The following is a 115,343-nucleotide window of genomic DNA, read 5'->3' on the forward strand; positions in this document are numbered from 1 at the left end:
AAGATAATGCCGGTTTGCCTGCCCGCAAGAAATTTTTCTGGACGTCAGTCGGTTCACTTGGAGCCGGGATTGCACTGTATGTAATCGCGCAGCAGCAGACCAATCCGGTGCATACTGCGAATATGCTGGATTTGCTGATTCCCTTCTTTAAAGATTTGAGTATTCCTTTATCGCTGATTCCATTGGGGATTGGCTTTATTATTTTCACCTATTTTGTGATTAATGGAGCCTCGAACGCTGTTAACCTCACCGATGGACTGGATGGTCTGGCGATTATGCCAGTGGTTCTGGTGGCAGCCGGTCTGGGGGTGTTTGCCTATCTGGCGGGAGATGTGCGTTTTGCCAACTATTTGCATATTCCCTACGTAAAATATTCATCTGAGCTGGTGATCATCTGCGCTGCCATGATTGGTGCCGGTCTGGCTTTCCTGTGGTATAACGCCCACCCGGCGCAAGTATTCATGGGTGATGTCGGTGCTTTATCCTTAGGTGCGATGCTGGGTACGATCGCCGTAATGGTGCGTCAGGAAATTGTATTTGCCATTATGGCCGGTGTATTTGTCGTCGAAGCCATTTCAGTTTTTCTGCAAATCGGTTCATTAAGAATGCGTAATAAACGTGTCTTCCTGATGGCACCGCTACATCACCATTATGAGAAAAAAGGCTGGCGTGAAACTCAGGTGGTAATTCGTTTCTGGATTATTACAATTATGCTGGTAGTTTTGGGCTTAATGACCTTAAAATTGCGTTAAGTAATGCATTGGAAAAAGTCGGCGGATGCCGGCTTTTTTGTTTTGGAGAAAATGATGAATCTACTCATGTGCCCAGTCTGTCGTGAGCAGCTTAGCTTAAATGCGCGTAGCTGGCGCTGTGAGAATCAGCATAGTTATGATGTGGCCAAGCAGGGTTATGTGAATCTGCATGTGGTACAGCATAAACACAGTAAAAATCCGGGCGATACACCGGAATCGGTGCAGGCACGCCGGGCTTTTTTAAGTGCAGGTCATTACGCCCCCTTACAGCAGGCGGTCATCAGGAAAATCCGTGAGTTGCGGATTGAAAACCTGCTGGATATCGGCTGTGGTGAAGGCTATTACACCGATGCGATGCAGGCCGAAGTTATGCAATGTGTCGGTGTCGATATTGCCAAGAATGCCATTCAGGTGGCCGCCAAGCTAAATAAAGAAGTGACCTGGGTGGTGGGGACCGGAGCAACCTTGCCGGTACTGGATGAGTCGATTGATTTGTGTACCAGCTTATTCAGCCCGATTCCACAACAGGAGATTCTGCGGGTTCTGAAACCGAAGTCATATTTGATGGTGGTGACCCCAGCACCACAGCACTTATATGCTCTGCGTGAAGCCTTATTTGAAGAGGTAAAACCGCATGAACCACAAAAGTTTGTCGAGCAGCTCAAAGATGGCTTTGATCTGCTCAGTGAACAGCTAGTAGAAGCCTCTATGACGCTGTCACAGGCTGATCTTAAACATCTGATTGCCATGACCCCCTATGCCTATAAGGCCAAAGCGGAACGCCGTCAGGCACTGGAGCAGCAGGAGCAGTTTGAGTTGCAAGCTCACTATCAGATTTATCTGTTTCAAAAGAAATCACTTTAAAAAGTCACGCAATAAAAAGCCCTCATTGGAGGGCTTTTTTTGATGAGGGTTGTAAAATTTACTGTACTTGTTGGATCAGGTTATCGAGCGCATCAGCACGTTTGGGTTGTAAGGGCTGTTCCTGTGATGTCGGTGGAGTCACAGGTGCTGGCGCCGACTCTTCGGCTGGAAGAGTAATTTTCTCTCCCGGCAGATCGTCAAAATCACTCTCTGCACGCTTCGGTACCACCATTGGGGCAGGGCGGTACAATGGAGTTGCCAGTGGCGGAGATGAAGGATCCCGTTGTTCGGCCTCTGGCACTTCCTTAGAGCGGTTTAGAGGGGCTTTGGCATTTCGGTCCAGGCGTACCCAAGCCTCTGGCTCGCCTTTTAAAGCATTGCCCATGAAGTCAGTCCAGATTGGCAGGGCAGCGACTCCTCCATATTCACGACGACCTAAAGTAGTCGGCTGGTCAAAGCCCACCCAGGTTACTGTAACCAGTTTGCCATTGAAACCTGCGAACCAGGCATCTTTGGCATCATTGGTGGTTCCAGTTTTCCCGCCAATATCACCACGCCCAATTCTTAGGGCAGCGCGTCCGGTACCATGCTGAATGACATCACGCAGAATATTGGCCATGTCATAGGCCGAGCTGGATTTTAAAATACGCTGTGCCTGACGATAGTTGCTGGCTTCAGCTGAAATCTGTGGTGCTACGGTTTTCTTTTCCAGTGCTGCATTATTCAGCTCAATAGCTTCATCATCAGGCGTGATCACTTCAGCCGAAGCAGGAGCGTCTGCCTTGGTATTAAGACATGAAATGCAGGCATATTCAGGCTTGGCCATAAAAATGGTATTGCCATGCGCATCTTCAATACGGGTAATAAAATGCGGCTGAATGCGATAACCGCCATTGGCAAAAGTTGCATAGCCTGTGGCCATCTGGATAGGTAAAACCTGTGGTGTACCGAGTGCAATAGTATAGTTACGCGGAATCTGGCTATCTTGCAGACCAAAATCCATAAACAGCTGCCGGGTGCGTTCAATACCGACTGACTGTAGCAGGCGTACCGAAACGGTATTACGGGATAGATAAAGTGCACGGCGTAATGGGATCATACCTAGGTAACGGCCATCGGAGTTACGTGGACTCCATTTGCCAATAGTGATTGGCGCATCATTCACCATGGTATGGGGGGTCATGCCACGTTCTAAAGCCAGTGCATAAACGAAGGGCTTAATGATCGAACCAGGTTGCCGCCAGCCTTGAATGGCCCGGTTAAATTTGGACTGATAAAAATTATAGCCGCCTACCACCGCTTCAATCGCGCCATTATTGGGGTTGATTGCAATCAGCTGACCCTGTGCTTGCGGAATTTGCACCAGTGACCAAGAGCTTTTATCCTGATTAGGTCTTAAACGGACAATATCTTTAACTTGAACAACTTGTGATGCTCGGTTCGGTGCAGCCCCCACGCTGTTGACGTTACGATAGGGACGCGCCCAAGACATGCCTGACCAAGGAACAGTCACAGTCGTACCATCCTGCATCAGGGCTTCAAAGCTATTCTTATGCACCTGAGTGACCTGAGCAGGAAAAGTATTGGCATAGGCACGGAAATTGCTCAGTGGCTGATCATGGGCTTCTGCCCCACGCCAGCCATGACGGCGATCATACGCCTCCAAACCATTTTGCACAGCTTGTTCGGCATAGGCCTGCCGTTGGCTGTGAATAGTGGTATAGACTTTATAGCCAGAATCTACAGCCTGCTCACCCAGATTTCTGACCAGTTCTGCCCGGACCATTTCGCCCACATAGGGAAATTTGTTACGGGTACTGCGATCCGGCATATCCAGGTTAACTGGCTCGGCAATAGCCTCTTGGTATTGCGTCTGGTTGAGATAACCCAATTGCAGCATACGTCCCAAAATCCAGTTGCGGCGCTCTAAAGCACGTTTGGGATTGGCGACCGGGTTATAACGGGAAGGTGCTTTGGGCAAGCCTGCAATCATTGCCATTTGGGCAGTCGAAAGCTCTTCCAGACTTTTGTTATAGTAAATTTTGGCAGCTGCCGCGATACCATAAGCATTTTTACCCAAGAAAATTTTATTGACATATAACGTCAAAATTTCTTCTTTTTTCAGGTTCTGTTCAATTTTTCGTGCCAGAAAAATTTCAGTCAGCTTACGCTTTAAAGTACGTTCGGGGCTTAAATAATAATTCTTTGCAACCTGCATGGTGATGGTGGAGCCGCCCGTCTGTACATCGGAACCCGTTACACTTTCACTGAGTGCCCGTCCCAGGCCTTTAAAACTGATGCCGCTATGTTCAAAAAAGCTGGAATCTTCGGCCGCCAGAAAGGCATGAATAAACTCAGGTGGAATTTGTTCATATTTCACGGGAACCGAAAGTTTGCCGCCATACTCGGCAATTAGCTCATTATCCGCACTAAAAACTTGCAGGGGCTTTAATAGGGGGGCCTTTTGCAGTGTGGACATTTCAGGCAAAGATGGGGCAATATAGAGATACATGCCATAGAAACCCATCGGAACTGAGATCGCTATAATAATAATGATCAAAAAAAATGGATGAACAAGGCCTGAACAAGATAGCTTTTTCATAACAAGTAAGTTTTAATAAGAGCTAATGGCAAACTAATGAGCGATCAGTATATCCTTTAGATATGCATATTGTTAGATGAGTTATTGTATCTATATAAAATTATAGGCGTACTCAGTTGGTAAGCTGTATTTTTATTGGGGATAAAAAAATAATAGGAAAATGATGGTGCGCAGATTATATCGTAAGCCAAATAAGGGGTTAATGGGGGTTGATATTAGTTCGACTTCTGTAAAGTTGTTAGAGTTATCTGTAAAAAGTGGCCGTTATTGGGTAGAAAGCTATGCACTGGTTCCTTTACCAGAAAGCAGTGTGGTTGAAAAAAATATTTTAAATCCAGAAGCGGTGGGAGATGCTCTGGCACGTGCGATTAATCTAGCCAATCTCCAATCTAATCAAGCCGCTTTTGCCATTCCAACTTCAATGGTGATTACCAAAACTATTGAAATGGACGCTGATATGTCTGATGAGGAACGGGAAATTCAGATTCGTGAAGACGCTGAACAATATATTCCCTTCCCTTTGGATGAAGCCAGTCTGGATTTTGAAGTCCTGCCGGATCGCCTCGCGAACCCAAACCGGGTCAATGTGCTCTTGGTTGCGACCCGAATCGAGAATGTTGAAACACGTTCTGAAGTGCTGCAAATCGCTGGAGTAACTCCCAAGATTGCCGATGTCGAAAGCTTTGCGCTGGAGAATGCCTTTAAGGTATTTTCAGACACCTTGCCGATGGGGGTCAATACGGTCGGTATTCTGGATATCGGACATAGCATGACCACCCTATCTGTTATGCAAAACAATAAAATCATTTATACCCGTGAACAGGTGTTCGGTGGCAAACAGCTGACTCAGGAAATCCAGAATCGTTACGGATTGTCTTTTGAGGAAGCCGGGCGTGCCAAAAAAAACCGTGCCTTGCCGGATGATTATGATGTCGAAGTATTGGAGCCGTTTCTGGATGCCGTGGTGCAACAGGCTGCGCGTTCCTTGCAGTTCTTCTTTTCATCTTCACAATTTAATGAAATTGATCATATTTTATTGGCAGGGGGGAATGCCAATATTCCGGGGCTGGCGAAATTGTTACAGCAGAAACTGGGCTACCGGGTCACCATCGCAAATCCATTTTTACAAATGGGCTTTGCTCCTCAAATCGATATTAAAAAAATTGAAAATGATGCGTCCTCACTCATGATTGCATGCGGTTTGGCATTGAGGAGTTTTGATTAATGGCAAGAATTAACCTACTTCCTTGGCGTGATGAGCTAAGAGTTAAAAGAAATAATGAATTTGTGGCAATTTGTGTGGGGGCACTTTTTCTGGGGTTAGCAGCAGCAGGATCGACCTGGTTTTACTATGACCATAAGCTGCAGGATCAGGAGCAGGCCAATCAGCTAATTGTCAGTACGAACCAAAATCTGGATGTGCAGCTGAAGGCTCTGGAGGGCTTGCAAGAACAGCGTAATGCCATTGTGGAACGCATGAAGCTGATTCAGGGCTTACAGACCCAGCGCCCAATTGCGGTGCATCTGATTGATGAGATTGTACGGGTCACTCCAAGCAATATGTACATTACCAAATTTCAGCGTAGTGGCGATAAATTTACCATTGAAGGTAAAGCTGAAAGCCCAAATACGGTTGCAGAATTATTACGTAATCTGGAAGCTTCCTCCTGGTACCGGAATGCGTTTATGAATGCGTTTCTGGTGGCAGAAGCCTCAAAAGAAAAAGCGCCTAGTTCGGTTATTCCACGTGTGGAAGAATCCTATGGAAGTTTTACGGTAACGGTTGATCTGGATCAGATTAATCAGCCTGTTCTGACCGAAGAACAACAGCCAGTTAGTCCTGCAGCGGGAGCATCATCATGAGTAATCAAGAATTTGATGAGTTCAGCCAAGAGACAGTGGCTGTTCCTAGAAAAAAAATGACGGTTGAAAAGTTCTTTCAGCAGTTTAATACCCTGGACCCGAATAATTACGGTAGCTGGCCTTTATCGGTCAAGATTAGCTGCTGGATTTTTATTATCGTCCTGATTTTTATGCTGGTGTATTTTATTGTGATTCGCAGCACCATTGAATCGATTTCGCAGGCCAATGCACAGGAACAGAACCTGCTCAATGAGTTCCGTGAAAAAGAGTCTAAATTGCGTAATTTGCAGCAGTATCAGATTCAGTTACAGGAAATGGAAGCACGTTTTAACCAGCAGTTAGAACAGTTGCCTAAAGAAACTGAAATTCCGGGGCTGGTCGAAGATATTAACCTGAGTGGAGTGAACTCTGGTTTAAAATTCAAAAATATTCGTCTGGAGCCTGAAGTTAAGCAAGAGTTCTTTATTGAACAGCCCATCGCTATTGAGGCCACTGGGGACTATCACGCATTTGGTTCTTTTGTCAGCAGCATTGCCGGTCTATCCCGGATTGTAACGCTGCATGATTTCACTATCAGCGGTACTGAAAGCCAGGAAAAGAAATCTGAAATTCCTGTGATTGACTATATCGTTAAAGCCAAGACTTATCGTTATGTTGGGAGTAGTGATGATGCCTCATCCCCAACGAATAACGCCAGTACCACGGGGGCTCAATAATGAATATCATTAAAATGACATCGGCCTTGACCCTTGGTTTTTTACTGGCAGGCTGTGAATCCAGAATTGATCTGGTCAATCAGGAAATGGCCAATATTCGTAATCAGCCGCCTTTACCGATTGAGCCTGCGCCAGACTTTATGCCTGTAGAAACGTTTAATTATGCAGCCCATTCACTGAAAAGCCCTTTTTTACCAAGCTCACTGGCAGCTGAACTAAAAATTATGGCCGGTAAGCGGGTTTATCCAAATTTATCACGTCAATTACAGCCATTGGAAAGTTATCCGCTGGAAACCTTGAGCATGAAAGGGACGATGAGAAATCAGGCAGGACAGATTCTGGCTCTGATGCAAACTCCGGATGGTGAAATTGAGCGGATACAGCGGGGCAGTTATATGGGGCTGAATCATGGCCGGGTGGTTAATATTACACCCACCCAGATTGACTTGATTGAGATTATTCCAGATGGCCGTGAGGGGTATGTGGAACGACCACGAAGTCTGGTTCTGATCGGACCAGCGCCATAAGTTTTAAGGAATAAAAATGAATAAGAGTATGAAAGAATTTATTTTTGGGGATGCTAATACAATGACTCATGTGTTTCGTCAGTTTTCAATGGGGGCTGTAGCGATTGCGGTCATGCAGGCAGCAAGCGCACAGGTGGCCTTGACCAATGTGGTCGCAATGCAGATTCCTGGACAAGGTACAGAAATTCGGGTCATGTTCAATGGTTTGCCACCGCAACCACAAGCGTATCAGTTGGAATCTCCTTCCCGGCTCATTCTGGATTTTGATCAGGCCCAGCAAAATCTTAAACAGGCCCATATTCCGGTCGCTACAGCTGAAGCTAATTCCGTGGATGTCAGCTCGGATGCTGAGCGTGCGCGCTTGACAGTGAACCTGGCTAAAGCAGGGGCGTTCACCACGCGCGTTGAAGGTAATACCTTTATTCTTAAAATTAATTCGGCCAGCTCGCTAGCAACTGTACAGCCGGTTATAGAACAACAGAAAGTGGCTCAAGGCATTAGCAATATCAGTTTCCAGCGTGGTTCCCAAGGTGAAGGCCAGGTGGTGATTGATCTGGCCGGCAGTAATACCCCGGTAGATGTACAGCAGCAGGGCACTAAAGTCATTGTGCGCACTCTTGGAAGCAAGATTCCTGCGCATTTAACGCGTCGCTTGAATGTGAATGATTTCGCTACGCCTGTGTCGACAGTAGATGCTGTTAACCAGAATGGCAGTGGTGTTATTACTATCCAGTCAGGTGAAAGTTATGAATATATGGCCTATCAGACAGATAACCGGCTGACGATCAGCCTGAAGCGCCCTGAAGCGAAAAGTCCGCTACGTCCCAAAGAAATGACTTATACGGGCAAGAAAATCTCGCTTGATTTCCAGGATATTGAGGTACGTCGTGTGCTCCAGCTGCTGGCTGATTTTACCGATATCAATATGGTCGCAGCTGATAGTGTGCAGGGAAATATTACCTTGCGCTTGAAAGATGTGCCTTGGGATCAGGCGCTGGACATTGTACTGAAAACCAAAAATCTGGACAAGCGCCGTAATGGCAATGTCATCTGGATTGCACCGGTTACTGAATTGATCAAAGCTGAGGAAGAAGAGGCCAAAGCCTTAGCGCAAAGCGTAAAATTGGCACCGATTCAAACGGAATATATGCAGCTCAGTTATGCTAAAGCAGCAGAAATTGAAAAACTGATTACACAAAATAAAGGGTCATCCAATTCAGGCAGCTCAACTGGGAGCAACAATAATGATGATAAGGAAAGTTTATTAAGTTCACGTGGTTCTGTTTCTATTGATGCCCGTACCAATACTTTAATTGTCAATGATACTCAGGCTTTTATTGACAAAATTCGTAACCTGGTTGATCTGCTGGATGTACAAGTCAAGCAGGTGATGGTGGAGGCGCGCATCGTACGGGCCACGACTGACTTTACCAAAGAAATGGGCGTGAAGTGGGGTATTCTGTCACAGGGGATTAGTAATAATAATCACCTGCTGGTGGGCGGGAGCGATACTACAATATGGGATCTTAGAGAACCTGAACTGGATAGTGAAACTGGTCGCTGGACTTATGATATTCAACGACCAGATAACCTGAATGTAGACCTGGGAGTCACCAGCCCTGGTGCCAGCCGGATTGCTTTTGGCCTAATCAGTTTATCTGACTTTATGCTTGACCTTGAGCTTTCTGCCTTGCAGGCGGATGGGTATGGCGAAGTTATCTCGACGCCTAAAGTCATGACTGCAGACAAGCAAAAAGCGATAGTTACGTCCGGTTCGCAGATTCCTTATCAGTCTGCAGAAGGGGGCGGTGCGAATGCGGTTTCAACTACCGAGTTTATTGATGCAACCTTAAGTCTGGATGTAACCCCAAGTATTACCCCAGATGGTAAGGTTCAAATGGAACTGAATATCACCAGTGACTCTCCAGGAAACCCGACGCCAACAGGCCAGTTAACGATCAACAAAAATCAGATCAATACCAATGTATTGGTCGGTGATGGAGAAACAGTAGTACTGGGCGGTATTTTTGAGCAGGAAACCCGTAATGCACAAACCAAGGTTCCATTCCTGGGAGATATTCCGTATTTAGGGCGTTTATTCCGTAAAGATTTGAAATCGGACAACAAGCGCGAGCTGCTGATTTTTGTTACACCTCGAATTGTTAATGACAGTGTTTCAAGAAATCATTAATATATTTTGAATTTAACAAAATGAATAGGTGACTCCTTGCCAAGCAAAGAGTTTGAAACCCTGCCAAATATCTATTTGGTAGGGCCGATGGGGGCCGGTAAAACAACAGTAGGACGACATCTGGCGGAATTGTTAGGACGTGAATTTCTGGATAGTGATCATGAAATTGAGCGGAAAACAGGTGCTACGATTCCTTGGATCTTTGAAAAAGAGGGTGAACAAGGGTTTCGAAGTCGTGAAACTGTGGTCATTGATGAGTTAACCTCAAGGCCACAACTGGTACTTGCAACCGGTGGTGGCGCAATTACCCAAGCCCCAAATCGAAATTATCTGAAACAGCGCGGAATCGTTGTTTATCTTTATACTCCAGTTGAAATTCAGCTACAACGTACCTATCGCGATAAAAACCGCCCACTCCTTCAGGTCGAAAATCCGGAACAGAAGCTACGTGATTTACTGGCGGTCCGTGATCCGTTATATCGTGAAGTGGCAGATTATATTATTGAGACCAATCAAGGCGCTGCACGCGACCTGGCGCAGCGGATTTTACATCTCATTCTTTCCAAAAAATAAGTTTAGTTGAATAAAGTGGTTCCATCATGCAAACCTTATACGTAGAACTCGGTGATCGTCGTTATCCAATCTATATTGGCAGTCAGCTCGATCCTCAGCAATTACTTGTGCCTTATCTTCATGGCAAACAGGTGATGATTGTGAGCAATGCAACGATTGCACCACTTTATCTTCAGCATTATCAGGCAGCCCTCGAACAGCTAGGTAAAACGGTGGCTACCTGTATTTTGCCTGATGGTGAAAAATACAAAAACATTGAACACCTGAACCTGATTTTTGATGCCTTGCTGGAAGCTGGATTTAACCGCGATTGTACCGTCCTGGCATTGGGTGGGGGGGTGATCGGTGATATGGCCGGTTTTGCTTCGGCCTGTTTCCAGCGCGGGGTCTATTTTGTTCAGGTACCGACCACCTTGCTGTCTCAGGTAGACTCTAGTGTGGGTGGAAAAACCGGGATCAACCATCCGCTGGGTAAAAATATGATTGGTGCTTTCCAGCAGCCTCAGGTGGTACTCGCGGATATGTCTCAACTGAAGACCTTGCCGGCGCGTGAACTGTCTGCCGGACTGGCTGAAGTGATTAAATATGCGCTCTTGGGTGATGAGTCATTTTTAGTATGGCTTGAGCAGCATATGGAAGCCTTGGTGGCTGGTGATGCCGTATTGCTGGCCGAAGCCGTCTATCGGTCATGTGCACATAAAGCACGTATTGTGGCCAATGATGAGAAAGAGCAGGGTGAGCGTGCGCTCCTGAATCTTGGTCATACTTTTGGTCATGCCATTGAATCTTATCTAGGCTATGGTGAATGGCTGCATGGCGAGGCTGTGGCAACTGGTATGGTTATGGCGGCTGATCTGTCACAGCGCATGGGATGGATTTCAGCAGCAGATCTGGAGCGTACAAAAAAAATCATTTCTCGTGCCAAACTACCAATCGTTTGTCCTAAAATTCCTCTGGATGAGTTTCTGGCCTATATGGCCCATGATAAGAAAGTCTTAAATGGCCAGTTACGTCTGGTATTATTGAAACAGCTCGGACATGCCGTGATTACCCGCGACTTCGATGTCGAGTTAATGAAACAGGCAATTTTAGCCAATCAGGCACAGGTTTAAATTGATATGGCAGCATTAGGTACCCCTTGGCAAAAGATTCAGCATTATTTCTGGCTGGTCTGTGGCATATGCTGCCTGCTTGCTGCGCTGATCTTTTGGTCTATGACTGATTCTGAGGAGCTGGTAGAGATCCAAAAGCAGCCAAAATCTGAAGAAGAAGTTCAGATTCAGCCCGAAAAGGTGGCTTCTATGACTCATCTTGGTGCATTGCAAGATGAGGTCAAACCTTTAGACCTAAATACACGTATTGTGGTGACAGCAAGCCACGAACCTGAGTTTCGTGGCAGTAAATATATCAGTGAAAACAAAAAACAGTATGCTATTGAACTGTTTCGGGTAGGGCAGGAAGCCATTCTCAAAAGCTTTCTTAAGAAACAGAGCGACCGTAAGCCTTTCACTTATGTGCGTGTTTCAGGTGAAAATCAGCCTGAACAGTTTGTATTGCTGTATGGTTTATATAAAACAGCCAATGAAGCGAACCAGGCCTTATCAAGCCTGAACCTCAGTCTACCAAAATCGGTGCAACCTGAAGTTGTACAGCTGCAGCGTTATGACGGCCTGGTTGATGGGCTGGGATCGGAAGAGCTGAATAGCAATCAAAAGCTGTACGAGATTCGCCTGAAAAATGTGCCTTTACCGAGAGTAGAGGAATCCATCCGACCCAAAAATGATGCATCACCGAAAACTTCAGCTGGCTCTGGTACTGCAACAACCAGCACAACCGTTGTTCGCCGTGACGAATCTGGCAAGGTGGTCGATGTGAAAAAATCAGAAAGTGCCGTCGAGAATGCGCCACGCCCAGAAACCAATCCACGTCCTCAACCGCAGGAAAACGAGATTCGTGATCCCTTTAACTAATCCGGTCTAAAATAGCGCACCAAGCGATGACAAGAATCAAAAATGAACATTTTTGGTGCGAAAAATATATAGCTCTGTCTTCTTTCTCATAAGTCATTCTAGAGCACTTTTATCAAACACTTTTTGACAAGACCAGGGACATTTCCTGCTTGCAGGAGAGGTTGAGGGAGAGATGCTTACCACCCTCATTCTCTTGCGGTGCATGCTCCTCCTCCCACAGAGAATATCTATTTAAACATGTGAATCGGCTCATTATTGTTTTATGGATAGCAAAAATATAGTAATTATTTGTTTTTAATGAATTTTTAATTTTTATCTTAAAAATTGGCATGCAATTTGCTTTCTTGCTGGGTGAGTGAAATGAATCTCCCTGTTTTGGCATGACGATCATTGAATAACTGGGTGCTATAGTCATATTTCTGGCTCATTTTTATATCATGTATCAGCAAAATGAATTTTATTTTTCTTATATTCGGTTTAAAAAGGAGAGTAGAGGAAAGATAAGAGAGCCTGAATATTGCTGTAAAGAGGCTATTTTCCAGATCAGACCAGACGCCATCACATAGAAGAGTTTAGATTGTTTAATCGCCTATTGGCTTCGTGAGAAAGAAGGGTACGCTATGCACATGCCATCGCCTAATACTGTAGCTCCCGCTCAAGGTTTATATCAGCCGGATGAGTTTAAAGATAACTGTGGTTTCGGTTTAATCGCCCATATGCAGGGTGAGGCCAGCCATGATCTGGTCAAGACCGCGATGCATAGTCTGAGCTGCATGACCCACCGTGGGGGGATTGCCGCAGATGGCAAGACTGGAGATGGCTGTGGTTTGCTGTTGGCGATGCCTAAACAGTTCTTTCGTGAAGAAGCAAAAAAACTTAGTGATATCACGCTCAGTGAAATATTTGCTGTCGGTACGGTGTTCTTAAGCCTGGATCCTGCAATTGCAGCACATGCTAAAAAGATTCTTAGCAAAGAAATTGAGGCAGAAGGCTGCCGCGTGCTGGCCTGGCGTGTGGTTCCAACCAATAATCAGGCGCTGGGTGAAATTGCCCTGCAGTCTTTGCCTGCATTTGAGCAGGTTATGGTCAATTGCCCGATGGGGGTGACGGAGGTTGAGTTCAACCGCAAACTGTTCTTGGCGCGTCGTCGTGCAGAGCAGCAGTTGAGTCATGATACCGCATTTTATGTGACCACCTTGTGTTCCAGCGTCATTAGCTATAAAGGCTTGATGATGCCTGCTTATATTGCGCAGTTTTATCTTGACCTTGCCGATGAGCGTTTGGCTTCTCATATTGTGGTGTTCCACCAGCGTTTTTCGACCAATACTTTACCGCGCTGGCCTCTGGCGCAGCCCTTCCGTTATCTTGCGCATAATGGTGAAATTAATACCATTACTGCCAACCGTAACTGGGCAATGGCGCGGACCCCGAAATTCGAAAATCCGCTCTTACCGGGTCTAACTGATCTGACACCGATTGTAAACCGCACTGGTTCAGACTCTTCAAGCCTCGACAACATGCTGGAGATTCTGGTCGGTGGTGGCATGGATCTGTTCCGCGCCCTGCGCATGCTGGTGCCACCTGCCTGGCAAAACGTGGAAACTTTAGATGCCGATCTGCGTGCATTTTATGAATTTAACTCAAAACACATGGAAGCCTGGGATGGTCCGGCTGGTCTGGTCATTCAGGATGGCCGTCACGCGATCTGTATGCTGGATCGTAATGGTTTGCGCCCTGCACGTTGGGTGATCACCAAAAATGGCTATATTACCCTAGCCTCTGAAATCGGGGTTTGGGGCTATGAGCCTGAAGACGTGATCTCTAAAGGTCGGGTTGGTCCGGGGCAAATTCTGGTGATTGATACTTTTACCGGAAAAATGCTCGATACCCAGGATGTCAGCAATCACCTGAAAAAAATGCGTCCTTACCGTGAGTGGCTGCGTGAAAACTCAGTGCGTGTGCAGGGTAGTCCGGAACTGGAAGAATATCTATGCGATCAGGGCCTAAAAGGCGAAGAGCTTAAAGCTGCACAGAAAATGTTCATGGTGACTTTTGAAGAGCGCGATCAACTGCTTCGTCCTATTGCAGAAAGCGGTCAGGAAGCTGTCGGTTCAATGGGGGATGATACGCCAATGGCAGTGTTGTCTCGTCAAGTGCGTCATGTATCGGATTACTTCCGCCAGCAGTTTGCGCAGGTGACCAATCCACCCATCGACCCATTACGTGAATCTATAGTCATGTCCTTGGAAACCTGTTTGGGGCGTGAGCAAAATGTGTTTGAGCAGGGTCCTGAACATGCAGATCGCTTGATTATCTCCAGTCCGGTGCTTTCAAATTCGAAAATGCATCAGATTCGTACGCTGGGTCGTACAGGTTATGAAATTGCAGATATCGACCTGAACTATGCTGAAGGTGAGGGTCTGGCCGCCGCCATCACCCGTATCTGTGAAGAGTCTGCGCGAGCAGTTCGTAATGGTAAAACCTTGTTGCTGCTTTCAGATAAAAAAATCCGTCCCGGTTTTCTGCCTGCGAATGCTTTGATGGCCACAGGTGCGGTCCATCATTATTTAATCAATGCTGGGTTACGTACCGATGCCAACATTATTGTTGAAACTGGCTTGGCACGTGATCCGCATCAATTTGCCGTGCTGTTAGGCTTTGGCGCGACTGCCATTTATCCCTACCTTGCCTATGATGTGATTAATGACCTGATTGCCAAAGGCGAGCTATTAGGCGACCCTCTGCATGCACAGGCCAATTTCCGTAAAGGGATTGAAAAAGGCTTGTTAAAAGTCCTGTCTAAAATGGGAATTTCAACAGTTGCCTCTTATCGCGGCGGTCAGCTATTTGAAGCAGTAGGCCTGTCAGATGAAGTGGTACACACCTGCTTTACCGGTGTGCCTAGTCGGATTCAAGGTGCCACATTTACAGACCTCGAAAATGATCAGAAAAAATTGGCGGACATGGCCTGGAAATCACGTAAGCCAATCGATCAGGGTGGTTTACTAAAATTTGTTTTTAACAAGGAATATCATGCCTTTAATCCGGATGTGATTAACTCGCTGCATAAAGCTGTACGTTCGGGCAATTATGCGGATTTTAAAGCCTATGCTGAATTGGTGAATAACCGCCCAGTGGCAACCATTCGTGATTTATTTAAACTCAAAACCGAGCATTCCATTGTGTTGGATGAGGTGGAATCCATCGAAGAGATCCTGCCGCGTTTTGACTCTGCCGGTATGTCTTTGGGAGCCTTGTCTCCTGAAGCACATGAAGCGATTGCAATTGCCATGAACACCATTGGCGGGCGTTCCAATTCAGGCGAAGGGGGTGAAGATCCGGCGCGTTACGGCACCCTCCGTAACTCGAAAATCAAGCAGATTGCCTCAGGCCGTTTTGGGGTGACCCCTGCCTACTTAACTTCAGCAGAAGTGTTGCAGATTAAGGTCGCGCAAGGAGCAAAGCCGGGTGAAGGCGGTCAGTTGCCGGGAGGGAAAGTAAACGGTTTAATCGCCCGTTTACGTTATTCCGTGCCGGGGGTGACACTGATTTCGCCGCCGCCGCATCATGACATTTATTCTATTGAAGACTTGTCACAACTGATCTTCGACCTGAAACAGGTCAATCCTCAAGCCATGGTATCGGTGAAGCTGGTCTCTGAACCGGGAGTTGGCACGATTGCAGCCGGTGTCGCCAAAGCCTATGCCGATTTCATTACCATTTCCGGTTATGACGGCGGTACAGCAGCCTCGCCATTATCTTCCATTCATCATGCCGGTTCACCTTGGGAATTGGGCCTGGCGGAGGCACATCAAGCGCTACGTGTTAATGATTTGCGTGGCAAAGTGCGCGTACAAACCGATGGCGGCTTAAAAACCGGTCTGGATGTGGTGAAAGCTGCGATTCTGGGTGCAGAAAGCTTTGGTTTTGGTTCTACCCCGATGATCGCCTTGGGGTGTAAGTACCTGCGTATTTGTCATCTGAATAACTGTGCAACCGGTGTGGCGACACAGCAGGATCATTTGCGTCAGCAACACTATATGGGTGAACCTGAAATGCTGATCAACTTTTTCAGGTTTATTGCAGAAGAAACCCGTGAGTGGTTGGCAGCACTGGGTGTGGCCCGCTTAAAAGACTTGATTGGCCGCACAGACCTGCTGGAAGTGTTGCCGGGTGAAACCGATAAACATGCGCATCTTGACCTCAGTGCATTACTGGAGTCGCATCCTGCGGCTGAAGGTAAGGCACAATATTGTCAGGTTCAGGGCAATGCGCCGTTTGATAAAGGCATTTTGGCCGAGAAAATGATTGCCGAGATGTTGCCCGCCATTGAGGCAGCCACAGGCGGTGAATATCACTTTAGGGTGGTGAACTGTGACCGCTCGATTGGCGCACGTGTCTCCGGTGAAATTGCGCGTCGTTATGGCAACTTAAATATGGAATCCCATCCGGTTAAAGTGAATTTAACCGGTACCGCGGGTCAATCGCTCGGAGTGTGGAATGCAGGGGGCTTGCATATTCGCCTGGAGGGGGATGCCAACGACTATGTCGGCAAAGGCATGGCAGGGGGGCGTATTGCCATCTTCCCACCGAAAGGTTCACCCTTTCAAACGCAAAATACCGCGATTATTGGCAATACCTGCTTATATGGCGCAACAGGTGGAAAACTCTTTGCTGCGGGTACAGCGGGTGAACGCTTTGCCGTGCGTAACTCAGGGGCCTTTGCAGTCATTGAAGGGGCCGGGGATCACTGTTGTGAATATATGACGGGTGGGATTGTGACGGTGCTGGGGAAAGTGGGACATAACTTTGGGGCGGGCATGACCGGTGGTTTTGCTTATGTACTGGATCTGGATAACGACTTTGTTGACCATTACAACCACGAATTAATCGAATTAAACCGTATTTCCACAGAAGCGATGGAAGAACATCAGGAATTCTTGCTGCGTATTTTAGATGAATATATTGAAGAGACAGGCAGTGCCTGGGGCTACAAGATTCGTCATGAGTTTGATTATTACAGCCGTAAATTCTGGTTGGTAAAACCCAAAGCGGCTAATTTACAAACCCTGTTGAAAACCACCAAAGCTGATCCACAATAATTCCACGACGAACAGATTGATAGGCAGGTAGGACGGAAAGACATAAACCGCCGCACCTCGCCACGGAGAGAGACATGGCAGAGCGCCTAAACAATGACTTTCAATTCCTGGATGTCGCACGCCAAGATCCAGAGAAAAAGGATATCACTGTCCGCAAAGCAGAGTTTGTGGAAATTTATAAACCGTTTACTGCGGAAATTGCAGCCAACCAGACCCACCGTTGCTTGGGCTGTGGTAATCCATATTGTGAATGGAAATGTCCGGTACATAACTATATTACCAACTGGTTAAAGCTGATTGCAGAAGGGCGTATTTTCCAGGCAGCAGAATTATGCCATCAGACCAATACCTTGCCAGAAGTGTGTGGCCGTGTCTGTCCGCAAGACCGTTTATGTGAAGGGGCATGCACTTTAAATGATGGCTTTGGTGCGGTGACGATTGGCAATGCCGAAAAATACATTAACGATACCGCCTTTGCCTTGGGCTGGCGTCCCGATATGTCACAAGTGAAATGGACCGATAAAAAAGTGGCCATTATCGGTGCCGGTCCTGCGGGTCTGGGCTGTGCTGATATTCTGGTACGCAATGGGGTAAAACCGGTGGTATTCGACAAGCGTCCTGAAATTGGCGGTCTGTTAACCTTCGGTATCCCAGAATTCAAGATGGAAAAAGATGTCATGAAACGTCGCCGTGAAATTTTTACCGGCATGGGCGTTGAATTTCGTTTGAATACCGACATTGGGAAAGACATTACCATTGACCAGCTGCTTGCCGACTATGATGCGGTGTTTATGGGGATGGGCACTTATACCTACATGCAGGGCGGTTTTGCTGGTGAAGAGCTGAATGGCGTGTACGATGCGCTGGATTTTCTGATTGCCAATGTGAATCGTTGCCAGGGCTGGGAAAATGATGCTGCGGAATACATCAGTCTAGAAGGTCAAAAGGTGATTGTGCTGGGTGGCGGTGACACGGCGATGGACTGTAACCGTACTTCTGTGCGTCAGGGGGCTGAATCGGTGGTTTGTGCCTACCGCCGTGATGAAGACAATATGCCGGGTTCACGTCGTGAAGTGAAAAATGCACGTGAAGAAGGAGTGGAATTCATATTTAACCGTCAACCTATCGAGATTGTCGGTGAACAGGGTCGGGTGACTGGCGTTAAATTTGTCACCACGCAGCTGGGCGAGCCAGACAGCCGTGGCCGTCGTAGCCCTGAACCGGTCCCGGGTTCAGAAGAAGTTTTACCTGCTGATGCTGTCTTGCTGGCCTTTGGTTTCCGAGCCAGCCCGGCAGACTGGTTTGGTGAGGTAGACATCAGGCTGGATGGTTCAGGCCGTGTACTTGCTGCTGAACATCAGCCATACAAATTCCAGACCTCAAATCCAAAAATCTTTGCTGGTGGGGATATGGTGAGGGGTTCCGACTTGGTGGTCACGGCCATTTGGGAGGGGCGTCAGGCTGCGGAAGGAATTCTGGATTATCTGGAGGTTTAATCCAGTTTAAAGTGATGAAGCTTATGAAAGAAAACCTGCTTGGGCAGGTTTTCTTGGTAACTGAAACAGTTACACCTGTAAATATTCTTTTTTTGGAAAATGTACAGTGGCAAACACGGTTTAAAACAAAATAAGAATATTTTAAAACTGCTCTTTTGGGCCTTTTTGCTAATCAACTTAGCATTTTCGCCATAGGGAAATAGGGCGGCTGTTCACATACTGTTCAATACTTGACCAGGACAGGAACAATAACATGACTCAAGTGGCAACCCCTAAAGCCTATCAGCATCGTCCTCAGGCGATTGGTATTACAGTACGCAGACTGCAATTTAATCCGGGCGCTATCTCCAGATATTACTTTGCCAATTCTCCGGTCATGTCACACCTGTTGACTGCTTTATCTTCGACCTTCCCGTTAGGTGAGCAATTCTTTGTGCATAGCGTGCGCAATGTGCGTGATCAGGTGAAGGATGAAAAACTACAGGCTCAAATTGCAGCATTTATTGGGCAAGAAGCGATGCATTCCAAAGCACATAGCGAATTTAATGCAGCTTGGCGCCGTGATGACTATAATCTGGATCGCTTTCAGGCCTGGCTGGCCCGCAAGAACCATTATGTAAAAAGTCTGCCTCCCAAATATCAGCTGGCGATTACCTGTGCATTTGAACATTTTACTGCCTTGTTGGGCGGCTATATTTTACGCCATCCTGAGGTTCTAAGTACCTTAGATGAAGATGCGCTAAAACTCTGGGTCTGGCATGCAATTGAGGAGATTGAACATCGCGCAGTTGCTTTTGATGTTTATCAGCATGTTTATGCAGATGATCGGGTACGCCGTCAGATGATGCGCAGTGTCACCACCGGCTTTGCCAGTCTGACTTTTTATTCAGCCAGCCGTTTATTTTTACAGGACAAGAAAAACAGTGTGTATAAAGTGGGCGGGAATCTATTTGGTCTGTATTTGCTGCTGAAAATGGTGATTCAGCTTGCGCCTGAATACCTGGCCTATTATCGAAAGGATTTTCATCCTTCTGGTATTGATTACAGTCAGCAACTGGATTACTGGAAAGAGTATCTGGCAGAAAACTTCCAGTAAAACCGCTTAAAAGGAGAATTTTCCTACAAATCAAGTGGTGCGGATGATGGTAGTCTCCAGGCAGCAAAAAGACTTCAGTTCCTATAAAAATTATAAAAAGTAACAAAACTTTAGAAAAAGATGTTTAAAATCAAATTAATTATCTAAAGATAAATAAAGAATTGAGGATAAAACATCATGCGTCTCATAAAACAATCATTTATCGTCTTGATGCTGGCGAGTACCTTAACCTTGAGCGGCTGTGGTTATAATACTTTACAAGTGAAAGATGAAGCAGTCACTGCGGCCTGGTCTGAAGTACAAAACCAGTACCAGCGCCGTGCTGATCTGGTACCGAATCTGGTTAACGTGGTTAAAGGCTATGCCAAGCATGAAGAACAGGTGCTGACTGAAGTCACTCAGGCGCGTGCCAATGTCGCAGGGCTGAAGGTGGACAAGGAAGTACTGGAAGACCCGGCTTTATTCCAGAAATATCAGGAAGCGCAAGCTCAGATGACCAGTGCATTATCGCGGTTAATTGCCGTGTCTGAAAACTATCCTGACCTGAAAGCCAATGAACAGTTTCGTGATTTGCAGGTACAACTGGAAGGCACAGAAAACCGTATTGCCGTAGCGCGTAACCGTTATATCACCACGGTTCAAGATTTTAATGCCTATTCACGCCAGTTCCCGCAGGTGATGACTGCCAAAGTGATTGGAATGGATACCAAACCGAACTTTAGTGCCGAGCAAAGTGCACAGCAAGCGCCAACCGTGTCATTTGACTAAGACTCGTCCTGAGTAATTGAGCAATCTAAGGTGACTGCGATGATGTATATGCGTGCTGCACAGATGGGTACAGTGCTCTTTCTCAGTCTGATGTTGAGTCTGATGAATAGCGCCCGGAGCGAAACGGCCACCGCAACAGCCAGCGAAGACCTGATGGTGGCACGTGAAATTTTGCAGCGCCCCGCTGAAAAACCTGCAGCGCAGAATCCAGCCACGGCCACTGCGCAGCAGCCAGAGATTGCCAATGATATGGCAGAAGGGCAGATTCAGCGCGATCTGCCGAGTATGAATGAACCGGTCATTGATCAGGCCAATGTGTTAACCGCGGCAGAAAAGCAGCGCATTAGCCAGCGAATCTTGAGTCTTTATCAGGCAGGAAAAGCGCAAATTGGTGTGGTAATTGTGCCCACCACCGGCCAGGAAGACATCTTCGGCTATTCCATGCGGGTGGCAGAGCGCTGGCAATTGGGTTCTAAAGAACACGATAATGGTTTATTGATGACAGTTGCGCTGAATGACCGCCGGATTCAGATTTTGACTGGCTACGGGCTTGAGGGCGTATTACCGGATATTATCGCCAACCGGATTATCAACCAAACAATCACCCCATATTTTAAACAGGGCCAGTATGCGCAAGGGATTGATGCCGGCATCGCCGAGATTGAAAGTATTTTAAATCTGGATCCTGAAGTTGCTGCGCAGGCAGCAGCTGAACTCAAAGCGCGTCAGGAACAGGCCTTACAAGCACAAAAGGCCAGTCAGGCGACCTTGGGCAGTGTAGTATTTATTGTGATCGCGGGTGTTATCGGTTCCATGATTTTTGGCAGAAAGCTTAGTGCTGCGACTGCCGCAGTTGCAGGCACAGCTGCCGGTCTGGTCAATGGCATGGGGTTAATTGCCAGTTTAATGATTGGTGCCGGCGTGTTCTTTTTACTAGTCACCTCGCTTGCGCAGCTGATTTTGCATGCCTTTATGGCCGGAGGCGGTGGTGGCCGCGGCGGCAGTGGTCGTGGTGGTTTTGGTGGCGGCGGCTTCGGCGGTGGCGGTGGTGGTTTTGGCGGGGGAGGAGCATCAGGCTCATGGTAACGACTACAGATACAACAGAGATTGTCACGCAGCCAAAGCTGGAACAATCTGTTCAGCCGAGTTTTAAGCGCTGGCTCAAGCATTTTTTCTATATGCCAGCGACCAAGCGTTTTTTTTCCAAGCAGGATCAGCATGCGATTGCGCTGGCAGTTGAAGAAGCTGAGCATGGACATGTTGGAGAAATTCAGGTGGTGATTGAAGGCTGCCTGCCTTCTCGCTCGGCCTATTATCAAGATACGCTTTGTCGCGCCAGACAACTATTTGCCGAGCTAGGTGTCTGGGACACTGAATATAATAGTGGTGTGTTGCTGTACCTCAATTTATGTGAGCGTAAGGTGGAAATTGTAATTGATCGGGGAATTCGGCAAGCCACGACTCAGGAAGTCTGGAATGAGATTTGCCAGTCGATTATTCAGAATCTGGCCAGGCAGCAATATAAACATGGGGTAATTAAGGGAATTCAACAAATTGGACAGGTGTTAGACCAGTATTATGACCGAAAAATAGCAGATGTAGAAAATGAGCTGGCAAACAAGCCAATTATTCTGGGTTGATGTTGTAAATATGTGACAATAAGTGTCACTTTTTTACATAAAAACACATTAGAAAAATCAATTAAATTTTTTTATCTTTAAATAGCTGTTTTTTATTTAAATATATTTATAATAGAAGTTGGCACGTTTAATGCTATATACAAAATAGCTTATAAAGCTCATAAAAAATTAACAAAACATTTGTGGAGAATGTTATGAATACAGTACAAAAGGGTTTCACCCTTATTGAATTAATGATTGTGGTAGCAATTATCGGTATTTTGGCTGCGATTGCGATTCCTCAGTATCAAAATTACACCGCTCGCTCACAAGCTTCTGAAGCAATTAATCTTTTAGGTGGGTTAAAAACACCTGTGATGGACATTGCTGGTATGAGTGGCCTAGCTACAGCATGTAGCACTAAAGATGCTGTTAAAGATGATCCAGGTACACCAGCGGTAGATGAAAGTCAACCTGCGGGCGCATTACATGCAGACAATGGACATACTCTAACAGGCACTTATGTAGCTAGTATTACAGCTAATGGTGCAACAGCTGGGACATGTATTTTAACTGCAAAATTTAAAAATTCAGCAGGCATTAATGATAAATTAAAGGATAGAGAAGTAATCTTTACATATACACAAGCTGGTGGTAATTGGAAATGTACTTCTGACTTAGATCAAGCTGTACGTCCAAAAACTTGTGATGCTAAATAATGATTAATCTTGAACAAGAAACGCATCACAATTGATGCGTTTTTTGTTTTAATTCAAAAAAACCTAAGTAGTAATAAATTTTCTTCTTCTAGCCTTCTTTCATGAGCTTTTTTAATTACTTATAATCATTTGTAGCTAAGTTTATTTACATATTTTGCTTTCTTAATTTATTGGGCTGTAAAGATTCTCTACTTTATAAGAGCAAACTTATTACATAAAATTTTCTAGAACTATTTCCAAGTTTAGTTTTAAACTATTATGTGCAAAACCTTTCAAATCTGAAATTTCTATGAAATTCACGCTCGCCCTCATCGCAGCAATCCTGATCTCCCTTGCATGGCTCATGCCCATTCATTACCGTCCCTGGGTGACCTATACAGGTGAACTGTATGCCTTCTTTGCGCTCTTTGCCATCGCTGCAATCTGCCTAAAAGAAAAATTAAGAATTCCGGTCGTTAGCCTGCCTCTACTGCTTCTTGCTGGCGTATCTTTTATTCAGCTACTCACAGGACAGGTATTTTTCTTTAGCATCGCCATGATGGGCTTTATTTTTGTGTTTGGGTTTTGGCTCGCAAGTGTGTTGGGCTATCACCTTTCAACCGGAAACTATAGCCGAGAATACACCTTCACCAATCTGAGTTATGTGTTTCTGACTTCGGGTACTGTCACAGGTATTATTGCCATTTGCCAATGGACCAATCTGGATGCAACTTTACCGGGGATGGTCAATATTAGTGGTACACAGCGGCCTTATGCCAATTTTGCCCAGCCAAACAATATGGCGACGTTTCTAGTCATGGCATTAATGAGCTGCCTTTATCTGTATGAAAAGAAAAAAATCCAGACCAATTGGCTATTTGCATGTGCGGTAATTATTGTCATGGGTGTGGCTTTAAGCCAGTCACGTACTGCATGGGTGGCTGCGATCGCGATTATGCTGTATCTGGCGTTCTACCAGTATAAAGATATTATCCGCCTGAAATGGTATTACAGTATTGCTTGGTTCATCTTCTTTGTTGCCTGTATTGTGGCTTTCCCATGGCTCAGTCAACTTGCTGCTCAGGCGATAGATGCGAATGTTGTGCAAAGTCGTGATGTAGTGGCACGTGCTACAGGAGATATGTCACGCCTCGCGATCTGGCAGCAAATGCTGGCGGCCATTCAGGCACAGCCATGGTTTGGTTATGGCTGGTATCAGAGCAGCGTGGCTTTTGTTTCGATTAGCGATACTGTACAAGGTCCAGTCTGGATTCGTAGCGCACATAATTTTATTTTGGACTTTTTGCTCTGGAATGGCTTAATTATTGGGTTGCCATTTTTGGCCTACTTTGGTTATTTGGGTTATCAGTTACAACGCTGGGTCAATACCCCAGAGTCTGTCATCGGGATCTTGATGACCGGGGCTTTTGTCACCCATGCCATGTTTGAGTTTCCCCAGCACTATGCCTATTTCCTGTTACCGGTGGGTTTTATTCTGGGTACGGTTCTGGCCCAACATCCAAAAATTAAAATAATAGTTATGCCATCAATCGGCCTGAAATTCATTTTTGTTTTCGGATTAATTTTACTGACGGTGATTTATCGTGATTACGATACCGTGGTTCCAAAACTGGGCCAAAGTATCCGCTATGAAAAACAGCCTGAGAACATCACCAATCAGCAACCTGTTTATCTGTTGAGTGAGTTTAACCGCCGTATTGACTGGATTCGACTCAACCCTTATAGCAAAGCGTCTCCTGAACAGATTATGCAAGGCGAGCAGATGGTTCTAAGTTATCCAACTAAATACAATCTACTGAAATATGCCAAACTTCTGGCGTTTAATGGAAAAGAAAAAGAGGCACGGCAGCAGCTGAATCGTTTAAACGTCATTCAAAAAACCGAAGTCAGTTATGAGGAATTGGTTCAGGATATGCCGAAATAAAGTCAATAAAAAGCCAGCAGTTGTTTAATGCTGTTCCATAGTTAAAGTGATGAGGCTTTAAGTGACGAGGGTGTGGCAGGGATGCCACACATTACCCATCACGACAGGACGTCGTGTATGGGTAATAAAAGACTTTTGCCTACTTTGGGTCTTTCTAAAGTAGGGTGTTGCCTGTACAAATCCATTTAAACTTTTAAAGGAAAGATGAGGCTGTGTAATATTTAACTATAAATATGAATAAATATCATATATTTAAAAACTCTCGAATTGTTTTTGATACTTCATGCAATTCAAACGAGAGCCTAATTAAAATTGTGGGACAGCAGTGGCATCTGCTGGCTTTTTATTAACTTACTTTAAGTTTAGAGCTGGCTCTGAATATAGTTTTCAATACCAATACTTTCAATCAGGTCTAACTGAGTCGTGGTCCAGTCCAGATATTCCTCTTCTCTCTCCAGAATATCCTTCAGTAAGTCACGGGTTACATAGTCCATGTGCGTTTCAGCCAGCGCGACGGTCTGCTGAATGGTTTCGATATTTTCTTTGACCTTACGTACATCACACTGCAAGACTTCTTGGGTATGCTGGCCAATATACAACTTGCCCAGATGCTGTAAATTCGGTAAGCCTTCTAAAAATAAAATACGCTCAATAATCTTGTCGGCATGTTTCATCTGACGAATTGATTCTTTATATTCTGCCGAACCGAGTTGCTCAATACCCCAATCATTAAACATGCGTGAATGCAGAAAATACTGGTTAATGGCAGTGAGGTGGTGATACAACACCTGATTGAGCTGATTAATCACATCACGATTGCCTTTCATCGCATAACTCCATTTAAAACCTGGTTGGTTTTCTAAGTAAAAAGTTGTTTTATAGGATATTAAAACATGTTCCAGCAAAATGGTGAGTAATTTATAGAACAGCAAATGAAAATCGCAATCAAGTACAGCTGCAGCGAATGACTCACAATAAAAACCCGCCAGAGTCAGAGGCGGGGGAGGAAATGATGTTAAATCATTTATTTTACTTTTTATTCTTATCTTTATCGGGTTTAGGCAGCCACCGCCAAACGGGCTGCAATCTGGGAAACTTCATCACTGATGATCATGCGTGCTTCTGGAGCACAGCGTCCACAACAAGTACCTAAATCCAGCATATCGCGCACGTCACGATAACTTTCTGCACCATTTGCAATAGCATCTTTAATGTCTTGATCTGTAATGCCACGGCATAGACAAACATACATAGGATACAACCACAGTGAATAAATAAGATAAGTAATATTATTGATAATTGTTATCGTTTGTCAATAAAAAATCATTTGAAAAAGTATTTATTATGATTGGTGATTTAAATAAAGATAATATAAGTAAGCGGAAATCTGAATGCAATTAGATTTCCGCTCAAGCATAAGACCTTATGAAGAGTAATGGCCTTAAGAGGTTGTTTTTTTTAATAAATTATTGATTAATAACCACTATCCCATCCATCTCAACCAGAGCATCTTTGGGTAAGCTGGCTACACCTAAAGCGGCGCGTGCAGGGTAGGGCTGGGCAAAATATTCGCCCATGATCTGGTTAACCAGCTGGAAATGAGACAGATCAGTTAAGAAGATATTCAGTTTAACAATATCCGCCAGCGAGCCACCCGCAGCTTCACACACTGCTTTTAAGTTATCAAATACGCGGCGAATTTGTGCTTCAATACCTTCAACCAGTTCCATACTGTATGGGTCCAGACCGATTTGGCCGGATAGATAAAGCGTATCTCCAGCAAGAATGGCTTGTGAGTAGGTGCCAATCGCAGCAGGGGCATTTTCAGTATGGATCACTTGGCGGGACATCAATTTCTCCTTTTATCATCAAGATACATCATAGTAGATCAATTCAACTGGCAAAAGCATTATCGTTTTAAGTGATTAACTTGCTTTGGACGTTTCGGCAATCTTGAGGGGATGTTCCAGACGGCTGATGCGAGGGAAACCAAAATGCATGCGCAGTTCACGAATAATCTGGGCAATGTGCTTGCGGTTATGCACCACGACATTGACATAGGTTTTGTCTTCGTAAGTGCGTACCATTTCGACCCCAGATTTGGCTTTACGGCACTGGTAAATCAGGTCAGAAATCTGCTCGTCATTCATCGCCAGATCAATCTTTAAATAGGCGGTAAAGTTGACATCTTCCAGATCATCCGAGGTCCATTGCAAGAGCATAATATTTTCAGGATGCTGGTTTTGCTCATGCAGCAGGTTATGGCAGCGTAAACGATGCACAATCAGGCCACGCCGGGTAAGGTGTCCCTGAATCGGATCACCCAGAACCGGATTGCAGCAATGGGCATATTTGACATCCACACCTTCAGTTCCCTTAATCAGACGAGTCGAGCTGTTGGCTTCCTGTTGCTGGTCTTGAGAGAACAGGTGATTGGCGACCAGTTGCGGTAATAAGTCCCCCACCGCAATCTGTTCAAAAAACTGCTCTTTACTGACCACATGGCGCCATTGCAGCAGATTGTGCCAGTCTGCCTCGGTCAGATCACCGACAGAGCGCTGGAATAACTTTAAGGCACGACTTAAAGCCTGCTGACCGACCAGACGCTGTTCGTCTATATCCTGGTCACGCAGAATATTCTGAATGGCACGACGGGCTTTTTGGGTGTTAATAAAGCTGAGCCAGTCGGGGTTTGGGGTTGCCAGCACATCGGTAATAATTTCGACCACCTGACCGCTAGAGAGTGGTGTGGAAAGCGGTTTGGTATCTCCATTAATTTTGGCACCAATGGCATGGTTGCCTAAGAAAAGGCTGGCGGCATAGGCAAAGTCAACCGCAGTCGCACCTTGGGGTAATTCATGCAGATGCCCATGCGGAGTATAGACCCAGATTTTTTCCTGATGCAGATAATCCAGTAATTCACTAAATGTGGTTTTGGCACATTCACCATCAATTAGACCATTCAGATTTTGCATGGAGGCCTGAATGGCAGAGCGACAGGCTTGTGGTGCATTTTCACCCAGAACTACGCCAAAGCGTGCAGCCTTGCGCATCAACTCGGTTTGAATGGTGAGCGACAAGGTGGTCTTTTCACCTTTCAGACGCATCAGCAGTGACTGGTTGCCGCCAGGTAGTGGACGGCGGATATGATCTTCATAATGCAGAACCTGGAAGTTTTCTCGTAGAATGTCTGCAAGGCGGTCACAGTCGGCAATGCTTTGTAAAATAATTTCAAAGGCATGGCTATGAGTCAGTTCTTGTAAGTCAATATCGTTTTTGACGAAGTGACGCAGTAGCTCGATATTATTGTTTTTCTTTTTAATACGACCATGAATGTGATGCTGTTGCAGCAGTTCGGCCAGATTGACTTCCCAGATGCTCTGATATTCACAGCGTTTCGGTTTGGTTTGTAATAATGCATCCTGAACATTATTAAACATATCCAAATCAAGATTCTGATAGCACAGGTGTTCCAGATTGTCGGCCATTTCGTTCATGCCGACAATACGCGCCATCGGCACAAAAATATCAAAGGTTTCCTGTGCAATCCGCATGCGTTTATCTGGGCGCAATGACTCTAAAGTGGTCATGTTGTGATAACGGTCAGCAAGTTTAATAATAATGACACGTGGATCTTGTAAAGTAGCTTGCAGAATTTTTCTAAAAGAAGCAGCTTTATTATATTCTTTATCGCTGGAATGACTCAGTTTGGTGACGCCATCTACCAACTCTGCAACGGTACGGCCAAATTTCTCGCTAATATCATCTTTGTTAAAGTCAGTATCTTCAATCACATCATGCAGCAGGGCGGCCATCAGGGTTTCAGTATCCAGCCGCATATGAGCCAAAATACAGCTTACCGCAATTGGGTGCAGAATATAGGGTTCGCCGCTTTTACGGGTAATGCCTTCATGGGCCAGATCTGCATAATCACAAGCCGCAAGCACACGCTCGACTTCGCTTTCATTTAAATACGCGTCGATAATGATATGTAATTGTTGCTTGGCTTGACTGACCTGTGGCCCTGGCATAAAACACCTTTTAAACTGGATTTTCTTACAAACAAAAAACTGAAAGCTCTAATGAAATCGAAATCATAAAGCTTGTCAATTTTTTTCATGCTTAAAAGCAGAAAACCGGGACAAACTCGGGAGCTAACTGTTAAGTTATAACCGTTCTAGCATAAATATAAAAGCCAGAAAACAAAAAAAGCCTAGTTTTAAACTAGGCTTTTTTCAGGAGGAGGGCTTATTGGAAAGAAAAGCCATCCAGATTAAGGTTGTTTGCAGAAAGTGCCAGATCCAGGCTCGAAGTTTGGTAATCCTGATCACGCTGTTTTAAAATATCTTTGGACACGTGCCCTGCAGCAATTTCACGCAAAGCCACTACAGTCGGTTTGTCGTTGTCCCATTCCACAGTCGGTTCAATGCCTTGACGTGCCAATTGACGCGCGCGTTTGCTTGCCACTAGTACAAGCTCAAAGCGGTTGTCTACATGGTCTAAACAATCTTCAACGGTTACGCGTGCCATAAGAATTCTCGTTTGAATAGTAAATTTTAACAGACTGCACAGTATAAAAGGCTTTGCCTAGAGACTCAAGTTTTAATCACTCGGCGCTCGGTGTAATTAAAGCCTGGATCAGTTTTTCATGACGGTACGCCTGCTGAGATACCACCAGACGATTGGCAATAATCACGGATTCAAGGTCGTGCAGCGCCTTGTTAAAGTCGTCATTGATAATCACATAGTCAAAATTGGCATATTGCTGCATATCTTCAACTGCACAGCTGAGACGATGTTCAATTACTTCAACAGAGTCAGTGCCGCGGTTGGAGAGGCGTTGACGCAAGTCAAACTGGCTTGGCGGCAGGATGAAAATCTGTTTGGATTCAGGAAATAAACGACGTACCTGCTGTGCGCCTTGCCAGTCAATTTCCAGTAAAACATCATGGCCCTTGGCCAGCTGTTCCTGGACTGTAGCCTGAGCCGTACCATAGTAATTACCGAATACTTCTGCGTATTCAATAAAACCGCCTTGATTGACCAGATTTAAAAAATCTTCTTTGGTCGAGAAATGATAATGTACGCCATCGAGTTCGCCAGGTCGTTGACCGCGTGTCGTATGAGAGACAGAAACATGAAGATTGTTGACACGCTCAAGTAAGGCTTTAACAAGGGATGTTTTGCCCGTTCCAGACGCCGCGGAAACGACAAACAAGAGACCCGACATGATATTTTCCTGATATGATAAAATATCTTCTCTATTTTAGAGTAGACCGGCTTTAAACTAAATAGTTGTGAGTCGAATGTTTACATTTATTTCAATTGAACCGCTAAAAATGGTGTGAGTATTGAGGATTCTATGGAAATTGTCTTAGCCAACCCGCGTGGTTTCTGTGCTGGTGTTGATCGTGCAATTGCGATTGTGAACCGGGCCCTAGAATGCTTTAATCCACCCATTTATGTGCGTCATGAAGTGGTCCATAATAAATTTGTGGTGGATGACCTGCGTCAGCGTGGCGCGATTTTTGTCGATGAACTCGATGAAGTACCAGATGACAATATTGTGATTTTTAGTGCACACGGAGTATCTAAGGCGGTACAGCAAGAAGCGGAGCGTCGTGGCCTGAAAGTTTTTGATGCGACGTGTCCGCTAGTGACCAAAGTACATATTGAAGTGACCAAATATGCCCGTGAAGGGATTGAAGCCATTTTAATTGGTCATGAAGGCCACCCGGAAGTCGAAGGCACCATGGGTCAATACGACAAGAAAAAGGGTGGTGAAATTTATCTGGTTGAAGATGAAGAGGATGTCGCCGCTTTAACAGTGCATAATCCCGATAAAGTGGCATTTGTCACACAAACCACTTTGTCCATTGATGATACTGCTAAAGTCATTGATGCGCTTCGCCAGAAATTTCCGAATATCCAGGGACCGCGTAAAGATGATATTTGCTATGCCACGCAAAACCGTCAGGATGCGGTGCGCGATCTGGCATCTGCTTGTGATGTGGTTCTGGTGGTCGGTTCGCCAAACTCGTCTAACTCAAACCGCTTACGTGAACTAGCCGAGCGTATGGGGAAAGCAGCTTATTTGGTGGATAATGCGGATGAGCTGCAACAAGGCTGGTTTACTGAAAATACTAAAATTGGAGTTACCGCTGGAGCGTCTGCGCCAGAAATTCTAATTAAACAAGTCATTCAGCGTTTACAGGACTGGGGGGCACAGGCACCTCAAGAGCTGGATGGTCGTGAAGAAAATATTACTTTTAGTTTGCCCAAAGAGTTACGCATTCCTGTAACTCAGGCTTAAAAGGTGTTGTAGTTAACAGTTTAATTTTACTCAAAAATTAACGGATGATTGCCAAATGACAGTCATCCGTTTTTTTATGCCTTTTATCTTGTAATGTGTGGTTTTTGTAAACAATTAGAATAAGATTTTTAATAGGGTAAAGTTTTGTTGCTGGGGGGCGCATGCAGAAAAATAAGGGATTTACGCTGATTGAGTTGATGGTGACGATTGCGATCTTAGTAATTGTGACGATGATGGCGGCGCCTTCGTTTGGAAATTTAGTACAAAAACAGAATTTGAATAGAAGTACTCAGGAGCTGATAGGTCAGCTAAATAGTGCACGCTCTCAAGCTGTATTAGAACGTAAAGAAGTTAAAGTTAAATTAAATAGAACTTTTGATCGTTTAACCGCTAGCGAAAAAATAGATTTTGCAGTCAAAAAGCTATTAATCTGGAGCCCTCAAGATAAGGCGGTGTTGAAAACGGGCTCTCCTACCGAAATTACCTTTTTGTTAAGTGGAGGGGTGAAAAATTTTGCAGCAGATATTAATGGTAAACCCTTCGTAGTTTGTAATAAAAATGGCGGTAATAAATCTAAAAACATTAGCATTTCTTTGATGGGGACAATACAAGTGACAGAGGGGACATGTTGATGAACACAATAAATAATCAGCGTGGGATGGGTTTGGTTGAAGTCTTGGTGGCTTTATTCGTTTTGGCAATTGGGGTGCTGGGCTTTATTGCTTTGCAATACCGTGCCGTTGAGGCAACTGAGGAAAGTAGTGCTCGTATCCAAGCCATCAATTTAGGACGTGATTTGGCAGAAAGAATGCGTGTAAATCGCGGGGCAGAAAATGTTTATACCTATCATCTAAATACAGGTGGGAAACAGATAGATCGAGCAAAAAACTGTTTTACTGCAACGAATTGTACGAGTGCTGACTTCGCCGATTTTGATGTGTCCGAAATTTCTAAAAAAGCACGTACTGTAGGGATGACAGTAAATTATTTACCTTGTCAAGGGAATAAAGATGAGCGCCATTGTATTTATGTGGCATGGGGAGATACTGCAGCAACAGATGGGCCACTAGGTGAAGGAAATTGTACTTCCAGTACAGCTTATGATCCTACTTCGACATGTTTGATTATGGAGGTCTACTGAGATGAGTAATAAGCAAGTAGGCTTTACATTGGTTGAGCTAATGGTTGCTTTAGCTTTAGGCTTGGTGATTAGTGCAGCTGCAACTATGTTATTTCTAACTGCATCTAGAAGTCAGACATTGCAGCAAGGGCAAGCGAGTTTACAAGATGATGCAAACTTTGGTCTAAATGCGATCACTCAAGATATTCGTTTAGGTAATTTAAATAGTTTAATATCAAATATTAATGACTCAATTACTTACGGTGGAGTAATTTTTAGATCTAGAGCAAATCCACTTACTGTAAATGGTACAGACACTGCAAACTTACCTATGACGTTAGAAGGTTCATCGGTAGCTGTGAATCTATTGTCCAGAAGTCATAGTCATTCGGCAGGCGCGACTCCACAATGGTCTGGTATATCGAATGCCGATACCTACTCTAGTGATCAACTGAGTATCCAATATTTACCACAATATATTTTAGATGATAAAAGAACCCCATCTACTGTAGATGACGTTTGGTATGGTGGATTTGATTGCGAAGGGAATGAATTAGAATTTACCTTAGATGAAGGGCGGCACGTGATTGTTCAACGTTATTTCCTGAGAGTTGATGATAATAAGAACAGTAATGAGCCCAACCAGGCTTTAGCACTTGCCTGTGATGCTGGCCATTATCCGCTTGATGGTGATCCTACAACGATTAAAAATTTTGGGGATGCAGGACAAATTATATTAAAACGTGCTGATCATTTTAGGGTGTTATACGGTATTCAAAATGGTCCGAACCATCGTTATATCGATGCTAAGACATATTTAGATTTGCCCGCACCACGACCACGAATTTTATTGGTTCAATTAGGGATTTTGGGGCGTTCAAATCAATCAGTTGGTCATGGTGGTTCATTTGAAGATGGTCAAGTTTTTCAAGTATTAGATCAAGCTGTTTCAATTAAAACTCCTGCGGCAGGCTCTCCAAAATATGCACGTCAAGTAGTTACACAATCAGTGGCTTTAAGAAATACATTCGGAGAGAGAGGACAATGATGAATCATCAACGTGGTGCAACATTAATAGTTGTACTTTTAATGTTGCTTGCCATTATTGTGATTGGCACATTGGCTATTCGCCAAAGTTTAGTTAGCTTAAACATTGCAACGAATAGTCAGGCGCAACAACTTTTACTACAAAACTCCGATGCTGCATTTTTTAATGTAGAGCGTGAAGACAATATTATTCAAGCTCTAAGTTCGAGTGGGATGTTTGGCTACATAAGTGGTGCGGCAGATAAAGATAAAGAAATGGTCTTTTGCTATCGCGGTGCTGAGGCAAGCTTTTTTGATATTAATCGTGCGAGTTTAATTTACTGGAAAGCCGGTGACACAGCCCCAACAAATAATGAATTTGGATTGGAGGGGTATTGCGACTCTAAGGAAAGTGCGAAGAACTTTTTTACCAGTGGTCGTAAAGCGGTTATGACGCAAGTCGCTGTTAAATTTTCTAGTATTTCTCAAAATGACCCTTTTTTTGGTGCCCAGTTTGGTACTGATGATCAAACTGTAAAGTTTGACCGAAGCAAGCCAGTGAAAGTTTTTTCTGTGTCAGTTATGCCTACTCTGACAAATGCTTCAGCTACAGATATTAACAACTGCTTTAGAAATCATATGAGTGAAGTCACGATTCCTGAAAGGACTTCTGTTCCATTAGATGCAGTTTCGCGAAGAACAGTGACCGAGTGTCTTTCTGAATTAAATATTCCATATACATCACATGTCACTGAGTATGTGATTGTTCAAGACTTTGTATGAATTGGGGTAATGAAATGAAATTACAAAAAAATAATTTCCTGCATTTTTTTCGTTATAAAGTGCTTGTAGCAAGTATCGCGGCACTATCCACTACTTTGGTAACCACGAGTGTTTCACAAGCTAGTGACATTGATATTTATCAAGATGCAAAGTCTGGTGATATCACGTTGATGTTTTTGATTGATGTTTCTGGGAGTATGGATGAAAAAGATGGTACAGGGAAAATGCGCATTGATCGTGTTAAAGAGGCAATGGAGGCTTTATTAAATGGAAATAATAAGCTAGCTGATGACAAAATCATTGGGTTATCGACATTAGGTGCATTAAAGTGGAGTGGTTATAACAGTAGTAATAATAGTAATGGTGCTATTATAGTACCAGCTAGAGCGTTGGGAGATAATGTCACTCAAACAAAAACACAAAGAGCTCTTTTACTTGAAGAAATTAAAAAATTAACTGCGACAACAAGTACACCAACGGGAACATCATATTTAGAAACAGTTTCTTATATGTTGGGTAATAAGGGCGGGGGAGGGTATGATAATTATTCAAGACCAGAAACTAAGGAAACTGGCCCATCGAATACTTCAATTTACACAGGTAAGTATCTAGCTCCAAACTCTTTGACTCAGTCCGATGATATTAAAAAATGTAGTGGACAAGGTGTCTATGTATTGACTGATGGTGAGCCGAATACAGGCGAGGCAAAACAAGATAGGGTTCGGGAAGCACTTGGTATAACAAGTGGAATGAATAGAGTGTCTTGTAATGGGAATTGGTCGTGTATTCAAGAAACAGCGAAAGCTTTACTTGATCCTGTGAGAAGTAGTAAACAGCTGAAATTTAAAACAGCGGTAGTTGGGTTTGGTTCAAGTTTCAATAATGTGGCTTCTTATGATCCTACGAAGACTCAAGCTCAAAATTTAGCCCCATTCGTAAGCGCTAATGGAACTAAAAAGACAAATTTAACGAATGTACAAGAAGCCGCATATTGGGGGATTATTGGTGAAGGTGGGTGGTATTCAGGTAATGAAGCTCAGGATGTAATTGATAGTGTAAACGATTTTATTAGTAATCTATCTAAAGACATTCCTTCAGTTACGACTGGCTCTCCTACTATTCCTCGAGATGCATTAAACCCTGCTGAGCTACAAGATAATGCTTATTATCAAACTTTTCAGCCAACACCAAATACAAATTACCAATTATGGTTGGGTAATTTGAAAAAATATTTAGTTGGCGATAATGGCGTTTTAAAAGGTAAGAATTCGGCAATTGTATTTGAAACTGATGGTCGTATTAAAGAACCCACTTATGATGCTAATGGAAATATTACCTCTGCAGTTTATGATTATTGGGCAAAAAGCATTAATACGGCTGTAGAAAATAGTGATGAAAATACAGTTGGTAGTAAGAAGTTTGCTGCACGTGGGGGTGCATGGTCGCAGATGCTGTTAGGTGCAACTACACAAAATACGGCAGATCGTAAATTATTTACAAATCGTAAAGCAATTATTTCAAACGGTACTACTACTTTTGGTGGCACAGGATCTCTACGGCAAATTGAATTAGCAGATATTGAGAATACAACATATAAAAATGATCCGAATCGCGGTTATTTATTGTCTCTTTTAGGGTACAACATTGATCTAAGTAAACTACCAACAACAGTTATTAATTTAAAAGCACAACCAGCTTTGCGGCAAATGGGTGCAGTCATGCATTCCTATCCGGTACTGGTCACAAATAAAGGGAAGTTAGAATACAACAAGACTAAAAAGGTAATGGAATCTACAGGTCGTGAAGACTATGTGTTGTTTGGAACAACACAAGGTTTATTGCATGTTGTAGATGCAGAAACTGGAGTGGAAAAATTTGCTTTTGTACCGAATGAAATGGTTGAAAATCAAAAAGATGCTTTTCGTTTATCGAGTGTAACGAATGGCGGAATGCAAAAACTTTATTATGGTGTAGATGGTCCTTGGAGCCTTTATACTCAATATGTTGTAGATGGTACAGGAAACTTAGTAGTAGGTGATGGTCGTACAGCAAGCCAGAAAGGCATGCAAATGGCATATGGTGGTTTGCGTATGGGAGGGCGCAGTTATTACGCATTAGACTTAAGTAATATTAATACTCCTGAACTTAAATTCCATATTGACCCTGCGACTCAACAAGTATATAGCGGAACCAAATCTACACTGTTTAGTCAGCTTCAATATATGGGGCAAAGTTGGTCTAAACCATCGATTGGTTGGATCAATTGGGGGGGTACGCGAAAACGCGTGATGTTTGTGGGTGGCGGCTATGATGCAGGTGGAGATGACGGGGATGCACGTACCAATGGAGTTAAGGGTTTGTATGGGGGGTATGAAAGTAGTAATTACAATCCAACCAAATCAAAAGGTGCGGGCGTTTATATGTTTGATGCAGATAATGGTGATCTACTTTGGTGGACAAGTGATAATGTTACAAGTACATCAGCACTAACAACCGAAAAAGGTGTTATTGCAACTAAACATTCAGATTTGAAATATAGCGTGGTTAGTGAAATACGTACTGTAGATCGTGATGGTGATGATTTAATTGATCATATCTATTTTGGGGATTTAGGTGGTCAATTATTTAGAGTAGATTTTGATAATAAACAAAATAAAATTGGTGCCATACCAAAAACACCCGTTAAACTTTTAAAATTGCATGCGGGAGCAAAGAGCCCTCGTTTTTATGATATGCCAGGTTTTTCTTTATATAATCAAAACGGTATTACCTTTGCTGTAATTTCCATTGGTAGTGGTAACCGTAGCGCGCCATTAAATGATTATACCTCTTCAGATGCGACTTATGATTATGACGCAATTTATAATATTTATGATAAAGATGTAGCACGTCGTGATTTATTTACGCGAACTACAGCACTAAATACAGAAAATCTTGAAAAATCAAATTTAGGGGAAATTACAGAGGGAAATAGATTTTCTAATACTGATCCAGTTGCCTCTTATGATAAAAAAGATGGCTGGTTCTATCGTTTCCAACATTGTACGGTTGGTGTGGATGGTAAGCTGACAAATTGTAGTAACTATAAAAAACAAAGTGAAAAGGTCTTTGGTACCCCATTAGCAATGAACTATAAGCTTTATGTATCAACGTTTGATGCAAGTAAACCAGGTATTTCAGGTGATTGTGGTGCGGGTGTTAAAGGTGAAAGTATGCTTACGGCTTTCTGTATGCCTTTTGGTCAATGTGCAACGAAAATAGAACCTTCGCGTAGTGTTATTGGTGTCGGTATACACACTGTGACTGTAGGTGGTACAGATGAGGCAGGTAAAGAAGGTGGTGATGATTGTGTCGGTGAAAATTGTCCTCCAGTAGAGTGTAAAGAGGGGGCTGATGAATCTTGTCTACCAAAAGCAATAGGGGATACAAGTGCGAAAAATTATTGCATTAATACAAGTGGTCGTATTGCGTTAACTGTTACAGGTGGCTTTGGTTCAGGTGAAGCAACTGAGATGTGCCTAATTCCACAACGGTGGTATGAAAAATTAGCTCGTAAAGCTTCTTAATGGTGGCGATATGAATAGATATAGTTCACATCAAGATGGTTTTACTTTAGTTGAGGTAATAGTTGTAGTTGTGATTGTGGCAATTTTTGCCGCAATTGCAATTCCATCGTATCAACAATACGTGCGCCGCGTTCAGGCAACACAGGCACAAAATCAATTGCAGCAAATCGCAATGGCTTTAGAGCGTCATAAATCTAGAAATTTTAATTATCAAGGTTTCGTGATGCCTACAGGAATGGCGATCTTACCCAAGGGGGCAACAGGAGCAGCTGTGAAGTATAACTTTACAATTGTTTCAGGTGCTGGAGGGCAATCGTGGGTTGTTACTGCAGAAAGTAAGGATTCTCGAAATTTTAGCTTTCTAATGTCCAGTAGGGGACTCCGTTGTAAAAATAAGACTTGGACAAATATTAATACCACTACCATTACGTGTGGTGCGGGGCATGAAGAATGGTAACTCGAATAAAAGGCTTTACCCTTATTGAGCTTATGATTGTTGTGGCAATTATTGGAATTCTGGCTGCAATTGCTTATCCATCGTATCAAGAGTACGTGCGTAAAACAAAAAGAGCAGAAGCTCAGTCAGAAATGTTAGAATTAGCCAATCGTATACAGCGCTTTAAAATAGCAAATTTTTCCTATGTCCCTCTGATTAATGGTATGGAAACGCCAGTTACTTTAAATAGCCTACAGCACTCTGGAAATCTACCTAGCCAAGGTAAGTCCTTATATAATTTACGTTTAATTGATGTGACTCCAACTACTTGGACAATGATTGCAACCCCAATATCGGGAACAACTCAACAAGGGGATGGTTCAATTTGTTTAAATCACAGAAGTGAAAAATTTTGGTCAAAAGGATTGGTGTGTACTGCTGCTAATTTGAGTAATGAATCAACATGGTGAAATTAAAAACCAATCCAAAATTGTAGCCAACCCACTTTTTAATCTTTCATTCAGGGCAAACATCGCGTAAAATACGGCCCTCTATGAAAGGGGTTTGAATTGTGTCGATGGTCGATACAGGGATAATCCGTAAAAACTATAAGGTTCTATCATGGTTGTTATTCGTCTTACTCGTGGTGGTGCTAAAAAGCGTCCATTCTATCAAATTGTTGTAACTGACAGCCGCAATGCGCGTGACGGTCGTTTCATCGAACGTATCGGTTTCTTCAACCCAACAGCTCAAGGTAAAGCAGAAAAACTTCGTTTAGATGCTGATCGTTTCGCTCACTGGGTGGCTCAAGGTGCTCAACCTTCAGAGCGTGTTGCTTCTTTAGCTGCTCAAGCTAAGAAAGCTGCAGCTGCTGCATAATTTTAACAAATTAAGTAGTAGGTAGCCCATGACACCAACACAGAATGTTCCCGAAGATCGTATTCAGATTGGACAGTTACGTTCAGCATATGGATTAAATGGGTGGCTCTGGGTCTATTCCAATACAGAACCCATGAGCAACATATTTGACTACCTGCCTTGGTACATTGAGACCAAAGCAGGTTGGCAAATTGTCGATGTAAAACGTTGGAAACCGCATGGTAAAGGCCTGGTGGTCAGCTTGAAAGGTGTGAGCGATCGCACTGCAGCAGATAACCTGGTGGGTGCAAATATCTGGATTGCAAAATCGCAACTGCCACAAGCAGGCGTGGACGAGTATTACTGGTCTGATCTGAAAGGCCTAACGGTGTTAGGTCTGGACGATGATGAGCAGGAAGTTAACCTCGGTCAAATCCATGAGCTGTTTGAGACAGGTGCCAATGACGTTATGGTGGTTCGTGCGACTGCCGAGAGCGTTGATGGTGAAGAGCGAATGATTCCATGGCACAAAGATGTGGTCCAGCATGTTGATCTCGAAGCTGGTCGTATCTACGTAAATTGGGGCGTAGATTACTAATATTTCGGAAATAGAGGAGTCTGCGATGTTTTTTGCAGTCATTACGCTTTTTCCTGAAATGTTTGAAGCGATTACAGCCTACGGGATTAGCGGGCGCGCAGCAAAACGGGATTTGATGCAGATTCACTGTATTAATCCACGTGATTTTGCGACGGGCAACTACAAACGGGTGGATGAACGTCCATTTGGGGGTGGTCCGGGTATGGTGATGATGGCTGAGCCGCTGGCAAAAGCAATTCATCGTGCCAAAGAGCTTGCAAGTGATGCCGGTGCGGTTCATGTACCGGTGGTGTATATGTCACCACAAGGTAAAACCTTAAACGAAGCAGCAGTACAGGATTTCGTTCAGTATGACGGTCTGATTGTACTCTGCGGACGTTACGAAGGGGTCGATGAGCGTTTGATCCAGAAATATGTTGATCAGGAATGGTCAATCGGGGATTACGTCTTGTCGGGCGGTGAGCTGCCTGCGATGGTTTTATTAGACAGCATTATTCGGAGACTTCCGAATGCCATGTCTGATGAGCAATCTCATGTGCAAGACTCCTTTGTGGACGGTCTGTTAGACTGCCCGCAATATACCAAGCCAGATCATTTTGAAGGTTTGGATGTGCCTGAGGTATTAAAGTCCGGGCATCATGCAAATATTGAAAAATGGCGGTTTTTGCAGCGTTACCAGCGTACACTTGAACGCCGCCCAGAGTTGGTGGAGCAAGTTGAGCTAAGCAAGCAGCAAAAAAAATGGCTCAAAGATGAACAAGGGTAAGTAAACTTAAAGCACTGCTTTAAGGCTTTACCTGAGCAAAATACTTAAATTTAATTAAGTATTTTATTCGGCTCTTTATGTATTGAAGTGGTCAAGCATAAAGAAAAAGTTTAATGGGTAACATGCGCTTTAGCCTCTATACCCTGCGGATATCAGACCCCTTCTGACCCGCGCTAATCGGAGATACCCCATGAGCGGTAAGCATCCTTTAGTTCAAGCAGTTGAAAATGCACAATTAAGAACAGATCTACCTGAATTTGCACCAGGTGATACAGTTATTGTTTCTGTAAAAGTAAAAGAGGGCGATCGTGAACGTCTTCAGGCTTTTGAAGGTGTGGTAATTGCGATCAAAAACCGTGGCTTAAACTCTGCGTTTACAGTTCGTAAAATCTCTAGCGGTGTTGGTGTTGAACGTGTTTTCCAAACACATTCTCCAATCGTAGCTAAAGTTGAAGTGAAACGTCGTGGTGCCGTTCGTCGTGCTAAACTTTACTACCTGCGTGAATTGTCTGGTAAAGCTGCGCGTATCCGTGAAAAATTACCAGCTCGTAAAGTTAAAGCTTAATTTTAAGTTTTATCACGAGTTAAAAAATGCGCCAATCGGCGCATTTTTTATATCTGTAGTTTATATGCCTGTACTTTTAATCTGTTGGCTGGTGAATGGAAAATCACCACTTGCTCATCCTGAATATTACCAAAGTTGTCCCCTCATCATGTTTTTTTAAAACAACTGAAGTATTCTCTATAGTCGCTCCAGAATCATCTTTGACCTTAAAGTCCCTGTAACTTTAAACGGTTGGCATGCTGGCGATAGACATTGACCGGATCAGGGGCAAAAAGACTTTTAAGACCCAATACCATATTAACCTCGTCCAGATGATTCCAGTGGTAATTATCGCGAATGGTTTTACCGAATTTTGCGCTACAACGTGCCACCAGGCCATCATTATCCCGTCCTCCATCTATTAATAAGCTGGTGAGCTGTAAAGCGGAGTCCGGATCAAGAATATTGGTGACCGTTCCAACACCAGTAAAAGAATAGTGGTAAATGCCTCCCTGTTTATAGCTGCCTTCTCCACAGCTTGTTGTAGGCATCCCGAGGGGATATTTCTGGTTAAATTCAGCTGCGCCGGCCAGTGTAAGACTGTTACCTGCCGCCATGGAGTCATGCGGGAAACTGTTCGGGTTTAGGCCCTGTGCCCAAGTAATTGCTTTAGACATCAGGTTAATGCTACCGACCAATGCTTCTTCAATAACCGTGCCTTGCGCTTTTAGAATTAAATCTGCCACTGTAGAACCTTTATGGGGTGCGCCCACTGTAGTTAAGGAGGCAACGGAGTTAGGGGCTACACCTGCCACATAGCGAATCGTCGGGCCGCCATGCGAGTGACCAATCAGATTGACCTTTTCAGCGCCTGTAATGGCTAAAATTTCTTCAACCTGCTGTTTAAGCTGTTCACCCCGTACCTCAGATGAGTTAAAGGGTGATACACGCGTGGCCCACACATTGGCGCCATTACGGGCCAAATCTGGCAGAATCTGATACCAGTAATCCAGTCCAAACTGATCCGTGCCAATACGAATAAATCCTGCCATACCATGCGCAAAGACTATCGGATATCGGGTTTTGGCGTAGTTCGAGCTGACTTTTACAGTGGCTTGACTGGCCAGTGTGGGAGTTTGTGCCGTGACAGAGCTTGAGCCGAAGAGCAAGCCTGCTATAAATAGTCCATATTTCATAAATCACTCCTGCTTGTTGTTTTTATGGCAATCCGCGCCATATTTTTCTTTTGTAATGACCCGCGTCGCCCTGGCACACTGCTTGGGTGTGTAGAGATAAGCCAAGCACTATGCTACTGGTGAGCGTGACAGCCAATGCGGGCTGAAACTGCCTCAACATTTTCATAAACTCCCTTTTTATAAGTTTTATTAAATAGGTTGTCAGTTCCAGCGCTAAAATTTTGCAGTCCATGCTGCGCTGCTCATGGGGAGATATTGTTTTTCTTTTGCTTATTCTTCTCAGACTGTCGGCTAAAGACCATATCATTTCAGGACAAGAGCAAGCTGAAAAATAGTGGCGCACCAACTATTCGAGATAGCTTTTATAAACTCTTGAAAACGCGACGCCATATGAACAGTGGCTGACATACTTGTTTACCTCTATTGAGGTAGGATCTTTGTCAATCCGATGAATAGATCCAGTAAGGAGCCAGCTTCTCTGATGTGATTTGATCAGGAGAGCATGTCAATCTGGATAAGGTAATTTACCCCCCTGATCATGCAGTTGTTCAAAGGTGGCCAGTCGCAAACGGTCTTCTGGCTTTTTAAAGGACTGTACCCGCAGCTCCTGAATGGCTTGCTGTTTGGCATTATCACTTATGCCACTTTTTAAGATATTGTCCCGTGCATGAAGGTAGTGGTTGACATTGTTTTTCCAGTTGGCCCGTTCTATATCCAGTTTTTCCAAACGCTGGGTGGCGGCCGGACCCACCAGATTCAGACGCATCTGCCGGATTTCTTCATCAGAGCCGCCGCGTGCTTTAATATCAGCCGTTAATTGACGTAAATCTTCTAGCTTGTTCAGTTGTTCCAGGTTTTCCTGCCAGTCCTGAGGCAGTTGCTCGAATAAGTTTTTCAGTTGCTGGGCTTTTTCTGCTTCACTCAGCTGTTGATCTGCCAGAACCGCCATCCGTTCCAAGGTATATTCATGGTAGCGATCTTCTGTACCAAACAGGCCTTCAATTTCACCCTTCGAGAAAAACTGTTGACGTAAATTCTGGGTAGCAGTATAGATGCTGCGGTAATAAGCCGGGTCTTCCTGATTGAGGCCAGAGGGCGGGTTTAATGAACCTAGGGCCCGACGGTATTGCAGATAACGCTTCCACAAGTCCAGAATTTGTGAGAGCGCAGGTTGTTGATAGTTCTGCGAAATGTAGCCATGAAAACCTGTATCGATCTGTTCCAGTGTTTTTTCGCCATACTGGGTAATAAAATATTCAAAACAGTTACGGGTCTGTTCATTCACTATTAAGCGCTGACTGGCATCAAGATGCATTTGACAGTTGATTTCCGTATCCTGCTGACTGGAACTGGCAAACATGGCATTGGCCGGGTTCTGGTCCAGCAATACTGTCTGTTGCTGGGGGGCAGTGGCGGAAGATGACGGCGTAGCTATATGTGCTTCAGCCTTATCTTTGGGAGCTAGCCACAGAATCAGGGTGATCATACAGAGGAGCACCAGCGCCACAATAATCCAGATTTTGTATTTCTGCATATCCTATGCACCTTTTTTGTTTTTCTTTCCTGAGGAATCCAGTCTAAATAGACTCAATGTGCCATAAATGTATTTCAACAGCATAGACAAGTTGTAAATCATCGAGCAGGGTTTTACCATTGCACCAATTTAAAAAATGTCTGATGTTGTGCCATGAAAGTAGCTTCTCCTAAAATTCAGCGTCGTCATATCAGCGGTGTATTTCTGTTAAATAAACCTTTGGGCATCAGCTCTAATGCTGCATTGCAAAAAGTCCGCTGGCTGTACCGTGCGCAAAAGGCAGGCCATACCGGGGCACTGGATCCACTGGCCTCCGGTTTATTGCCGATCTGTCTGGGAGAGGCGACCAAGTTTTCGCATTATCTGCTGGATTCGACCAAGCGCTATCAGACCACCATCTTTTTAGGTCATAGCACCACCACGGGTGATGTCGAAGGTGAAGTGCTACTGGAGCAGGCGGTGCCCGAGCTGACTGAAGCGCGTATTGAAGAGGTCTTGGCTCAGTTCACTGGGGATATCCAGCAAGTGCCACCGATGTATTCGGCTCTCAAAAAAGAAGGCCGACCGTTATATGAGCTGGCTCGCCAAGGCATTGAGATTGAACGTGAAGCTCGTCCAATCACTATTTATGCAATTACCTTATTGTCCTTTACTGAAAACAGTATCACGCTGGATGTGACCTGCTCCAAAGGCACTTATATTCGTGTACTCGGTGAAGATATTGCCAAAGCGCTGGGAACGTATGGTCATCTGACTTATCTGCACCGTACCCGAACTGGACATTTTGATCTTATCCCTGGCTATACCCTCGAATATCTGGAAAGTCTGACTGAAGCAGAGCGCGAAGCCCTGCTTTTAGCTGCCTATGCTCCGGTCCAGCATTTTACGCACATTCAGGTGCCGGAAGGCCGCGCGGAGTATTTTAGCCGGGGGATGGAAAGTAATATTGATCATCCTGCTGAACCGCAGGTATTGGTCTTTCATGGCGATCAGTGTTTGGGGCTGGCAGAAATTACCGAGCGTAAACGTCTGGTGCCAAAACGCGTACTTAATCTCTAATTCGGTTTTATTCACATGGAGCTTGAGATTATCATCAGTCTGGTCGTCTTTGCCTTTATGGCAGGGGCGATTGATGCAGCGGTGGGAGGCGGTGGGCTGATCCAGATTCCAGCCCTCATGAGCAGCCTGCCGCACTTGCAACCTGCCACAGTATTTGGCACCAACAAGCTGGCTTCGATTTTTGGAACCGGTTCTGCGGCCTGGTCTTACCTCAGGCAGGTCAAACTGCCTTGGAACTTGCTGGGCGTGATTGCGCTGTGCAGCTTTGTCAGTGCTTTTATGGGCGCAGCCAGTGTCACCCTGATTCCGGTCGATATTCTCAAGCCTTTTGTTTTGTTCATGCTGATCGTGATTGCACTGTATACCTTCATGAAAAAGCAGTTCGGCCAGTTACATGTCGAGCAAAAGCCGAATAAAAAGATGCTGATTCTGGCAGCACTGGGCAGCTTGCTGATCGGATTTTATGACGGAATTTTTGGACCCGGCACGGGCAGTTTCTTTATCTTCTTTTTTATCCGTTACCTGAGCGTAGATTTTCTGCATGCATCGGCACTTTCAAAAATCGCCAACTTCACCACCAACCTGGCGGCTTTAAGTTTCTTTATTCCCAGTGGCCATGTGCTATTTCTGCTCGGTGCGATGATGGCGGTGGCGAATATTGCCGGCTCGCTGCTGGGGGTCAGACTGGCTTTTAAATATGGTAGTGGCTTTATCCGGATTTTGTTCCTGATACTGGTTAGTTTGCTGATTTGTCGTTTGAGCTATCAGCTGTTCTGGGCTTGAAACTAGATGTAAACCATTCTCGATATTAACCTTTTTATAGCAACAGCTGTACAAACTATGCCAGATTAACTCCTAAAAATTCTCTAGAATCAGCAGCATGAAGAACAAAAAATGAAACAGGAGTCATGATGCAGACGATTTTTGAAGCTTTAAGAGAAAGCCACCAGATTCAGCGCGAGCTGGCAGAAAAATTATTACAGACTTCCGGGGATTCACCTGAACGCCGTGAATTGTTCAAGCAACTCAAAAATGAACTGTTTGCCCATGAGACGGCGGAAGACCGCTATTTCTATATTCCATTGATGATGACGGATTCTGGCCTGAGTATCACCCGTCATGCTCTGGCAGAACACCATGAAATGGATGAAATGGTCGAAGAACTGACGGCGATGGAACTCAGTAATCCTGGGTGGATTGCACTGGCAAAAAAACTGTCTGAGAAGGTGCATCACCATTTAAAAGAGGAAGAACATGGTTTCTTTCAGCAGGCTGGTAAAATTTTGGATGAGCAACAAAAGACGGCTTTGGCTGAACAATATCAGCGGGAATACCAGCATTATAAAGACATGAACAAAGATACGCTGGTCCAAAGCTAATCTTTGCATTTAAAATTACATCACACCACACCATGGCTGGATAACCATCTTTGAATCAGTTAATTCAGCTTGTTGATTTTTGGGGTTTTATATTTTTTACGCGTTTCACTTAAGGTTACCCCGACTGAGGCCAGCATAATACAGAACAGTGCCACGGTTTGAAGCAGAGTAATTTTTTCACCCAGCAGTAGAAACCCGGCCAGTGCTGCCAAGGCCGGAGACAGACTGGAGAGCGTACCATAGGTGGTTTTGTTCAGGTATTGCAGGGCTTTTAAATCCAGGGCATAAGGAATAGCAGTGGCCAATAGGGCAATCGCCAGGGCTTTTCCCCAGTACTGGGTCTCTATCAGGGCCGGGGCATTGTTATATAAACCAATGGGTAATAAACAGAACGCGGAAAGTGTAATAGCAATCGTCAGCGCATGCATGCCAATATTCTGCTGTACGACACGTTGTCCAAAATAGATATACAAGGCCCAGCACAGACCTGCACCCAGCGCACAGGCCGCGCCAATCAGGTCGAAATTACTGCTATGGGCCTGACCCCAAGGCACCATCAGGATGATCCCTAAAATTGCCAGCAAGACCCAGGCATAATCTTTGCGATTCTGAATTGAAATCAGTGCCAGGCCCAGCGGACCGATAAATTCCAGCCCTACCGCGATACCTTGTGGCAGGCGGCCTAGCGATAAATAAAACAGAATATTCATCACGCCTAAAGCTGCGCTATAGTAGAGCAGATCCCGCCATTTCAAGAAGCTTAAGCGTCGAATAATGTTCCAGGAGCGGAACATGACACAGACAATAACTGCCGCGAAACATAACCTTAAAATGGTCACAGTGATGGGATCAAGCACCATAAATAGCTGTTTGGCGAAGGAAGCACTGATCTGGTAGGAAGTCATGGATAAAACCATGTACACCACCGCAAGGAGTTGAGTGTTTGGCATGCAGGCGCTACTTATGCCAAAAAGGCATAATCAATCAATAGGGGAAAATGAAATTATAGCAAAGCGGGCTGTTTGTAATGCATAGAGCAGAAGAATATTTTATGTGCAGATACAGTAGATACAGTAGATAGAGAGCACATGAATTCAAATTTTCCAAAAAAGATCATTGTCAAAAATTTTTAAATTCAAAGTGTCAAATAGCAGGTTCTAAGTTTTGAATTTAAAAATACATCGCTGGTTTTAGTCTAAGGTATTTATAATCAATCTTTGATAAAACTATATTTTTATACTTAAGTGATTTTTAGTTTGATTTAAGTATGCACAATACTTTTAAAAGTTTAAAAAATAACTGATAAATAATTTCAAAAAATAAGTCTAAATTAAGTAGCACGCTGTTTGCGTCTTTGTGTGGTAATGGTGCAGCCAATTGAGGCCGTGATAATGGTGGCAAGGGCCAGCCACTGGTTCCACAATAAGCTTTCACCTAGAAATACAAAACCGGACAGGGCAGCAATAGCAGGTTCCAGACTCATTAAAGTCCCAAAGCTGAGGGCAGTTATATTACGCAGGGCAATCATTTCTAGGCTAAAAGGCAAGACACTGGCCAGTACAGCTAATATAATGAAATATATCAAATTTCCAGGTTCAAATGCTTGTGTGGGCATACCTGCAAACAGGGCAATCGGCATCACCAGCAGCATTGCGACGAACATGCCCAAGCAGACGGTATGATTGCCCGACACCCCCGATGGTTTTTGTCCGGCAACAATATAGACAGCCCAGCAGGCACCTGCGCCCAGAGCCAAAATAATTCCCAGTGGATCGAGTGGCTCGGCGGCTTGATGAAAAGGAAAGAGTAAGATCAGCCCTACCACTGCCAGACCGACCCAGATAAAGTCGGCTTTCTGCCGGGCATAAAACAGCGCCACACTTAGAGGGCCAATAAATTCAAAAGACACCGCAATACCGAGTGGCAGGCGGTCAATGGCCAGATAAAACAGCATGTTCATTCCCGCCAGGGCTAAGCCATAGCTGAGAATAGCCGCCCATTTTACCTGTTTGAAACTGATCTGCCAGATTTTAAAAATCAGTGCCAGAATCAAGGCGCCTAATAGCAGGCGCATGGCTGAAACGGTCAGGATTGGAAATTGACCGAACAGATATTTGGCAAAGGAGCCACTGCTTTGCATGCTGATCATCGCGATCAGTAAAATCAGCGGTGCTTGTACGAAGGGCGCAATTTTAAAACTGGGCATGACTCAATTGGTTTCGAGGCTGGAAAGAGGGCAGGAGCAGCATTAGCCGGATCAGGTTTGAAATTTAAAACCTTCAAAAATAGGAAACCACAGCCTAAAGACTGTGGTTTTCTGGCAAGCTGAATTAGAACAATACGCGAACGCGGATTGTACCTTCAACTTCATTCAGTGTATCCAGCGCTTCTTTAGAAGCAGTTGCATCTACGTCCATGACCAGATAACCGACATCACCTTTGGTCATTAAAGACTGACCAGAGATGTTGATGCCATGTTCAGCAAACAGGTTGTTAATCTTAGACAGAACGCCCGGAATGTTCTTGTGGATATGCAGCAGACGGTGCTTACCTTCAGTCAGTGGCAATGCAATTTCAGGGAAGTTCACCGCAGAAAGTGTCATACCCTTATCTGAATAAGCGACAAATTTTTCAGCCACTTCCAGACCGATGTTTGCTTGTGCTTCCATGGTCGAACCACCCACGTGAGGGGTCAGGATGACGTTTGGAATGTTACGTAGCGGAGAAACAAATTCTTCACCGTTGGCTTTAGGCTCTTTCGGGAATACGTCAACCGCAGCACCAGCAAGATGGCCTGATTTCAGTGCATCGGCCAGGTCTTCAATCACGACACAAGTACCACGTGCCGCGTTGATGAAGATTGAACCTTCTTTCATTTGCGCGAACTGTTCTTTGGTCATGAAGTTACGTGTAGACGGAACATCTGGCACGTGCAGAGAGACGACATCAGCATTGGCAAGCAATTCATTCAATGAGCCGACCTGACGTGCATTACCCAATGGTAATTTTGTCACTGTATCGAAGTAGATCACTTTCATACCCAGGCTTTCAGCCAGGACAGAAAGTTGTGAACCGATTGAACCGTAACCTACGATACCTAAAGTCTTACCACGCGTTTCGAACGAACCTACAGCAGATTTGTTCCAGCCGCCTGCATGTGTATCTGTTGATTTTTCAGGTACACGGCGAAGCAGGAGAATGGCTTCAGCAAGTACAAGTTCAGCTACTGAACGAGTATTTGAATATGGTGCGTTAAACACTGGAATACCGCGACGCATTGCTGCGTCCAGATTCACCTGGTTGGTACCGATACAGAAACAGCCCACTGCGATTAACTTGTTCGCAGCTTCAAAAACTTCTTCAGTCAGCTGAGTACGGGAACGGATACCAATAAAGTGTGCATCTTTAATCGCTTCTTTCAGCGCTTCACCCTCAAGCGCAGTTTTACGATAGTCAATGTTGGTATATCCAGCAGCATTTAAAGTGTCGATCGCGTTTTGGTGAACGCCTTCTAACAACAAGAAACGGATTTTATCTTTAGGTAGAGATAGATGTTGGCTCATTACGGCTCCGCTACAAAGGCCAAATTTAGTCGCGGTATAATAGCACAGGAATGGGGTAGTTATACATTTCCTTGATGACGGCAATCGCAGCTATTTTCGCAAGTGATGATGCACAAATGATAAAAATGGTTGAATTAAACCAGCGTTTTCAAAGCTATATTATCAAAATTAGCATTTTTTAAGGGAAAGCCCTAAAAATAGCTTATAATATTGCCCCGTGCTGTTAACGCGCCTCTCTTTGATGCTTTAATCGGCATATTCTGCCTGATTTGCATACAGGTCTTTATGTCTGAAAAATGTGCAAATAAACCGGCGAAGTCTCTTTTGTTTAATTCATGCTAGGTCTGCAAACGATGAATGCTCCAGTCGCTTTAACCCCTGAGTTATTGACCCAATTGACTGCAATTGTGGGTGAAAACCGTATTAAAACCGATACGGATAGCCTCCAGAATTGGGGTCGCGATCATACCAAGCACTTTGATCCAAACCCGTCGGTCATCGTGTTCCCATCGAGCACCGAACAGGTTCAGGCAATTGTTAAGCTGGCCAATCAGTTTAATGTGGCTGTCACTCCATCAGGAGGCCGTACTGGTCTGTCCGCAGGTGCAGTCGCTGCTAACGGTGAAATCGTGGTGAGCATGGACAAGATGAACCAGATTCTGGAGTTTTTCCCGGCAGACCGTATGGTTCGTGTACAGTCTGGTGTGGTGACTGAGCAGTTACAAAATTATGCGGAAGAGCAGGGTATGTATTACCCAGTAGATTTTGCATCTGCGGGTTCAAGCCAAATTGGCGGCAACATCGGCACCAATGCTGGCGGGATTAAAGTCATTAAATATGGCATGACCCGTAACTGGATACTTGGCCTGACGGTGGTGACCGGTAAAGGGGATATACTGCGTCTGAACAAAGGCATGATCAAAAACGCAACAGGTTATGCACTCCAACACTTATTCATTGGTGGTGAGGGTACGCTGGGTCTGGTGACTGAAGCGGAAATCAAGCTCGAACGTCAACCGCAAGACCTGCAAGTGATGGTACTGGGTGTGCCTGATTTTGATGCAATCATGCCGTTATTGCACGCCTTCCAGGCGAAAATTGATTTAACAGCATTTGAGTTCTTTGGTGAGCTGGCCATGCAGAAAGTCTTGGCCAATGGTCATGTGCAGCGTCCTTTTGAAACCGAATGTCCATTTTATGTTCTGCTGGAGTTTGAAGCGCCGTTTGAACCGATCATGGACAAGGCGATGGAAATTTTTGAGCATTGCATGGAACAGGGCTGGGTACTTGACGGTGTGCTGAGCCAAAGTCTGGAACAGGTAGAAAGCTTATGGCGTCTGCGTGAAGATATTTCTGAATCCATTGCCCCATTTACACCATACAAAAATGATATTTCTGTTCTCATTACGCATGTTCCAGCATTTATTAAAGAAATTGATGCGATTGTGGCAGAGAATTATCCTGACTTCGAAGTCTGCTGGTTTGGTCATATCGGTGATGGTAACCTGCACCTGAACATCCTCAAACCTGAACACTTAAGCAAAGATGAATTCTTTACCAAATGTCAGGTGGTGAACAAGTATGTCTTTGATACCGTGAAAAAATATGACGGCTCAATTTCTGCAGAACACGGTGTGGGTATGACCAAGAAACCTTATCTTGAGTACTCACGTTCAGCGGAAGAGATTGAATATATGAAAGCCCTGAAAAAAGTCTTTGATCCAAAGGGCATCATGAACCCGGGCAAGCTTTTCGACCTTTAAAGCGGTTTGAAATGAAAAAAGCGCATCGAAAGGTGCGTTTTTTTATGCCCGTACCAGAGCAGTTACATAGTTTAAATAGTTTTAAGCTAAAAAGCGCTGCATGATGATTCGTGAATAATAAGGATAAACATGGGGTTAAACAGTATGTTACAGTTATTAACACTTACAGTTTTAGGCCTGACAATGATAATGTCAGGGTGTGCCACCACACAGCAGGTGATTGCAAAAGTGCAGTCCTCTTCAGATACTCCTCTGGATCAGGTACTGAAGATGCGGCCTGATTTACGCGATGAACTGGCAACCGTAGAAATCCGGCAGTTTTTTAATAAAAGCGAAGCACCGACTGTGGGACAGGTGAAGGTAACAGAAACCGGATTAATGGATGATTCGGTCAAATCCATTCAAACGATTTATCATTTCAAAAAAGAAGAGAAAAACTGGAAAATGCACAAGGCTGAAGAGTTATATCGCTGTATGCGGGGAGCCAATACCAAGACTTTCCAGAAGGCAGTTTGTCCATAATTTTATTTGCTCCTTAAGCAGTTTGTGCTGAAAAGCGTATCTGGATGATGCGCTTTTTGCTTTGGGGTGATATCTGTAACTCACAAACTCATTGTGCCTTTCCAAGCACTTCAGTCATGAGGCTACCCTCACTATCTAAAACAATTACGCAAAACAAACTGAAAATCCTCGCATTCATCCATCGTGATGATACTCGCGTTTCAGTTGACAGTTTCTCGCCCGTCCTTTCTGTGTTTTCCCTCTACGAACTGGGCAATACTGTATCGCTATTTTTACTGCTCGACCACGTAGGGTCGGCCAACCTTAAAGCCAGTCATTTGCAGAACGGTGTCAACGCCCATCCACCTCGTGGTTCTGAAACTGTTACCCTATTTCCGCAGGCGATGTGCAGTGGATGACGGCAGCATCAGGCATTAGACATAAAGGAGTATTTAGCAAAGACCGTTCAGACTGCGGCGGACGTGTTGACATGCTACCACTCTGGATCAATTTGCCTGCCAAGGACAAAATGAATTCACCACATACATACCAGTTTATAAAGTCTTTTTAAAACAAGCTGAAACGATACAGCTTCCGGCACAATCAGGTGAGACCACGCTGCTGTATATGCGTACTGGTTGGGGTGGCTTTCATCCTTATGATGAAATATTAGAGTCTTATAATGAGATAAAGACAAGAAATTTTATCCGTTATCTTGCTATTTCAGAAGATGAAAAAATCCTGAAAACCCCAACATGATCAGCACGGATTTGCACATGAACTCTGCTAAAATGCGCATAATCTAATTACATTCAATCTGTATTTTGCCCGATTAAATTCAATTCCAAAGGGTGGATTCAGGATGATGAGCATTAACTCTCCTATGCAAAACACGCCCACTCAAAAACTGACTCGCGCCACACTCATGTTTCCACTGGCACTGGTCCTGTTTGAATTCTCGGTCTATATCTGTAATGACCTGATCCAGCCGGCCATGCTGGCCATCACCCGTGACTTTGGTGTCAGCAGTTCATGGGCACCATCGTCGATGTCCTTTTTTTTATTGGGCGGCGCATGTGTCGCAGCTATTTTAGGGCCATTATCAGACCGATGGGGACGTAAAAAAGTGCTGCTGGGTGGAGTGGTCTTTTTTGTCATCTGCTGTTTGGCGATTTTACTGGCACCCAATATTCAGAGCTTCCTTTTTCTGCGTTTTTTACAGGGTTTTGGCCTGTCCTTTATTTCTGCTGTCGGTTATGCCGCCATTCAGGAAAACTTTGAAGAACGCGATGCAATTAAAGTCATGGCACTCATGGCCAATGTTTCCTTGCTGGCCCCGCTTCTGGGACCTGTGATTGGCGCTTTTATGATTGATCATGTCTCATGGCATTGGGGCTTTATCGGGATTGCTTTTGTAGCACTTTTAAGCTGGTTTGGACTCAAGGCCAAAATGCCAAATCCTAAAATCAGTATTCCCAAACAGCCCATCAGCTATATTGTGGACGATTTTAAACAGGTCTTGAAAAATAAGCGCTTTGTAATTATGACCATGGCATTGCCGCTGGTTAGCATGCCACTGATGTTATGGATTGCCTTATCTCCCGTCATTCTGGTCGAGCAATTGGGCTTGAGCAGTCTTCAATATGGTCTGGCACAGTTCCCGGTTTTAGGAGGATTAATTCTAGGAAATATAATTCTGCTGAAAGTGATTGATAAAATGCCGCTCGGCCAGACGGTGTTGCTTGGTGTGCCCCTGATGTTATTGGGAACAGTTTTACTTTTAGTTGGCTTGCTGATTCCGGATTATTTTCTGCATTGTCTGCTTATTGGCACCACCTGTATCAGTCTTGGGGAGGGTGTTAGTTTCTCGGTACTGTACCGCTTTGCCCTGATGTCCTCCGAAGTATCTAAAGGTACTGTTGCAGCAACAGTATCTATCTTGTTGATGCTGAGCTTCTTTATTGTGATTGAAGCCGTCCGCATAGCGTATGAAGCCTATGAGCTTTGGGCTTACTGTGGTGTTTCATTTATTTTAATTGCGCTTTGGTTCACCTGGCCACGCCTGCAACTCAAGCAGCTGATGCTGGAAAGAAAGGCGAGTGGAGAGTTTTAACTTTTGAGAGGTTCTCTATATTTTAGAACCCCTCTAAACAGTCCTTGCCTTCGTGAAGAAATGAGCAATATTATTGGGCAAACTCTCTCCCCAAGGGGGAGAGGATGATTAACTTCCTCGGTTCTAAATATTTTGAGAGCAGCGAGAACCGATAGTGATCAGGCCTCTTCAGCACTGGGCTGTTCTAGTTTTTTCAATTTCATATCAAAAATAAAGGGCCCAAAAGGCAGGATTGATGCAATTAAACCCATAATAAACATGCTGAGTGACCATTTCTGTTTTTCACAGACTGCAAATAACACCACCAGAAACAGCACAAACAATACGCCATGACCCATACCGACATATTTCACCAGAATCGGGTTTCCCAGCATGTACTTGACCGGCATCGCCACAAATAATAGCAGCAGAAATGAAATACCTTCTACCAAGCCTACCAGACGTAAAGTTTTAATATTCACCTACATTCACCATTGAGTTCAATCAAGCCTGAGTGTACCCAAACTGCGGATTGAATCAAAAGAAATTTTATAAATAAAATGAATTATTTTAGTGGCTTATACCCTAGTGATTTACTGGGTTATTAAGCAATCAATGGTTTTGAAACACTCATTTTTAAATCAAGACTGATATAAAAAAACGGGCAAAATGCCCGTTTTTTTATATATCAATGAATGCTTAGATCACCCCACAAGCGATCCGCTCACCGCCGCCGCCCAATGGCAATGGATGATCTGAATAGTTGTCGCCGCCTGCATGTATCATTAAAGCACGGCCTTTAATATCGGCTAATTTAACACGTGGGGCCAGAAGTGTGACTCGTGCCGTACCATCGGTGCTGACTTTCAAGGCAGGCAAATCACCTAAATGACCGGTGCTTGGTGTGCCGTGGTTGGGTGCCTGGTTCGGGTTGTAATGACTGCCGGCCGCCAGAGCTGCGCCCATCTTGCCATCTTTCATAGCAGGCGCACATGAACCGTTTTCATGAACGTGGAAGCCGCGTTCTCCTGCCGGAAGCTGTTTCAGGTGAGTACGAATGACCAGACCTGTCGGGCTGTCACTGAGCAAAACCGTACCCACAGACTCCCCCGTTCCTTGGGCAGAAACTGCATGCATGCTGACCGTTCTGACATTTTCGGTTGAAATATCATTTGAGGTACAGCCTGTAAAAAGTACCGCACCTAGAGCGCAAAGCGTTGTTACTTTAAAGAATGAAGACATAAATTGGCATCCTGATCATTATTCCGTTTTTGTCCATCTATTGAATCAGAGCAATATCAAGAGGACTATATACAATCAGTGCTTAAATGTTTTATTTTGTTTAATAGCTGATCTTTAAGGAGTTTTAGGTGTCTCATCTACGTCCGGGTCAATATCATGTGCCATGGTGGCCTTAGGCATCAGCAGGGCTTCCTGATGGTTGGTTTCATGCAGCCACTCCCGCCAGATGGCCAGCAGGACAGCTAGAATAACCGGTCCGATAAATATCCCGACCAGACCAAAACTGGCAATACCACCCAATACGCCAAACATAATCAATAAGAAGGGGATTTGGGTTGCCCCAGAAATGACCAGAGGACGGATGACGTTGTCTGCGGTACTGACGATACAGACTCCCCAAACCATGACTCCAATCGCCTCAATGGTCTGACCTTGTGAGAACAGCCACAGGGAAACAGCGGTATAGGCCACTGGCGGACCAAAAGGAATCAGAGCGAAAATAAAGGTCACAATAGTCAGCACCATCGGATTTGGTACCCCAGCGACAAAATAGCTTAACCCTGCCAGCATGGATTGGGCAATGGCCGTCAGGCCGACGCCGTAGACTACCGCGCGTGTAGTCGCTGAAATCGTTGCCAGATAATGATGAATACGGGGACCGACCACCATTTCGAACGCTTTACGTACCTGATTTAAAATGGTGTGACCATCACGATAAAAAAAGAACATCGACAAAACGGCAAAACACAGCTTAAACACATTTTTGCTAATTTCATTCAGTACGACTTTACCGTAATTCAAATGGCCCTGAATCCAGCTAGAAATAGACAGGGCGATACTGTTGGGATCAGTATTAATTTCATTTAAAGTACGGCTGATTTCTTTACCGACAAAAGGCAGCTGGCGGATAAAGTCCGGAACATCCAGACGGCCTGAAAAAACCTGCTTTTGCAATTCAAAATACAGGTTACGGCCCTCATGCTGTAACATGAAAATCGCAAAGATAAACGGCAGGCCAAACACCAGAATCACGGCCAGAATCATGATGGCTGAGCTGAGTGTGGGACGGTTGCCACACATGCGTAATACGGACTGGTACAGCGGCCAGGTCATATAGGCAATAATTGCTGCCCAAACTACAGGGATGATGAAATATTTGAGTATATGAAAACTCAAAAAAATCAGGATAAAAAATAATCCAAATAATAAGACTTTTTGTAGTGTAGGCGCGTACTGTTGCACTGAATTTTATGACTCATTTTTAGACCATAGCCAGCATATTAACTGAAAAAAAAGCGCAGGCAAATGTACACCGCTCAAGATAGGGCGATTATTTAATGAAAGTCATATTAGAAAGTGTGGCATCTTAGAACCACTGCGCCGGATCATCAATAATCATGTTTAATACGTTTTGCCACTGATTTTGTACTTCACGGTACATTTTCTGGTTTTTATCAAATACAGACAGGCCCCCCATTGCCAAACGGCTATACAAGGTACGTTCAGAAATCCAGGCAACAGGCTGTTGGTCAATCTTGTCAAAAAACTGCTGAATATGCTGTTGATGGGCGCTCTGGGCTTTGACACGGTTCGCCAGCAGTAAAATTTCAACTTTTCCTTTACGAATCCGTTTTATATCCTGTAAATATTTTAGAAAACGGCGGGTGGAATCAATATCAAAAAAAGAAGGCTGTAACGGTATGATGATGGCATGCGCTTCGCTGACCAGCTGCTGGGCATGGTCTTCAGTCAATGCACCGGGGGCATCAATGACCAGATACTCTATCTGTTTGGGGACATCGCCAATCGACTTGGCATTGCGCCAGTCCAGGGAGCGAATCGGAGCTACATGTTCAGGACGCTGCTTGAGCCATTGCAAGGCCGATTTCTGATTATCGGCATCTGCGAGGGCGACCTTATAACCTTTTTGTGCGAGTGCTGATGCCAAACTTATGGCTGTAATGGTTTTGCCGCAGCCGCCTTTCTGATTCGCAACTAAAATTGTTTTCATGACTCAAGATGATTTTATTCTGCTCTCGCCTAGCATATCATTCTTTTCAGGCTTGCAAATGATCGATAAACTCAACTTCAGTCGAATGCAGATAGGAAAAATTAAGTAAATTAGGAAGATGGAATGTCCATAACGCTGGCCATGCTGATTGGTGCCTGTATTGGAGTGGTATTGACCACCCTAATCTTAGGCCAGACACGAAATGGCCGAATTAAAGCCGAATATGAGCAGTATATTGCCGAGCTGGAACTGGAACATCAACAGGCGCTGGCTGCAGCACAAAAACGTAGTGTCAATACCAGCCGGGCAGTGCTAAAAGGGAAAATGGCCGAGCAGATGGCACCGATTATGCCAGAATTTCAGTATCTGCCGAGTGATGCCAAGTTTCTGGGCGATCCGGTGGACTATGTGATTTTTGATGGCTATAGTGCTTTTCGTGATGGCGATGGGTTGGCTGAGGATATTGAAGTGGTGCTGATTGACATTAAAAGTGGTGGAGCACGGTTGACCAAGGGGCAGCAGGCGATCGCCCGGGCGATTCAGGACGGACGCGTGCGTTTCGAAACTGTCCGGATTAATTTTGAAGATTAACCGTTTGGCCACCTGTCTTGTGACTGATGAATAAACTTCTTATTGCGGCAGCCCTATTTGCCTTGGGACTCTGGATCTGGTCCGAATATTTCCGCGCAATTCCACATCTGGAACAAGCCGGCATACTCAAGAACTTTCAGGTTGAACCAATTGAAGTCCATGAAGCTGAATATCGGGTTATTTCCAAAAAATATTATGGGCCTGAGCGCCGGACGATTCATCCTGCTAGTCCTGTAGTGGGCAGTTTTAATGATCTGGCCTATATAAGTAATATTGATCTGCTGTTGGCGCAGCCTGAAACGTCTATGGCAGCATTAAAGTCTTGGCAGCTTAAACAAAGCAAACGCTGCTTTGAAGTTAATCTCAAGGATGCGGTACAGGCTGATTCTGCACCTATACCGCCAACACTGAGCAGTCTGAGTGTGGTTGCCTCCAGTGAAGCTGTTGCCGATAAAATCCGCCGTCTTAAGGCTGGTCAGCGGATCCGGATCCAAGGCGACTGGATTACACTTAAATATGTCAAAAACCAGCAGGAATTTTATGTGGGACTGGGTAGCCAAAATTCGTCACACTGCCGTTTATTTCGCCTCAATGCGGTTGAGCGTTTGGACTAAAACGGTTTATGTACACGTGCCAGTAGCATCCGCTGACCAATTTTAGGAATTCCTGCGGCCTCCCGATATTGAATCTCATCCAGCTCGAAACCTGTTTCTAACAGCGCCAGCTCAATATCACGATTCAGATGACAGCCATCCGCTACTTTCTTTTGTAACGGGGTCAGCAGATGCTGTAGACGCTGAATATTCAGATGCTCCCGGTTCAATACATGCTCGACCAGATGCAAACGTCCACCTGGTTTTAAAACCCGATAGATTTCACGCAAACTTTGGGCTAAATCTGGAACACTGCATAAGGTCCAGGTTGATACAATATTATTTAAACCATGTGTGGCAAAAGGCAGCGCTTCGGCGCTGGCCTGTATATGCTTTACTGGAAAAGGCACATGCTGAATCCGGTCTTGTGCCAGCTGAAAAATCGCCGGATTTGGCTCCAGTGCATAGAGCTGTTCCACTTGCTAATAAAAAGCCAGATTCAGGCCACTGCCAAAGCCGATTTCTAGTACATCACCGCTGACACCAAGCAATAACTCGCGGCGCAGATCCATCAGTGAAGGCGTTTGCATGACCTGATGGAGCAGGTGTGGAAAAACATGTTGTTGATAAAATTTATAGAACATCGATATTTAAATAAGCTTTAAAAATACCAGTAGATTAACTGAAATAATCGATTCTCAACATGGTTGTGAGTTGACCAAATTGCATCAGCCTGTTACCAAGTGCAACTATTTTTCCAGTAAAAAATCCGTAATATCGAAAGTAGTTGCTTTAAAAAATACTGAATGGAATTGATGTAGAATTATGCTCAAGTACTTGAAACCCGGTTTGTTATTGGCCAGTCTTATTTTGCCGATGTCAGCCTATAGTTCGATCGATCATAATATTGCCAAAGGCTTGCCGCCGATGGTACAAGGGCAGTCCATTTCTGCTTTACAGCCATTTCAAGGGGATTTCCGGATTTTGGGTTCCAAAATATATAATGATGATCCGCAATCCAAATTCTCTCCCATTGATTATGCAGTGAGCTGGGGATTATTTGCCGAACCCGAAATTGCCCGGCATATTAGCGTGAATCAATATGACCGTTATTTAAACTGGAAAATGGACCGTGTGCCTGTGCCTACGGAAAAAGCCATGCAAATGGTTTCCAATATGCATATTATTCCAGCCAATCCAACGATTGCCAAAGCCATTAAACAGGTGAAACGCGGTGATCTGGTGCGCTTGCAAGGAGAACTGGTTGAAGTGCGCGATAAAGAGCTGGTCTGGACCTCCTCTTTAACCCCGACCGATACTGGCGATGGCGCCTGTGAGGTTTTTCGCGTAAGTTCGATCCAGTGGATTGAAAAAGTGAATCGAAGCTAAGCGCAGCATTATTTCACTTTAAATTATCTGAAAACCACTCTTCATGAGGGGTTTTTTTAATAAAACATGATTTATTTTTTAGCCAGGGCTTCCGCTTCAAACTGAACCCCATCCCAGCCGTGTTGCATAAACTGGCGTATATTCTGGTGCTCAGTTGCTTCAGGACTAAGCAGTACAGACGTATAATGTTCAGCGAACAGGCTGAGAGTCTGAGCTTGATTTAGACCATGAAGCCGGGCAAAGGAAAGCACTTTGGCACTACCTTGGTTTTCATTGGCCGCATTCTGCTGTTGACCATTTTTAAATGCGGTCGGGGTGTAGGTATAACGTGCATCAATATATGCAATCACATCCGAGAATTGTGCTTCACCCGCAGTCAATAATGCCAGTAAATCTTGCGCCATCTGCCCCACCTGATTTTTAAGCCTAATCCAACGGTGTCAATATAGCATTTTTCCTGAATCTCGATGGTGTTTATAATACGTTCGGTGCAAGATAAAGCAGTTGGTCTGTCCGCAGCGGGTATAAGAGCAGAGGAAAATAAAGATGAAAATGCAAGGGATGGAGCAGCTATGAACTGGCTTTGGGTCGCCATGGGTGGTGCAATCGGGGCGAGTCTGCGCTATGGCATAGGACTCTGGCTCTTTAAACCGCAGATGCAGTTTCCTTGGCCTACCTGGTGGGTGAATATCCTGGGCTGTCTTTGTACCGGTATTTTTTTGGCATACAGTCAAAAATATCCTGCTTTGCAGCAGGAAGCCCGTTTATTTTTAATGGTTGGCCTATTGGGCGGCTTTACTACCTTTTCCAGTTTCGGCTTGGAAAGTTTTCAGCTCTTGAAGCAGGGAGCCATCTCAATGGCGCTACTGTATATGTTTTCGAGCCTGTTGCTGGGCCTAACCGCTCTGACTGTAGGTTTTTATCTGAGTGACTGGATGTTGAACCAGACATAAAAAAGTCAGGAAATTGGAGGTCATTTCCTGACAAAACTACAATCTGAAAACGCGAGAAAAACGTTATTGAGCAACTGGTCTTAACTGCATTTAAAACGGGAAAAACATTTATTAACGCTGGCCACACGACTTTCCTCTTTACGGGGCGGGCGTGAATTCATGGTGCTGCTGATCAAAAAAATGCCCATCTGCATAGGGATGATGCAAGAGAACTTCTCGATACTCGGAGGAAGATCTGAACGCATAAGCTAAACTTTTTCTTGATCACATAAAATGTTATAAAGTAACACTTGATGTTTCAAGTGAAGTAGGGTTACAGCGCTTTAAGCCCTTCAAGTACGGCTTGGCACCAGTTCTTCAAACACATCACTTAAGTCATCATCGACTTTTAAGTGAATCAGGTTCCAGTACTGTCCCGAAATGGTTCGGTTAACCATCAGGGTATCCGGTGAAGGCTTAAATACATCCCAGTATTTTAGGGAAGGTTTCAGCAGCTCCATACCATCATGATGTGCCGAATTCTCTGCAAAATCGTAATGAGTGGTCAAGGGACGTAACAAAACCTCTAGCCATTGTTCGTACAGTTCAGGTGGGAATTTTCCGGTTTCCGTCAGGCTATGCAGCGCATCCAGTTGCTGCTCAATCACGCCAATATCTTTTTCACGTGCTGCATGAATCAAGGTTCTGAAATGGCCTACGATTTCTGCAGACAAGGTTTTTACCGCACCGTAGTCATAGATAATGACGGAGCCATCTTCACGGAAGGCAAAGTTTCCTGGATGCGGGTCACAGTGAAAACGTTTTAGATAGAAAATTTCCTGTCCAATAGCTCGAAGCAGACGTCGCCCCAGTGCATTACGGGTTTCCAGTGGCCAGGTGCTGGCGGTTTCCATGCTCTCGCCGTGTTCCAGACTCAGGGTTAAGATATGCCGGGAAGAATAATCCTTGAAAACACGTGGAATAATCACTTTAGTGTCCAGTGATTCATGGAACACCCGGGCAACTTCCAGATTTTGAGCTTCAATTTCATAATTGAGTTCGTTGTCCAGGCTGTGCTGGATTTCCTTAAACAGCTGATCCTGCAGTTTGCGGTCAATTTTCAGTACACCCATTAGACGCAAGGCCAGACGGACCTGTTTCAGGTCACTTTCACAGGCTTCATCAACACCTGGATATTGAACTTTGACCACCACCTGCTGTCCGTCAGTTAAAACTGCTTTATGAACCTGCCCAATTGAGGCGGCGGCAAAAGGCTGTTCATCAAAGCTTTTAAAAAGCTGAGACAGAGGTTTTTTAAGTTCTTTTTCGACCTGGAATTGAATTTCCCGGAAGGGCATTGGCGGCGCCTGACGCTGTAATTTGGCAATTGCCTTGGCGACTTCTGGTGGGAAAATATCTTTATATTGTGAGGCAATTTGCCCCACTTTCATGACAGCGCCTTTCATCTCACCCAAAGTATCGGCAATCTGAACCCCAATATCCTGAAACAGTTGACTGCGTGCAGCATTTTTCTGCTCTTCATCTGCAGTGATATTTTTAATGGAATTGGATAGGGTTTTAGTTGCAATACTTGCAGTCATTCCGGCAAGTTTCATAAAACGTCGACCGGGGGTACGCGCCGTTTTTGCCATGTGAGATTCCTCGAGCCCATCATTGAACGGATGTATTTGATCATAGGGGACAACCGGGCAATTGCCTACATTTAATTGTAGATGATATGTTGCAAAGCTTCTCAAATTCTCCATTTTTTTTGTCGGCTTTGGCAGTATTGATTTGCTTGAAAAATCTTCGGTGATTAGCCTGTTTTTACAAAATTGTCCGGTATCACTATTTTAAATAAGCCTTGGTGTTATTTCTGAATATTATTTTAAAGCAAAAAAATTAAACTATAGTCTTTATCACAGCCAAGAAGATTCCATGAAAGTTTATCGCTATTTTACCGGTACAGATGATGTGCATTTCTGTGCGCGGGTGACCCGCGCTTTAAATGAAGGCTATGAGCTGTATGGTGCGCCGACTATGACCTTTAATGGTAAAGAGGTAATTGTCGGGCAGGTCGTGATCAAAGAGGTCAAGGACGACTCCGAGATTCCACAGGGTTTAAGGGATGCACTCCAGGACTGCTAGTGCATTCTCACTGAACAACCTTTAGGAATTCAGGGTAAGACGTTTGTTATTACTATAAAGCCGTGCCAACAATAACACACAGGCCACAGTCAGCCCCACAATCAGGCCAACCCAGACCCCGGCGGCACCCATATCACTAAAACGTGACAGATAGACACCGACCGGGAAAGCAATAATCCAATAGGAAATCATGGTGATCCACATGGGGCCTTTGGTATCCTGCATGCCGCGCAAGCAGCCGGCAGCACTGATCTGCCAGCCATCCATCAACTGATAGGCAATAGCAAAGAGTATTAGATACATGGCAATTTGAGTGACCACCGCATCTGAAGTATAGAGAGCCACAATTTCCTGACGGAACAGCCAGAGCAGCAGCATGGACAGCAGGGCCAGAACGGTGGCACTAATCAGCCCCAGACTTTGTACTTTACGCATCGCCTGCCAGTTCTGTTCCCCATAATAGGTCCCGACTCGGATGGTCAAAGCAATGGCGAGAGACATTGGAATCATAAAGAGCTGGGACGTGATAGAAATGGCAATCTGGTGCGCTGCCACAATGGTTTCACCCAAAGGACTCAAGACAATGGCTGCAGTACTAAAAATGCTGACTTCAAAGAAAATCGCCAGGCCAATCGGAAAGCCGAGTTTTAAAATACGCTTCAGCCAATAAGGATCAGCTGTTTCCCAATGGCTAAAAGGCTGGGTCTTGTGATAGGCCTTATTCTTAAAAATATACAGAGCCAGTGTGATAAACATCAGCCATTGCAGAATGGCGGTAGCAAATCCACAGCCTGCACTTCCCAGAGCCGGAAGAGGACCTAGTCCATACATAAAGAGATAGTTCAGTGGAACCAGCAGGATCAGGGCCAGCAGGCTGATGGCAGTCACCGGACGCGGATAACCTATGGCTTCAGAATAGCCGCGAAGAGCTGCATACATGGTGACCGCAGGCATCCCGAAACCAATGGCATGCAAGAACAGGCTGGCCTTAGGCTGTAAACTTTCCGGCACACCTAGCAGGGGCAGGACCCAAGGCAAAATCTGTAAAATCAGGCCTGCAATGATCCCGAGGACCAATGCCACCCACAGAGACTGCCGGGCAATAGTGGCAATTTTTTCCGGTGTACGTGCGCCATTGGCTTCAGCCACTAAAGGCGTGGTGGCAATCATGATGCCGCTAAACAGCAGCATGACCGGAATCCATAAACCGACCCCTACCGCAATTGCGGCAAGATCAGTAGGGGAAAGGTGTCCGGCCATAATCGTATCAATGAGCCCCAACCCTGCCTGGGAAAATTGGGTGACCAGAATGGGCAGCATGAGCTGAAATAGGCGCTTTAACTCAAAGGAAAAGGTTGTGGCGGACGAAACATTAGACACAAAAATGACTCATAGGTAATTATGTGCTTAGAGAAAAGGTTTAGCGTTGTAAAGTGAGAAGCACACCAATAAAAATCACTACGCCACCCAATAGACGTTGCCAGTTTAGCGGCAGTTTTGCATTGCCCAGCAGACCAAATTGATCTACCACCATCGACATGACCAGCTGTCCAAAAATAATGGCACCCGTCAAAGTCAAAAAACCAAGCTTGGGCGCTGCATAGATGCTCATACTAATGGCATATACCCCCAGTACGCCTCCGATCCATAAGTACAGGGGCACATTCATCAGCTCCTGTAGAGTCGGCTTGGATTGCGGCTGCAACAGCACCAGCAGGGCAAGCACTATTGTACCAATCAAAAAGGAAAAAAATGCAGCTTGAATCGGAGAATATAAATATTCTTTTAACTGGGTGTTAATGGCGGTCTGCAAGGTCAGCAAGACCCCAATGGTAAACACCAGAGGCAATAATATGATCAGTTGGGAAGATATTTTCATAATTTAATGAGCTAATTTTATTTAAATTTTTAGGTTGATCTTGCAGTGATTTTAATTTTAACAGTGTGCTGGAACAATCATGTTAAAATTTGGATAGATCTTGTCATAATTTTGAGTACTTCTTTGGCTGAACTAAATCCCGCCCTGATTCCTGTATCGCTTTATATCCATATGCCGTGGTGTGTGCGCAAATGTCCTTATTGTGACTTTAATTCACACGCGGTTCCTGAGGGGAAATTGTCTCTGGAGCTGGAACAGGAATATTTACACGCCTTGGTCGAGGACTTTAAAACTCAGGTAGATTTTGCCCAGGGACGCGCCATTCACAGTGTTTTTATCGGTGGTGGAACCCCTTCGCTCATTTCTGCACCAGGCTATCAATGGTTATTTACACAATTGCAGGCGATTATTCCTTTTGAACCGGATTGTGAAATTACCCTGGAAGCCAATCCAGGCACCATCGAGCATGATCCTTTTGCGGGTTATCTCGCAGCAGGCATTAACCGTCTCTCGCTGGGCGTGCAAAGCTTTAATACTGAACATCTGAAACGCTTAGGGCGGATTCATAGCAATGAAGATGCTCTTTTTGCCATTGGGCTGGCACATGAAGCTGGCTTTCAGCGCATTAATGTAGACCTGATGCATGGACTACCGGAACAGACTCTAGAACAGGCGCTGAATGATCTGAAGCTCGCCGTTGAACATGGAGCAACACATATTTCCTGGTATCAGCTCACTATAGAACCGAATACGGTCTTTTTCCGCACCCAGCCAGTTTTACCGCTAGATGAAGTTCTGGAAGATATTCAGGAGCAGGGCGAGCGCTATCTGAAAGCTCAAGGCTTTGTTAATTACGAAGTCTCTGCCTGGCGTAAAGAATTGCCTTCGGCACATAATCTGAATTATTGGCAATTTGGCGATTATCTGGCCATTGGAGCAGGGGCGCATGGGAAAGTAACTCAACCGGATGGCGTGTACCGTTTCCAGAAAACCCGTTTACCCAAAGATTATCTGGCTAAAGTGCCTGCTGAGCATTTACAGCTTAAACGGATTGAAGAGAGCGAGCTGCCATTTGAATTTATGATGAATGCCCTGCGCTTGAACAACGGCGTAGATACTAAACTTTATAGTGAGCGGACCGGCCTTTCAGTTGAGCATTTAAATGGACTCTTGGATTCACTACGTCAGCGACACTTGATGGTAGAGGATATAAGTCGCATTGCCTGTACGGAACAGGGACATATATTTTTAAATTCAGTGCTGGAAGAATTTCTTTAAGCCCATAAAAAAAGCACCCTTCCGGGTGCTTTTTCAAATCAGTCTCTACTTATAGAGCAGTGATTTGAGTCGCTGTAGGGCCTTTTTGACCTTGAGCAACGATGAAAGAAACTTTTTGGCCTTCAATTAGAGTTTTGAAGCCAGAACCTTGGATTTCGCTGAAATGAGCGAAAACGTCTGGACCAGACTCTTGTTGAATGAAACCGAAACCTTTAGTTTCGTTAAACCACTTTACTGTACCATTAACTGTGTTAGACATAATATAACCTATTGAATCTTATGTGTTTTTAGTCAAAATTTCAGATGACTAACCGTAACTTTGAAAAATGAAAAGGATGGAGCTTTTTGATCTGTAAAACGAAGGTTTATGACTAAAACTGCGATACTTGAAAGAAGACTAACCAAAACAAGAATTTTTCTAGTTATCGTCATGATACCTTTTATTTATAGATTTTCAAGAAAATTATACTGAATATCGTTTAGGGTTTTGAAAAATATACAAATAAATTTGTGTGTTTTGTGTACGTCTTTCATATAAACAGTTTTAAATACGCTTGTATATATAAAAAAAGAGCGCTATTGCGCTCTTTTTTAATTACTTTGCTTATTAGTAATCGAAGCTAAAATGTTCTGCTGCCAGAGTCGTTAACGTTTTTGATGGGTTAACCATGGCTTCAGCATGTCCTTGGGCACGTGGTAACAGACGCTCAAAATAGAAATCTGCTGTTTTGATTTTGGCTTTATAGAATTCTGGTGTTTCTGCACCATCACCAGAGGTCAGTTTCGCAGAAGCGACCGCCGCTTGTTGTGCCCAGAAATAAGCCATCATCACATAACCAGAGAACATCAGGAAGTCCACCGAAGCGCTTGAGACGATGTCACGGTCTTTGCGCGCTGCCAGCATAATACGTACGGTCAGGGCATTCCACTGCGCGCACAGCTTGGTCAGATCCCAGGCAAAGCGGCGCATATATTTATTACGTGCATGCTGACCACAGAATTTCAGGATTTCAGCCGTATAATCGCGGATGACTTTACCCTTAGAGGTCAACAGGACTTTACGGCCAATCAGGTCAAGTGCCTGTACGCCAGTGGTGCCTTCATACAATGTAGAGATACGGGCATCACGTACGATCTGCTCCATGCCCCATTCTTGGATATAACCGTGCCCACCAAAGACCTGTACACCGTGGTTGGCCGCTTCAAAGCCCATTTCGGTCAGGAAGCCTTTCAGAATCGGGGTATAGAAACCTAAATGATCATCCTGTTCTTCAAAAGCGGCTTGGTCACCTCGTACCAGCGCATCATTCATATTGTCTGCAATTTGGGCAGCATGATAAATCATGGCACGGCCACCTTCAGCAATCGCTTTTTGGGTTAGCAGCATACGGCGCACATCCGCATGGTGAATGATTGCATCAGCTACTTTTTCCGGATCTTTTTTACCCGACAGGGCGCGCATAGACAGACGTTCTTTTGCATACGGTAAAGCACCCTGGAAGGACAGTTCTGCATGACAGATGCCTTGAATGGCCGTACCGATACGTGCGGTGTTCATAAATGTGAACATGGCATGTAAGCCTTTATTTGGCTCACCAATCAGATAGCCCACTGCATTGTCAAAGTTCAGAACGGCAGTCGCAGACGCACGGATTCCCATTTTGTGTTCAATCGAACCACAGGTCACCGGGTTACGTTCACCGATCCCACCATCTGCTGCTGGAACAAATTTCGGCACGATAAACAGGGAAATCCCTTTGGTGCCTTGCGGTGCATCCGGAAGACGGGCCAAGACAATATGCACGATGTTTTCAGTCAGATCATGTTCACCGGCAGAGATGAAAATCTTGGTTCCTGAAATGGCATAGCTGCCGTCTTCTTTTGGCTCAGCCTTGGTTTTCACCTGACCAAGATCCGTACCACATTGTGGTTCAGTCAGGCACATGGTGCCTGCCCAGGTGCCCGCAACCAGATGAGGCAGATAAGTATTCTTTTGCGCCTCGGTGCCATATTGCATGATGGTGTTGATACAGCCTATGCTCAGGCCCGGATACATCTGGAAAGACCAGTTAGCTGTTCCCATCATTTCTGATTTGATCAGGTTAAGAGACATTGGCAGGTTTTGGCCACCAAATTTTTCAGGATAGGACAAACCTTGCCAGCCGCCTTGTACAAACTGGTCATAGGCTTCTTTGAAGCCTTTTGGTGTTTTGACTTCGCCATTTTCAAAATGACAGCCTTCCAGATCACTGCTCTGGTTTAAAGGAGAAAGGACATTTTCACAAAAATCTGCCGCGCCTTCCAAAATCATGTCTACCGTGTCAGCATCGGCATATTCACCATTCGACAGGTTCTGGTAGTGCGCAGGGTAGTCAAGCACTTCATTCATTAAAAAGCGAATGTCGTGTAAAGGGGCTTTATAAGCTGGCATGCGTTTAATCCTGATTAAAATAGTTTTGGATTATCTGTATCGATTCTATGATTATTCATACTTGGAATAAAAAAACATTGATAAGGCACGCAAATAAAATTGTCAGAAAAGCGAATTACATATTCAAGCTGTTGCTGGCTATTCTTTTGCTCGCCTGGCTTGGGTCTGGAGCAGGCTTAGATAAAAACTGCTTATCTGATTAGACTTTAATGAATAAAAAGCGGCTGTGTCCAGTACTAGTTTTGTATAAGTTGTACCCAAATGTTATCGGGTTTTTCTGGTGAAAAGATGTCACTAAATCCAATCAGATAAGCATAAAAAGTTGAAAAAGGACTGATTCGGCAGTCCTTTAGCGGAGGAGTGAAAGAAATTAAAGAAAATCCTTCAGCTCCGGCTTTACTCCATTCCAGATATAAAAGGATTCAATAGCCTGACCGACCAGCATACCAAAACCTTCAGAAGTCGGTACACCGCGGGCTTTGGCCTGATCGAGGAAAGAAGAAGGCTTGCCATAGGCCATTTCATAGGCCTGTTTAAAGCGCAAACTGTCTGGCAGTATCAGTGCATCACCCGTTAAGCTTGCAGAAGTGGCATTGATGACCAGATCAAAATCACCCGTTAGAGCATCTAGGGCGATGGCATGTAATTCCGCCTGCGGCACGGCATCACGCAGGTCTGTCACCAGCTGTTCGGCACGCGCCAGAGTCCGGTTGGCAATCACGATTTTTTTGGCGCCTGCTTGTACCAGCGGATAAATCACTCCACGTGTAGCACCGCCTGCGCCAATCATCAGGATATCGGTATTTTCCAGATTCCAGTCTAAGGCACGAATGGCTTCGACCAGTCCCTGACCATCGGTATTATCTCCATGCAATACACCTTCTTGCATCCAGAGTGTATTGACGGCTTTAGCAATTTTGGCGCGCTCGGTCAGGACCTGACATTGAGCAAAAGCCTGCTCTTTAAAGGGCACTGTGACATTCATGCCGCTGCCCCCCTGAGCGAAAAATTCCTGAATATTGGCGCTAAAACCATCGAGTGGCGCCAGACGTTTCTTATAGTTTAATGCTATACCGGTTTTGGCTGCAAAAGCCTGATGAAGTTCCGGAGAGCGTGATTGTTCAATGGGATTACCGACCACAGCAAATTGCTTGCTCATTTCACAGTGTCCATGTGCTGAAATGCGCATCAATATACGTGAAAATGACCGGGGACTAAAGCGCCTGCTTATTTAAGCTGTTCGAATTTCAAGAACTACAAGTTTCAATAATCTGTTCTGCCAGAAATAGCGCCATGCTGATCACCACGCCAGCAACGGTCAATACACTGACACTGATGGCCACACTGTCCAGAACAAAATTATGGCTAATTATAGCGGTGCTAATCGCAGCAATACAGGTAATCAGAAACAGCCAAAAGGCCAGAAGGGCAGGGTTTAAGTCGGCATCATACATTTTTATTTTACTCAGTCATTAAATTGTTGAACCAGACAATATGCAGGGTATTCCCGGGTTCAGGGATTGCCTTTGAGTATAGATGATTTATCTATTGAAAATGTCCTCTATTTGAGGACACTTTGTATGTAATTATGTAGGGGATTCTTATTTGGTTTTCAGTTCTGTTAGCCAGTCATGCGCTTTAAGATAGTAATCGGTGAGGCGCTTCTCAGCTGAACCTTCAGCCCATTCAGGACGATATGACCAGCCAGTAAGAGGTGGCAGGCTGACCAGAATCGATTCGATCCGCCCGCCGGTTTGCAGGCCAAACAGCGTACCGCGGTCATAGACCAGATTGTATTCTACATAGCGGCCACGACGATACAGCTGAAAATCGCGCTGTGCCTGCGTGTATGCCTTGTTCTGATTGCGCTTGAAAATAGGCAGAATAGCCTCTAAATAGCCATTGCCTACAGCTTGTATATACTGGAAACAGGTCTCAAAATCCCACTGATTAAGATCATCAAAGAATAGGCCGCCCACCCCGCGCTGCTCGTCACGATGCTTCAGATAGAAATAATCATCACACCATTTTTTGTGTTCGGCATACACGTTGGCCCCAAAGGGAGCACACAGGTCATGTGCTGTCTGATGCCAAGATAAAATATCTTCATCATTGGGATAAAAGGGGGTTAAATCAAAACCGCCTCCAAACCACCAGATGGGATCTTGGCCTTCTTTTTCTGCCACAAATAAACGTACATTGGCATGTGAGGTTGGTACATTCGGGTTTTGAGGATGAATGACCAGCGATACCCCCATGGCCTGAGCCTTGGCGCCGGCAATATTCGGATGGCGTTCAGTCGCCGAAGCCGGCAGGTTGGATATATTGATGTGGGAAAACATTACCCCACCTTTTTCAATCACCGTGCCATTTTGTAAAACCCGGGAACGGCCACCGCCACCTTCAGGACGTTCCCAGTCATCAATCACAAATTCGGCGCTACCGCCGCCAGCCCGTTCTTGCTGTTCAAGTGCTGCACAGATCCGAGCTTGCAGGTCGAGGAGAAATTCGCGAACGCGTTGAATATCCATAGATGTTGGATGCTGCATCAGAACCCTCATGAGGAGATTAAAAAGCTGTTTACATCAAACCATAAAATGACCTAAAAATTAAGGTGTTTTTCTCAATACTCCTTCTGTGCCGGCCGACTCAACCTCAGCAAGAGATCAGGTGGGGCCAGGCTCAAATCCGACCGGAGAGCTTGGTTGAATTCTTTTTTCAAGCATCTCACAATAGCTGAGCATACTCATTTTTTCGGGCTTTATCTGCTCACAGGTGGACAGCATGTCGGTTCAGATGAAATCTCTTATTCAGAAATATAATGTTCCTGGTCCACGTTACACCAGCTATCCAACCGTCCCCTATTGGCAAGAACAGGATTTTTCCCTGGCCCGCTGGAAGCAGAGCTTAAAGCGGTCTTTTGACGAGTCGAATCAGTCAGAGGGCATTAGCCTGTATATTCATCTCCCTTTTTGTGAAAGCCTGTGTACCTTCTGTGGCTGCCATAAGCGTGTCACCAAGCGCCACGAAGTAGAGCAGCCTTATATTCAAGCCGTATTGAAAGAGTGGGCACTGTATTGTGAATTGCTGCAAGACAAACCTCTTATTAAAGAAATTCATCTGGGGGGCGGTACGCCGACTTTCTTCTCAGTTGAGCATTTAACCCAGCTGATTCAGGGAATTTTACTCAAGGCGGACATTGCCGCAGAGCATGAGTTCAGTTTTGAAGGCCATCCCAACAATACCACGCGTGAGCATTTGCAAGGGTTGTATGATCTGGGGTTTCGCCGGGTCAGCTATGGTGTGCAGGACTATAATGCAACCGTACAAAAAGCCATCCATCGGATTCAGCCCTATGAGAATGTCAAGCAGGTCACTGAATGGGCACGTGAGATTGGCTATAGCTCCATCTCGCATGATCTGGTCTTTGGCTTGCCTTTTCAGAGTCTGGACGATGTTTTGAATACCATCGACCAGACCAACTCACTGCTACCGGATCGTCTGGCCTTGTATAGCTATGCCCATGTGCCATGGATTAAAGGCAATGGCCAGCGCGGCTTTAAAGATACTGATGTGCCCAAAGATGAACTCAAACGCCAATGCTATGAAGAAGGCAAAAACAAGCTTCTGGCACAGGGCTATCATGAAATTGGCATGGATCACTTTGCCCTAAGCAGTGACAGCATGTACCAGTCTTTTCAAACAGGGACCTTACACCGCAACTTTATGGGCTATACCGCTTCCAAAACCCAGCTCATGATTGGACTGGGGGTTTCCTCAATCAGTGATAGCTGGTATAGCTTTGCGCAAAACGTGAAAACGATCGAAGAATATTATGAATGTCTGGAACAGCATCAGATTCCGGTCTTTAAAGGACATATTCTGTCTCGGGAAGATCTGATCATTCGCCAGCATATTCTCAACCTGATGTGCAGCTTTAGTACTTCATGGGAAAATCCTGAACTGCAATTTGCTGAAATTGAGGAAGTGCTGGAGCAGCTTGAAGAAATGCAGCAGGATGAATTGATTAAAATAGCAGACGCATCAGTCACGATTTTGGAAAAAGGCAAACCTTTTGTCCGCAATATCTGTATGGCCTTTGATTTGCATTTAAAGCGCCGCATGCCGGAAAACCGGATTTTCTCGATGACGATTTAATCGCATCCTGATTTCGCGGGAGGAGAGATGAGGAAAACTTTCTTCAATGAAATAAACTTCCTCCCTTGGGAAAAGGGAGGAAGAGGGGATTCTTAACAGACGTTAAAAATCATCCTTCTGATACATATGTGCCATACGTTCATGCTTGGTTTTGAGATACTGCTCATTGAATGGATTTAAGCCTACCGTCAAGGGGACGCGGTCAATCACTTGAATTCCTTGTGCTGTCAGCGCATCAATTTTAAGCGGATTGTTGGTGATCAGGCGTACCGCTTTCACTCTCAAATGATCCAGCATAATGCTGCACATATCATATTGACGTGCATCTGCTGGCAGATTGAGCATCAGGTTGGCATCGACCGTATCATGTCCCTGATCCTGCAAGGCATAGGCGCGAATCTTGTTGGTCAGGCCTATTCCACGTCCTTCCTGGCGCAGATATAAAATCACGCCGCAGCCAACTTCATTAATCAGTTTGAGGGTGGCCTGCAGTTGCGGGCCACAGTCACATTTCAGGGAAGCAAAGGCATCACCGGTCAGACATTCTGAATGTACACGAACCAAGACTGGCTCATCAGTGGGTTCCTCTAAACCCTTAGAGAGCGCGATATGTTCCTCTCCTGTCTTAGGGTCTTGAAAAACAGTAATTTTAAATTCACCATGAGCGGTCGGTAATCTTGACGTTGCGACAAATTCGATTGGCACAGCTGAACCCGTAAAATCCTAAAAAGTAACTAAAGTATAGCCTAATGATTAAACATTAGTAGAATTGCACAGGGGATTTTGTGGAGAACATTTTCTTTTTTTAAGAAAGCGAACGATAATAGTTGATAAATAGTGAGGTTATTCAGGATAATCGTAGCCTGCAAATTTTTTACCCCGATGAAATCATTGTGTAATAATGCGTCGCTAGAAGCGTAGCTGAATTGAAGCTGCTACAATTCAACTATATGATCGGGTACTCCCCATTGACCTCGCTTAGCATTTGCCAGGCTTTAGAAGGCTTTGCCATATATGTTGTATACAGAAATTCCAACTCAACGTCCTGTAACACCATTGCTAGATGGAATTGACCATCCTCAGCAACTGCGTGCACTTGAGCAAAGCCAGCTAGAGCAAGTGGCGGATGAGTTACGTCAATTCATTTTGTATGCTGCTGGGCAAAGTGGAGGGCATTTTGGTGCCAACCTCGGTGTAATTGAGCTGACTGTGGCTTTGCACTATTGCTTTCAGACGCCGCATGATCGCCTGATTTGGGATGTGGGTCATCAGGCCTATCCGCATAAAGCTTTGACCGGACGCCGGGAACAGTTGACCACGATTCGTGCTAAGGACGGTCTGGCTGCGTTTCCAGCCCGTGACGAATCCGAGTTTGATACCTTCGGGGTAGGCCACTCTTCCACCGCAATTTCTGCCGGCTTGGGCATGGCACTGGCACGTCGTTATCAGAATGACCCCTGTGAAGTGGTTTCAATTATTGGCGATGGTGCCATGACCGCAGGTATGGCCTTTGAAGCTATGAATGATGCGGTGGCACATCATGCCAACCTGATGGTTGTATTAAATGACAATGATATGTCAATTTCATGCAGTACGGGCGGTTTTGCCAAGCATCTTGCAGCAATCTGGGAGCGTGGTGAATTTGTCAATGTGACCGAAGAGGGTGAGGCCTATGTACAGCCACATCCAGAATGGTTGTATAACTCACGCTTGCACAGCGCGGCAACTGATGCCGCTGATAACCTGTTTAAAGCCATTGGTTTTGATTACTTCGGTCCTTATGATGGTCATGATGTCCAGCAACTGGTTCATGTATTTAATGCCCTGAAAAAGCGGACCGGACCACGTCTGATTCATGTCTACACCAAAAAAGGTAAAGGTTTTGCGCCCGCTGAATCGGATCAGATTAAATATCATGCCATTGGCAAACTGAATGCGGTCGCAGCAGTCAAGATGGCACCCAAATATTCAGACGTATTCGGGCAATGGCTCTGTGATGAGGCCGCACAAGATAAACGCCTACTGGCCATTACTCCCGCCATGTGCGAAGGTTCAGGCATGGTCCAGTTTGCCAAAGACTATCCGGAACGTTTCTTTGACGTTGCCATTGCCGAGCAGCATGCGGTGACACTGGCAGCCGGTATGGCTTGTGAAGGTTTAAAACCGGTCGTCGCCATTTACTCGACGTTCTTGCAGCGCGGTTATGACCAGTTGGTGCATGACGTGGCCTTACAGAATCTGGATGTGACCTTTGGCATCGACCGGGCGGGGCTGGTCGGTGAAGATGGGCCGACACATGCCGGTGCCTATGATTATGCGTATATGCGCACAATTCCAAATCTGGTGATTATGGCGCCTAAAGATGAAAATGAATGCCGTCAGATGTTGCATACAGCTTACCTTTATAATGGTCCGGCCGCAGTACGTTATCCACGTGGTAATGGGTTGGGGGTTGAAATTCAGCAAACTATGGTCGAGATGCCGATTGGTCAGGCAGAGGCTCTGCTCAGCCTGAACGAGCAATCTGATGAGCATATTTCAATTCTGGCTTTCGGTAGTCGGGTCCAGGCAGCCCTAGAAGCAGCTCAGGCTTTTGCCAGTCGCTATGACGTTGGTGTACGTGTCATCAATATGCGTTTCATTAAGCCCTTAGATACCAGTATGCTGGATCAGCTTGCACACTCCACCAGTTTATTTGTTACTGTCGAAGAGCATGCGATCATGGGCGGTGCTGGTAGTGCAGTTAATGAATATCTGGCTGAAGCACAGATCGTGAAGCCAATGTTAAATCTGGGGCTGGACGATACCTTTATGGCACAGGCAACACATAGCCAGATGTTGCAACAAGCTGGACTTGATGCACAAGGTATTGAAAAATCCATTGCTCAGGCCTGGTCTAAACTGGCACAAAGCGTTCTATCCTAAGTATTTAAAAACTTTAGACACATTTTTTCCCAAAAAGCCCGAATATTTGCTAAAATATGCGGGCTTTTATGCATTATTCTTTATCAATATCTTCAAATTTGTAGTGGGTGTTCAATGGAACCTATGGTGGTGATGGCTGCGCGTGCGGCTCAATTAGTTGGTCAAGAGCTTTTAAAAGCGCATCAGAATCGTCATAAACTCGATCTGCAAGTCGAAGAAAAAGGCATTGATGGTCCGGTAACGCGTGTAGACCGTTATCTGGAACAGTTGACTATCGATACTCTACGTAAAAGCTATAAAAATCACAGTTTCCTTGGTGAAGAATTTGGCTATCAGGAAGGTAAAGGTCATGACGCTGACTGGTGTTGGGTGATTGATCCGCTGGATGGCACACTTAACTTTATCAACGGTTTTCCGCATTTCTGTATTTCTATCGCAGTTCAGCACAAAGGCGTGACTCAGCACGGCGTAATTTATGATCCGGTAAAAGATGAGTTGTTCTCTGCAAGCCGTGGTCGCGGTGCAATGCTGAATCAGCGCCGTATCCGTGTCAATATAAAAGACAGTCTGAATAATACTTTCTTGGCCGTAGGTCATGCTTACCGTGCCAAACGTAATGGTGAAGTTGTGTCTTATGCCAAGAACCATTTTGAATCATTGTTAAATGTGACCGAAGCGGGTGCTCAATACCGCCGTGCAGGTTCTGCGGCACTGGATCTGGCTTATGTAGCGGCTGGCCGTCTTGATGGGTATTTCGAGCTTGGCTTGAAACCTTGGGATATTGCAGCAGGTGAGCTGATTGTGAAAGAAGCGGGCGGTACTGTGGTGGATGCACGTGGCGGTAGCGACTCTATGGAAAATGGTCAGGTTTTGGCTTGCTCAATGAAGATGCTTAAACCGTTAATGCAAGCAGTTGTTCCTGCTTGGGGTGAAGCAGCCAAATAATCGGCTTTAATCGAATATGAAAAAAGGTATCTTTCGGGATGCCTTTTTTCTTGCAAATTATTCATTTGAGAGTGCTTCTAAAGCACTTTTGATTCATCTGTTTAGTCATAAGAGTTTAGGGAAAATTGACCAAATGGAGAATAAGCTGCTTTTTTCACCTGAGCTAAGTTTCGGAAAATGATGAAAAAATTGACGGTTAAACAAAATAATACGAAAAGCGGATGACTTTATAAATTATCCTGCTATAATCTTGGCACGCACTTAATTTCTGTTCGTTACCTGAACATTTCTCTTCTTATCATTGTGTATGCGCGTGCGGTCCAAAGAGAGGACGATATCTCGCGCCCCAATCGCTAAAGCGATTCCTTCAGGTTATGCTTAATCATGCGTGCGTTATATCACATCGTCGTTACTCGGATCGCCGCTGAATCATCTCTTTTTCAGTGTTTATTGCTGTGCCGCTTTTTGTCGATGTCCATTTGACTTTATTTTTAATGGAGCACCCTATTTTCGGGTGAAATACTCTATGAGCAAAACTTTTGCTGAATTTTCTTTACACGAATCGTTACAACAAGCTCTACAAGGTTTAGGCTTTACTGCTCCGACTTCTGTACAAGAACAATCTATTCCCGCTGCACTTGAAGGCAAAGATCTTTTGGTATCTAGCCAGACAGGTTCGGGTAAGACAGCAGCGTTCCTTCTTCCAACGTTGAACGCACTTGCAAACGAAGATACCTTTGTACCATTCAAAGAACGTATGAAAGCGATTACTCAGCCTTCAATTCTGGTTCTTTGTCCTACACGTGAATTGGCTCAACAGGTGAGTCAGGATGCCATTGCACTTGTACGTCACATGAAAGGTGTGCGTATTGCTGCAATCATGGGTGGCATGCCATTTGGTAAACAAATCCAGCAGTTAAAAGGCGCACAAGTGGTTGTTGCAACCCCAGGTCGTTTACTGGATCTTGTCAACCGTCGTCAGCTCAAACTCGATAAAGTAAATGCTTTGATTGTAGACGAAGCAGACCGTATGCTGGATCTGGGCTTCTCTGAAGATCTGGAAGCAATTGGTGATTTGGCTGGAAATCGTGAGCAGACCTTAATGTTCTCTGCAACATTTGCTCCACGTATTATCACGCTTGCTGAACGGATGATGAATGATCCAGAGCGTATTGCGATTGAAACTGGCCACTCAACAAATACAGATATCACCCAGACTTTACACTGGACTGATGGTTTCGAGCATAAGAAAAAACTGTTAACGCATTGGTTAAGCGAAGAAGATGTAGACCAGGCTGTGGTATTTGCATCAACTCAAGAAGATACCGACATGCTGGCTGAAGAGCTTTCTGAAGCAGGTCTGTCAGTTGTTGCACTACACGGTGCCATGCCGCAAACCGTTCGTAACCGTCGTTTACGTAGCATCCGTGAAGGTCGTGCCAAGATTTTAGTAGCGACTGATGTTGCTGCTCGTGGTCTAGATGTACCAACAATTTCTCACGTAATCAACTTTGGTCTTCCAATGAAGAACGAAGATTATGTACACCGTATTGGTCGTACAGGCCGTGCGGGCCGTACCGGTAAGGCCATTACTTTGGCAACTTACCGTGAGCGTGGCAAGATCCGTGCTCTAGAAGACTTCCTTGATGCACGTTTAAATGTATCTGAAATTGAAGGTCTAGAGCCATCTCCACCTCCTGCACGCGGTAGCCGTGATGGTGGTCGTGGTCGTCGTGATGGCGGCGGTCGTGGTCGCGGTGGTTTCGGTGGCGGTCGTCGTTTTGAAGGCGAAAGTAATTTCAAGCGTCGTGAAGGTGGTGATGACCGTCCACGTCGCAGCTTTGATGATAAACCTCGTGGCGAACGTCCAGCATTTGGCGAAGACCGTCCACGTCGTGACTTCAACAGTGATCGTCCGCGTCGTGAAGGTGGCTTTGCTGACCGTCCACGTCGTGACTTCAATGAAGATCGTCCACGCCGCGAATTTAATAATGACCGTCCACGTCGTGAATTCAATGGTGAAGACCGTCCGCGCCGCGAGTTCAACAATGACCGTCCACGTCGTGAATTTGGTGACCGTCCTCGTACTGATAATAACGATGATAACCGCGGTAACCGTGTAGATTACAAACCACGTCGTGAAGGTGCTTTCAATGACCGTCCAAAACGTGAATTTGGTGACCGTCCAGCACGTTCATTTGGCGATGATCGTCCAAAGCGTAATTTTGGTGACCGTCCAGCGCGTTCATTCGCTGATGATCGTCCAAAGCGTGATGCAGGTGATCGCCCAGTACGTCGTAACTTTGATGACAAGCCACGTGGTGAACGTTCATTTGGTGGCGAGAGCCAACCACGTCGTAAATTCAATGACTAATTGAATCTGACCTAAAAAAACCAGCGGAAACGCTGGTTTTTTTATGCCTATCTTTTTACTTATTTCAATTAAAATGTATACTGAGTCAAATTTATTATAACTTGTGATAATTGAAGAATAGGAAGATTCGGATGTTACGTTTTACTGTGCTTGAGCTACTAATGCCTTATCTCGCATTGGCTTTGGTTTTGTGTAATATTATTTTTTATCTCTATTATTTTTTTAATTGACGAGACTCTGTTAGAATCCAGCCTGATAAAATTTTTCATTCTAAGAAATAGACCTGACAGTAGACCGTATTGCTTTTCATAACCTTGACCCTTCTTTTGCAAATGCTAATATTTTGAACTTTGTTTCTTTATCGTACGCATGCTGAAAAAATGCAGGAATCCACTCAACTATGGAAAATCAAACAGCGCAAACTATGCCTTCTCTGATTGAAGTAAAGAATTTAAGCTTCAAGCGCGGGGAACGTGTGATTTATAAAGATGTGAGCCTCAGCATTCGTCGCGGACAGATTACCGCTATTATGGGTCCATCCGGGACTGGTAAAACAACATTATTGCGCTTGATTGGTGGCCAGTTGACGCCAGATCAGGGGCAAGTCCTGCTCGATGGGCGGGATATTGCTCAGATGTCGCGATCCGAGCTTTTTTCGGCGCGTGCGCGTATGGGCATGCTCTTCCAGAGTGGGGCCTTGTTTACTGACATGAGTGTCTATGAAAACGTAGCCTTTCCAATCCGTGCTCATACTAAATTACCTGAACATCTGATTGCTGAAATTGTAGCGCTGAAACTGGAGTCTGTGGGTTTACGTGGCGCTGAGCAGATGATGCCTTCAGAGTTGTCTGGTGGGATGAATCGCCGGGTAGCACTGGCAAGAGCCATTGCACTGGATCCGGAGCTGATCATGTATGACGAGCCATTTGCCGGCCAAGATCCGATTGTGATGGGGGTTCTGACCCGTTTGATCCGCTCATTACGTGAAGCACTGGATTTAACGACCATTATTGTTTCGCATGATGTGGCAGAAACCTTATCGATTGCCGATTATATCTATGTAGTGGCAGAAGGAAAAATCCAAGGTGAGGGCACACCGGCAGAGTTGAAGGCACATCCTTCTGCTTTTGTTCAGCAGTTCCTGACCGGAGCCGTCGCAGGGCCTGTGGATTATCAGTTCAGCCATAAACCCTATTTAAATGATGAGGTGCGTTCATGAATGCTATCGCCCAGCTGGGGAGACGTGTGATTGAGCGTGTCCGCGGTATAGGGGTTGCGGCCCTGATGCTGTTGCAGATTCTGTTTTCCATACCCACCTGGATCGGTGTCAAACTGTTTATTTACCAGATGTATCGGGTAGGCGTATTATCGCTGCTGATTATTGTGGTGTCTGGTCTGTTTATTGGGGCGGTACTGGGCTTACAGATGTATACCATTCTGGCGACTTTTGGCAGTGAGGCCATGCTGGGTACCGCAGTTGCTTTGACTTTGTTGCGTGAATTGGCACCTGTGGTTGCAGCCTTGCTGTTTGCCGGACGAGCCGGTTCTGCCCTGACTGCAGAAATTGGCCTGATGAAAGCCACTGAACAGTTATCCAGTATGGAAATGATTGGTGTTGATCCACTCAAAAGAGTGATTTCACCGCGTTTATGGGCGGGGATTTTTAGCCTGCCAATGCTGGCCGTGATTTTTGCTGCTGTCGGAATTATGGGTGGCAAAATGGTCGGAGTGGACTTTCTGGGGGCAGATGAAGGCGCCTACTGGAGTGGGATGGAAAATACGGTGCAATTCTATAAAGATATTTTGAATGGCACTATTATTAAAAGTTTTGTATTCGCATTAATCTGTACCTGGATTGCGGTATATCAGGGCTATGCCTGTGAGCCAACTTCGGAAGGTATTGCAACTTCTACAACGCGTACAGTGGTGTATTCTTCATTGTGCGTTTTAGGCTTTGATTTCGTGTTGACTGCGGTCATGTTCGGAGGTATTTAATGAAATCACGTACAAGTGAGCTGGCCGTTGGTGTTTTTGTCATTCTGTTTGGTATTGCACTGTTTTTCCTGGCCATGCGTGTCAGTGGACTGGTAGGAACCAATATCGCGGACAGCTATAAAATGACGGCGACCTTTGAAAATGTCAATGGAATTAAGCCGCGTGCCAAAGTGGCGTTAAGTGGCGTCAAAGTCGGCCAAGTCGATGAGATTACGCTTGATCCGGTAACCCGTTTAGCCACTGTGCATATGACACTGGATGGCTCCCTGACGACCTTTAATGCCGAACAGCTGAAACAGGTCCAGCAAGAAGCATTAGAAGAGTTACGTTATAGTTCCGATTATACAGTGGCAGATCCTGCTCAACAAAAAACAATGGAAAAGCAACTGTTAGATAACATGAAATCCATCACTAATATTGATGAAGATGCTTATATTATGGTAGCAACCAATGGTTTATTGGGTGAAAAATATTTGAAAATCATCCCAGGTGGCGGTCTGAATTATCTTAAACGTGGTGATCAGATTGCCAATACCCAAGGCACCATGGAAATTGAAGACCTAGTGACGAAGTTTATTACCGGTGGTGCCGGCAAATCGTCAGATAACCCGGAAGATGCCTCGGAAGACGCTGCATTTTCAGGAACAACCGATGCAGAACCTGCATTTGTTGAATAGTAAATTGAGGAGATTCGAGTGAAGACTCTAGTAAAACAAACGCTTGCCGTGAGCATTCTTTCCACCATGATGACCGGTACTGTGTTTGCTGCACCGTCTGAAACGCCGCCTGCATTTATCAAAAAAGTGGCAGATGGCTTGATTGAACGCCTCAAAGCTGATCATGCCAAATTGCAGAATAATCCTGCGTTGGTAAAAACGATTATCCGTCAAAATCTTGATCCGTATATTGATTCACAGTCTTTCACCCGTATTGTGATGGGAACTTATGCAACCAACCAGTACAGTACTGCGGCGCAGCGTGCACAGTTTGAGAAGAATTTCCGTGAAACTTTAATTGTGAATTATGGTACGGCGTTCTCCAAGTTCAGTAATCAGACCTATAACATCCGTCCATACAAAGCCAGCAATAGCAAAAACCCGGTAGTGACGATTGATTTTAATAACAATGGCGAGAAAATTCCGGTGGCTTTCCAGCTGGTGGATAAAGGTTCGCAATGGAAAATCCGTAACATCAACGTTTCCGGTATTGATCTGGGTCTTCAGTTCCGTAACCAGTTTGCGGCCACTGTAAAACGTAATGGCGGTAATCTGGATAAGGCCATTGCCAACTTCAAGCCGGATGCAGAAGCGGCAATTGACAAGAAATAACAAGATAGGTGAGCTGTGATCCAATTCAATGATCAGGAATTGCAGGTGTCAGGTCAAATTAATTATGAAAATGCGCAGGACTATTATCAAAAAGGTCTGCGCGTGATTCAGGCACAAAGCCAGTTTCCGCTGGTGGTGAATCTGGCCGCACTTGAACATGGCAGTACCTTGGCCCTGGCGGTTCTAGTGCGTTGGTTACGTCAGACCCCACAGGCCCAGGGACTTCAGTTTAAGGCAGTGCCTGCAAAAATGATGAAGATCATTCAAGCCTGTCATTTGCAGGATGATTTGCAGATCATCAATTAAAAAAAAGCACCGATGGGTGCTTTTTTATTTTTATAGAATTGAATGTATGAGGTTCCCTCTCCTGATAGGAGAGGGCTAGGGAGAGGTGAATTATTCATAACCCTCTCTCTAACTCTCTCCCATAGGGGGAGAGGATTGCAACGTCCTTTAAATCCACTTCTTCCATCTAAAGTAAATTAATGGGCCAATCAGAAAACCAATCAGAATGATGCTGACCATCACAAAGCTCATCGTTCCTTGAGCAAAAGGCAGTACATCGGTGTTCATACCGTAGATACTGGCAATCAGCATCGGAGGTGCCAGCATACTCGGTAAAATCGAGAAGCGACGAATGGTGTCATTCTGTTCAGTATTAATAAATCCGGAGGTGGTGTCCAGCAGGAAGCGGACTTTCTGGAACAGGAACGCATCATGTTCGACCAGCGAGCGCACATCTTCACTCAACTCGCGAATATCTGCATCATAAATATGACTGCCCAATGCCCGGGGACGGGACAGAAAGGTCAGCACCCGACGTAAATCAATTAAACAGAGCTGCGCTTTTCCAAGCATATCTTCCAGCTGGGCCAGACGGGTAATCATGTCATCCAGATCCAGAATCTGTTCCCGATGCCGGTTATTCAGGACTTCGGTGGAGTATTTTTCCAGGTCTTTATGTACATCTTCCAGAATATCGGCCAGCTCATCCAGCTTGGCTTCCAGCAGGCCGAGCAGAATCCAGGTCGGATCGTTGTAGTCGATTTCATAATCATTACGGCGTGCACGCGCCCGGAAGGCCCGGAAAGCAACCAGTTTTTCACCCCGTAAGGTGAACAGCCGCTCCTTGTGCAGGATGAAAGCCACAGTCTGAACCGTTGCCAGAATGCTGGCTTCATCTTCATGTTCACTTTCGAGCTGATAATTTTTATTTTTCGTTAAAAAATAAGTACTGACATGCAAAATACCGTCATCATCACGGTAGAATCGGGCACTTGAAGAAATATCTTCCAGCGATTTTAAAGTCGGCAGGTTTTGCCCATAGGCGTCCAGGATCCATTGTTGCTCTTCCTGTGAAGGTGCAATTAAATCGACCCAGACTAATTCCGGATGCAGGTCGAAATCACCATTGATGGTGGCATCTTCTAAGCTACCGCGCCCTGTGGCATAAAAAGCTTCAAGCATGCTCTCTTTTCTCCCCTGCGCAGTATGTAAATCTGAATGGAGGTATTTTAGACAAGGAATTAAATAAAAACACTGATTGTAGGGTTATTTTTGAAAAAAAACTGTCAGAGCACACTCTGGTACACTATTCGCTTAATGGAATGATGAAAATGATGAATTCTATCGCAATTTTTTGTGGTTCAGCCTTAGGCTCAGAACCGCGTTATGCACAAATTGCTGAACAGGTCGGACAGACATTGGCCACACGACAGCAAATGCTCGTCTATGGCGGTGGCCGGTCGGGCTTGATGGGTGTGGTTGCAGACAGTGCCTTGGCTGCTGGCGGTAAAGTTACAGGTGTCATTCCACGCGCACTGGTCAACCGTGAGTTGGCGCATCCGGATATTACCCAGCTGTTTGTGGTAGACAACATGCATGAGCGTAAAACCAAAATGTCTGAGCTGGCCCAAGGGTTTATTGCCATTCCGGGCGGTGCGGGAACACTGGAAGAAATCTTTGAGCAGTGGACCTGGGCACAGCTGGGTATTCATCAGAAACCCTGTGCATTTTTAAATGTAGATGGTTTTTATGACGACCTGCTCAAGTTTATCCGAATGACCACAGAGCAAGGATTTACCAAGGCACGTTTTACCAATGCGTTAATTGTCAGTGATCATCTTGAGGATATTTTAGAGCAGTTTGAAAGCTATCGGCCGCCTGAAGCAAAATGGGGTATGGTTGATCAAACCGATCTTGTAAAATAGCGCTCTTTCTTTGATTCGCACCAGATCCATGAACACAATTACAGTGGCAGCAGCTATCATTTTAAATTCAAGCCAGCAGTTGCTGGTGGTTCGCAAGCAGGGAACAGACTGTTTTATGCAGGTGGGCGGTAAGCTGGAGCCGGATGAAGTACCTGAACAAACCCTGTTACGGGAAATTCAGGAAGAAATTGGCTGTCAGGCGCAAATACAGCAATGTATAGGACGCTTTGAAACACTGGCCGCCAATGAGCCTGATCATCAGCTCATCAGTTATGTCTATCTGGTTGAGCTGGCTACTGAGCCGCATATTAAGGCTGAAATTGCTGAGATGAAATGGGTAGATGTGGGGCAGAAGGATGTTCAGTTGGCTCCGTTGACGACAGAAATTGTCATACCTTGGGTAAAAGAATATCTGTTGGTATCCGTGTGATTGAGATTACATTCTGGCGCCAGCCAGACAGGCTGCATAAATATGCTGGCAACCCAGCTCTTTGAGTTTGTGGCTTAAAGCACGCACCGAGCTGCCCGTTGTAACGACATCATCAATGATCAGGACTTTCCGGTAGCGTATTGTTGAAGAAGTCGCGATTTGGAACTGCGCTTCAATATCTTCCATGCGTTCTAGACGGCTTAAACCTTTTTGTGAATGCTGTTTCATACGCTGAACAGGCTGCCAGAGCGGCACATTGAGTTGTTGGGCCACCTGCTTGGCCAGTAATAAAGACTGGTTATAGCCGCGTTCGACCAGGCGCTCTGTAGAGATCGGCATCGGCACCACGGCACTGACTTTAGGAAAATTCAAACTCAGCAGGGCACCGGCCAAAAGTGGCTCCAGATGCAGCTTTTGCTCATATTTAAATAACTGGATTAAGCGATCCATCGGATAGGCATACTCACAGGCCACCTGAAACTGGATGTCCTGACGTTGAATGGTCTGATGAGCCCACGGTAACTGCTGCCAGCAATCCTGGCAGACAGAATGCAGGGCCTGATGGTCCGTGTGGCATAACTGGCAGGGCTGTAAACGGTTCAGCCAGTGCTTGCCTTGTTGCAGTATATTAAACATAAGCATAGCGCGGTGCCTCGGGAAGCCAGCGTTTGAGCAAGGCTGCTGCCTGTTTTGGATAATCTTTCAGCATTTGCTGGGCCACATAGTGTGCCTGACCCAGCAGATGATCATCGCGCTCCAGTTTGGCCACCCGAAAGCCCATATCACCTGTCTGCTTGGTTCCCAGTAATTCTCCCGGACCGCGTAATTCCAGATCTTTTTCAGCAATCATAAAGCCGTCATTGGTTTCTCGCATGATGCGCAGGCGTTCCTGACCATTTTGTGACAGAGGATGCTTATAGAGCAGGGCACAGAAGCTGGCTTTGGCACCGCGACCAACCCGGCCACGCAGCTGATGCAGTTGTGACAGACCCAAGCGTTCAGCATTTTCAATGACCATAATTGACGCATTGGGAACATCCACGCCGACTTCGATCACAGTGGTGGCAATTAACAGCTGCAGTTCATTCTGTTTAAACTGCTGCATCACGGCCTGTTTTTCATCGGCTTTCATTTTGCCATGCACCAGGCCGATATTCAGCTCCGGAAAACGCTCCTTAATTTCGGCAAAAGTCGCTTCGGCGGCTTGGGCATCCAGCGTTTCCGACTGTTCCACCAGGGTGCAGACCCAATAGGCTTGTTTGTCTTCGGCGCAGTTACTTACAATGCGCTGTAAAACCTCCTCACGCCGGTCAAGTGGAATGGTCACGGTCTGAACCGGAGTACGGCCCGGTGGCAGTTCATCAATGACTGAAGTATCCAGATCACCATAGGCCGACATGGCGAGGGTACGTGGAATCGGGGTGGCGGTCATGACCAGCTGATGCGGAGACATGCCATCCAGTCCTTTGTTTCTTAGCGCCAGACGTTGATCCACTCCAAAACGGTGCTGCTCGTCAATAATCACTAGGCCGAGTTTGGCAAACTCGACATTTTCCTGAAACAGCGCATGAGTCCCAACCACGAGATGCGTGCTACCCTCCCGGATCAGCTGTTCGGAGGCTGCACGGGCTTTGCCTTTTTGCTTGCCGGAGAGCCAGGAGACAGTCAGCCCCAGTGGCTCAAACCAGCGCTTAAAATTCAGATAATGCTGCTCAGCCAGAATTTCAGTCGGTGCCATCAAGGCCACCTGCCAGCCTTCTTCCAGGGCATGACAGGCCGCCACTCCAGCAACCAGGGTTTTTCCGGCGCCAACATCGCCCTGAACCAGACGCAACATCGGTTTGTTTTGTTTCAGGTCGTGGGCAATCTCTTTCGATACCCGCTTTTGTGCGCCGGTCATTGCAAAGGGCAGACTGGCCAAAAGCTGCTTGGCATAAGTTTTACTGGGTGCAAATGAAGGGGCTTCAATCTGCTGGAGAAAAGAACGTCGGGTCAGCAAACTAATTTGGTGTGCGACCAGTTCTTCAAAAATCAGCCGCTGCTGTGCCGGATGTGAACCTTGGCTGAGCTGCACCATATTGGCATTCAGCGGTGGATGATGAATATATTCCAGCGCCTGCTTGAGATCATAGCCATTGCTAAATTTCTGCGGTAACAGCTCGGGCAAATCATCACTGTGCAGTTCCAGTGCCTGCTTGATATATTCACGCAGTTTGGGCTGGGTCAGTCCTTCAGTCGATGGATAGATGGCGGTGAGCTGGGTATGGGGCAGAGGGGTGTGTTCAGTAATGACTTGCAGTTCCGGATGATACATTTCCAGACCACGCGCACCGACCCGAACCTCGCCAAATACTCTTAAGCGATTACCCAGCTTGCAGCGGTCGGTAATTCCCTTATAGATATGATAAAAACGCAAGGTCACTTTACCAGAATCATCGTCTAGTAGAATCGCCATCGACTTGCGTTTGCCGGGTGGAAAATCCACTCCTTTGACTGTGCCTTCCAGCAAATAGCTGCGTCCCACGTTTAATTGATTCATGGGAATGATCGTGCTACGGTCTTCATAATCGCGTGGCAGATGAAAAAGCAAATCATCAGTATTCAAGATATTCAGTTTTTCGAGTAAAGCAGCGGCGGCATTGCCAACGCCTTGTAACTGATGGACTGCGGCCATGTCTCCTCAACCTGGTCTGTGATTCGGTGTTTAATGCATATTTTATTTATTGGTTATGGTAAAACATCCGAGCGGGTAGCTAAACAATTATTTGAACAAGGTCATCAAATTAGCACAGTTAGCCAAAGTCCCAAAACAGATTCATTTGCAACTCATCTGATGCAGGATGTACATACCCTGGATTTAACAGCAGTTGCACCAATTGACTGGGTCTATGTCTTACTGAGTCCAAAACAAAGGGCGGTTGAAGGTTATCAGCAGACCTATCTGGATTCGGTTCAGCCCATTGTGGCAGCCTTGAACATGCATCCAGTCAAACGCATGGTGGTGGTTTCATCGACTCGGGTGTATGGACAAAATGCCGGCGAAAGCGTGGATGATGACACTGCAATCCATCCTCAGGATGCTCAGGGTAAAATTTTGCAGCAGATGGAGCAGGCTTATCTTGCCGCCTATCCTGAGCAATGCACGATTATCCGTCCCAGCGGAATTTATGGCACTTCGGTCAGGCGGATGCAACACATGGCCGTATCCATGACCCATTATCCGAATCTGCACTGGTCGAACCGGATTCATATTGAAGATCTGGCACGGTTCCTTGCTCACTTGATTCACGTGGAACATCCTGATTCTTCTTATATTGTGACCAATAACCAGCCTCAGCTTTTAGCTGAAGTATTGCAATGGTTCCAGCAGCAGATGCGAATTCCTTTGCTTCAGGTGGAAAGTCACAAGGTGACAGGCAAAAAGCTGTATGCAACCCGAATGCAGAAAACTGGATTTAGATTCAACCATCCAGACTGTTTTCAGGATTATCTGGAGTTGATGAAGTAAGCTTTCCCTCTTTCTGTTAAGAAAGGAATTAAACACTTCCTCTTGTTGGAGAGGGTTCAGGGAGCCAGGATTTGACCCTAATGAACATCTGGCAGCGAACTGCATCCCTCCTAAAATAAAAAAGAGAGGCAAATGGCCTCTCTTTTATTTAAAACTTACTTTTTCTTCTTGCGTCTGGCACGTTTTTTGGCCTGTTCAGCCGCAACCGCATCCAGTGCTTCTTTCAGCTCTTCATCGGTAAAGGCCGTGATGTGATGTAGCATCTGGAGCTTCACGTCATCCAATACCAGATTGGCATATTGCGCCACATTGGTCAGCTGTTCATCATAGACAATGGCATTGTCTGCATTGGTACTGAGATAGCCTTTCTGGGTCAGCACTTTAATAAAGCTTTGGAACAGGGCCTTATCAAAGAATTCTGGCGAATTGAATTCATACAGTACGGACAGACGCTGACCGACCAAATGACTCAGTTCCTCTACCTGACGGGTCGAGATATTGCCTGAACCACGCTGGGTGATTAGGGCTAGCGTCATATAATAGCGTTCCAGACTTTGTGTCACCGGTGCCGTCAAGACTTCCAGTTGGTGATAGGCTTCAGTATTTGGTGCAGGGGCCACCAGATTTTTGCCTTCTTCAGCAATCAGTTTGCTGACAATTAAAGCGTCAATATAGGCATTGACCTGTTCCTGAATTTTATCTTCCGCCCATTTCAGGAACAGCTCGGCTTTCAGGAATGGATAAAGCGTACTGCTGACATTGATTACGTCCTTACGGCGAATCGTACCGTTATGTTCAACCAGCGCTGCAATCAAGGATGGCAATACAAAGGCATGTACGATGTTGTTACGGAAATAGGTTAACAACACAGCCTGATTATCTTCAATTGCAATAATATCGCCAAGCACATGTTTCACGCGTTTGACCAGTTTCAGTTTCATGGCATAAGCCACGATTTCTTTACCTGAAAGTGGTGTGACCTGCATGCGCTCATCATATGGCAAGGCAATCAGCAGATTACGGTAGGTATCCAGCTGCTTGATACAGACTTCTTCATCCAGCGTGTGTTTTGGCGTCGCCAGCAAGATCAGCGACAGCAATGAAACCGGGTTAATGACGACGGCACTGTTGATATTTTCCAGAATTGCCTGAGCAGAACTGTTGACGGCTTCAGATACAGCGGTTGGAATTGGATCATCATTCTTGGCAATCTGAATATTTTCTGCACCATGCTGTTTCAGCATGTCATCCAGAAACACTGGTTCACCAAAGTTTAGATGCACCTTGCCAAAAATACGTTCAATTTTGCGTAAAGTTTTTAGAATACCAAAAATAGATTCAGCTTCTTTTTCTTTCCCGTTCATTTCACCAACATAGGTGCCGCCTTCCATGAGACGTTCATAGCCAATATAGGTCGGCAGGAAGACAATCGGTTTGGCCTTGCCACGTAAATGACCGTGTACCGTCATGGCCAGCATACCAGTCTTTGGCGGAAGCAGACGGCCTGTGCGTGAACGGCCACCTTCAATAAAATATTCCAGTGGGGTGTTACGTGACAGGATGCTGTACAAATATTCCTTAAACACAGTGGTATACAGGGCATTACCACGGAAAGTCCGGCGGATGAAGAATGCACCACCACCACGTAGAATCTGACCCACAAATGGCATATTCAGGTTGTCGCCCGCAGCAATATAAGGCACCATCAGGCCACGTTTATAAATGACATAAGACAGAAGCAGATAGTCGATATGGCTGCGGTGACATGGCGTATAGACAATTTCATAGTCCTTGGCCAGTTCACGCACGGTGCTGAAGTTATGCACTTCAACGCCGTCATAAAGCTGGGTCCATAAACGGGTCAGAGCCTTGTCTGCAAAACGCACGGTTGAGTGCGAATAATCCGATACAATTTCATTTAAATAGCCAATTGCACGGCGCTCCGCTTCAAGCATTGAAATCTTGCTGCGGATACTTTCGTTCAGGATCGCTGCCTGTACATCGGTCGATTTAATCAGGCCATGCATGACATTACGTCGATCTGACAGATCTGGCCCGAGTACCACTTCACGCTGTGCATCCAGATAATCGTTCAGGTTGCAGACAATATACGTGGCCGGCGATAAATTCGGATGGGTTTCTTTGGCAAAGTCAATCATGGCACGCAAGGACTTCGACTCATGAAACTCTAAATAAGACTGACGACCGTGCAGGCCGATATTGACCAGCTGTTTTACCCGGCTTGGAGTCGACCAGGTATCGGTAAATAACAGTTTAAACCAAGAATCTTCTTTTTCAGGCTCACGTCCCCACAGCACGGTGACCGGAATTAGTTCGACATCCAGTTCCGGATGTTTTTCCAGTGCCTCAATCAGACGTAGCAGACGTGGCGGAAAAGCATGCGCTGGAGCGCTGAGTAAATTATTATCATCATGATACTGCAGGAACAGCAGCGAGGTTTTTTCTTTGAGTTCACCGAGCTCGAGTGAATCCAGAGCCGGCGGTATTTTCAGACGGCGGGTCTCAGCATCCACGACCAGCGCATTACTGCGAGAGTGATTCTGTAAAACGTAGCAGATAATTTTCTGTGATGTCGGGGCGGTCTGGTCAGTGGCTGGAGCAGTCACTTCACTTGGTACTTCCCCAAGAACCTGAGGGGTTACCACCAGATCAAGCAGCTTGCTTGAAAGCTTGCGGTAGATTTGACCAAAGCCATTCTTGGACATAGTTACTCCTAATTTACTGACCAAAACTACTAGACTTCTGAAGAGGAATGATTGTGTATGATTCTTTATAGAAACGATATGTCATTTTGAACACATTCAACAGAAGCCGTGCAATTTTAGCGCGAAATTCAGGGTATTTCCTAGTAGCTTGTGCAATTGATATGACAGGACAGTCAAGCAATCTTTAGGGTTTTGGTCTGAATTTATGGCAGAATATTCCAGTTTATTTGTATACATGTGTATTTTTACTGGGGAATTTCCCCGCCATCGAATAGGTTGCCTATGAATGCCTTAACCCAGGAACTGGTCGAGCTGCTCAGCTTAGAAAAGTTAGAAGAAAATATTTTTCGTGGAATTAGCCGCAATCTGGTCGGCAAGCGTGTGTTCGGTGGGCAGGTCTTGGGTCAGGCCTTGCGTGCGGCCTCTTATACCACAGACCGTCCAGCGCATTCTCTGCATGCCTACTTTCTGTTTGGTGGCGATGTTAACGCTCCGATCATCTATGAGGTTGACCGTATTCGTGATGGCAAGAGTTTTGTCAGCCGCCAGGTGCGTGCAATCCAGCATGGCCGGATCATTTTTATGTGTATGGTGTCTTTTGCCCAGCAGGAAGAAGGGCTGAACTATCAGATTTCGGAGCCTGAATATCCGCCAGCGGAAAGCCTGAAAAATGAAGTGGCCTTGGTCCAGCAGATGATTGAGTTTATTCCGGAAAATGTCCGTGCTTCTTTTACTCGTGAACGTCATGTCGAAATTCGCCCGGTCAATCCGCAAAATCCGTTTCAGCCCCAGCCTGAAGCACCTTCTTATGCACACTATATCCGTACCCATGACCGGATTGCTGCAGAAGTCGATGACATCTCCCTGCATCAGGCCATTGCGGCGTTCTATTCTGACTTTACCTTGATGACCACGGCGCTACGTCCGCATGGCCTGAGCTATCTGTCTCCAAGCCTGCAGTGTGCGAGCATTGACCATGCCATGTATTTTCATAAGCCATTCCGGGTAGATGAGTGGATGCTCTATGACATGGAAGCAACGCAAAGTGCTAGTTCACGCGGCCTGAACTTTGGACGGATGTGGCAAAATGGCGAGCTGGTCTGTAGTACCACCCAGGAAGGCCTGATTCGTTTACGTGAAATTGAAACCCAGTAAATCAGCATATAAACCTACATCAAGCCGGACTCCAGATCCGGCTTGATACTTTTTCAGAGAGGGGTGTTTATAAAAAATTACTCGATTCTCCAGTTCTTGCGTGGCATAGTGCGGCTTAAGATCAATATTAAAAATGCACGTAAAATGAGCTTGAATACGCAGATTTTAATTGCCGCCGTCTTGGGGGTAGGGTTTGGATTTTTACTGACTTTATTTCCAGAAATCCCGTTTTTTAATATCAGCCTGTACGCAATCAGTATTGCGAGTAGCATCTTTATTGGCCTGCTTAAAATGATCCTGATCCCGCTGATTTTTACCTCAATTGTGGTGGGAGTCTCCAATCTGCAAGCCGGCGGGCAGCTCAGCAGGACCTGGAAAATCACATTGATGTGCTGTGTTACGACTACCACTTTAGCACTGATTCTGGGACTCACTTGTGCGCATTTATTTGAGGTGGGCAAGGGGGTAGATGTGGTGATGTTTCAAGATGCCATGGCACAGCATAAAACGCCGGATACCTTGACGCCGTCCTCCTTTTTCACCAATTTTATTCAAAACACCCTGATTAATCCTTTTAAGGCCTTCGCAGATGGCAATGTGCTGGCAGTGGTGGTATTTGCCTTGTTTATCGGGGTGGCGCTGGTGGCAGGTGGTGACCGCTTTCGCACCGTGCGTAAACTCAGTCATCAGTTTTTTGACATCATGATGTTAATGATTGGCTGGGTAATGAAACTGGCGCCGATAGGAATTTTTGCCTTATTGGCCAAACTGATTGCAACCGAAGATATTTCTGTGCTCAGCCGTCTGGCCGAGTTTGCGGCAGTGGTGACTGGAACCACGATTTTTCATGGTGTAGTGGTGCTGCCACTTCTGTTGTGGTTCTTCGGGAAAATGGACCCGTTGACTTTCTTTAAGGGCACCCGTAGCGCTCTGATCACTGCTTTTGCTACCAGTTCCAGTTCTGCCACCATGCCGCTCTCTTTAAAATGTGCACAGGAAAATTTAGGGGTACGCCCACAAACAGCCGGCTTTGTTATCCCTTTAGGCACTCAATTGAATATGGATGGTACGGCCTTATATGAGGCAGCAGCAGCATTGTTTATTGCTAACCTGATGGGGCTAGACCTGAGTTTGGGGCAGCAGCTGATTGTCTGTGCCACGGCAATGATTGCGTCTTTAGGTGCACCGGGTATTCCTAGTGCCGGAATGGTAACCATGATTATGGTGCTACAATCCGTGGGGCTGCCTGCCGAAGCGATTGCGATTCTGTTACCGATCGACCGTCTGCTGGATACAGTGCGTACCGTGGTCAATGTACAGGGTGACATGATGATCAGTGTGGTGGTCGATCGTTATACCCGTGAGCCACAACAGACTTAGTCCACTTCCGAACTGGGGGGTAAACATGATTTTCAGGAGCTGGCTTCCAGATCCTGCACATACACTGTATAACCCTCGTAAGCGCTTGCTTGTGCAGCTCTGATAATTTTGGCGTCGGCATTTTCTGCCTGAGCCATGGCTTGACCGACCTTCAGAGGATTATAGATCTTTTGTCCCCAGCTCATGGGTGTGGGGGACATTGCACTCAGCGTCAGTCCGGTATCCTGTTGAATGCTGCTTTGCGGCCATAAAGCCAGTTTTAAACCTGATTGCAGTTCAATAAATGCCGCAGCGTCCTAATCAAACTCCTCACCGATGACGCCTTCACTGCTTAAGCCCAAGCCTTCACGATAAAAATCCAAGGCTGCCGCCAGGTCGCGCCCTGCAAACTTAATGATGGAAATGCGGGCGTGCATACGCTGTATTTATTGTTATTTCCATATACTGCTGTCTTGGAATAAATTAAAAGCAGGGCATTGGCCCTGCTGGGTAGACATTATTGTATCGTGCGACTTAAGTGATGAATGGGGAAATTATGCCACTTTTAGCTGTGTTGCACGTTTGGCTGCCGGGGAGGATGCCAGATAAGCAATCGCATCTTCAGTTTTGGCCTCGTGCAGTGGATCGTACCATGGCATCAGATATCCCAGCTGCTGTGAGATGAGCCAAAATGGGCTGGGTATTAAATTATTGTTGCGTTGTGCAATCGCATACCATTCACGCCAGATCCACGGCTTGTATACGGCCGGGCGGATCGCTTTAAAGCGGGGGTCTTGTTTCATCAGATGGGCAGTGCCATCAACCCACAGCCCAATCACGGTTGCAATCACAATGATGCTGAGGTAATAACGGGCAATATAACCGCCACCTAAATGACGGTATAAATCAAAGGCGACAGTACGATGTTCAATTTCCTCTGCACCGTGCCATTTAATCAAATCCAGCATGGCCGGGTCTGCTCCCAGTTTCTGCCATTCCTGATTATACAGGGCATATTTACCCAGTACGCAGGTCATGTGTTCCACCGTGGCGATAATGCCGAGGCGAAATACATCCCATTGATGTTCAAGTAATGAAGGAATCTTTAGGCCTAAAGGCTGGTCGGCCAGTAATCGGCTAAACAGGAAATTCATGACATTCAGGTTGCGCTGGATATCAATATTGCGCACGGTTAAATATTCATAATTGGCAGAGTTATGCGCTTGAGCATGCATTGCTTCTTGGCGGATAAAGGCTTGAACATCCTGTTTCAGTTTTTCATCACGAATTTGGGGCAAAACTTTGTTATACAGGCGACAAAACCAGAATTCGCCAGCAGGTAAAATCATATTAATTTCATTGATGAAATAGCTTACATAAGGCTGCTGTGGAATCCAGTCCACGGGCGTGTCTTGCCATTCAAATTTTACTTTACGTGGCTGAATATAATAGCTGATAGATGAGCCGAGTTTAGCGTTTTTTAAACGGGAGAAAAGTTTCATCATACTGTCCTTATTGTTTTAACGTGTAATGCTCTACATGCGGTAAAAATCAGTATGAAAAAAATATCCCGCATTGTGATTAGCAATACGGGACATTGAAATATCAATTAATGATGAATTTGGAGGATTATCCTGATTAGTCGGCTTGTCGGCTTTCATCCGTCGCATCATCGGCAATTTGAGCCTCTGATTCATCTTCTTCTATAGCCATCGATTCTTGTGGTTCATCCAGTTCATCGGCTATCGCGTCAGGAATGCTGTCCAGATCAAACTCAGCGGTCTGATCCAGCGTAAAATTCAGGCGCCCCCCCATCACACTGGCCAGTTCTTCCAAACCTTGCTTATTGAGGGAAGAGAACAGCTGAATCGAAAAGTCCAGCTTCATTTTTTTCAGCTTGGCTTTCACTTCTTGCAGGACTTTAGAGGCTGGACCACGATTCAGTTTGTCAGATTTGGTCAATAACACATGCACGAACAGTTTACGTGAATAGGCCCATTCCAGCATCATGATGTCAAAGTGCTGCAGAGGATGACGGATGTCCATCAATAACACCAGACCTTGCAGGCTCTGGCGATGAATCAGGTAATTTTCCAGCTCTTTTTGCCATACGATCTTCATGGCTTCTGGTACGGCGGCATAGCCATAGCCGGGTAAGTCAACCAGACGCTGATCCGGATTACCCAGACTAAAGAAGTTGATCATCTGGGTGCGCCCCGGCTTTTTCGATGCACGTGCCAGCTGCTTCTGGTTGGTCAAGGCATTAATTGCGCTCGACTTCCCTGCATTTGAACGGCCTGCAAAAGCCACTTCATACCCCGTATCTTCTACACACAGGCTCAGCTTGGGTGCGCTCATTAGGAATTCAGCTTTACGCAACCAGTTCAGTGCGCGCACAGAGTACTCAGTAATCGCAGGATCTACTTTTTTTTCATAGCTGATCTTTTGCTTTGGGGCATTCGATGCCTTACTGTTTTTCGACTTTCCTCTGCTGTGATGCATGGCTCAACTTCAATGACTAATATACAAGGAGCTATTATAAAGGAAGTCGGGCAGGCAAGCGAACTTTAGCGCTGTTCAGCCGCAAAGAGGGGGAAATAGCTGTTAAAGATTAATCAGGTTGATGGGGGACTGAAGGCTAAAATGCCCCTGAACAGGCTGAATCACATCGCCCAGAATATATTGATCCAGACTGGCATAGAACTGTTCCATGGCCTGATCCAGAATGCCTTTTAAACCACAGCCATAGCGCAGTACACAGGGAGGATCATTGCATTCCACAATCTGGTTGTCACGCTGTAAAATCCGCACAATCTGCCCGAGCTGAAGTTTCAAAGTATCCGGATTCAGGCGTACTCCTCCACCTTTGCCGCGGGTGGTAATCAGCCAGTTTTGCTTTGCCATAAAATGGACAATTTTCATCGCATGGTTTTGCGAAACTTCCAGGCGCTCGGCCAGCTCAGCAATCGTATAAGGGAGATCACGGGGTTGTGCAACATACATCAGTATACGAAGCGCATAATCAGTGAATTTATTCAGTTGCATGATAATACTGAGATTTTTGATTAAAAAAATTGGAGCTAGTCTAGCATAACCAAACTAACCCCCCTTTTTTATTTTGTGTCTGTGTTGCCGCTTAGTGGTGTACACCACCTGTGCCAAAGGCTTCACTGTGAATGTTTTCAGCCGGAATACCGCGAGCCAGCAGTACTTTTTGCTGTTCGGCCATAAATGGCATTGGGCCGCAAAGGTAGTAGTCTGCATTTGTTGGTAGTATGGCACTGTCGAGGCTGCTAAGGTCTAAACGACCTGCAATGTCAAAGTCTTCGCCTAATTTGTCGCTGGCATGCGGAAACTCATAGGCAGTCACTGTGCTTAAGCGAGGATATTTTGCTTTTAAATCCTGAATATGCTGTTTCATGGCATGCACTTGTTTGCTGCGACACGCATGAATGAAAGTGACGGGTTGTGGCATATCTAAAGTAACCAGTTGATTCAGCATGGCAATCATTGGGGTGAGGCCTACACCACCACTGATAAATACATTACGTTTATTTGCATCAATCAGGTAGAAATTACCTGTTGGCGCAGACACTTCAATTTCTGAACCTTCTGGCAGGCTATGTAAAGTATTAGAGACCCAGCCCGGAATTAAATCATCTTTTTGATCTTCGCGTTTGACTGAGATACGCAGATAGTCCGCTTGCGGGCAAGTGGACAGCGTATATTGACGAGGCTGTCTTAAGTTGAGTTCCGGCACAAAGACACGAACAGAAATATATTGTCCTGCTTCGTATTTTGGCAAATCGCCACTGTCTACAGGGGTAAGGTAGAAAGAAATAATTTCATCACTTTCCACTACTTTTCTGGCAATTTTAAAATTGCGCCAGCCTAACCAGCTGCCTTTGGTTTGCTGATGTTGATCATAAATGGCTTTTTCAGTGTTGATGAATAAATCTGCCAATTGACCATAAGCCGCAGCCCAAGCGTCAATTAAAGGATCTTCCATTGAAATATTGAGTACTTCACTGATGGAATGCAGCAGGTTTTCCCCCACAATATTGTAATCCGGCGCTTGAATATTCAGGCTGACATGTTTGTGGGCGATCAGTTCAACCACAGGCAAAAGCACGGAAGGGTCTTCAATGTTTTCCGCATAGGCCAACACTGCACCTGCCAGGGCTTGCGCCTGTGCGCCGCTACGCTGATGGCCCATATTGAAGGTTTCTTTTAAGTCTGGATTATTGCCCAGCATGCGGTTATAGAAATAACCTGTCAATGCAACCCCATTTTCACGAAGAACAGGAACAGTGGCTTTTACAAGATCAATTTGCTGCGGAGTCATAGTTGATTTCTCATGGGTGTTATCTATAAGATGTATTTAAAATACATTTTTAAAAATGGTTTTACAATAGCCATCAATTAAATACCCATAAAAAAATTATGGAATATAAGAATATTCCATAATGAAGAGGTTAATGATCGAAGGAATAGATTATTTTTTACGAACAGGGTGCCCAATAAACCCCAGATAATTTTCTCTCCACCCCTGCCACATGCAGCACTTTTGGTAAAAGTTCCAACTGTATCCTGAAACAGTTTTTGATGTTGCTTGGCAGCGGGTTCAGCTGCTTTTTGCTGCAATATCTCAAACGCATTTTCACCATCCAGGCTGTGTAGGTAAGTGCCTGCAATGACACTGAACAGTATTTTGTGTTGTTTGGGGGGCAAGTGGGTTCAATGAAGAATAGGGTACATCACTCAGCAACTTTCAACCATTTGCGATATGCCTTGTTCATTCAGATAGCTTATTCAGGCTTTGCCGGTGCCCAGTTCGCCAATGGCTTGGCTTTTAGGCTTAGGGTTTGAGCAGTGCCCGTTACCCCGGCGATTAAGCCGTGGTGGTGGGCAAATTGTGGGGGTCAAATCCTCTCTGTGTATGGGCAAGTTTTTGGCAATCACGGTTGCTGCACCCATATGATTTCCTATTTTGATTTATTCATGTTGCTGCTGAGCTAACTGTTTTAATGCATTTTCTATATCTTGAATTAAATCTGCAGGATGTTCTAGACCAATACAGAAGCGAACCAGGAAGCCCTCTTTCAAATGTGAATGTTGAAGCATGCGCATCTCTTTTAAGTCATAAAGCATGACCAGGCTAATCGGTCCACCCCAGCTAAATCCGAGCTTGAACAGTTGCAGGGCATCGCAGAAGGTACGAATATCTTCTAAAGTGTATTCAGGTTTAAAAATCACGCTGACCAGACCGGCACTTTGTCCATCTTTGCAAATTTCTTGCCAGTATTTATGACCTGCGGCATGCGCATCGGCAGGATGTAAGACCTGAACAAATTCATTTCGCTGTTGAAGCCAAGCCAGCAGTTTTAAACAGCTTTGAGCTTGATGTTGATAACGCACCTGCATTGACGCCAGGCTGCGTTGCACTTGTGCCACATCATCACCGGACACGCTAATACCTTGAATTGCATGTATACGAAACAACTGATGATGCAGCTTTTGATCCCGTGTCACCACAGAGCCCATCAAGATGTCACCACCGCCGCTTGGATATTTGGTCAACGCATGCACGGTTATATCTACCGCTAAATGTTCCGTACCAAAGTCAAAGGCATTAAATGCCAGACCTGCTCCCCAGGTATTGTCGAGTGCAGTCAAGACATGATGTTTCTGCGCCTTTTGAACTAAAGCGGTCAGATCTGGAAATTCCAGCGTTACTGAACCTGCGGCTTCGAGCCAAATCAGCTTAGCTTTTTCTGTAGGCTGGAATGAACTGGCCGCTAGCGGATTATAGAGCTTTACCGTAATACCATAGCGGCTTTCCAGATTACGCAGATGCTCCATGTTGGGGCCATAAATATTGTCTGCTACCCAGACTTCATCCCCCTGCGCAAGAAAACAGGAATTGACGAGGTTAATGGCCGACAGGCCGCTCGGAGCCAGCAAGCAGTATTGCCCGCCTTCAAGCTGAGCAATGTTGTCGGCTAATGTAAATGTGGTAGGTGTGCCATGGGTGCCATAACTATAATCATAGTCATCGCTCCAGTGGCGATTAAACAATGCATCCGTGGTTTCAAAAATGATGGTAGATGCACGATAAAGGGGAGGCTGAACCGTAGAAATATATTGAGGAGCCTTTCGCGGTGCATGAATCAGGGCGGTTTGTGGATTTTTTTTCACGTGAATGCGCTCAAATGTAAGTCGTTATTGTCCTAGCTTAAGAGAATCTCGAGGGCGCGACTAGGGCTATGAAGATGGTTGAAAAGCTTTATTTGGTTTTAGGGTGGATGGTGTGTTGTAAATTCGGCTTTTACGGCGGGATTAAAATAGCTCAACTCAGAGTAGGCTAGATCTAATAAGCATTTATCTTATGACCCATATTAAAAAAGCTGGCGAGGCCCTTATGCACAGAGTGGAGTAATAGCGAATCCCCATCTTGATCAGCTCGAGCGGTTTGGTAAAAGTATGCTTGTTTCTTAATATATTTTTGAAATAACTCAGTGAATTTAAGAACTTTTGAGAAAGATAAAAAGAGTTGACGCAGTGCTCGAGCCTGTATCTTCAAGTCTGGCAGAAAGTGGAAAATGAATAAAAAATGCTTTATGGAGGAAAATAGCTACTCAAGCATGCAATTAAAAAAAGAAGCGACTGGGTCAATGCTGATACTTCCAGAAAAATAAATGGCCAATTCAGAAAATGCAGCCAAATAGCCGGATAAAACTGTAAAAGGCATTTGCTTATGCATTAAACAATGACTATAATGAGCGACCCTTCAATAGGAAGGGGTTAACTGCGAAGAAAGTAGTTAACTATCGTTACAGTCATGGCATCGATCATGACCTTGGTGATATTTCACTGCTCTTGACACTTACCTTGAAATAGTGGGGTGAGATGCGTCAAGAGTGATTCTTTATATATTTGGCTTGGAGTTAACTGGTATGTCTAACCAGAGAATTCGTATCCGTCTTAAGTCTTTTGATCACCGTCTAATTGATCAATCAGCTCAAGAAATCGTAGAAACAGCAAAACGTACTGGCGCACAAGTATGTGGTCCAATTCCAATGCCTACACGCATTGAACGTTTTAACGTTTTAACATCACCACACGTTAACAAAGATGCGCGTGACCAATACGAGATCCGCACTTACAAACGTTTGATCGACATCGTTCAACCTACTGATAAAACTGTTGATGCGTTGATGAAGTTAGATCTAGCAGCTGGTGTTGATGTTCAGATCGCATTGGGTTAAGGCTTTCGGTTAATTAACACTCTAAGTTAATTAGGCCGCTTTTTTAGAGGTTTATGCACATGGCTATTGGTTTAGTCGGTCGCAAGTGCGGTATGACACGTGTCTTTACAGACGCTGGTGTTTCTGTGCCTGTTACAGTGATTGAGGTTGATCCTAACCGAATCACTCAAATCAAAACGCTTGAAACTGATGGTTATCAAGCGATTCAAATCACTACTGGTGAACGTCGCGAATCTCGCGTAACTAACGCTCAGAAAGGCCACTTTGCGAAAGCGGGTGTTGCTGCTGGTCGTCTGGTTCAAGAATTCCGCGTTTCAGAAGCTGAGCTTGAAGGTCGTGAAGTTGGCGCTACTATTGGCGTAGATCTGTTCACAGTGGGTCAAATTGTTGACGTAACTGGTCAGTCTAAAGGTAAAGGTTTCCAGGGTGGTGTTAAGCGTTGGAACTTCCGTACGCAAGATGCTTCACATGGTAACTCTGTATCTCACCGTGTTCTAGGTTCTACAGGTCAAAACCAGACTCCTGGTCGCGTGTTCAAAGGCAAAAAAATGGCTGGCCATTTAGGTGCTGAGCGCGTAACTGTACAGGGTCTTGAAATTGTATCTATCGACGCAGAACGTTCAGTTCTGGTAGTTAAAGGTGCGATTCCTGGTGCTACCGGTGGCGACGTAACTGTTCGTCCTACGATCAAGGCCTGAGGGGAAATAACGTGAATTTAAATACTGTTTCCGGCTCTGCTGTTGAATTATCAGAAGTTGCGTTCGGTCGTGAATTTAATGAAGCTCTTGTACACCAAGTTGTTACAGCTTACCTAGCTGGTGGTCGTCAAGGTTCTAAAGCTCAGAAATCACGTTCGGAAGTTGCTGGCGGTGGTAAAAAACCATTCCGTCAAAAAGGTACTGGCCGCGCTCGTGCTGGTTCTATTCGTAGCCCAATCTGGGTTGGCGGTGGTAAAACTTTTGCTGCTCGTCCACAAGACTGGTCTCAAAAAGTAAACCGTAAAATGTACCGCGGTGCTATGCAATGCATTCTGGCTGAACTTGTTCGTCAAGATCGCTTGGTGCTGGTTGATGAGTTTGCAGTTGCAGCTCCAAAAACTAAAGAATTGCTTGCAAAACTTAACGACTTGAATGCTACGCGTGCATTGATCGTTACTGATGCTGTTGATGAGAACTTGTATCTGGCAGCTCGCAACATTCCATACGTTGATGTGGTTGATGCGACTGCAATCGATCCTGTTAGCTTGATCGCGTTCGATAAAGTTGTTATGTCTGTAGCTGCTGCTAAGAAAATTGAGGTAGAACTCGGATGAACAACGAACGTTTATATCAAGTCCTGCAAGGACCTGTTTTCTCAGAAAAAGCACAAGTTTTAGGTGAGACTGCTGGTGTTCAAGTATTCAAAGTTGCACTTGATGCAAATAAGCTTGAAATCAAAAAAGCAGTTGAACAACTCTTTGGTGTGGAAGTGGTTAAAGTTAACACGACTGTCACTAAAGGTAAGTCTAAACGCTTTGGTAAAACATTAGGACGTCGTTCTGATGTTAAAAAAGCATACGTCACCCTGAAAGCTGGCCAAGATGTTGAAATGGCTGACTTGGGCGATACCGCTGAAAGCACAGCGGAATAAGGACGAAAATTATGCCGATTCAAAAATGTAAGCCAACGTCTCCAGGACGTCGCTTTGTAGAGAAAGTCGTTCACGACCATCTTCACAAAGGTGCTCCGTACGCTCCATTAGTTGAAGCTAAAAAGCGTACTGGCGGCCGTAATAACAACGGTCACATTACGACTCGTCACGTTGGTGGCGGTCATAAACAACACTACCGTATCGTAGACTTTAAACGTAACAAAGATGGCATTCCTGCTGTAGTTGAGCGTATTGAATACGATCCAAACCGTACTGCGCACCTTGCGTTGCTGAAGTATGCTGACGGTGAACGTCGCTACATCATCGCACCTAAAGGTCTGCGTGCTGGTGATGCAGTTCAGTCTGGTAACGATGCTCCAATTCGTCCAGGTAACTGTTTGCCACTTCGCAACATGCCGATCGGTTCTACTCTTCACAACATCGAGCTTAAAATCGGTAAGGGCGCGCAATTAGTACGTTCTGCTGGTACGTCTGCTCAGTTGTTGGGTCGTGACGGTTCTTACGCAATTATTCGTCTTCGTTCAGGCGAAATGCGTAAAGTACACGTTGAATGCCGCGCTGTGTTAGGTGAAGTATCTAACTCAGAAAGCAACCTTCGTTCACTGGGTAAAGCTGGTGCATCACGCTGGCGTGGTGTTCGTCCTACCGTTCGTGGTATGGCGATGAACCCGGTAGATCACCCACATGGTGGTGGTGAAGGGCGTAACAAGGGTATTCAACCTGTAAGCCCATGGGGTCAAAAAGCTAAAGGGTACAAGACACGTACCAATAAGCGTACGACTAAGATGATTATTCGCGACCGTCGCGTTAAGTAACAAGTAAAGGAATCTGACAATGCCTCGTTCTCTGAAAAAAGGCCCATTCGTCGATGCGCACTTGTTCGCTAAGGTTGAAGCGGCTATCGCGGCGAATAACCGTAAGCCGATCAAAACTTGGTCGCGTCGTTCGATGATCCTCCCGGATTTTGTTGGTTTAACAATTTCTGTTCACAATGGTCGTAACCATGTTCCGGTAATCGTATCTGAGCATATGGTTGGTCACAAGCTTGGTGAATTTGCACCGACTCGTACCTACCGTGGTCACGGTGTTGACAAGAAATCTAAACGTTAATAGGTGCTATGATGGAAGTAACTGCTAAATTACGCGGTGCCGCTATCTCGGCACAAAAAGCTCGTTTGGTTGCAGATCTTATCCGCGGCAAATCTGTTGCGCACGCTCTTAACATTCTTAACTTCAGCAACAAAAAAGCTGCAGTTCTGGTTAAGAAAGCGTTGGAATCTGCAATTGCAAACGCTGAACACAATAACAGTTTAGATGTAGACGATCTTAAAGTTTCTACGATCTACGTTGATGAGGGCATGAGCCTGAAACGTATTATGCCACGTGCTAAAGGTCGTGCAGATCGTATTACTAAGCGTACTTGTCACATCACCGTTAAGGTAGGGGTTTGATATGGGTCAGAAGGTTCATCCAATCGGTATCCGCCTAGGTGTTGTGAAACGTCATAACGCTAACTGGTATGCGAATCCGAAACAATACGCTGAATACTTGCTTAAAGATTTGCAAGTTCGTGAGTTTTTAACTAAAAAACTTAAGAATGCAATGATCAGCAATATTCTTATCGAACGCCCTACAGGCGCTGCTAAAGTAACAATTAGCACTGCTCGTCCTGGTATCGTGATCGGTAAAAAAGGCGAAGACATTGAGAAATTACAACGCGAATTAACATCTATCATGGGTGTTCCTGCGCAAGTAAGCATCAACGAAATCGATCGTCCAGACTTAGACGCGCGTCTGGTTGCTGAAGCAATCGCTTCTCAATTAGAAAAACGTGTAATGTTCCGTCGTGCTATGAAGCGTGCGGTTCAAAACACGATGCGTGCTGGTGCTAAAGGTATCAAAGTAGAAGTTTCAGGCCGTTTAGGTGGTGCTGAGATTGCTCGTACTGAATGGTATCGTGAAGGCCGTGTACCTCTACATACGCTTCGTGCTGATATCGACTACGCAACTATGCGCGCTGAGACTACTTACGGTACGATTGGTGTTAAAGTTTGGATCTTTCGTGGTGAGATCTTGGGCGGCATGAAACAAGTCATGAACCCGGCTCCAGCTGAAGAGCGTCAAGCTAAACGCGGTCGCGGTCGTGGTGAAGGTCAAGAGCGTCGTGGTCGTCGCAATGATCGTTCTGCTGAAAAAGGAGAATAATCCATGTTGCAACCTAAACGTACTAAATTCCGTAAGGTGCAAAAAGGCCGTAACACTGGTCTAGCGCACCGCGGTAGCTCAGTATCTTTTGGTACTATTGCGCTTAAATCAGTTGAACGTGGTCAAATGACTGCGCGTCAAATTGAAGCAGCACGTCGTACAATCAGCCGTCGTATTAAACGTGGTGGTAAGATCTTTATCCGTGTTTTCCCGGACAAGCCGATTACTTCTAAACCACTTGAAGTGCGTATGGGTAAAGGTAAAGGTTCTGTGGAATACTGGGTTTGTCAAATCAAACCAGGTAAAGTCTTGTACGAAATTGATGGTGTGAACGAAGAGTTGGCAACAGAAGCATTCAAGCTTGCTGCAGCTAAACTTCCGTTTAAAACCACTATCGTGACTCGGACGGTAATGTAATGAAAACTAAAGATCTACGTGAAAAGTCGGTAGAAGAGTTGACAGCTTTGCTTGATGAGCAACAGCTTAACCAATTCCGTCTTCGTATGGCGAAAGCAACTGGTCAATTGGGTAAATCGCACGAAGTTGCATTGACTCGCAAGACTGTTGCTCGTATCAAGACCCTACTTACCGAAAAACAGGGGAACGGACAATGAGTGAAAATACAGTCCGCACGTTAACCGGCAAGGTTGTGAGCGACAAGATGGACAAGTCTATCGTTGTACTGATCGAACGCCGCGTTCAACACCCGTTGTATGGCAAATTAATCCGCCGTTCAACAAAATTACATGCTCATGATGAGAACAATACTGCCAAGCTTGGTGATGTTGTAACCATTAAAGAAAGCCGCCCAATGTCTAAAACTAAGTCTTGGACTTTAGTTGAAGTTGTTGAAGCAGCTGCTGAGTAATTAACGTTCTTGTTGCATCATCGGTTAATTTCGAGTACTCTTTGAGCCTTTCGAAATTGTGACCGGTGATGCTCGGTTTTGGAGTAGGGCAATGATTCAGACCGAAACTATGCTCGACGTAGCAGACAACAGTGGTGCTCGCCGCGTACAATGTATTAAAGTACTTGGTGGTTCACATCGTCGTTATGCTTCTGTTGGCGACATTATTAAAGTTACTGTAAAAGAAGCAATTCCACGCGCACGTGTTAAAAAAGGTGACGTGATGAATGCAGTGGTTGTTCGTACTAAATTCGGCATCCGTCGTCCAGACGGTTCAGTGATTCGTTTTGACGATAACGCTGCTGTTATTTTGAACAACAACAAAGCGCCGATTGCAACTCGTATTTTCGGACCAGTGACTCGTGAACTTCGTACTGAACAGTTCATGAAAATTATTTCATTGGCTCCTGAAGTTCTATAAGAGGCGATCATGGCGAAGATTAAAAAAGGCGATCAAGTAATTGTGATCGCAGGTAAAGAGAAAGGCAAACAGGGGACTGTTCTGTCGGTTTCTAATGACCGTGTTAAGGTTGAAGGCCTTAACTTGGTTAAGAAGCATCAAAAGCCAAACCGTGTTACTGGCGCTGAAGGCGGCATCGTAACTCAGGAAGCTTCGCTTCATATTTCAAATGTGGCAATTTTTAATGCTACAACCCAAAAGGCTGACCGTGTTGGTTACCAAGTGATTGATGGCGTGAAAACTCGCGTTTATAAATCAAATGGTGAATCAGTGGCGGTAGCGAAGTAATAGGTTGAAATAGGCAATGGCCAGACTTAAAACACGTTACAACGACGAACTTAAAGCTCAGTTACAAGAAACATTGGGTCTTAAGAATGTGATGGAGATTCCTCGCATCACTAAAATCACAATCAACATGGGTGTTGGTGCAGCAGCTGCTGACAAAAAACTCCTTGATGGTGCTCTTTCTGATATGCAAGCTATCTCTGGTCAAAAACCAGTACTTACGTTAGCTCGTAAATCAATTGCTGGTTTTAAAATCCGTGATGGTTGGCCGATCGGTTGTAAAGTTACTTTACGCGGCGAACGTATGTACGAATTCTTAGACCGTCTAATCTCGATTGCGATCCCTCGTATCCGTGACTTCCGTGGTTTCTCTGCGAAATCATTTGATGGTCGTGGTAACTACTCAATGGGTCTTAAGGAACAGATCATGTTCCCTGAAGTCGATTTTGACAAGATTGACCGTATTCGTGGTATGGACATTACCATTACTACGACTGCTCGCACCGATGACGAAGGCCGTGCGCTTATGCGTGCATTCGGCTTCCCGTTCAAATAAGAGGTCGATATGGCTAAGAAAAGTATGATTAATCGCGAGTTGAAACGCGAAGCTACTGTTGCTAAATACGCTGCAAAACGTGCTGAATTAAAAGCTGTAATTGCAAACGTAAATGCATCAGATGAAGAACGTTTCGATGCGATGATGAAGTTACAAGCATTACCACGTAATGCGTCTCCAGTACGTCTACGTAACCGTTGTGGTTTAACTGGTCGTCCTCATGGTTACTTCCGTAAGTTCGGCTTAAGCCGTAACAAGTTACGTGACACAGTAATGCAAGGTGATGTACCGGGCGTTGTTAAGGCAAGCTGGTAAGGAGCACTATAAATGAGTATGCAAGATACCGTTGCCGACATGCTAACACGTGTTCGTAACGCACAAATGGCAAAGAAACAAACAGTTTCTATGCCTAATTCTAAGTTGAAAGTTGCGATTGCTAACGTACTTCAACAAGAAGGTTATATTTCAAATGTAGAAGTTGCGGATATTGAAGGTAAAGCAACTCTTACTTTGACTTTAAAATATTTTGAAGGCAAACCAGTTATCGAAACTGTGAAACGCGTAAGCCGTCCTGGTCTACGTCAGTATCGCGGTAAAGATGCACTTCCAAGCGTTAAGCAAGGTTTAGGTATTGCAATTGTTTCTACAAGCAAAGGCATCATGACTGATCGCGCTGCACGTGCTGCAGGCGTTGGTGGTGAAGTTATTGCTTTTGTTTCTTAATAGGTGATTCCTCATGTCTCGTGTGGCTAAAGCCCCAGTAACTGTCCCTAACGGTGTAACAGTTACTCAGAACGGCCGGCAGGTCGAAGTGAAAGGCAGCAAAGGTACATTGTCTTTCAACCTGCATGCGCTGGTCGAGCTTAAACAGGAAGAAGGTCAACTTCAAATTGCTCCTAAAGCTGAGTCGAAAGACGCTTGGATGCAAGCTGGTACTGCTCGCGCTGTGCTTAACAACCTTGTAAAAGGTGTGAGCGAAGGTTTCGAACGTAAGTTACAACTTATCGGTGTTGGTTATAAAGCTGCGGTTAAAGGTAACATTGTTAACCTTAACCTTGGTTTCTCTCACCCGATCGACTATACGCTTCCTGAAGGTGTAACTGCTGAAACTCCAACTGCAACTGAAATTGTTCTGAAATCTGCTGATAAAGCAGCTTTAGGCCAAGTTGCTGCAGATATCCGTGGTTACCGTCCACCAGAGCCATATAAAGGTAAAGGTGTTCGTTATTCTGACGAAGTTGTACTTCGTAAAGAAGCTAAGAAGAAATAAGGCGCGAGGTTCTTATGAACGAAAAGAAACAATCCCGTTTGCGTCGTGCGAAAAGCACACGCTTGCACATCCGTGCATTGGGTGCGACTCGTTTGTGTGTAAACCGCACTCCGCGTCACATCTATGCTCAAGTTATCTCGGCAGATGGTGGCAAAGTATTAGCGCAAGCTTCTACTTTAGATGCTACTTTACGTGCGGGTACAACTGGTAACGTTGAAGCAGCTCAGAAAGTAGGTGCTTTAATCGCAGAGCGCGCTAAAGCAGCTGGTGTTACTAAAGTTGCATTTGACCGTTCTGGTTTCAAATATCATGGTCGTATCAAAGCCTTGGCTGATGCTGCCCGTGAAAACGGCTTGGAGTTCTAATCATGGCTAAAGTTGAACAAAACGAAGGTCTTGTTGAAAAGCTGGTTGCCGTTGATCGTGTAGCCAAAGTTGTTAAGGGTGGTCGTATCTTCTCTTTCACCGCATTGACTGTAGTGGGTGATGGAAATGGTCGCGTAGGTTTTGGTCGTGGTAAGGCACGTGAAGTTCCAGCTGCTATCTCTAAAGCACTTGAAGCTGCACGTCGTAACATGATTACCGTTGATCTTGTTGATGGTACGTTACAACACCCGATTCATGCTCGTCATGGCGCTAGTCGTGTATTCATGCAGCCTGCCTCTGAAGGTACTGGTGTAATTGCTGGTGGCGCTATGCGTGCAGTTTTAGAAGCTGTTGGTGTACGCGACGTATTAACTAAATGCCGTGGTTCTACTAACGCTGCTAACGTAGTAAACGCAACTTTCAATGGTTTGCGTGATATGACTACTCCTGAGAAGGTTGCTGCGAAACGTGGTCTGTCAGTAGAACAAATTCAAGGGTAATCAATCATGAAAACGATTAAAGTTACCCAGACTAAATCTGCATCGCATCGCTTGAAAAATCACAAGCTGAGCCTGAAAGGTTTAGGTCTGCGTCGTATTGGTCATACTGTAGAAGTGTTAGATACACCTTCTAACCGTGGTATGATCAACCAAGTCTACTATATGGTTAGTGTAGAGGAATAAGCCATGACTCTGCGTTTAAATGAACTTGCACCTGCAGAAGGTGCGAAGCGTGAAGCTCGTCGCATAGGCCGTGGTATCGGTTCTGGCGTTGGCAAGACTGGTGGTCGTGGTATCAAAGGTCAAAACTCACGTAAGAGCGGCGGCGTCCGTCCAGGTTTCGAAGGTGGTCAAACTGCGCTTTATCGTCGTTTACCTAAATTCGGCTTCACTAGCCAATTGGCTTTGAAAACTGCTGAAGTACGTCTATCTGAGCTGACTAAAGTTGAAGGTGACATCGTGTCTCTTGAAACTTTAAAAGCTGCGAACGTTGTACGTAAAGACATGACTCGTGCTCGTATCGTACTTTCTGGTGAAATTACTCGCGCATTCACTTTACAAGGTGTTGCTGTGACTAAAGGCGCTAAAGCTGCTGTTGAAGCTGCTGGCGGTAAAGTCGAGGAGTAATCCCCTGTGTCTATGACTCCTAGTTCTTCAGGTCATGTCAACATGATGAAAGGCCAACCATTTCATGTGAAATATCGTGAAATTATTCGTCGAATGATGTTTCTCATTGGTGCGTTGTTGGTATTTCGACTAGGAGCGCATATTCCAGTACCAGGCATTAATAATGCTGCACTTGAAAATCTGTTTAATGCAAACCAGGGCACGATCCTTGGTTTGTTTAACATGTTTTCGGGTGGTGCATTAGAGCGGATGTCTATTCTTGCACTCGGAATTATGCCTTACATTTCTGCATCTATTATCGTGCAGTTAATGTCCTCGGTGGTTCCTCAGCTCGAAGCTTTGAAAAAAGAAGGTGAGCAGGGCAAACGTAAGATTAATCAATATACACGACAGGGCACACTGTTCCTTGCACTGGTGCAAGCGATCGGTATGTGTGCAGGCCTGATCAGCCAGGGAATTACCCTGACTTCTGGTCTGGCTTTTTATGTTCCTGCAGTAACTTCTCTGGTCGCGGGAACCATGTTCCTGATGTGGCTGGGTGAACAGATTACTGAGCGCGGGGTGGGAAATGGTATTTCCATGATCATCTTCGCAGGTATTGTTGCAGGATTGCCGAACCTGGTTATGCAGTCTCTGACTTCTGTAGATAATGGTCAGACAAGTCTGATTGGCCTTGCCATATTTGGATTGTTATCTATTGCCGTGCTTGCAGCCATTGTATTTATCGAGAAGGCGCAACGTCGTATTCCGGTGAACTATGCCCAAAAGCAGCAGGGTCGTCGTGTATTTACTGCACAGCAAACTCATTTGCCATTAAAAATTAATATGGCAGGTGTGATTCCGGCAATTTTTGCCAGTTCATTGCTTCTGTTTCCAGCGAGCTTGGGGCAGTGGGTCGGTAGTTCGGATCCGAGTGCAGGAATTATCAAGCGTGGTCTGCAAGATCTGGCATTGGTTTTATCGCCTGGTCAGCCGTTGTATTTGGTGCTCTTTGGTGCGTTAATTATCTTTTTCTGTTACTTCTATACAGCACTGGTATTTAGTCCTAAAGAAGTATCAGAGAACTTGAAGCGCAGCGGAGCTTATGTGCCTGGTATACGTCCAGGTGAGCAAACTGCTCGTTACTTAGATCATATTCTCAGTCGTTTGACCTTTATTGGCGCGATTTACATCACTGTCATCTGTTTAATGCCGATGATCCTGCAAAGCTCTTTTGGGATTCCATTTAGCTTGGGTGGAACATCGTTGCTGATCGTGGTAGTGGTGGTGATGGACTTTATGGCTCAGCTGCAAGCACATCTCACCTCGCACCAGTACGATAATCAAACGTTAATGAGAAAAACGACTGCTCATCCTAAGGGATAAGCGCACTTAGAGGTTTCATCATGAAAGTACAAGCTTCTGTAAAGAAAATTTGTGGTAGCTGTAAAGTTATCCGTCGTAATGGGGTTATCCGCGTAATTTGTAGCGCAGAACCTCGTCATAAGCAGCGTCAAGGTTAATCTGATCAAGACCTGTTGATTTCAGTAGGCGAATTGGGTTATTATCCGCCCCTCAAGATTTTTGTGGGGCGGTTGATTATCTTAACTGCCTTTTTGGAGAAAATTGAATGGCTCGTATTGCCGGTGTAAACATTCCGGATAACAAGCATGCTGTTATCTCTCTAACGTATATCTTTGGTATTGGTCGCCACACTGCTAAGACTATCTTAGCTGCTGCAGGTATCCCAACTACTACTAAGATCCGTGAGTTAGATGACACTCAGCTTGATGCGATTCGTGCAGAAGTTGCCAAGGTTCCGACCGAAGGTGATTTACGTCGCGAAATTTCCATGAACATTAAACGTTTAATGGATTTAGGCTGCTACCGCGGTCTTCGTCATCGTCGCAGCTTGCCTGTCCGTGGACAAAACACCAAAAATAACGCACGTACCCGTAAAGGTCCGCGCAAACCGATTAAGAAATAAGATTTCTGGAAGCTAAAAGATGGCTAAAGATACTCGCGCACGCAAGAAGGTCACCCGTACCGTCTCTGAAGGTGTTGCACACATTCACGCTTCTTTTAATAACACCATTGTGACTATTACCGATCGTCAAGGTAATGCACTGGCTTGGGCCACCTCAGGTGGACAAGGCTTCCGTGGATCACGTAAATCAACTCCGTTCGCTGCTCAGGTAGCTGCTGAAGTTGCTGGTAAAGCTGCTTTAGATTACGGTTTGAAAAATTTGGACGTCCTTGTAAAAGGTCCTGGTCCAGGTCGTGAGTCTGCGGTTCGTGCATTAGGTGCAGTGGGTTATAAAATTAACAGCATTACCGATGTGACTCCAATTCCTCACAACGGTTGCCGTCCACCTAAAAAACGTCGCGTGTAAGGAGAAACATTCATGGCTCGTTATATTGGTCCAAAATGCAAACTCTCTCGTCGCGAAGGGACAGACCTGCAACTAAAATCTGGCGTTAAACCATTTGACGTTAAGACTAAAAAACATGCTAAAGCTCCTGGCCAACATGGTCAAAGCCGTGCAAAACAATCTGAGTACTCACTACAATTACGTGAAAAACAAAAAGTACGTCGCATGTACGGTGTTTTAGAGCGTCAATTTAGTAATTACTATAAAGAAGCTGCTCGTGTTAAAGGTGCAACTGGTGAAAACCTGTTGAAATTGCTTGAAAGCCGCCTGGATAACGTGGTTTATCGCATGGGTTTTGGTTCTACACGTGCAGAAGCTCGTCAGCTGGTATCACACCGCTCAATCACTTTAAATGGTCGTCGCGTAAACATCGCGTCTATCCAGGTTAAAGCGGGTGATGTAATTGCAGTTCACGAAGGCGCTAAACAACAATTACGTATTAAAAACGCAATTGAATTGGCTGCTCAACGTGGTATTCCTTCTTGGATGGAAGTAGATCATTCTAAACTAGAAGGTACGTTCAAAACTGCTCCAGATCGTTCTGATTTACCTGCTGAAATCAACGAAAGCTTGATTGTAGAATTGTATTCTAAATAATCCTTGAGGTAGCAATATGACGCGTACTGCAAATGAGTTTCTAACTCCGCAAGCGATCAAGGTCGAAGCGGCAAGCGGGACCTCGGCAAAAGTTATTCTAGAACCGTTAGAGCGTGGCTTTGGTCATACTCTTGGTAATGCTTTACGTCGCATCCTTCTTTCTTCTTTACCTGGCGCAGCTGTGGTGGAAGTAGAAATTGAGGGTGTTGAGCACGAGTACAGTACTTTGGAAGGCTTGCAGCAGGACATCGTCGAGCTCTTGCTGAACCTAAAAGGATTGTCTATTAAGCTGTTCGATCAAAATGAAGCTTATTTAACATTAGAGAAACAAGGTCCAGGCGACGTTACTGCGGCTGACCTTCGTTTACCTCATAATGTTGAAGTGGTTAACACTGAACACTTGATTGGTACATTAAGTGCTACAGGCTCATTAAAAATGCGCCTGAAAGTGGCCCAAGGCCGTGGCTATGAAACGTCTGACTCACGCTTCCCGGAAGGCGAAACTCGCCCAGTGGGTCGTTTACAGTTGGATGCTTCTTATAGTCCGATCAAACGTGTGTCTTATACAGTGGAAAACGCTCGTGTAGAACAACGTACTGACCTTGACAAACTGATCATTGATCTTGAAACCAACGGTACAGTTGATCCTGAAGAAGCAATCCGTAAAGCGGCGACGATTTTGCAACAACAAATTGCAATCTTTGTTGACCTTCAGAAAGATCAAGCGCCTGTGGCTCAAGAACCTCGTGAAGAAGTTGATCCAATCTTGCTTCGTCCAGTAGATGATCTAGAGCTAACTGTTCGTTCTGCTAACTGTTTGAAAGCAGAAAACATTTACTACATTGGTGATCTTGTACAGCGTACTGAAGTTGAGTTGCTTAAAACTCCTAACTTGGGTAAAAAATCGCTTACTGAGATCAAAGATGTTCTGGCTTCTAAAGGCTTACAACTCGGCATGCGTTTAGAGAACTGGCCACCAGCCAGCCTCCGTATGGACGATCGTTTCGCCTATCGTAGCCGTTAATTAAGTAGGACTATTCACCATGCGTCATCGTAATAGTGGTGTGAAATTAGGCCGTACAAGCAGTCATCGTAAAGCGATGTTCCAAAACATGGCTAACTCTTTGTTTGAACACGAGTTGATCAAAACAACTGTGCCTAAAGCGAAAGAATTACGTCGTGTTGCTGAGCCTTTAATCACTTTAGCTAAAGTCGATACAGTAGCAAACCGTCGTTTGGCATTTGCTCGTACTCGTTCAGCTGCAACTGTGGGTAAATTATTTACCGTTCTTGGCCCTCGTTACAAAGAACGTAACGGCGGCTATCTACGTGTTCTTAAAGCGGGCTTCCGTGCAGGTGATGCTGCACCGATGGCTTACGTTGAGCTAGTAGATCGCGAAGTTGAATAATTTCGTGTAGAGTAGCGTATGTTATTCAAAAAAGGTCGGTTGTATAAACTGGCCTTTTTTAATGCCTGAAATTTATAATTTGGGTTGTCTGAACTCTGTGAAGGATTGTCCTGAAAAGATAAGAATTAAATTGCTTTTAACCAAACTTGACATTGTGTATTGTCAATTTTGTGATTTAATAAAAATAGATACTCGTATAGGTAAAAAAATAATATGGAAAAGCAGGTTGATATTCTGATTGTAGGGGCAGGCATTTCTGGGATTGGTCTGGCCGCCCATTTGTCCAAGCATTGTCCGCAGCGTTCATTTGAAATTATAGAACGACGTGAAAGTATTGGTGGGACCTGGGACTTATTTAAATATCCGGGTATCCGTTCAGATTCGGATATGTCGACTTTTGGTTTTAATTTTAAACCCTGGCAAAAAACCAGCGTATTGGCAGATGGACCCTCTATTAAAGGCTATTTGAATGAAGTGGTGACAGAATTTCAATTAGAACCAAAAATTCATTACCAGCATCGTGTCATCAGTGCCAATTATGATTCAGCCAGCCATAAATGGTCAGTTAAAATCGAAGATGCAGAAGGAAAAACACAGACTTGGATTGCAAGCTTTGTTTTAGGCTGTACTGGTTATTATAATTATGATCAAGGCTTCCAGCCGGATTTTCCGAATCAGCAGGCCTTTAAAGGACAGTTTATTCATCCTCAGCACTGGCCGGAAAACCTGGACTATCGCGCTAAAAAAGTGGTGATTATTGGAAGTGGAGCAACTGCGATTACGCTTGTTCCAGCGATGGTAAAAGGTGGAGCAGGGCATGTAATCATGTTACAACGCTCACCTACTTATATCGCTTCGGTACCCTCTATCGATGTGGTCTATGCCAAAATGCGTAAGTATCTGCCCGAAGAGATGGCTTATAAGCTGACCCGTGCCCGAAATATCGGTATGCAGCGTGGAATTTATGCACTGGCACAGAAACAGCCAAAACTATTGAAAAAATTGCTGCTGAATTCTGTGAAATTCCAGCTCAAAGGCAAAGTGGACATGAAACACTTTACCCCCAACTATGAGCCATGGGATCAGCGTTTATGTGTAGTTCCTGATGGGGATCTATTTAAAATTCTACGTGAAGGTCATGCATCGGTTGAAACCGATCATATTGAAAAATTGACCGAAACGGGTATTTTGCTGAAATCTGGCAAGCATTTGGAGGCAGATATCATCGTTTCAGCCACCGGTTTAAATATTCAAATCTTAGGTGGTATTCAGGCCACTTTAGATGGCAAGCCTCTCAATACCTCTCAGCACATGTTATATCGCGGTATTATGGTCAGTGATGTGCCG

At 45.1% G+C, this 115,343-nt stretch carries 123 protein-coding genes and 2 pseudogenes (2 of these 125 running past the window's edge); 86 read left to right on the top strand and 39 right to left on the bottom strand.

Annotation, left to right across the window (positions count from 1 at the left end):
* Positions 1-752: the 3' portion of a phospho-N-acetylmuramoyl-pentapeptide-transferase gene (mraY, locus tag NI461_RS00535; protein ID WP_151205534.1), read on the top strand. The gene continues 367 nt to the left of window position 1, outside the view; 752 of the gene's 1,119 nt are visible here — the last part of the coding sequence; its start codon lies beyond the left edge, outside the window; its stop codon occupies positions 750-752.
* Positions 753-806: 54 nt separating this feature from the next.
* On the top strand, positions 807-1,616 hold the full coding sequence (locus tag NI461_RS00540) for a putative RNA methyltransferase (protein WP_253156091.1): 810 nt from the start codon (positions 807-809) through the stop codon (positions 1,614-1,616).
* Positions 1,617-1,674: 58 nt separating this feature from the next.
* Here NI461_RS00540 and ponA read toward each other — a convergent pair whose 3' ends face one another.
* Positions 1,675-4,218 (bottom strand): penicillin-binding protein PBP1a, encoded by a 2,544-nt coding sequence (gene ponA / locus NI461_RS00545; RefSeq protein WP_253156093.1) that lies wholly within the window; start codon positions 4,216-4,218, stop codon positions 1,675-1,677.
* A 166-nt stretch (positions 4,219-4,384) separates the two neighbouring features.
* Between ponA and NI461_RS00550 the strand changes: the two genes are divergently transcribed.
* From NI461_RS00550 to NI461_RS00625, 16 genes are all read left to right on the top strand, one after another.
* Positions 4,385-5,443: a pilus assembly protein PilM gene (locus NI461_RS00550; RefSeq protein WP_151205179.1), complete on the top strand. Its 1,059-nt coding sequence runs from the start codon at positions 4,385-4,387 to the stop codon at positions 5,441-5,443.
* Positions 5,443-6,081 (top strand): PilN domain-containing protein, encoded by a 639-nt coding sequence (locus NI461_RS00555; protein WP_151205180.1) that lies wholly within the window; start codon positions 5,443-5,445, stop codon positions 6,079-6,081. The genes NI461_RS00550 and NI461_RS00555 overlap by 1 nt, the downstream gene beginning before the upstream one ends.
* A complete protein-coding gene (locus NI461_RS00560; protein WP_253150327.1) occupies positions 6,078-6,797 on the top strand; it encodes a type 4a pilus biogenesis protein PilO in 720 nt (239 codons plus the stop codon). Before NI461_RS00555 ends, NI461_RS00560 begins: the two co-directional genes overlap by 4 nt.
* Entirely contained in the window at positions 6,797-7,324 is a 528-nt protein-coding gene (locus NI461_RS00565; RefSeq protein WP_151205182.1) for a pilus assembly protein PilP, read from the top strand. Before NI461_RS00560 ends, NI461_RS00565 begins: the two co-directional genes overlap by 1 nt.
* Before the next feature lie 16 nt (positions 7,325-7,340).
* A complete protein-coding gene (pilQ, locus tag NI461_RS00570) occupies positions 7,341-9,515 on the top strand; it encodes a type IV pilus secretin PilQ family protein (RefSeq protein WP_253156095.1) in 2,175 nt (724 codons plus the stop codon).
* 36 nt (positions 9,516-9,551) lie between these two features.
* Positions 9,552-10,088: a shikimate kinase AroK gene (gene aroK / locus NI461_RS00575; RefSeq protein WP_151205184.1), complete on the top strand. Its 537-nt coding sequence runs from the start codon at positions 9,552-9,554 to the stop codon at positions 10,086-10,088.
* 26 nt (positions 10,089-10,114) lie between these two features.
* Complete coding sequence (gene aroB / locus NI461_RS00580) at positions 10,115-11,200, top strand: 3-dehydroquinate synthase (RefSeq protein ID WP_151206675.1); 1,086 nt, start codon at positions 10,115-10,117, stop codon at positions 11,198-11,200.
* Positions 11,201-11,206: 6 nt separating this feature from the next.
* Positions 11,207-12,058: a hypothetical protein gene (locus NI461_RS00585; RefSeq protein WP_253156097.1), complete on the top strand. Its 852-nt coding sequence runs from the start codon at positions 11,207-11,209 to the stop codon at positions 12,056-12,058.
* 626 nt (positions 12,059-12,684) lie between these two features.
* A complete protein-coding gene (gene gltB / locus NI461_RS00590) occupies positions 12,685-17,160 on the top strand; it encodes a glutamate synthase large subunit (protein ID WP_253156099.1) in 4,476 nt (1,491 codons plus the stop codon).
* Between the two features lie 74 nt (positions 17,161-17,234).
* Positions 17,235-18,656, top strand: a complete 1,422-nt coding sequence (locus tag NI461_RS00595) for an FAD-dependent oxidoreductase (protein WP_253156101.1) — start codon at positions 17,235-17,237, stop codon at positions 18,654-18,656.
* A gap of 253 nt (positions 18,657-18,909) precedes the next feature.
* The gene (locus tag NI461_RS00600; RefSeq protein WP_253150335.1) at positions 18,910-19,752 is read left to right on the top strand and encodes a metal-dependent hydrolase; all 843 of its coding nucleotides are present in this window, start codon (positions 18,910-18,912) and stop codon (positions 19,750-19,752) included.
* A gap of 177 nt (positions 19,753-19,929) precedes the next feature.
* Entirely contained in the window at positions 19,930-20,520 is a 591-nt protein-coding gene (locus tag NI461_RS00605; protein WP_253156103.1) for a LemA family protein, read from the top strand.
* Positions 20,521-20,583: 63 nt separating this feature from the next.
* A complete protein-coding gene (locus NI461_RS00610; RefSeq protein WP_253156293.1) occupies positions 20,584-21,606 on the top strand; it encodes a YgcG family protein in 1,023 nt (340 codons plus the stop codon).
* Positions 21,600-22,160 carry a TPM domain-containing protein gene (locus tag NI461_RS00615; RefSeq protein ID WP_253156105.1) on the top strand — a complete coding sequence of 187 codons (561 nt, stop codon included), beginning with the start codon at positions 21,600-21,602 and terminating at the stop codon, positions 22,158-22,160. The genes NI461_RS00610 and NI461_RS00615 overlap by 7 nt, the downstream gene beginning before the upstream one ends.
* 194 nt (positions 22,161-22,354) lie before the next feature.
* Complete coding sequence (locus tag NI461_RS00620) at positions 22,355-22,858, top strand: pilin (RefSeq protein WP_253156107.1); 504 nt, start codon at positions 22,355-22,357, stop codon at positions 22,856-22,858.
* Between the two features lie 289 nt (positions 22,859-23,147).
* The gene (locus tag NI461_RS00625) at positions 23,148-24,782 is read left to right on the top strand and encodes an O-antigen ligase family protein (protein ID WP_253156109.1); all 1,635 of its coding nucleotides are present in this window, start codon (positions 23,148-23,150) and stop codon (positions 24,780-24,782) included.
* A gap of 362 nt (positions 24,783-25,144) precedes the next feature.
* On the opposite strand, the gene bfr is transcribed toward NI461_RS00625, so the two are convergent.
* The 6 genes from bfr to gmk form a co-directional block, all read right to left on the bottom strand.
* Positions 25,145-25,609, bottom strand: a complete 465-nt coding sequence (gene bfr, locus NI461_RS00630) for a bacterioferritin (protein WP_253156111.1) — start codon at positions 25,607-25,609, stop codon at positions 25,145-25,147.
* A 230-nt stretch (positions 25,610-25,839) separates the two neighbouring features.
* Positions 25,840-26,034, bottom strand: coding sequence for a bacterioferritin-associated ferredoxin (locus tag NI461_RS00635; protein WP_004644972.1), 195 nt, complete (start codon positions 26,032-26,034; stop codon positions 25,840-25,842).
* A gap of 214 nt (positions 26,035-26,248) precedes the next feature.
* On the bottom strand, positions 26,249-26,632 hold the full coding sequence (locus tag NI461_RS00640) for a RidA family protein (RefSeq protein WP_151204622.1): 384 nt from the start codon (positions 26,630-26,632) through the stop codon (positions 26,249-26,251).
* 75 nt (positions 26,633-26,707) lie between these two features.
* Positions 26,708-28,813, bottom strand: a complete 2,106-nt coding sequence (locus tag NI461_RS00645; protein ID WP_151204620.1) for an HD domain-containing protein — start codon at positions 28,811-28,813, stop codon at positions 26,708-26,710.
* A 217-nt stretch (positions 28,814-29,030) separates the two neighbouring features.
* Positions 29,031-29,312 carry a DNA-directed RNA polymerase subunit omega gene (rpoZ, locus tag NI461_RS00650; RefSeq protein WP_004650579.1) on the bottom strand — a complete coding sequence of 94 codons (282 nt, stop codon included), beginning with the start codon at positions 29,310-29,312 and terminating at the stop codon, positions 29,031-29,033.
* 76 nt (positions 29,313-29,388) lie between these two features.
* Positions 29,389-30,012 (bottom strand): guanylate kinase, encoded by a 624-nt coding sequence (gene gmk / locus NI461_RS00655; protein ID WP_253156112.1) that lies wholly within the window; start codon positions 30,010-30,012, stop codon positions 29,389-29,391.
* Between the two features lie 132 nt (positions 30,013-30,144).
* Between gmk and ispH the strand changes: the two genes are divergently transcribed.
* The 12 genes from ispH to rplS all read left to right on the top strand — a co-directional run bounded on the left by ispH (position 30,145) and on the right by rplS (position 40,813).
* On the top strand, positions 30,145-31,095 hold the full coding sequence (gene ispH, locus NI461_RS00660; protein WP_151206689.1) for a 4-hydroxy-3-methylbut-2-enyl diphosphate reductase: 951 nt from the start codon (positions 30,145-30,147) through the stop codon (positions 31,093-31,095).
* Between the two features lie 161 nt (positions 31,096-31,256).
* Positions 31,257-31,727 carry a Tfp pilus assembly protein FimT/FimU gene (locus NI461_RS00665; RefSeq protein WP_253156113.1) on the top strand — a complete coding sequence of 157 codons (471 nt, stop codon included), beginning with the start codon at positions 31,257-31,259 and terminating at the stop codon, positions 31,725-31,727.
* Positions 31,727-32,236 carry a type IV pilus modification protein PilV gene (gene pilV / locus NI461_RS00670; protein ID WP_253156114.1) on the top strand — a complete coding sequence of 170 codons (510 nt, stop codon included), beginning with the start codon at positions 31,727-31,729 and terminating at the stop codon, positions 32,234-32,236. The genes NI461_RS00665 and pilV overlap by 1 nt, the downstream gene beginning before the upstream one ends.
* Before the next feature lies 1 nt (position 32,237).
* Complete coding sequence (locus NI461_RS00675; protein WP_253156115.1) at positions 32,238-33,263, top strand: PilW family protein; 1,026 nt, start codon at positions 32,238-32,240, stop codon at positions 33,261-33,263.
* Positions 33,260-34,024: a pilus assembly protein PilX gene (locus tag NI461_RS00680; protein WP_253156116.1), complete on the top strand. Its 765-nt coding sequence runs from the start codon at positions 33,260-33,262 to the stop codon at positions 34,022-34,024. The genes NI461_RS00675 and NI461_RS00680 overlap by 4 nt, the downstream gene beginning before the upstream one ends.
* 14 nt (positions 34,025-34,038) lie before the next feature.
* A complete protein-coding gene (locus NI461_RS00685; protein WP_253156117.1) occupies positions 34,039-37,590 on the top strand; it encodes a PilC/PilY family type IV pilus protein in 3,552 nt (1,183 codons plus the stop codon).
* Positions 37,591-37,600: 10 nt separating this feature from the next.
* Complete coding sequence (locus tag NI461_RS00690; protein ID WP_253156118.1) at positions 37,601-38,047, top strand: type IV pilin protein; 447 nt, start codon at positions 37,601-37,603, stop codon at positions 38,045-38,047.
* Positions 38,041-38,496 carry a type IV pilin protein gene (locus NI461_RS00695; RefSeq protein ID WP_253156119.1) on the top strand — a complete coding sequence of 152 codons (456 nt, stop codon included), beginning with the start codon at positions 38,041-38,043 and terminating at the stop codon, positions 38,494-38,496. Before NI461_RS00690 ends, NI461_RS00695 begins: the two co-directional genes overlap by 7 nt.
* A gap of 151 nt (positions 38,497-38,647) precedes the next feature.
* Positions 38,648-38,905, top strand: a complete 258-nt coding sequence (rpsP, locus tag NI461_RS00700; RefSeq protein ID WP_004974526.1) for a 30S ribosomal protein S16 — start codon at positions 38,648-38,650, stop codon at positions 38,903-38,905.
* Between the two features lie 28 nt (positions 38,906-38,933).
* On the top strand, positions 38,934-39,482 hold the full coding sequence (gene rimM, locus NI461_RS00705; protein WP_174660315.1) for a ribosome maturation factor RimM: 549 nt from the start codon (positions 38,934-38,936) through the stop codon (positions 39,480-39,482).
* 25 nt (positions 39,483-39,507) lie between these two features.
* Positions 39,508-40,248 carry a tRNA (guanosine(37)-N1)-methyltransferase TrmD gene (gene trmD, locus NI461_RS00710; RefSeq protein WP_253156120.1) on the top strand — a complete coding sequence of 247 codons (741 nt, stop codon included), beginning with the start codon at positions 39,508-39,510 and terminating at the stop codon, positions 40,246-40,248.
* A 190-nt stretch (positions 40,249-40,438) separates the two neighbouring features.
* Entirely contained in the window at positions 40,439-40,813 is a 375-nt protein-coding gene (rplS, locus tag NI461_RS00715) for a 50S ribosomal protein L19 (RefSeq protein WP_151204600.1), read from the top strand.
* A gap of 206 nt (positions 40,814-41,019) precedes the next feature.
* Here the strand turns inward: rplS and NI461_RS00720 are convergent, their stop codons facing one another.
* Positions 41,020-41,988, bottom strand: coding sequence for a triacylglycerol lipase (locus tag NI461_RS00720; protein ID WP_253156121.1), 969 nt, complete (start codon positions 41,986-41,988; stop codon positions 41,020-41,022).
* 505 nt (positions 41,989-42,493) lie between these two features.
* Positions 42,494-43,522, bottom strand: coding sequence for a lipase secretion chaperone (locus NI461_RS00725; protein ID WP_151206698.1), 1,029 nt, complete (start codon positions 43,520-43,522; stop codon positions 42,494-42,496).
* A 153-nt stretch (positions 43,523-43,675) separates the two neighbouring features.
* Between NI461_RS00725 and truB the strand changes: the two genes are divergently transcribed.
* The 3 genes from truB (at position 43,676) to NI461_RS00740 (ending at position 45,960) form a co-directional block, all read left to right on the top strand.
* Positions 43,676-44,581 (top strand): tRNA pseudouridine(55) synthase TruB, encoded by a 906-nt coding sequence (truB, locus tag NI461_RS00730; protein ID WP_253150369.1) that lies wholly within the window; start codon positions 43,676-43,678, stop codon positions 44,579-44,581.
* 15 nt (positions 44,582-44,596) lie between these two features.
* Positions 44,597-45,364 carry a TSUP family transporter gene (locus NI461_RS00735; RefSeq protein ID WP_253156122.1) on the top strand — a complete coding sequence of 256 codons (768 nt, stop codon included), beginning with the start codon at positions 44,597-44,599 and terminating at the stop codon, positions 45,362-45,364.
* 128 nt (positions 45,365-45,492) lie between these two features.
* Positions 45,493-45,960 (top strand): hemerythrin domain-containing protein, encoded by a 468-nt coding sequence (locus tag NI461_RS00740; protein ID WP_151205275.1) that lies wholly within the window; start codon positions 45,493-45,495, stop codon positions 45,958-45,960.
* A gap of 59 nt (positions 45,961-46,019) precedes the next feature.
* Here the strand turns inward: NI461_RS00740 and NI461_RS00745 are convergent, their stop codons facing one another.
* The 3 genes from NI461_RS00745 to serA form a co-directional block, all read right to left on the bottom strand.
* The gene (locus NI461_RS00745) at positions 46,020-46,910 is read right to left on the bottom strand and encodes an EamA family transporter (RefSeq protein ID WP_253156124.1); all 891 of its coding nucleotides are present in this window, start codon (positions 46,908-46,910) and stop codon (positions 46,020-46,022) included.
* Positions 46,911-47,290: 380 nt separating this feature from the next.
* Positions 47,291-48,166, bottom strand: a complete 876-nt coding sequence (locus tag NI461_RS00750; protein WP_174660309.1) for a DMT family transporter — start codon at positions 48,164-48,166, stop codon at positions 47,291-47,293.
* A gap of 124 nt (positions 48,167-48,290) precedes the next feature.
* Positions 48,291-49,523, bottom strand: a complete 1,233-nt coding sequence (gene serA, locus NI461_RS00755) for a phosphoglycerate dehydrogenase (RefSeq protein ID WP_151205272.1) — start codon at positions 49,521-49,523, stop codon at positions 48,291-48,293.
* Positions 49,524-49,876: 353 nt separating this feature from the next.
* On the opposite strand from serA, the gene NI461_RS00760 reads away from it, so the two are divergent.
* The 4 genes from NI461_RS00760 (at position 49,877) to NI461_RS00775 (ending at position 53,900) form a co-directional block, all read left to right on the top strand.
* Complete coding sequence (locus NI461_RS00760) at positions 49,877-51,286, top strand: FAD-binding oxidoreductase (protein WP_174660308.1); 1,410 nt, start codon at positions 49,877-49,879, stop codon at positions 51,284-51,286.
* Between the two features lie 144 nt (positions 51,287-51,430).
* The gene (locus tag NI461_RS00765) at positions 51,431-51,808 is read left to right on the top strand and encodes a hypothetical protein (protein ID WP_253156126.1); all 378 of its coding nucleotides are present in this window, start codon (positions 51,431-51,433) and stop codon (positions 51,806-51,808) included.
* A 394-nt stretch (positions 51,809-52,202) separates the two neighbouring features.
* Positions 52,203-52,358 carry a hypothetical protein gene (locus NI461_RS00770; RefSeq protein WP_253156128.1) on the top strand — a complete coding sequence of 52 codons (156 nt, stop codon included), beginning with the start codon at positions 52,203-52,205 and terminating at the stop codon, positions 52,356-52,358.
* A gap of 312 nt (positions 52,359-52,670) precedes the next feature.
* Complete coding sequence (locus NI461_RS00775) at positions 52,671-53,900, top strand: MFS transporter (RefSeq protein ID WP_253150502.1); 1,230 nt, start codon at positions 52,671-52,673, stop codon at positions 53,898-53,900.
* A gap of 158 nt (positions 53,901-54,058) precedes the next feature.
* Here NI461_RS00775 and NI461_RS00780 read toward each other — a convergent pair whose 3' ends face one another.
* From NI461_RS00780 to NI461_RS00795, 4 genes are all read right to left on the bottom strand, one after another.
* Positions 54,059-54,361 carry a DUF3817 domain-containing protein gene (locus NI461_RS00780; protein ID WP_151205269.1) on the bottom strand — a complete coding sequence of 101 codons (303 nt, stop codon included), beginning with the start codon at positions 54,359-54,361 and terminating at the stop codon, positions 54,059-54,061.
* Positions 54,362-54,578: 217 nt separating this feature from the next.
* On the bottom strand, positions 54,579-55,121 hold the full coding sequence (gene sodC / locus NI461_RS00785) for a superoxide dismutase [Cu-Zn] SodC (protein WP_253150379.1): 543 nt from the start codon (positions 55,119-55,121) through the stop codon (positions 54,579-54,581).
* A 114-nt stretch (positions 55,122-55,235) separates the two neighbouring features.
* On the bottom strand, positions 55,236-56,363 hold the full coding sequence (locus NI461_RS00790) for an AI-2E family transporter (RefSeq protein WP_151205331.1): 1,128 nt from the start codon (positions 56,361-56,363) through the stop codon (positions 55,236-55,238).
* 124 nt (positions 56,364-56,487) lie between these two features.
* A complete protein-coding gene (locus NI461_RS00795) occupies positions 56,488-57,132 on the bottom strand; it encodes a ParA family protein (RefSeq protein ID WP_253156130.1) in 645 nt (214 codons plus the stop codon).
* A gap of 123 nt (positions 57,133-57,255) precedes the next feature.
* On the opposite strand from NI461_RS00795, the gene NI461_RS00800 reads away from it, so the two are divergent.
* Together NI461_RS00800 and NI461_RS00805 are read left to right on the top strand one after the other, a co-directional pair.
* On the top strand, positions 57,256-57,723 hold the full coding sequence (locus tag NI461_RS00800; protein ID WP_253156132.1) for a Holliday junction resolvase-like protein: 468 nt from the start codon (positions 57,256-57,258) through the stop codon (positions 57,721-57,723).
* A 26-nt stretch (positions 57,724-57,749) separates the two neighbouring features.
* A complete protein-coding gene (locus NI461_RS00805) occupies positions 57,750-58,337 on the top strand; it encodes a hypothetical protein (RefSeq protein ID WP_253156135.1) in 588 nt (195 codons plus the stop codon).
* Here the strand turns inward: NI461_RS00805 and NI461_RS00810 are convergent.
* Positions 58,334-58,960, bottom strand: a pseudogene (locus tag NI461_RS00810) (class I SAM-dependent methyltransferase). The gene NI461_RS00805 and the pseudogene NI461_RS00810 sit on opposite strands and share 4 nt — an antisense overlap.
* A 181-nt stretch (positions 58,961-59,141) precedes the next feature.
* Here NI461_RS00810 and NI461_RS00815 point away from each other — a divergent pair.
* On the top strand, positions 59,142-59,705 hold the full coding sequence (locus tag NI461_RS00815; RefSeq protein ID WP_151205336.1) for a hypothetical protein: 564 nt from the start codon (positions 59,142-59,144) through the stop codon (positions 59,703-59,705).
* Positions 59,706-59,776: 71 nt separating this feature from the next.
* On the opposite strand, the gene NI461_RS00820 is transcribed toward NI461_RS00815, so the two are convergent.
* Positions 59,777-60,109 carry a HopJ type III effector protein gene (locus tag NI461_RS00820; protein ID WP_253156137.1) on the bottom strand — a complete coding sequence of 111 codons (333 nt, stop codon included), beginning with the start codon at positions 60,107-60,109 and terminating at the stop codon, positions 59,777-59,779.
* Between the two features lie 168 nt (positions 60,110-60,277).
* Here NI461_RS00820 and crcB point away from each other — a divergent pair, with 168 nt between their 5' ends.
* Complete coding sequence (gene crcB / locus NI461_RS00825) at positions 60,278-60,658, top strand: fluoride efflux transporter CrcB (protein ID WP_151205338.1); 381 nt, start codon at positions 60,278-60,280, stop codon at positions 60,656-60,658.
* 332 nt (positions 60,659-60,990) lie between these two features.
* On the opposite strand, the gene NI461_RS00830 is transcribed toward crcB, so the two are convergent.
* On the bottom strand, positions 60,991-62,289 hold the full coding sequence (locus tag NI461_RS00830; protein WP_253156138.1) for an AarF/ABC1/UbiB kinase family protein: 1,299 nt from the start codon (positions 62,287-62,289) through the stop codon (positions 60,991-60,993).
* Positions 62,290-62,575: 286 nt separating this feature from the next.
* Here NI461_RS00830 and NI461_RS00835 point away from each other — a divergent pair, with 286 nt between their 5' ends.
* Positions 62,576-62,785, top strand: coding sequence for a DUF1737 domain-containing protein (locus NI461_RS00835; RefSeq protein WP_253156140.1), 210 nt, complete (start codon positions 62,576-62,578; stop codon positions 62,783-62,785).
* Positions 62,786-62,806: 21 nt separating this feature from the next.
* Here the strand turns inward: NI461_RS00835 and NI461_RS00840 are convergent, their stop codons facing one another.
* Both NI461_RS00840 and NI461_RS00845 read right to left on the bottom strand, forming a co-directional pair.
* The gene (locus NI461_RS00840) at positions 62,807-64,165 is read right to left on the bottom strand and encodes an MATE family efflux transporter (RefSeq protein ID WP_317454189.1); all 1,359 of its coding nucleotides are present in this window, start codon (positions 64,163-64,165) and stop codon (positions 62,807-62,809) included.
* Positions 64,166-64,205: 40 nt separating this feature from the next.
* The gene (locus NI461_RS00845; RefSeq protein ID WP_151205286.1) at positions 64,206-64,664 is read right to left on the bottom strand and encodes a DMT family transporter; all 459 of its coding nucleotides are present in this window, start codon (positions 64,662-64,664) and stop codon (positions 64,206-64,208) included.
* Positions 64,665-64,787: 123 nt separating this feature from the next.
* Here NI461_RS00845 and hemW point away from each other — a divergent pair, with 123 nt between their 5' ends.
* Entirely contained in the window at positions 64,788-65,942 is a 1,155-nt protein-coding gene (gene hemW / locus NI461_RS00850) for a radical SAM family heme chaperone HemW (protein ID WP_253156142.1), read from the top strand.
* 49 nt (positions 65,943-65,991) lie between these two features.
* Here the strand turns inward: hemW and NI461_RS00855 are convergent, their stop codons facing one another.
* The 5 genes from NI461_RS00855 to hemF all read right to left on the bottom strand — a co-directional run bounded on the left by NI461_RS00855 (position 65,992) and on the right by hemF (position 70,922).
* On the bottom strand, positions 65,992-66,201 hold the full coding sequence (locus NI461_RS00855) for a cold-shock protein (protein WP_151205284.1): 210 nt from the start codon (positions 66,199-66,201) through the stop codon (positions 65,992-65,994).
* Between the two features lie 348 nt (positions 66,202-66,549).
* Entirely contained in the window at positions 66,550-68,373 is a 1,824-nt protein-coding gene (locus NI461_RS00860; protein WP_253156145.1) for an acyl-CoA dehydrogenase C-terminal domain-containing protein, read from the bottom strand.
* 370 nt (positions 68,374-68,743) lie between these two features.
* Entirely contained in the window at positions 68,744-69,532 is a 789-nt protein-coding gene (gene aroE / locus NI461_RS00865; protein ID WP_151205282.1) for a shikimate dehydrogenase, read from the bottom strand.
* 88 nt (positions 69,533-69,620) lie between these two features.
* Positions 69,621-69,827 (bottom strand): hypothetical protein, encoded by a 207-nt coding sequence (locus NI461_RS00870; RefSeq protein ID WP_151205281.1) that lies wholly within the window; start codon positions 69,825-69,827, stop codon positions 69,621-69,623.
* 147 nt (positions 69,828-69,974) lie between these two features.
* Positions 69,975-70,922, bottom strand: coding sequence for an oxygen-dependent coproporphyrinogen oxidase (gene hemF, locus NI461_RS00875; protein WP_151206715.1), 948 nt, complete (start codon positions 70,920-70,922; stop codon positions 69,975-69,977).
* Positions 70,923-71,157: 235 nt separating this feature from the next.
* Between hemF and hemN the strand changes: the two genes are divergently transcribed.
* Positions 71,158-72,531, top strand: coding sequence for an oxygen-independent coproporphyrinogen III oxidase (gene hemN, locus NI461_RS00880; RefSeq protein ID WP_151206716.1), 1,374 nt, complete (start codon positions 71,158-71,160; stop codon positions 72,529-72,531).
* A gap of 102 nt (positions 72,532-72,633) precedes the next feature.
* Here hemN and ribA read toward each other — a convergent pair whose 3' ends face one another.
* Complete coding sequence (gene ribA / locus NI461_RS00885; protein ID WP_151206717.1) at positions 72,634-73,236, bottom strand: GTP cyclohydrolase II; 603 nt, start codon at positions 73,234-73,236, stop codon at positions 72,634-72,636.
* Positions 73,237-73,545: 309 nt separating this feature from the next.
* Here ribA and dxs point away from each other — a divergent pair, with 309 nt between their 5' ends.
* From dxs to NI461_RS00925, 8 genes are all read left to right on the top strand, one after another.
* A complete protein-coding gene (gene dxs / locus NI461_RS00890; protein ID WP_253156147.1) occupies positions 73,546-75,456 on the top strand; it encodes a 1-deoxy-D-xylulose-5-phosphate synthase in 1,911 nt (636 codons plus the stop codon).
* 114 nt (positions 75,457-75,570) lie between these two features.
* Entirely contained in the window at positions 75,571-76,401 is an 831-nt protein-coding gene (locus tag NI461_RS00895) for an inositol monophosphatase family protein (RefSeq protein ID WP_151205620.1), read from the top strand.
* A gap of 526 nt (positions 76,402-76,927) precedes the next feature.
* Complete coding sequence (locus tag NI461_RS00900; RefSeq protein WP_151206719.1) at positions 76,928-78,775, top strand: DEAD/DEAH box helicase; 1,848 nt, start codon at positions 76,928-76,930, stop codon at positions 78,773-78,775.
* Between the two features lie 400 nt (positions 78,776-79,175).
* Positions 79,176-79,994, top strand: a complete 819-nt coding sequence (locus NI461_RS00905; RefSeq protein ID WP_253156149.1) for an ABC transporter ATP-binding protein — start codon at positions 79,176-79,178, stop codon at positions 79,992-79,994.
* Entirely contained in the window at positions 79,991-80,770 is a 780-nt protein-coding gene (gene mlaE / locus NI461_RS00910; RefSeq protein ID WP_151205495.1) for a lipid asymmetry maintenance ABC transporter permease subunit MlaE, read from the top strand. The genes NI461_RS00905 and mlaE overlap by 4 nt, the downstream gene beginning before the upstream one ends.
* Complete coding sequence (locus NI461_RS00915) at positions 80,770-81,447, top strand: outer membrane lipid asymmetry maintenance protein MlaD (RefSeq protein WP_253156151.1); 678 nt, start codon at positions 80,770-80,772, stop codon at positions 81,445-81,447. The genes mlaE and NI461_RS00915 overlap by 1 nt, the downstream gene beginning before the upstream one ends.
* An 18-nt stretch (positions 81,448-81,465) precedes the next feature.
* Positions 81,466-82,098: a phospholipid-binding protein MlaC gene (locus NI461_RS00920; protein ID WP_151205493.1), complete on the top strand. Its 633-nt coding sequence runs from the start codon at positions 81,466-81,468 to the stop codon at positions 82,096-82,098.
* Between the two features lie 15 nt (positions 82,099-82,113).
* Positions 82,114-82,404 carry an STAS domain-containing protein gene (locus tag NI461_RS00925; RefSeq protein ID WP_151205492.1) on the top strand — a complete coding sequence of 97 codons (291 nt, stop codon included), beginning with the start codon at positions 82,114-82,116 and terminating at the stop codon, positions 82,402-82,404.
* A gap of 147 nt (positions 82,405-82,551) precedes the next feature.
* Here the strand turns inward: NI461_RS00925 and NI461_RS00930 are convergent, their stop codons facing one another.
* Positions 82,552-83,565, bottom strand: coding sequence for a CorA family divalent cation transporter (locus tag NI461_RS00930; protein WP_151205491.1), 1,014 nt, complete (start codon positions 83,563-83,565; stop codon positions 82,552-82,554).
* Between the two features lie 152 nt (positions 83,566-83,717).
* Between NI461_RS00930 and NI461_RS00935 the strand changes: the two genes are divergently transcribed.
* Entirely contained in the window at positions 83,718-84,308 is a 591-nt protein-coding gene (locus NI461_RS00935; RefSeq protein ID WP_151206743.1) for a TIGR00730 family Rossman fold protein, read from the top strand.
* Between the two features lie 28 nt (positions 84,309-84,336).
* A complete protein-coding gene (locus NI461_RS00940) occupies positions 84,337-84,738 on the top strand; it encodes an NUDIX domain-containing protein (protein WP_253156153.1) in 402 nt (133 codons plus the stop codon).
* A 6-nt stretch (positions 84,739-84,744) separates the two neighbouring features.
* Here the strand turns inward: NI461_RS00940 and NI461_RS00945 are convergent, their stop codons facing one another.
* Positions 84,745-85,380, bottom strand: coding sequence for a ComF family protein (locus NI461_RS00945; protein WP_253156155.1), 636 nt, complete (start codon positions 85,378-85,380; stop codon positions 84,745-84,747).
* The gene (gene recG, locus NI461_RS00950; protein ID WP_174660286.1) at positions 85,367-87,412 is read right to left on the bottom strand and encodes an ATP-dependent DNA helicase RecG; all 2,046 of its coding nucleotides are present in this window, start codon (positions 87,410-87,412) and stop codon (positions 85,367-85,369) included. The genes NI461_RS00945 and recG overlap by 14 nt, the downstream gene beginning before the upstream one ends.
* A 33-nt stretch (positions 87,413-87,445) precedes the next feature.
* Between recG and NI461_RS00955 the strand changes: the two genes are divergently transcribed.
* Positions 87,446-88,246: an NAD(P)H-binding protein gene (locus NI461_RS00955; protein ID WP_253156165.1), complete on the top strand. Its 801-nt coding sequence runs from the start codon at positions 87,446-87,448 to the stop codon at positions 88,244-88,246.
* A 155-nt stretch (positions 88,247-88,401) separates the two neighbouring features.
* Here the strand turns inward: NI461_RS00955 and plsB are convergent, their stop codons facing one another.
* Positions 88,402-90,972 carry a glycerol-3-phosphate 1-O-acyltransferase PlsB gene (plsB, locus tag NI461_RS00960; RefSeq protein WP_253156167.1) on the bottom strand — a complete coding sequence of 857 codons (2,571 nt, stop codon included), beginning with the start codon at positions 90,970-90,972 and terminating at the stop codon, positions 88,402-88,404.
* Positions 90,973-91,254: 282 nt separating this feature from the next.
* Between plsB and NI461_RS00965 the strand changes: the two genes are divergently transcribed.
* Positions 91,255-92,127 (top strand): acyl-CoA thioesterase II, encoded by an 873-nt coding sequence (locus tag NI461_RS00965; RefSeq protein ID WP_151206728.1) that lies wholly within the window; start codon positions 91,255-91,257, stop codon positions 92,125-92,127.
* A gap of 144 nt (positions 92,128-92,271) precedes the next feature.
* Positions 92,272-93,507: a dicarboxylate/amino acid:cation symporter gene (locus tag NI461_RS00970; RefSeq protein WP_174660283.1), complete on the top strand. Its 1,236-nt coding sequence runs from the start codon at positions 92,272-92,274 to the stop codon at positions 93,505-93,507.
* A gap of 32 nt (positions 93,508-93,539) precedes the next feature.
* On the opposite strand, the gene NI461_RS00975 is transcribed toward NI461_RS00970, so the two are convergent.
* The 8 genes from NI461_RS00975 to NI461_RS01005 all read right to left on the bottom strand — a co-directional run bounded on the left by NI461_RS00975 (position 93,540) and on the right by NI461_RS01005 (position 99,684).
* The gene (locus tag NI461_RS00975) at positions 93,540-93,692 is read right to left on the bottom strand and encodes a hypothetical protein (protein WP_253156170.1); all 153 of its coding nucleotides are present in this window, start codon (positions 93,690-93,692) and stop codon (positions 93,540-93,542) included.
* A 111-nt stretch (positions 93,693-93,803) separates the two neighbouring features.
* Entirely contained in the window at positions 93,804-93,923 is a 120-nt protein-coding gene (locus tag NI461_RS14270; RefSeq protein ID WP_367273579.1) for a VOC family protein, read from the bottom strand.
* 117 nt (positions 93,924-94,040) lie between these two features.
* On the bottom strand, positions 94,041-94,988 hold the full coding sequence (locus NI461_RS00980; protein ID WP_253156172.1) for a metal-dependent hydrolase: 948 nt from the start codon (positions 94,986-94,988) through the stop codon (positions 94,041-94,043).
* A gap of 136 nt (positions 94,989-95,124) precedes the next feature.
* On the bottom strand, positions 95,125-95,988 hold the full coding sequence (yihA, locus tag NI461_RS00985) for a ribosome biogenesis GTP-binding protein YihA/YsxC (protein ID WP_253156183.1): 864 nt from the start codon (positions 95,986-95,988) through the stop codon (positions 95,125-95,127).
* Positions 95,989-96,090: 102 nt separating this feature from the next.
* Positions 96,091-96,531 (bottom strand): Rrf2 family transcriptional regulator, encoded by a 441-nt coding sequence (locus tag NI461_RS00990; RefSeq protein WP_174660280.1) that lies wholly within the window; start codon positions 96,529-96,531, stop codon positions 96,091-96,093.
* A gap of 91 nt (positions 96,532-96,622) precedes the next feature.
* The gene (hmpA, locus tag NI461_RS00995) at positions 96,623-97,831 is read right to left on the bottom strand and encodes an NO-inducible flavohemoprotein (protein WP_253156185.1); all 1,209 of its coding nucleotides are present in this window, start codon (positions 97,829-97,831) and stop codon (positions 96,623-96,625) included.
* A 77-nt stretch (positions 97,832-97,908) separates the two neighbouring features.
* Complete coding sequence (locus tag NI461_RS01000; RefSeq protein WP_253156187.1) at positions 97,909-98,217, bottom strand: hypothetical protein; 309 nt, start codon at positions 98,215-98,217, stop codon at positions 97,909-97,911.
* A 264-nt stretch (positions 98,218-98,481) separates the two neighbouring features.
* Positions 98,482-99,684, bottom strand: a complete 1,203-nt coding sequence (locus tag NI461_RS01005) for a PLP-dependent transferase (RefSeq protein WP_253156189.1) — start codon at positions 99,682-99,684, stop codon at positions 98,482-98,484.
* Positions 99,685-100,442: 758 nt separating this feature from the next.
* On the opposite strand from NI461_RS01005, the gene rpsJ reads away from it, so the two are divergent.
* From rpsJ to NI461_RS01150, 29 genes and pseudogenes are all read left to right on the top strand, one after another.
* Positions 100,443-100,754 (top strand): 30S ribosomal protein S10, encoded by a 312-nt coding sequence (gene rpsJ, locus NI461_RS01010; protein ID WP_000070912.1) that lies wholly within the window; start codon positions 100,443-100,445, stop codon positions 100,752-100,754.
* A gap of 59 nt (positions 100,755-100,813) precedes the next feature.
* Positions 100,814-101,452 (top strand): 50S ribosomal protein L3, encoded by a 639-nt coding sequence (rplC, locus tag NI461_RS01015; protein WP_151203991.1) that lies wholly within the window; start codon positions 100,814-100,816, stop codon positions 101,450-101,452.
* Between the two features lie 11 nt (positions 101,453-101,463).
* Entirely contained in the window at positions 101,464-102,066 is a 603-nt protein-coding gene (rplD, locus tag NI461_RS01020) for a 50S ribosomal protein L4 (RefSeq protein ID WP_151203990.1), read from the top strand.
* Complete coding sequence (rplW, locus tag NI461_RS01025; protein WP_151203989.1) at positions 102,063-102,383, top strand: 50S ribosomal protein L23; 321 nt, start codon at positions 102,063-102,065, stop codon at positions 102,381-102,383. The genes rplD and rplW overlap by 4 nt, the downstream gene beginning before the upstream one ends.
* Positions 102,384-102,394: 11 nt before the next feature.
* Positions 102,395-103,219: a 50S ribosomal protein L2 gene (gene rplB, locus NI461_RS01030; RefSeq protein WP_151203988.1), complete on the top strand. Its 825-nt coding sequence runs from the start codon at positions 102,395-102,397 to the stop codon at positions 103,217-103,219.
* Between the two features lie 19 nt (positions 103,220-103,238).
* Positions 103,239-103,514 carry a 30S ribosomal protein S19 gene (gene rpsS, locus NI461_RS01035; RefSeq protein ID WP_004281508.1) on the top strand — a complete coding sequence of 92 codons (276 nt, stop codon included), beginning with the start codon at positions 103,239-103,241 and terminating at the stop codon, positions 103,512-103,514.
* Between the two features lie 11 nt (positions 103,515-103,525).
* A complete protein-coding gene (gene rplV / locus NI461_RS01040; protein ID WP_001982638.1) occupies positions 103,526-103,855 on the top strand; it encodes a 50S ribosomal protein L22 in 330 nt (109 codons plus the stop codon).
* A 1-nt stretch (position 103,856) separates the two neighbouring features.
* Positions 103,857-104,673: pseudogene (gene rpsC / locus NI461_RS01045) on the top strand (30S ribosomal protein S3).
* A complete protein-coding gene (gene rplP, locus NI461_RS01050) occupies positions 104,613-105,026 on the top strand; it encodes a 50S ribosomal protein L16 (protein ID WP_151203986.1) in 414 nt (137 codons plus the stop codon). The pseudogene rpsC and the gene rplP overlap by 61 nt, the downstream one beginning before the upstream one ends.
* The gene (gene rpmC, locus NI461_RS01055; RefSeq protein WP_151203985.1) at positions 105,026-105,223 is read left to right on the top strand and encodes a 50S ribosomal protein L29; all 198 of its coding nucleotides are present in this window, start codon (positions 105,026-105,028) and stop codon (positions 105,221-105,223) included. The genes rplP and rpmC overlap by 1 nt, the downstream gene beginning before the upstream one ends.
* Positions 105,220-105,477, top strand: coding sequence for a 30S ribosomal protein S17 (rpsQ, locus tag NI461_RS01060; RefSeq protein ID WP_151203984.1), 258 nt, complete (start codon positions 105,220-105,222; stop codon positions 105,475-105,477). Before rpmC ends, rpsQ begins: the two co-directional genes overlap by 4 nt.
* A gap of 91 nt (positions 105,478-105,568) precedes the next feature.
* Positions 105,569-105,937, top strand: coding sequence for a 50S ribosomal protein L14 (gene rplN / locus NI461_RS01065; protein ID WP_001982634.1), 369 nt, complete (start codon positions 105,569-105,571; stop codon positions 105,935-105,937).
* A 9-nt stretch (positions 105,938-105,946) separates the two neighbouring features.
* Positions 105,947-106,264, top strand: a complete 318-nt coding sequence (gene rplX, locus NI461_RS01070; protein WP_151203983.1) for a 50S ribosomal protein L24 — start codon at positions 105,947-105,949, stop codon at positions 106,262-106,264.
* Between the two features lie 16 nt (positions 106,265-106,280).
* Entirely contained in the window at positions 106,281-106,817 is a 537-nt protein-coding gene (rplE, locus tag NI461_RS01075) for a 50S ribosomal protein L5 (RefSeq protein WP_151203982.1), read from the top strand.
* A gap of 9 nt (positions 106,818-106,826) precedes the next feature.
* A complete protein-coding gene (rpsN, locus tag NI461_RS01080; RefSeq protein ID WP_151203981.1) occupies positions 106,827-107,132 on the top strand; it encodes a 30S ribosomal protein S14 in 306 nt (101 codons plus the stop codon).
* A 12-nt stretch (positions 107,133-107,144) separates the two neighbouring features.
* Entirely contained in the window at positions 107,145-107,540 is a 396-nt protein-coding gene (gene rpsH / locus NI461_RS01085; RefSeq protein ID WP_253156199.1) for a 30S ribosomal protein S8, read from the top strand.
* A gap of 13 nt (positions 107,541-107,553) precedes the next feature.
* A complete protein-coding gene (gene rplF, locus NI461_RS01090; protein WP_151203979.1) occupies positions 107,554-108,087 on the top strand; it encodes a 50S ribosomal protein L6 in 534 nt (177 codons plus the stop codon).
* Positions 108,088-108,101: 14 nt separating this feature from the next.
* On the top strand, positions 108,102-108,452 hold the full coding sequence (gene rplR / locus NI461_RS01095) for a 50S ribosomal protein L18 (RefSeq protein WP_004281497.1): 351 nt from the start codon (positions 108,102-108,104) through the stop codon (positions 108,450-108,452).
* Between the two features lie 2 nt (positions 108,453-108,454).
* Positions 108,455-108,952, top strand: a complete 498-nt coding sequence (rpsE, locus tag NI461_RS01100; RefSeq protein WP_151203978.1) for a 30S ribosomal protein S5 — start codon at positions 108,455-108,457, stop codon at positions 108,950-108,952.
* 6 nt (positions 108,953-108,958) lie between these two features.
* A complete protein-coding gene (gene rpmD / locus NI461_RS01105; RefSeq protein WP_004809788.1) occupies positions 108,959-109,135 on the top strand; it encodes a 50S ribosomal protein L30 in 177 nt (58 codons plus the stop codon).
* Positions 109,136-109,138: 3 nt separating this feature from the next.
* A complete protein-coding gene (gene rplO / locus NI461_RS01110; RefSeq protein WP_151203977.1) occupies positions 109,139-109,579 on the top strand; it encodes a 50S ribosomal protein L15 in 441 nt (146 codons plus the stop codon).
* A 45-nt stretch (positions 109,580-109,624) separates the two neighbouring features.
* Entirely contained in the window at positions 109,625-110,944 is a 1,320-nt protein-coding gene (gene secY / locus NI461_RS01115; RefSeq protein ID WP_171478806.1) for a preprotein translocase subunit SecY, read from the top strand.
* A gap of 20 nt (positions 110,945-110,964) precedes the next feature.
* Complete coding sequence (gene rpmJ / locus NI461_RS01120) at positions 110,965-111,081, top strand: 50S ribosomal protein L36 (protein ID WP_000867907.1); 117 nt, start codon at positions 110,965-110,967, stop codon at positions 111,079-111,081.
* 107 nt (positions 111,082-111,188) lie between these two features.
* Positions 111,189-111,545 (top strand): 30S ribosomal protein S13, encoded by a 357-nt coding sequence (gene rpsM, locus NI461_RS01125; RefSeq protein ID WP_151203976.1) that lies wholly within the window; start codon positions 111,189-111,191, stop codon positions 111,543-111,545.
* Positions 111,546-111,564: 19 nt separating this feature from the next.
* Positions 111,565-111,951, top strand: coding sequence for a 30S ribosomal protein S11 (gene rpsK / locus NI461_RS01130; RefSeq protein WP_004281491.1), 387 nt, complete (start codon positions 111,565-111,567; stop codon positions 111,949-111,951).
* 12 nt (positions 111,952-111,963) lie between these two features.
* Positions 111,964-112,587, top strand: a complete 624-nt coding sequence (gene rpsD, locus NI461_RS01135) for a 30S ribosomal protein S4 (protein WP_151203975.1) — start codon at positions 111,964-111,966, stop codon at positions 112,585-112,587.
* Positions 112,588-112,603: 16 nt separating this feature from the next.
* Positions 112,604-113,611 (top strand): DNA-directed RNA polymerase subunit alpha, encoded by a 1,008-nt coding sequence (gene rpoA, locus NI461_RS01140; RefSeq protein ID WP_253156201.1) that lies wholly within the window; start codon positions 112,604-112,606, stop codon positions 113,609-113,611.
* 19 nt (positions 113,612-113,630) lie between these two features.
* A complete protein-coding gene (gene rplQ / locus NI461_RS01145; protein WP_151203973.1) occupies positions 113,631-113,996 on the top strand; it encodes a 50S ribosomal protein L17 in 366 nt (121 codons plus the stop codon).
* 213 nt (positions 113,997-114,209) lie between these two features.
* Positions 114,210-115,343, top strand: the 5' portion of a protein-coding gene (locus NI461_RS01150; protein ID WP_253156203.1) for an NAD(P)/FAD-dependent oxidoreductase. The gene runs 357 nt beyond the window's last position; only the first 1,134 of its 1,491 coding nucleotides appear in the window; the start codon lies at positions 114,210-114,212; its stop codon lies beyond the right edge, outside the window.

This window comes from Acinetobacter sp. S4400-12, assembly GCF_024129495.1.
GTDB lineage: Bacteria > Pseudomonadota > Gammaproteobacteria > Pseudomonadales > Moraxellaceae > Acinetobacter > Acinetobacter lwoffii_C.

Coding starts and splice junctions, on each gene's coding strand:
- NI461_RS00540 (WP_253156091.1), top strand. CDS start 807: ATGAATCTACTCATGTGCCCAGTCTGTCGTGAGCAGCTTAGCTTAAAT.
- ponA (WP_253156093.1), bottom strand. CDS start 4,218: ATGAAAAAGCTATCTTGTTCAGGCCTTGTTCATCCATTTTTTTTGATC.
- NI461_RS00555 (WP_151205180.1), top strand. CDS start 5,443: ATGGCAAGAATTAACCTACTTCCTTGGCGTGATGAGCTAAGAGTTAAA.
- NI461_RS00560 (WP_253150327.1), top strand. CDS start 6,078: ATGAGTAATCAAGAATTTGATGAGTTCAGCCAAGAGACAGTGGCTGTT.
- NI461_RS00565 (WP_151205182.1), top strand. CDS start 6,797: ATGAATATCATTAAAATGACATCGGCCTTGACCCTTGGTTTTTTACTG.
- pilQ (WP_253156095.1), top strand. CDS start 7,341: ATGAATAAGAGTATGAAAGAATTTATTTTTGGGGATGCTAATACAATG.
- aroB (WP_151206675.1), top strand. CDS start 10,115: ATGCAAACCTTATACGTAGAACTCGGTGATCGTCGTTATCCAATCTAT.
- NI461_RS00585 (WP_253156097.1), top strand. CDS start 11,207: ATGGCAGCATTAGGTACCCCTTGGCAAAAGATTCAGCATTATTTCTGG.
- gltB (WP_253156099.1), top strand. CDS start 12,685: ATGCCATCGCCTAATACTGTAGCTCCCGCTCAAGGTTTATATCAGCCG.
- NI461_RS00595 (WP_253156101.1), top strand. CDS start 17,235: ATGGCAGAGCGCCTAAACAATGACTTTCAATTCCTGGATGTCGCACGC.
- NI461_RS00600 (WP_253150335.1), top strand. CDS start 18,910: ATGACTCAAGTGGCAACCCCTAAAGCCTATCAGCATCGTCCTCAGGCG.
- NI461_RS00605 (WP_253156103.1), top strand. CDS start 19,930: ATGCGTCTCATAAAACAATCATTTATCGTCTTGATGCTGGCGAGTACC.
- NI461_RS00610 (WP_253156293.1), top strand. CDS start 20,584: ATGGGTACAGTGCTCTTTCTCAGTCTGATGTTGAGTCTGATGAATAGC.
- NI461_RS00615 (WP_253156105.1), top strand. CDS start 21,600: ATGGTAACGACTACAGATACAACAGAGATTGTCACGCAGCCAAAGCTG.
- NI461_RS00620 (WP_253156107.1), top strand. CDS start 22,355: ATGAATACAGTACAAAAGGGTTTCACCCTTATTGAATTAATGATTGTG.
- NI461_RS00625 (WP_253156109.1), top strand. CDS start 23,148: ATGAAATTCACGCTCGCCCTCATCGCAGCAATCCTGATCTCCCTTGCA.
- bfr (WP_253156111.1), bottom strand. CDS start 25,609: ATGAAAGGCAATCGTGATGTGATTAATCAGCTCAATCAGGTGTTGTAT.
- NI461_RS00635 (WP_004644972.1), bottom strand. CDS start 26,034: ATGTATGTTTGTCTATGCCGTGGCATTACAGATCAAGACATTAAAGAT.
- NI461_RS00640 (WP_151204622.1), bottom strand. CDS start 26,632: ATGTCCCGCCAAGTGATCCATACTGAAAATGCCCCTGCTGCGATTGGC.
- NI461_RS00645 (WP_151204620.1), bottom strand. CDS start 28,813: ATGCCAGGGCCACAGGTCAGTCAAGCCAAGCAACAATTACATATCATT.
- rpoZ (WP_004650579.1), bottom strand. CDS start 29,312: ATGGCACGCGTAACCGTTGAAGATTGTTTAGACCATGTAGACAACCGC.
- gmk (WP_253156112.1), bottom strand. CDS start 30,012: ATGTCGGGTCTCTTGTTTGTCGTTTCCGCGGCGTCTGGAACGGGCAAA.
- ispH (WP_151206689.1), top strand. CDS start 30,145: ATGGAAATTGTCTTAGCCAACCCGCGTGGTTTCTGTGCTGGTGTTGAT.
- NI461_RS00665 (WP_253156113.1), top strand. CDS start 31,257: ATGCAGAAAAATAAGGGATTTACGCTGATTGAGTTGATGGTGACGATT.
- pilV (WP_253156114.1), top strand. CDS start 31,727: ATGAACACAATAAATAATCAGCGTGGGATGGGTTTGGTTGAAGTCTTG.
- NI461_RS00675 (WP_253156115.1), top strand. CDS start 32,238: ATGAGTAATAAGCAAGTAGGCTTTACATTGGTTGAGCTAATGGTTGCT.
- NI461_RS00680 (WP_253156116.1), top strand. CDS start 33,260: ATGATGAATCATCAACGTGGTGCAACATTAATAGTTGTACTTTTAATG.
- NI461_RS00685 (WP_253156117.1), top strand. CDS start 34,039: ATGAAATTACAAAAAAATAATTTCCTGCATTTTTTTCGTTATAAAGTG.
- NI461_RS00690 (WP_253156118.1), top strand. CDS start 37,601: ATGAATAGATATAGTTCACATCAAGATGGTTTTACTTTAGTTGAGGTA.
- NI461_RS00695 (WP_253156119.1), top strand. CDS start 38,041: ATGGTAACTCGAATAAAAGGCTTTACCCTTATTGAGCTTATGATTGTT.
- rpsP (WP_004974526.1), top strand. CDS start 38,648: ATGGTTGTTATTCGTCTTACTCGTGGTGGTGCTAAAAAGCGTCCATTC.
- rimM (WP_174660315.1), top strand. CDS start 38,934: ATGACACCAACACAGAATGTTCCCGAAGATCGTATTCAGATTGGACAG.
- trmD (WP_253156120.1), top strand. CDS start 39,508: ATGTTTTTTGCAGTCATTACGCTTTTTCCTGAAATGTTTGAAGCGATT.
- rplS (WP_151204600.1), top strand. CDS start 40,439: ATGAGCGGTAAGCATCCTTTAGTTCAAGCAGTTGAAAATGCACAATTA.
- NI461_RS00720 (WP_253156121.1), bottom strand. CDS start 41,988: ATGAAATATGGACTATTTATAGCAGGCTTGCTCTTCGGCTCAAGCTCT.
- NI461_RS00725 (WP_151206698.1), bottom strand. CDS start 43,522: ATGCAGAAATACAAAATCTGGATTATTGTGGCGCTGGTGCTCCTCTGT.
- truB (WP_253150369.1), top strand. CDS start 43,676: ATGAAAGTAGCTTCTCCTAAAATTCAGCGTCGTCATATCAGCGGTGTA.
- NI461_RS00735 (WP_253156122.1), top strand. CDS start 44,597: ATGGAGCTTGAGATTATCATCAGTCTGGTCGTCTTTGCCTTTATGGCA.
- NI461_RS00740 (WP_151205275.1), top strand. CDS start 45,493: ATGCAGACGATTTTTGAAGCTTTAAGAGAAAGCCACCAGATTCAGCGC.
- NI461_RS00745 (WP_253156124.1), bottom strand. CDS start 46,910: ATGCCAAACACTCAACTCCTTGCGGTGGTGTACATGGTTTTATCCATG.
- NI461_RS00750 (WP_174660309.1), bottom strand. CDS start 48,166: ATGCCCAGTTTTAAAATTGCGCCCTTCGTACAAGCACCGCTGATTTTA.
- serA (WP_151205272.1), bottom strand. CDS start 49,523: ATGAGCCAACATCTATCTCTACCTAAAGATAAAATCCGTTTCTTGTTG.
- NI461_RS00760 (WP_174660308.1), top strand. CDS start 49,877: ATGAATGCTCCAGTCGCTTTAACCCCTGAGTTATTGACCCAATTGACT.
- NI461_RS00765 (WP_253156126.1), top strand. CDS start 51,431: ATGTTACAGTTATTAACACTTACAGTTTTAGGCCTGACAATGATAATG.
- NI461_RS00770 (WP_253156128.1), top strand. CDS start 52,203: ATGACGGCAGCATCAGGCATTAGACATAAAGGAGTATTTAGCAAAGAC.
- NI461_RS00775 (WP_253150502.1), top strand. CDS start 52,671: ATGCAAAACACGCCCACTCAAAAACTGACTCGCGCCACACTCATGTTT.
- sodC (WP_253150379.1), bottom strand. CDS start 55,121: ATGTCTTCATTCTTTAAAGTAACAACGCTTTGCGCTCTAGGTGCGGTA.
- NI461_RS00795 (WP_253156130.1), bottom strand. CDS start 57,132: ATGAAAACAATTTTAGTTGCGAATCAGAAAGGCGGCTGCGGCAAAACC.
- NI461_RS00800 (WP_253156132.1), top strand. CDS start 57,256: ATGTCCATAACGCTGGCCATGCTGATTGGTGCCTGTATTGGAGTGGTA.
- NI461_RS00805 (WP_253156135.1), top strand. CDS start 57,750: ATGAATAAACTTCTTATTGCGGCAGCCCTATTTGCCTTGGGACTCTGG.
- NI461_RS00815 (WP_151205336.1), top strand. CDS start 59,142: ATGCTCAAGTACTTGAAACCCGGTTTGTTATTGGCCAGTCTTATTTTG.
- NI461_RS00820 (WP_253156137.1), bottom strand. CDS start 60,109: ATGGCGCAAGATTTACTGGCATTATTGACTGCGGGTGAAGCACAATTC.
- crcB (WP_151205338.1), top strand. CDS start 60,278: ATGAACTGGCTTTGGGTCGCCATGGGTGGTGCAATCGGGGCGAGTCTG.
- NI461_RS00830 (WP_253156138.1), bottom strand. CDS start 62,289: ATGGCAAAAACGGCGCGTACCCCCGGTCGACGTTTTATGAAACTTGCC.
- NI461_RS00835 (WP_253156140.1), top strand. CDS start 62,576: ATGAAAGTTTATCGCTATTTTACCGGTACAGATGATGTGCATTTCTGT.
- NI461_RS00845 (WP_151205286.1), bottom strand. CDS start 64,664: ATGAAAATATCTTCCCAACTGATCATATTATTGCCTCTGGTGTTTACC.
- NI461_RS00855 (WP_151205284.1), bottom strand. CDS start 66,201: ATGTCTAACACAGTTAATGGTACAGTAAAGTGGTTTAACGAAACTAAA.
- NI461_RS00860 (WP_253156145.1), bottom strand. CDS start 68,373: ATGCCAGCTTATAAAGCCCCTTTACACGACATTCGCTTTTTAATGAAT.
- aroE (WP_151205282.1), bottom strand. CDS start 69,532: ATGAGCAAGCAATTTGCTGTGGTCGGTAATCCCATTGAACAATCACGC.
- NI461_RS00870 (WP_151205281.1), bottom strand. CDS start 69,827: ATGTATGATGCCGACTTAAACCCTGCCCTTCTGGCCTTTTGGCTGTTT.
- hemF (WP_151206715.1), bottom strand. CDS start 70,922: ATGCAGCATCCAACATCTATGGATATTCAACGCGTTCGCGAATTTCTC.
- hemN (WP_151206716.1), top strand. CDS start 71,158: ATGTCGGTTCAGATGAAATCTCTTATTCAGAAATATAATGTTCCTGGT.
- dxs (WP_253156147.1), top strand. CDS start 73,546: ATGTTGTATACAGAAATTCCAACTCAACGTCCTGTAACACCATTGCTA.
- NI461_RS00895 (WP_151205620.1), top strand. CDS start 75,571: ATGGAACCTATGGTGGTGATGGCTGCGCGTGCGGCTCAATTAGTTGGT.
- NI461_RS00900 (WP_151206719.1), top strand. CDS start 76,928: ATGAGCAAAACTTTTGCTGAATTTTCTTTACACGAATCGTTACAACAA.
- NI461_RS00905 (WP_253156149.1), top strand. CDS start 79,176: ATGGAAAATCAAACAGCGCAAACTATGCCTTCTCTGATTGAAGTAAAG.
- mlaE (WP_151205495.1), top strand. CDS start 79,991: ATGAATGCTATCGCCCAGCTGGGGAGACGTGTGATTGAGCGTGTCCGC.
- NI461_RS00915 (WP_253156151.1), top strand. CDS start 80,770: ATGAAATCACGTACAAGTGAGCTGGCCGTTGGTGTTTTTGTCATTCTG.
- NI461_RS00930 (WP_151205491.1), bottom strand. CDS start 83,565: ATGCTTGAAGCTTTTTATGCCACAGGGCGCGGTAGCTTAGAAGATGCC.
- NI461_RS00935 (WP_151206743.1), top strand. CDS start 83,718: ATGAATTCTATCGCAATTTTTTGTGGTTCAGCCTTAGGCTCAGAACCG.
- NI461_RS00940 (WP_253156153.1), top strand. CDS start 84,337: ATGAACACAATTACAGTGGCAGCAGCTATCATTTTAAATTCAAGCCAG.
- NI461_RS00945 (WP_253156155.1), bottom strand. CDS start 85,380: ATGCTTATGTTTAATATACTGCAACAAGGCAAGCACTGGCTGAACCGT.
- recG (WP_174660286.1), bottom strand. CDS start 87,412: ATGGCCGCAGTCCATCAGTTACAAGGCGTTGGCAATGCCGCCGCTGCT.
- NI461_RS00955 (WP_253156165.1), top strand. CDS start 87,446: ATGCATATTTTATTTATTGGTTATGGTAAAACATCCGAGCGGGTAGCT.
- plsB (WP_253156167.1), bottom strand. CDS start 90,972: ATGTCCAAGAATGGCTTTGGTCAAATCTACCGCAAGCTTTCAAGCAAG.
- NI461_RS00965 (WP_151206728.1), top strand. CDS start 91,255: ATGAATGCCTTAACCCAGGAACTGGTCGAGCTGCTCAGCTTAGAAAAG.
- NI461_RS00970 (WP_174660283.1), top strand. CDS start 92,272: ATGAGCTTGAATACGCAGATTTTAATTGCCGCCGTCTTGGGGGTAGGG.
- NI461_RS00975 (WP_253156170.1), bottom strand. CDS start 93,692: ATGAGCTGGGGACAAAAGATCTATAATCCTCTGAAGGTCGGTCAAGCC.
- NI461_RS14270 (WP_367273579.1), bottom strand. CDS start 93,923: ATGCACGCCCGCATTTCCATCATTAAGTTTGCAGGGCGCGACCTGGCG.
- NI461_RS00980 (WP_253156172.1), bottom strand. CDS start 94,988: ATGAAACTTTTCTCCCGTTTAAAAAACGCTAAACTCGGCTCATCTATC.
- yihA (WP_253156183.1), bottom strand. CDS start 95,988: ATGCATCACAGCAGAGGAAAGTCGAAAAACAGTAAGGCATCGAATGCC.
- NI461_RS00990 (WP_174660280.1), bottom strand. CDS start 96,531: ATGCAACTGAATAAATTCACTGATTATGCGCTTCGTATACTGATGTAT.
- hmpA (WP_253156185.1), bottom strand. CDS start 97,831: ATGACTCCGCAGCAAATTGATCTTGTAAAAGCCACTGTTCCTGTTCTT.
- rpsJ (WP_000070912.1), top strand. CDS start 100,443: ATGTCTAACCAGAGAATTCGTATCCGTCTTAAGTCTTTTGATCACCGT.
- rplC (WP_151203991.1), top strand. CDS start 100,814: ATGGCTATTGGTTTAGTCGGTCGCAAGTGCGGTATGACACGTGTCTTT.
- rplW (WP_151203989.1), top strand. CDS start 102,063: ATGAACAACGAACGTTTATATCAAGTCCTGCAAGGACCTGTTTTCTCA.
- rplB (WP_151203988.1), top strand. CDS start 102,395: ATGCCGATTCAAAAATGTAAGCCAACGTCTCCAGGACGTCGCTTTGTA.
- rpsS (WP_004281508.1), top strand. CDS start 103,239: ATGCCTCGTTCTCTGAAAAAAGGCCCATTCGTCGATGCGCACTTGTTC.
- rplV (WP_001982638.1), top strand. CDS start 103,526: ATGGAAGTAACTGCTAAATTACGCGGTGCCGCTATCTCGGCACAAAAA.
- rplP (WP_151203986.1), top strand. CDS start 104,613: ATGTTGCAACCTAAACGTACTAAATTCCGTAAGGTGCAAAAAGGCCGT.
- rpmC (WP_151203985.1), top strand. CDS start 105,026: ATGAAAACTAAAGATCTACGTGAAAAGTCGGTAGAAGAGTTGACAGCT.
- rpsQ (WP_151203984.1), top strand. CDS start 105,220: ATGAGTGAAAATACAGTCCGCACGTTAACCGGCAAGGTTGTGAGCGAC.
- rplN (WP_001982634.1), top strand. CDS start 105,569: ATGATTCAGACCGAAACTATGCTCGACGTAGCAGACAACAGTGGTGCT.
- rplX (WP_151203983.1), top strand. CDS start 105,947: ATGGCGAAGATTAAAAAAGGCGATCAAGTAATTGTGATCGCAGGTAAA.
- rplE (WP_151203982.1), top strand. CDS start 106,281: ATGGCCAGACTTAAAACACGTTACAACGACGAACTTAAAGCTCAGTTA.
- rpsN (WP_151203981.1), top strand. CDS start 106,827: ATGGCTAAGAAAAGTATGATTAATCGCGAGTTGAAACGCGAAGCTACT.
- rpsH (WP_253156199.1), top strand. CDS start 107,145: ATGAGTATGCAAGATACCGTTGCCGACATGCTAACACGTGTTCGTAAC.
- rplF (WP_151203979.1), top strand. CDS start 107,554: ATGTCTCGTGTGGCTAAAGCCCCAGTAACTGTCCCTAACGGTGTAACA.
- rplR (WP_004281497.1), top strand. CDS start 108,102: ATGAACGAAAAGAAACAATCCCGTTTGCGTCGTGCGAAAAGCACACGC.
- rpsE (WP_151203978.1), top strand. CDS start 108,455: ATGGCTAAAGTTGAACAAAACGAAGGTCTTGTTGAAAAGCTGGTTGCC.
- rpmD (WP_004809788.1), top strand. CDS start 108,959: ATGAAAACGATTAAAGTTACCCAGACTAAATCTGCATCGCATCGCTTG.
- rplO (WP_151203977.1), top strand. CDS start 109,139: ATGACTCTGCGTTTAAATGAACTTGCACCTGCAGAAGGTGCGAAGCGT.
- secY (WP_171478806.1), top strand. CDS start 109,625: ATGAAAGGCCAACCATTTCATGTGAAATATCGTGAAATTATTCGTCGA.
- rpmJ (WP_000867907.1), top strand. CDS start 110,965: ATGAAAGTACAAGCTTCTGTAAAGAAAATTTGTGGTAGCTGTAAAGTT.
- rpsM (WP_151203976.1), top strand. CDS start 111,189: ATGGCTCGTATTGCCGGTGTAAACATTCCGGATAACAAGCATGCTGTT.
- rpsK (WP_004281491.1), top strand. CDS start 111,565: ATGGCTAAAGATACTCGCGCACGCAAGAAGGTCACCCGTACCGTCTCT.
- rpsD (WP_151203975.1), top strand. CDS start 111,964: ATGGCTCGTTATATTGGTCCAAAATGCAAACTCTCTCGTCGCGAAGGG.
- rpoA (WP_253156201.1), top strand. CDS start 112,604: ATGACGCGTACTGCAAATGAGTTTCTAACTCCGCAAGCGATCAAGGTC.
- rplQ (WP_151203973.1), top strand. CDS start 113,631: ATGCGTCATCGTAATAGTGGTGTGAAATTAGGCCGTACAAGCAGTCAT.